General features: G+C 69.3%; 97 protein-coding genes, 1 rRNA gene and 2 pseudogenes (1 of these 100 running past the window's edge). 61 read left to right on the plus strand and 39 right to left on the minus strand.

Annotation, left to right across the window (positions count from 1 at the left end):
• Nucleotides 1–6 precede the first annotated feature (6 nt).
• The 9 genes from rrf to DL991_RS22205 all read left to right on the plus strand — a co-directional run bounded on the left by rrf (nt 7) and on the right by DL991_RS22205 (nt 9,389).
• Nucleotides 7–123, plus strand: a 5S ribosomal RNA gene (gene rrf / locus DL991_RS22165).
• Nucleotides 124–286: 163 nt separating this feature from the next.
• On the plus strand, nt 287–2,281 hold the full coding sequence (locus DL991_RS22170; RefSeq protein ID WP_125786266.1) for a hypothetical protein: 1,995 nt from the start codon (nt 287–289) through the stop codon (nt 2,279–2,281).
• The gene (locus DL991_RS22175) at nt 2,274–3,263 is read left to right on the plus strand and encodes an HAD-IIA family hydrolase (RefSeq protein WP_125786267.1); all 990 of its coding nucleotides are present in this window, start codon (nt 2,274–2,276) and stop codon (nt 3,261–3,263) included. The genes DL991_RS22170 and DL991_RS22175 overlap by 8 nt, the downstream gene beginning before the upstream one ends.
• A gap of 58 nt (nt 3,264–3,321) precedes the next feature.
• Complete coding sequence (locus tag DL991_RS22180; protein WP_125786384.1) at nt 3,322–3,528, plus strand: hypothetical protein; 207 nt, start codon at nt 3,322–3,324, stop codon at nt 3,526–3,528.
• Between the two features lie 4 nt (nt 3,529–3,532).
• Complete coding sequence (locus tag DL991_RS22185; RefSeq protein ID WP_125786268.1) at nt 3,533–4,348, plus strand: TlyA family RNA methyltransferase; 816 nt, start codon at nt 3,533–3,535, stop codon at nt 4,346–4,348.
• Nucleotides 4,345–5,256 carry an NAD kinase gene (locus tag DL991_RS22190; RefSeq protein ID WP_125786269.1) on the plus strand — a complete coding sequence of 304 codons (912 nt, stop codon included), beginning with the start codon at nt 4,345–4,347 and terminating at the stop codon, nt 5,254–5,256. Before DL991_RS22185 ends, DL991_RS22190 begins: the two co-directional genes overlap by 4 nt.
• Before the next feature lie 104 nt (nt 5,257–5,360).
• A complete protein-coding gene (recN, locus tag DL991_RS22195) occupies nt 5,361–7,157 on the plus strand; it encodes a DNA repair protein RecN (protein ID WP_199746679.1) in 1,797 nt (598 codons plus the stop codon).
• Between the two features lie 103 nt (nt 7,158–7,260).
• Complete coding sequence (gene steA, locus DL991_RS22200) at nt 7,261–8,445, plus strand: putative cytokinetic ring protein SteA (RefSeq protein ID WP_125786271.1); 1,185 nt, start codon at nt 7,261–7,263, stop codon at nt 8,443–8,445.
• Nucleotides 8,442–9,389: a copper transporter gene (locus tag DL991_RS22205; protein WP_125786272.1), complete on the plus strand. Its 948-nt coding sequence runs from the start codon at nt 8,442–8,444 to the stop codon at nt 9,387–9,389. The genes steA and DL991_RS22205 overlap by 4 nt, the downstream gene beginning before the upstream one ends.
• A gap of 45 nt (nt 9,390–9,434) precedes the next feature.
• Here the strand turns inward: DL991_RS22205 and DL991_RS22210 are convergent, their stop codons facing one another.
• Together DL991_RS22210 and DL991_RS22215 are read right to left on the minus strand one after the other, a co-directional pair.
• Entirely contained in the window at nt 9,435–10,154 is a 720-nt protein-coding gene (locus tag DL991_RS22210) for an aspartate/glutamate racemase family protein (RefSeq protein WP_125786273.1), read from the minus strand.
• Nucleotides 10,154–11,596: an NCS1 family nucleobase:cation symporter-1 gene (locus DL991_RS22215; RefSeq protein ID WP_125786274.1), complete on the minus strand. Its 1,443-nt coding sequence runs from the start codon at nt 11,594–11,596 to the stop codon at nt 10,154–10,156. The genes DL991_RS22210 and DL991_RS22215 overlap by 1 nt, the downstream gene beginning before the upstream one ends.
• Nucleotides 11,597–11,745: 149 nt before the next feature.
• Here DL991_RS22215 and DL991_RS22220 point away from each other — a divergent pair, with 149 nt between their 5' ends.
• Together DL991_RS22220 and DL991_RS22225 are read left to right on the plus strand one after the other, a co-directional pair.
• Complete coding sequence (locus tag DL991_RS22220) at nt 11,746–12,423, plus strand: GntR family transcriptional regulator (protein WP_125786275.1); 678 nt, start codon at nt 11,746–11,748, stop codon at nt 12,421–12,423.
• 23 nt (nt 12,424–12,446) lie between these two features.
• Complete coding sequence (locus tag DL991_RS22225; protein WP_125786276.1) at nt 12,447–13,382, plus strand: phosphotransferase; 936 nt, start codon at nt 12,447–12,449, stop codon at nt 13,380–13,382.
• Here DL991_RS22225 and aroA read toward each other — a convergent pair.
• Complete coding sequence (aroA, locus tag DL991_RS22230) at nt 13,379–14,665, minus strand: 3-phosphoshikimate 1-carboxyvinyltransferase (protein WP_125786277.1); 1,287 nt, start codon at nt 14,663–14,665, stop codon at nt 13,379–13,381. The two genes, DL991_RS22225 and aroA, sit on opposite strands and share 4 nt — an antisense overlap.
• An 88-nt stretch (nt 14,666–14,753) precedes the next feature.
• Between aroA and DL991_RS22235 the strand changes: the two genes are divergently transcribed.
• Together DL991_RS22235 and DL991_RS22240 are read left to right on the plus strand one after the other, a co-directional pair.
• On the plus strand, nt 14,754–16,457 hold the full coding sequence (locus DL991_RS22235; protein ID WP_125786278.1) for a CTP synthase: 1,704 nt from the start codon (nt 14,754–14,756) through the stop codon (nt 16,455–16,457).
• The gene (locus DL991_RS22240; RefSeq protein WP_125786279.1) at nt 16,454–17,080 is read left to right on the plus strand and encodes an NUDIX hydrolase; all 627 of its coding nucleotides are present in this window, start codon (nt 16,454–16,456) and stop codon (nt 17,078–17,080) included. The genes DL991_RS22235 and DL991_RS22240 overlap by 4 nt, the downstream gene beginning before the upstream one ends.
• 80 nt (nt 17,081–17,160) lie before the next feature.
• Here DL991_RS22240 and DL991_RS22245 read toward each other — a convergent pair whose 3' ends face one another.
• Nucleotides 17,161–17,646, minus strand: a complete 486-nt coding sequence (locus DL991_RS22245; protein WP_125786280.1) for a DUF1707 domain-containing protein — start codon at nt 17,644–17,646, stop codon at nt 17,161–17,163.
• A 118-nt stretch (nt 17,647–17,764) separates the two neighbouring features.
• Between DL991_RS22245 and xerD the strand changes: the two genes are divergently transcribed.
• From xerD to DL991_RS22280, 7 genes are all read left to right on the plus strand, one after another.
• Nucleotides 17,765–18,667 carry a site-specific tyrosine recombinase XerD gene (gene xerD, locus DL991_RS22250; RefSeq protein ID WP_125786385.1) on the plus strand — a complete coding sequence of 301 codons (903 nt, stop codon included), beginning with the start codon at nt 17,765–17,767 and terminating at the stop codon, nt 18,665–18,667.
• 103 nt (nt 18,668–18,770) lie between these two features.
• The gene (locus DL991_RS22255) at nt 18,771–19,787 is read left to right on the plus strand and encodes a ParA family protein (RefSeq protein WP_125786281.1); all 1,017 of its coding nucleotides are present in this window, start codon (nt 18,771–18,773) and stop codon (nt 19,785–19,787) included.
• Nucleotides 19,784–20,209, plus strand: coding sequence for a cobyrinic acid a,c-diamide synthase (locus tag DL991_RS22260; protein ID WP_125786282.1), 426 nt, complete (start codon nt 19,784–19,786; stop codon nt 20,207–20,209). The genes DL991_RS22255 and DL991_RS22260 overlap by 4 nt, the downstream gene beginning before the upstream one ends.
• On the plus strand, nt 20,209–21,144 hold the full coding sequence (locus DL991_RS22265) for a ScpA family protein (protein WP_199746680.1): 936 nt from the start codon (nt 20,209–20,211) through the stop codon (nt 21,142–21,144). The genes DL991_RS22260 and DL991_RS22265 overlap by 1 nt, the downstream gene beginning before the upstream one ends.
• Nucleotides 21,141–21,887: an SMC-Scp complex subunit ScpB gene (scpB, locus tag DL991_RS22270; protein WP_125786283.1), complete on the plus strand. Its 747-nt coding sequence runs from the start codon at nt 21,141–21,143 to the stop codon at nt 21,885–21,887. Before DL991_RS22265 ends, scpB begins: the two co-directional genes overlap by 4 nt.
• Nucleotides 21,877–22,629, plus strand: coding sequence for a pseudouridine synthase (locus tag DL991_RS22275; protein ID WP_125786284.1), 753 nt, complete (start codon nt 21,877–21,879; stop codon nt 22,627–22,629). The genes scpB and DL991_RS22275 overlap by 11 nt, the downstream gene beginning before the upstream one ends.
• Before the next feature lie 93 nt (nt 22,630–22,722).
• The gene (locus DL991_RS22280; RefSeq protein WP_125786387.1) at nt 22,723–24,591 is read left to right on the plus strand and encodes a Xaa-Pro dipeptidyl-peptidase; all 1,869 of its coding nucleotides are present in this window, start codon (nt 22,723–22,725) and stop codon (nt 24,589–24,591) included.
• Nucleotides 24,592–24,666: 75 nt separating this feature from the next.
• Here the strand turns inward: DL991_RS22280 and DL991_RS22285 are convergent, their stop codons facing one another.
• Genes DL991_RS22285 through DL991_RS22295 form a run of 3 tightly spaced genes read right to left on the minus strand, consistent with a single transcriptional unit; the run spans nt 24,667 to nt 26,760 of the window.
• Nucleotides 24,667–25,863 (minus strand): cation:proton antiporter, encoded by a 1,197-nt coding sequence (locus tag DL991_RS22285; protein ID WP_125786285.1) that lies wholly within the window; start codon nt 25,861–25,863, stop codon nt 24,667–24,669.
• 6 nt (nt 25,864–25,869) lie between these two features.
• Nucleotides 25,870–26,352, minus strand: a complete 483-nt coding sequence (locus DL991_RS22290) for a cation:proton antiporter regulatory subunit (RefSeq protein ID WP_125786286.1) — start codon at nt 26,350–26,352, stop codon at nt 25,870–25,872.
• A gap of 15 nt (nt 26,353–26,367) precedes the next feature.
• Complete coding sequence (locus DL991_RS22295; RefSeq protein ID WP_125786287.1) at nt 26,368–26,760, minus strand: DUF4267 domain-containing protein; 393 nt, start codon at nt 26,758–26,760, stop codon at nt 26,368–26,370.
• A 91-nt stretch (nt 26,761–26,851) separates the two neighbouring features.
• On the opposite strand from DL991_RS22295, the gene DL991_RS22300 reads away from it, so the two are divergent.
• The 7 genes from DL991_RS22300 to DL991_RS22330 all read left to right on the plus strand — a co-directional run bounded on the left by DL991_RS22300 (nt 26,852) and on the right by DL991_RS22330 (nt 37,106).
• The gene (locus DL991_RS22300) at nt 26,852–27,430 is read left to right on the plus strand and encodes a TetR/AcrR family transcriptional regulator (RefSeq protein ID WP_125786288.1); all 579 of its coding nucleotides are present in this window, start codon (nt 26,852–26,854) and stop codon (nt 27,428–27,430) included.
• Between the two features lie 92 nt (nt 27,431–27,522).
• Entirely contained in the window at nt 27,523–28,227 is a 705-nt protein-coding gene (gene cmk / locus DL991_RS22305) for a (d)CMP kinase (RefSeq protein ID WP_125786388.1), read from the plus strand.
• Nucleotides 28,224–28,892, plus strand: a complete 669-nt coding sequence (locus DL991_RS22310) for a 1-acyl-sn-glycerol-3-phosphate acyltransferase (RefSeq protein ID WP_125786289.1) — start codon at nt 28,224–28,226, stop codon at nt 28,890–28,892. The genes cmk and DL991_RS22310 overlap by 4 nt, the downstream gene beginning before the upstream one ends.
• Nucleotides 28,893–28,896: 4 nt before the next feature.
• Nucleotides 28,897–30,405, plus strand: coding sequence for a ribosome biogenesis GTPase Der (der, locus tag DL991_RS22315; protein WP_125786290.1), 1,509 nt, complete (start codon nt 28,897–28,899; stop codon nt 30,403–30,405).
• Between the two features lie 244 nt (nt 30,406–30,649).
• Complete coding sequence (locus DL991_RS22320) at nt 30,650–34,552, plus strand: Pls/PosA family non-ribosomal peptide synthetase (protein ID WP_125786291.1); 3,903 nt, start codon at nt 30,650–30,652, stop codon at nt 34,550–34,552.
• A gap of 21 nt (nt 34,553–34,573) precedes the next feature.
• Nucleotides 34,574–35,980 (plus strand): M1 family metallopeptidase, encoded by a 1,407-nt coding sequence (locus tag DL991_RS22325; protein WP_125786292.1) that lies wholly within the window; start codon nt 34,574–34,576, stop codon nt 35,978–35,980.
• 181 nt (nt 35,981–36,161) lie between these two features.
• Nucleotides 36,162–37,106, plus strand: a complete 945-nt coding sequence (locus tag DL991_RS22330; protein WP_125786293.1) for a hypothetical protein — start codon at nt 36,162–36,164, stop codon at nt 37,104–37,106.
• Between the two features lie 3 nt (nt 37,107–37,109).
• On the opposite strand, the gene DL991_RS22335 is transcribed toward DL991_RS22330, so the two are convergent.
• From DL991_RS22335 to DL991_RS22375, 9 genes are read right to left on the minus strand one after another with little or no spacing between them, the layout of a single operon-like run.
• Nucleotides 37,110–38,297 carry an acyltransferase domain-containing protein gene (locus DL991_RS22335; RefSeq protein WP_125786294.1) on the minus strand — a complete coding sequence of 396 codons (1,188 nt, stop codon included), beginning with the start codon at nt 38,295–38,297 and terminating at the stop codon, nt 37,110–37,112.
• A gap of 18 nt (nt 38,298–38,315) precedes the next feature.
• Nucleotides 38,316–39,932 (minus strand): (2,3-dihydroxybenzoyl)adenylate synthase, encoded by a 1,617-nt coding sequence (locus tag DL991_RS22340; RefSeq protein ID WP_125786295.1) that lies wholly within the window; start codon nt 39,930–39,932, stop codon nt 38,316–38,318.
• A 6-nt stretch (nt 39,933–39,938) separates the two neighbouring features.
• Nucleotides 39,939–40,196 carry an acyl carrier protein gene (locus DL991_RS22345; protein ID WP_125786296.1) on the minus strand — a complete coding sequence of 86 codons (258 nt, stop codon included), beginning with the start codon at nt 40,194–40,196 and terminating at the stop codon, nt 39,939–39,941.
• 41 nt (nt 40,197–40,237) lie between these two features.
• Nucleotides 40,238–41,164, minus strand: a complete 927-nt coding sequence (locus DL991_RS22350; protein WP_125786297.1) for a beta-ketoacyl synthase N-terminal-like domain-containing protein — start codon at nt 41,162–41,164, stop codon at nt 40,238–40,240.
• A complete protein-coding gene (locus DL991_RS22355) occupies nt 41,161–42,288 on the minus strand; it encodes a beta-ketoacyl synthase (protein WP_125786298.1) in 1,128 nt (375 codons plus the stop codon). Before DL991_RS22355 ends, DL991_RS22350 begins: the two co-directional genes overlap by 4 nt.
• 26 nt (nt 42,289–42,314) lie before the next feature.
• Nucleotides 42,315–43,457: an N-methyl-L-tryptophan oxidase gene (gene solA / locus DL991_RS22360; protein WP_125786299.1), complete on the minus strand. Its 1,143-nt coding sequence runs from the start codon at nt 43,455–43,457 to the stop codon at nt 42,315–42,317.
• Complete coding sequence (locus tag DL991_RS22365) at nt 43,450–44,511, minus strand: LLM class flavin-dependent oxidoreductase (protein ID WP_125786300.1); 1,062 nt, start codon at nt 44,509–44,511, stop codon at nt 43,450–43,452. The genes solA and DL991_RS22365 overlap by 8 nt, the downstream gene beginning before the upstream one ends.
• Nucleotides 44,512–44,542: 31 nt before the next feature.
• Nucleotides 44,543–44,740 carry a 4-oxalocrotonate tautomerase family protein gene (locus DL991_RS22370; protein ID WP_125786301.1) on the minus strand — a complete coding sequence of 66 codons (198 nt, stop codon included), beginning with the start codon at nt 44,738–44,740 and terminating at the stop codon, nt 44,543–44,545.
• A gap of 36 nt (nt 44,741–44,776) precedes the next feature.
• Nucleotides 44,777–46,081, minus strand: a complete 1,305-nt coding sequence (locus tag DL991_RS22375; protein ID WP_125786302.1) for a DegT/DnrJ/EryC1/StrS aminotransferase family protein — start codon at nt 46,079–46,081, stop codon at nt 44,777–44,779.
• 238 nt (nt 46,082–46,319) lie between these two features.
• On the opposite strand from DL991_RS22375, the gene DL991_RS22380 reads away from it, so the two are divergent.
• Nucleotides 46,320–47,315, plus strand: coding sequence for an ABC transporter substrate-binding protein (locus tag DL991_RS22380; RefSeq protein WP_125786303.1), 996 nt, complete (start codon nt 46,320–46,322; stop codon nt 47,313–47,315).
• A gap of 8 nt (nt 47,316–47,323) precedes the next feature.
• Here the strand turns inward: DL991_RS22380 and DL991_RS22385 are convergent, their stop codons facing one another.
• Genes DL991_RS22385 through DL991_RS22395 form a run of 3 tightly spaced genes read right to left on the minus strand, consistent with a single transcriptional unit; the run spans nt 47,324 to nt 50,603 of the window.
• Nucleotides 47,324–48,988, minus strand: a complete 1,665-nt coding sequence (locus DL991_RS22385) for an MFS transporter (protein ID WP_125786304.1) — start codon at nt 48,986–48,988, stop codon at nt 47,324–47,326.
• Nucleotides 48,985–49,191, minus strand: coding sequence for a hypothetical protein (locus DL991_RS22390; protein ID WP_125786305.1), 207 nt, complete (start codon nt 49,189–49,191; stop codon nt 48,985–48,987). The genes DL991_RS22385 and DL991_RS22390 overlap by 4 nt, the downstream gene beginning before the upstream one ends.
• Nucleotides 49,188–50,603, minus strand: a complete 1,416-nt coding sequence (locus DL991_RS22395; protein WP_370307264.1) for an amidase — start codon at nt 50,601–50,603, stop codon at nt 49,188–49,190. Before DL991_RS22395 ends, DL991_RS22390 begins: the two co-directional genes overlap by 4 nt.
• A gap of 330 nt (nt 50,604–50,933) precedes the next feature.
• Here DL991_RS22395 and DL991_RS22400 point away from each other — a divergent pair, with 330 nt between their 5' ends.
• The 5 genes from DL991_RS22400 to asnB all read left to right on the plus strand — a co-directional run bounded on the left by DL991_RS22400 (nt 50,934) and on the right by asnB (nt 55,730).
• Nucleotides 50,934–51,959, plus strand: a complete 1,026-nt coding sequence (locus DL991_RS22400; RefSeq protein ID WP_125786307.1) for a pyridoxal-phosphate dependent enzyme — start codon at nt 50,934–50,936, stop codon at nt 51,957–51,959.
• 1 nt (nt 51,960) lies between these two features.
• Nucleotides 51,961–52,554, plus strand: coding sequence for a serine O-acetyltransferase EpsC (epsC, locus tag DL991_RS22405; protein WP_125786308.1), 594 nt, complete (start codon nt 51,961–51,963; stop codon nt 52,552–52,554).
• Entirely contained in the window at nt 52,511–53,089 is a 579-nt protein-coding gene (locus DL991_RS22410) for a cupin domain-containing protein (RefSeq protein ID WP_125786309.1), read from the plus strand. The genes epsC and DL991_RS22410 overlap by 44 nt, the downstream gene beginning before the upstream one ends.
• A 165-nt stretch (nt 53,090–53,254) precedes the next feature.
• Nucleotides 53,255–53,866: a disulfide bond formation protein DsbA gene (locus DL991_RS22415; protein ID WP_125786310.1), complete on the plus strand. Its 612-nt coding sequence runs from the start codon at nt 53,255–53,257 to the stop codon at nt 53,864–53,866.
• Nucleotides 53,867–53,888: 22 nt separating this feature from the next.
• The gene (gene asnB / locus DL991_RS22420) at nt 53,889–55,730 is read left to right on the plus strand and encodes an asparagine synthase (glutamine-hydrolyzing) (protein WP_125786311.1); all 1,842 of its coding nucleotides are present in this window, start codon (nt 53,889–53,891) and stop codon (nt 55,728–55,730) included.
• A 14-nt stretch (nt 55,731–55,744) separates the two neighbouring features.
• Here asnB and DL991_RS22425 read toward each other — a convergent pair whose 3' ends face one another.
• From DL991_RS22425 to DL991_RS22435, 3 genes are all read right to left on the minus strand, one after another.
• Nucleotides 55,745–56,476 (minus strand): FadR/GntR family transcriptional regulator, encoded by a 732-nt coding sequence (locus DL991_RS22425; RefSeq protein ID WP_125786312.1) that lies wholly within the window; start codon nt 56,474–56,476, stop codon nt 55,745–55,747.
• 129 nt (nt 56,477–56,605) lie between these two features.
• Nucleotides 56,606–57,346, minus strand: coding sequence for a metal-dependent transcriptional regulator (locus DL991_RS22430; protein ID WP_125786313.1), 741 nt, complete (start codon nt 57,344–57,346; stop codon nt 56,606–56,608).
• Between the two features lie 35 nt (nt 57,347–57,381).
• A complete protein-coding gene (locus DL991_RS22435) occupies nt 57,382–57,771 on the minus strand; it encodes a MerR family transcriptional regulator (protein ID WP_125786314.1) in 390 nt (129 codons plus the stop codon).
• A gap of 67 nt (nt 57,772–57,838) precedes the next feature.
• Here DL991_RS22435 and DL991_RS22440 point away from each other — a divergent pair, with 67 nt between their 5' ends.
• The 5 genes from DL991_RS22440 (at nt 57,839) to DL991_RS22460 (ending at nt 66,818) form a co-directional block, all read left to right on the plus strand.
• Nucleotides 57,839–60,400: a PEP/pyruvate-binding domain-containing protein gene (locus tag DL991_RS22440; protein ID WP_125786315.1), complete on the plus strand. Its 2,562-nt coding sequence runs from the start codon at nt 57,839–57,841 to the stop codon at nt 60,398–60,400.
• Nucleotides 60,397–61,068 (plus strand): tyrosine-protein phosphatase, encoded by a 672-nt coding sequence (locus tag DL991_RS22445; RefSeq protein WP_125786316.1) that lies wholly within the window; start codon nt 60,397–60,399, stop codon nt 61,066–61,068. The genes DL991_RS22440 and DL991_RS22445 overlap by 4 nt, the downstream gene beginning before the upstream one ends.
• A gap of 135 nt (nt 61,069–61,203) precedes the next feature.
• Nucleotides 61,204–63,495 carry a glycoside hydrolase family 95-like protein gene (locus DL991_RS22450; protein WP_125786317.1) on the plus strand — a complete coding sequence of 764 codons (2,292 nt, stop codon included), beginning with the start codon at nt 61,204–61,206 and terminating at the stop codon, nt 63,493–63,495.
• Nucleotides 63,496–63,497: 2 nt separating this feature from the next.
• Nucleotides 63,498–65,789, plus strand: a complete 2,292-nt coding sequence (locus tag DL991_RS22455) for a glycoside hydrolase family 95-like protein (protein ID WP_125786318.1) — start codon at nt 63,498–63,500, stop codon at nt 65,787–65,789.
• Nucleotides 65,790–65,849: 60 nt separating this feature from the next.
• Nucleotides 65,850–66,818 (plus strand): peptidylprolyl isomerase, encoded by a 969-nt coding sequence (locus tag DL991_RS22460; protein WP_125786319.1) that lies wholly within the window; start codon nt 65,850–65,852, stop codon nt 66,816–66,818.
• A 388-nt stretch (nt 66,819–67,206) separates the two neighbouring features.
• On the opposite strand, the gene DL991_RS22465 is transcribed toward DL991_RS22460, so the two are convergent.
• Nucleotides 67,207–67,845 carry a PadR family transcriptional regulator gene (locus DL991_RS22465; RefSeq protein WP_125786320.1) on the minus strand — a complete coding sequence of 213 codons (639 nt, stop codon included), beginning with the start codon at nt 67,843–67,845 and terminating at the stop codon, nt 67,207–67,209.
• A gap of 67 nt (nt 67,846–67,912) precedes the next feature.
• Here DL991_RS22465 and DL991_RS22470 point away from each other — a divergent pair, with 67 nt between their 5' ends.
• Nucleotides 67,913–68,365, plus strand: a complete 453-nt coding sequence (locus DL991_RS22470) for a hypothetical protein (protein ID WP_125786321.1) — start codon at nt 67,913–67,915, stop codon at nt 68,363–68,365.
• On the opposite strand, the gene DL991_RS22475 is transcribed toward DL991_RS22470, so the two are convergent.
• From DL991_RS22475 to DL991_RS22485, 3 genes are all read right to left on the minus strand, one after another.
• On the minus strand, nt 68,296–69,729 hold the full coding sequence (locus DL991_RS22475) for a flavin monoamine oxidase family protein (RefSeq protein WP_199754031.1): 1,434 nt from the start codon (nt 69,727–69,729) through the stop codon (nt 68,296–68,298). The genes DL991_RS22470 and DL991_RS22475 overlap by 70 nt on opposite strands.
• 142 nt (nt 69,730–69,871) lie before the next feature.
• Nucleotides 69,872–70,696: an NAD(P)-dependent oxidoreductase gene (locus DL991_RS22480; protein WP_125786322.1), complete on the minus strand. Its 825-nt coding sequence runs from the start codon at nt 70,694–70,696 to the stop codon at nt 69,872–69,874.
• 35 nt (nt 70,697–70,731) lie between these two features.
• On the minus strand, nt 70,732–71,547 hold the full coding sequence (locus DL991_RS22485; RefSeq protein ID WP_125786323.1) for an IclR family transcriptional regulator: 816 nt from the start codon (nt 71,545–71,547) through the stop codon (nt 70,732–70,734).
• Nucleotides 71,548–71,701: 154 nt separating this feature from the next.
• Here DL991_RS22485 and DL991_RS22490 point away from each other — a divergent pair, with 154 nt between their 5' ends.
• The 8 genes from DL991_RS22490 to DL991_RS22525 all read left to right on the plus strand — a co-directional run bounded on the left by DL991_RS22490 (nt 71,702) and on the right by DL991_RS22525 (nt 82,735).
• Complete coding sequence (locus tag DL991_RS22490) at nt 71,702–73,213, plus strand: sodium:solute symporter family protein (protein WP_125786324.1); 1,512 nt, start codon at nt 71,702–71,704, stop codon at nt 73,211–73,213.
• Nucleotides 73,214–73,259: 46 nt separating this feature from the next.
• Entirely contained in the window at nt 73,260–74,243 is a 984-nt protein-coding gene (locus DL991_RS22495) for a 5-dehydro-4-deoxyglucarate dehydratase (protein ID WP_125786325.1), read from the plus strand.
• 2 nt (nt 74,244–74,245) lie between these two features.
• On the plus strand, nt 74,246–75,502 hold the full coding sequence (locus tag DL991_RS22500; protein ID WP_125786326.1) for a glucarate dehydratase family protein: 1,257 nt from the start codon (nt 74,246–74,248) through the stop codon (nt 75,500–75,502).
• 4 nt (nt 75,503–75,506) lie between these two features.
• Complete coding sequence (locus DL991_RS22505; RefSeq protein WP_125786327.1) at nt 75,507–76,652, plus strand: hypothetical protein; 1,146 nt, start codon at nt 75,507–75,509, stop codon at nt 76,650–76,652.
• A gap of 15 nt (nt 76,653–76,667) precedes the next feature.
• The gene (locus tag DL991_RS22510) at nt 76,668–78,125 is read left to right on the plus strand and encodes an aldehyde dehydrogenase (NADP(+)) (RefSeq protein WP_125786328.1); all 1,458 of its coding nucleotides are present in this window, start codon (nt 76,668–76,670) and stop codon (nt 78,123–78,125) included.
• Nucleotides 78,126–78,221: 96 nt separating this feature from the next.
• Complete coding sequence (locus tag DL991_RS22515; RefSeq protein WP_125786329.1) at nt 78,222–80,582, plus strand: polysaccharide lyase 8 family protein; 2,361 nt, start codon at nt 78,222–78,224, stop codon at nt 80,580–80,582.
• Nucleotides 80,583–80,719: 137 nt separating this feature from the next.
• Entirely contained in the window at nt 80,720–81,868 is a 1,149-nt protein-coding gene (locus DL991_RS22520; RefSeq protein WP_125786330.1) for an epoxide hydrolase family protein, read from the plus strand.
• 69 nt (nt 81,869–81,937) lie between these two features.
• Nucleotides 81,938–82,735, plus strand: coding sequence for an alpha/beta fold hydrolase (locus DL991_RS22525; RefSeq protein WP_199754032.1), 798 nt, complete (start codon nt 81,938–81,940; stop codon nt 82,733–82,735).
• On the opposite strand, the gene DL991_RS22530 is transcribed toward DL991_RS22525, so the two are convergent.
• Complete coding sequence (locus DL991_RS22530) at nt 82,728–85,430, minus strand: BTAD domain-containing putative transcriptional regulator (protein WP_125786332.1); 2,703 nt, start codon at nt 85,428–85,430, stop codon at nt 82,728–82,730. The two genes, DL991_RS22525 and DL991_RS22530, sit on opposite strands and share 8 nt — an antisense overlap.
• Before the next feature lie 124 nt (nt 85,431–85,554).
• Between DL991_RS22530 and DL991_RS22535 the strand changes: the two genes are divergently transcribed.
• Nucleotides 85,555–86,043 carry a DUF4440 domain-containing protein gene (locus DL991_RS22535; RefSeq protein ID WP_125786333.1) on the plus strand — a complete coding sequence of 163 codons (489 nt, stop codon included), beginning with the start codon at nt 85,555–85,557 and terminating at the stop codon, nt 86,041–86,043.
• 81 nt (nt 86,044–86,124) lie between these two features.
• On the opposite strand, the gene DL991_RS22540 is transcribed toward DL991_RS22535, so the two are convergent.
• Nucleotides 86,125–86,379 carry an SAM-dependent methyltransferase gene (locus tag DL991_RS22540; RefSeq protein WP_233598938.1) on the minus strand — a complete coding sequence of 85 codons (255 nt, stop codon included), beginning with the start codon at nt 86,377–86,379 and terminating at the stop codon, nt 86,125–86,127.
• An 8-nt stretch (nt 86,380–86,387) separates the two neighbouring features.
• Between DL991_RS22540 and DL991_RS22545 the strand changes: the two are divergent.
• The 5 genes and pseudogenes from DL991_RS22545 to DL991_RS22565 all read left to right on the plus strand — a co-directional run.
• Nucleotides 86,388–86,801, plus strand: a pseudogene (locus DL991_RS22545) (cytochrome P450); the annotation flags it as partial.
• 106 nt (nt 86,802–86,907) lie between these two features.
• Nucleotides 86,908–87,694, plus strand: a pseudogene (locus DL991_RS22550) (alpha/beta fold hydrolase).
• A gap of 105 nt (nt 87,695–87,799) precedes the next feature.
• Nucleotides 87,800–89,914 carry an EAL domain-containing protein gene (locus tag DL991_RS22555; RefSeq protein WP_125786334.1) on the plus strand — a complete coding sequence of 705 codons (2,115 nt, stop codon included), beginning with the start codon at nt 87,800–87,802 and terminating at the stop codon, nt 89,912–89,914.
• A gap of 203 nt (nt 89,915–90,117) precedes the next feature.
• A complete protein-coding gene (locus tag DL991_RS22560) occupies nt 90,118–91,701 on the plus strand; it encodes a substrate-binding and VWA domain-containing protein (RefSeq protein WP_125786335.1) in 1,584 nt (527 codons plus the stop codon).
• An 8-nt stretch (nt 91,702–91,709) separates the two neighbouring features.
• On the plus strand, nt 91,710–93,455 hold the full coding sequence (locus DL991_RS22565; RefSeq protein ID WP_125786390.1) for a hypothetical protein: 1,746 nt from the start codon (nt 91,710–91,712) through the stop codon (nt 93,453–93,455).
• Here DL991_RS22565 and DL991_RS22570 read toward each other — a convergent pair.
• Nucleotides 93,449–94,153, minus strand: coding sequence for a class I SAM-dependent methyltransferase (locus DL991_RS22570; protein WP_125786336.1), 705 nt, complete (start codon nt 94,151–94,153; stop codon nt 93,449–93,451). The two genes, DL991_RS22565 and DL991_RS22570, sit on opposite strands and share 7 nt — an antisense overlap.
• A 39-nt stretch (nt 94,154–94,192) precedes the next feature.
• On the opposite strand from DL991_RS22570, the gene DL991_RS22575 reads away from it, so the two are divergent.
• Nucleotides 94,193–98,128, plus strand: a complete 3,936-nt coding sequence (locus DL991_RS22575) for an alpha-(1->3)-arabinofuranosyltransferase (protein WP_125786337.1) — start codon at nt 94,193–94,195, stop codon at nt 98,126–98,128.
• 200 nt (nt 98,129–98,328) lie between these two features.
• On the plus strand, nt 98,329–99,261 hold the full coding sequence (locus DL991_RS22580) for a hypothetical protein (RefSeq protein ID WP_233598939.1): 933 nt from the start codon (nt 98,329–98,331) through the stop codon (nt 99,259–99,261).
• On the opposite strand, the gene DL991_RS22585 is transcribed toward DL991_RS22580, so the two are convergent.
• Nucleotides 99,185–100,384, minus strand: a complete 1,200-nt coding sequence (locus tag DL991_RS22585) for a lipopolysaccharide biosynthesis protein (protein WP_125786338.1) — start codon at nt 100,382–100,384, stop codon at nt 99,185–99,187. The two genes, DL991_RS22580 and DL991_RS22585, sit on opposite strands and share 77 nt — an antisense overlap.
• Before the next feature lie 68 nt (nt 100,385–100,452).
• Between DL991_RS22585 and DL991_RS22590 the strand changes: the two genes are divergently transcribed.
• Nucleotides 100,453–102,144, plus strand: a complete 1,692-nt coding sequence (locus DL991_RS22590) for a hypothetical protein (RefSeq protein WP_125786339.1) — start codon at nt 100,453–100,455, stop codon at nt 102,142–102,144.
• Nucleotides 102,145–102,147: 3 nt separating this feature from the next.
• Entirely contained in the window at nt 102,148–102,327 is a 180-nt protein-coding gene (locus DL991_RS22595; RefSeq protein WP_125786340.1) for a hypothetical protein, read from the plus strand.
• Nucleotides 102,328–103,252: 925 nt separating this feature from the next.
• On the opposite strand, the gene DL991_RS22600 is transcribed toward DL991_RS22595, so the two are convergent.
• Nucleotides 103,253–104,485, minus strand: coding sequence for a glycosyltransferase family 4 protein (locus DL991_RS22600; protein ID WP_125786391.1), 1,233 nt, complete (start codon nt 104,483–104,485; stop codon nt 103,253–103,255).
• 163 nt (nt 104,486–104,648) lie between these two features.
• Here DL991_RS22600 and DL991_RS22605 point away from each other — a divergent pair, with 163 nt between their 5' ends.
• On the plus strand, nt 104,649–105,344 hold the full coding sequence (locus tag DL991_RS22605) for a bifunctional 2-polyprenyl-6-hydroxyphenol methylase/3-demethylubiquinol 3-O-methyltransferase UbiG (protein ID WP_125786392.1): 696 nt from the start codon (nt 104,649–104,651) through the stop codon (nt 105,342–105,344).
• Here DL991_RS22605 and DL991_RS22610 read toward each other — a convergent pair.
• On the minus strand, nt 105,341–106,375 hold the full coding sequence (locus DL991_RS22610) for a DUF3068 domain-containing protein (RefSeq protein WP_158632671.1): 1,035 nt from the start codon (nt 106,373–106,375) through the stop codon (nt 105,341–105,343). The genes DL991_RS22605 and DL991_RS22610 overlap by 4 nt on opposite strands.
• Before the next feature lie 236 nt (nt 106,376–106,611).
• On the opposite strand from DL991_RS22610, the gene DL991_RS22615 reads away from it, so the two are divergent.
• The gene (locus DL991_RS22615; RefSeq protein WP_125786342.1) at nt 106,612–106,995 is read left to right on the plus strand and encodes a hypothetical protein; all 384 of its coding nucleotides are present in this window, start codon (nt 106,612–106,614) and stop codon (nt 106,993–106,995) included.
• Here the strand turns inward: DL991_RS22615 and DL991_RS22620 are convergent.
• Both DL991_RS22620 and DL991_RS22625 read right to left on the minus strand, forming a co-directional pair.
• Nucleotides 106,992–108,167: a CdaR family transcriptional regulator gene (locus tag DL991_RS22620; RefSeq protein WP_125786343.1), complete on the minus strand. Its 1,176-nt coding sequence runs from the start codon at nt 108,165–108,167 to the stop codon at nt 106,992–106,994. The genes DL991_RS22615 and DL991_RS22620 overlap by 4 nt on opposite strands.
• Nucleotides 108,168–108,227: 60 nt before the next feature.
• Nucleotides 108,228–108,662 carry a MarR family winged helix-turn-helix transcriptional regulator gene (locus DL991_RS22625; RefSeq protein WP_125786344.1) on the minus strand — a complete coding sequence of 145 codons (435 nt, stop codon included), beginning with the start codon at nt 108,660–108,662 and terminating at the stop codon, nt 108,228–108,230.
• A 37-nt stretch (nt 108,663–108,699) separates the two neighbouring features.
• Here DL991_RS22625 and DL991_RS22630 point away from each other — a divergent pair, with 37 nt between their 5' ends.
• Nucleotides 108,700–109,221 (plus strand): hypothetical protein, encoded by a 522-nt coding sequence (locus DL991_RS22630; RefSeq protein WP_125786345.1) that lies wholly within the window; start codon nt 108,700–108,702, stop codon nt 109,219–109,221.
• On the opposite strand, the gene DL991_RS22635 is transcribed toward DL991_RS22630, so the two are convergent.
• The 5 genes from DL991_RS22635 to DL991_RS22655 form a co-directional block, all read right to left on the minus strand.
• Entirely contained in the window at nt 109,211–109,981 is a 771-nt protein-coding gene (locus DL991_RS22635) for a hypothetical protein (RefSeq protein ID WP_125786346.1), read from the minus strand. The genes DL991_RS22630 and DL991_RS22635 overlap by 11 nt on opposite strands.
• 94 nt (nt 109,982–110,075) lie before the next feature.
• Complete coding sequence (locus DL991_RS22640; protein ID WP_125786347.1) at nt 110,076–110,765, minus strand: sigma-70 family RNA polymerase sigma factor; 690 nt, start codon at nt 110,763–110,765, stop codon at nt 110,076–110,078.
• 144 nt (nt 110,766–110,909) lie between these two features.
• Nucleotides 110,910–111,407 (minus strand): hypothetical protein, encoded by a 498-nt coding sequence (locus DL991_RS22645; protein ID WP_125786348.1) that lies wholly within the window; start codon nt 111,405–111,407, stop codon nt 110,910–110,912.
• Nucleotides 111,408–111,515: 108 nt separating this feature from the next.
• Complete coding sequence (locus DL991_RS22650) at nt 111,516–112,136, minus strand: hypothetical protein (RefSeq protein WP_125786349.1); 621 nt, start codon at nt 112,134–112,136, stop codon at nt 111,516–111,518.
• A gap of 133 nt (nt 112,137–112,269) precedes the next feature.
• Entirely contained in the window at nt 112,270–113,139 is an 870-nt protein-coding gene (locus tag DL991_RS22655) for an alpha/beta fold hydrolase (protein WP_125786350.1), read from the minus strand.
• Nucleotides 113,140–113,259: 120 nt separating this feature from the next.
• On the opposite strand from DL991_RS22655, the gene DL991_RS22660 reads away from it, so the two are divergent.
• Nucleotides 113,260–115,343: the 5' portion of an AfsR/SARP family transcriptional regulator gene (locus DL991_RS22660; RefSeq protein WP_199754033.1), read on the plus strand. Its footprint extends 1,000 nt past the window's final position; only the first 2,084 of its 3,084 coding nucleotides appear in the window; its start codon is at nt 113,260–113,262; its stop codon lies off the right edge, out of view.

The following is a 115,343-nucleotide window of genomic DNA, read 5'->3' on the forward strand; positions in this document are numbered from 1 at the left end:
CAGTGTTTCGGTGGTCATAGCGTCAGGGAAACGCCCGGTCCCATTCCGAACCCGGAAGCTAAGCCTGACAGCGCCGATGGTACTGCAACCGAAGGGTTGTGGGAGAGTAGGACACCGCCGGACTAACCTCAGGACAGGGTCCTGACCAGGGTTGAGAACCCCACAGGTTCTCCCCCGGTCAGGGCCCTGTCTCTTTTCATGTCCATGGACCGACTAGAATGGTCCGTTGGCCCACCTGACGGGTGGGCGCAAGTGTCGAAACTTTTCAATAGTGGCAGGAGGCCAGGTGTCCGAGTTCGGTCGACGTGACTCAGATGATGGCGCGTCCGGCCGGTCGGGTCGCCGGGACGACAGTCCCCGCGGAGGCCGGTCTGACGCGCAGCGAGGTGACCGGCGCGGTTCCGCCGGCGGCAGGCAGGACCGGGGCGGCCGCGATGGTGGCTACCAGGGTCGCCCGCGTCGTGACGACCGCGGCGCACGCGGTACCGGCGGCAGCTATCCCGGCAAGCCCGCGCGCAGCGGCGACGGTCCTCGTGACCAGCGCCCCGGTGGCAGCCGGTTCGCAGGCCAGGGGCGTGACGAGAACCGCCCGCGCTACAACAACAGCAGCGACGACCGTCGTGGCCCTGGTGCCGGCGACCGTCGTGACGACCGGTCCGGTGGCCGCGACAACGACCGTCGTGGCGGCTTCCGCTCCGACGACCGGCGCGACAACCGCGACAACAAGGGCGGCGACCGCGGCGGTTACCGCTCGGACAATCGTGGCGGCTATCGCTCCGACAACCGGGGTGGCGACAGCCGAGGCGGTGACCGCGGTGGTTACCGGTCCGACAGCCGGGACAGCCGTGGCGGCGATCGCGGTGGATACCGCGGCGGGGACAACCGTGACAACCGCGGCGGTGACAGTCGCGGCGGTGACAACCGCGGCGGCTATCGCTCCGACAACCGGGGTGGCGACCGCGGTGGTTACCGCTCGTCCGACAGCCGTCCCGAGCGTCGCTCCGACAATCGTTCGGACAGCCGCTCGGACAATCGCTCCGACAGCCGTTCGGACAACCGTTCCGAAGGCCGGTACGAGAAGCGCCCCGACAGCCGCCCGGCTCGTTCCGGCTACGGCTCGGACAACCGCGGCCGATCCGACGACCGCCCGTCCGGCAACCGCTACGAAGGCCGCCCCCAGGGCAAGTCCTACGGTGACCGCGACAACCGTGGTGACGACAAGCGCGGCGACGATCGGCGTCCGTCCTATCGCGACGATCGCGGTGGCTCCCGTTCCGGTGGCTACAGCGGCGGCGATCGTCGTGGTCCGTCCTCGAGCGACCGCCGTCCCAGCAGTGGTGGCTACGAGCGCAAGAGCTTCGGCGACCGCGACAAGCGTGGCGACGACAACCGTGGTGACGACAAGCGCGGCGCCTACCGGCCGTCCGGTGACCGTCCCGACCGTCGTCCGTCCGACCGGCCGGAGAAGCGCTACGACGACAAGCGCGGCGGCTTCGACCGCAAGCGTGACGATCGTCCCCAGCGCGACCGTTCCGAAGGCCGCAAGGACTTCCGTTCCTCGCCTCGCACCGAGGACAAGCCGGTCGACGACGAGACCTTGGCGCGTGAGCTGCTCGCGGCTCCGGAGCTGCCCGAAGGCATCGAGTTCTCGGATCTCGACGAGGAGGTCCGCCGGGAGCTCCGCACGCTGCCCAAGGCACTCGCGGAAACCGTCGGCAAGCACCTGGTCGCGGCCGGTGGCCTCGTCGACGAAGACCCCGAAGCCGCGATGGAGCACGCCAAGTACGCGAAGGCCAAGGCGTCGCGGGTCCCGATCGTCCGTGAGGCGCTCGGCCTGGTCGCCTACCACGCGGGCAACTGGTCCGAGGCCCTGTCCGAGCTGCGGGCTGTCCGCCGGATGACCCGGACCGACGAGCACATCGCGATCATCGCCGACGCGGAGCGCGCCATCGGCCGTCCGGAGCGGGCACTCGACCTCGCGAAGGAGGTCGACAAGGAGCGCCTGGCCAAGGCGACCCAGATCGAACTCGCGATCGTGGCCGCCGGCGCCCGGCGTGACCTCGGCCAGCTGGACGCCGCCGTCGTCTCCCTCCAGGGCGACGACCTCAAGGCGGAGAAGCGCGACCCGTGGAGCGCCCGGCTGTTCTACGCCTACGCCGACAACCTCGCCGCCGCCGACCGCAAGGACGAGGCGATCCGCTGGTTCCTGAACGCGGCAGAGGCCGACGAGGAGGACGAGACCGACGCCGCCGAGCGCGCCGCGGAGCTCACGAATGGCTGACGCTCTGTCGGCCGGGTACGACGCGGTCCTGTTCGACCTCGACGGCACGGTTTACCACGGCGGCATCGTGGTCCCGGGCGCACCGGAAGCACTCCGGGCGCTTCGGGACCACGGCACCGCCGTCCGGTGGGTCACGAACAACGCCTCCAAGGCGCCCGCGGAGGTCTCCGCACACCTGGAGGCACTCGGACTCCCGGCCACGCCCGAGGAAGTCCACACGAGCTCTCAGGCCGCCGCCACCCTGTTGGGTGAGCGGCTGCCTCAGGGCTCCGTGGTGCTCGTCGTGGGCACGGACTCGCTGGCCGCCCAGATCGAGTCGGCCGGGCTGCGGACGGTCCGGGAAGCCGGTCCGGACGTGGCCGCCGTCGTTCAGGGGCATTCCCCGGAGAACACCTGGGCCGCGCTCGCGGAGGCGTGCCTCGCCATCCGCGCGGGCGCGTTGTGGGTGGCGACCAACGTCGACGCGACCCTGCCGACCGAACGCGGGCTGCTGCCGGGCAACGGATCGATGGTGGCCGCGTTGCGCACCGCCACCGGCGTCGAACCGCTGGTGGCGGGCAAGCCGGCGCCGCTGCTGTTCACCACGGCGGCGCGGGACGCGGGTGCGGAGCGGGCGCTCGTCGTCGGCGACCGGCTGGACACCGACATCGAGGGCGCGGTCGCGGCCGGGATCGACGCGCTCTGCGTCCTGACCGGCGTCGCCGACGCGGCGTCCTTGATCAAGGCCAGGCCCGAGGAGCGTCCTCGCTACCTTTCGTGGGATCTGTCCGGGCTGAGCAGCCGCGCGGAGCTGCTCGAAATCGGGCCCAAGGACGGCTGGCGTGTCACCGCACGGGGTGACGTGCTCGAAGCCGACGGTGAAGGCGACTCCCTCGACCTGCTGCGCGTATTGTGCGCGGCTGCCTGGGAGTCGGGGATCACCGAGGTCCGTGGTGTGGGCGACGCCGCCCGCGCCGCGTTCGGCGAGCTGCGCCTCGCCTGACCAGCGCTGCTAACTTGGTGGGGTGCAAGACCACTTCCACCCCGTGCCGCGACCGCCGGTGCCTGGCCCTCCGCCGGTGCCTGGCCCTCCGGCGGTCCAGGCTGACCAGTTCGAGCAGCAGGACACGGATCCCCGAGCCGGGATCGACGAAGCCGTGGCGGGTCTCGACGACCTCGCCGCACTTCCGCTCTCTGAGCACGTCGACCGCTTCGAAGCCGTGCACACCGAGCTGACGGTGGCGCTGTCCACCATCGACAAGGTCTGACCGCATGCCCAAACGCGCCCGCCTGGACGCGGAGCTCGTCCGGCGGGGCCTCGCCCGTTCCCGGGAGCAGGCGTCCGCGCTGATCGCCGAGGGCAAGGTCAGCGTGCGCGGGATGGTGGCCACCAAACCCGCGACGGGGGTCGAATCCGGCGCGCCGATCGTGGTGCGCGACGGCGACGACCCCGGCTGGGCCTCCCGCGGCGCGCACAAACTGCTCGGCGCGCTCGAAGCCTTCACCCCGCAAGGACTTTCCACCGAAGGAAAGCGCTGCCTCGACGCGGGCGCTTCGACCGGTGGCTTCACCGATGTCCTGTTGCGCAACGGCGCCGCCACGGTGATCGCCGCCGACGTCGGCCGCGGCCTGCTGGACTGGCGGCTGCGCACCGACGACCGCGTGGTCGTGCTCGACAAGACGAACGTCCGCAACCTGACGCCGGAAGATCTCGGCGGGCAGGTCGACCTCGTGGTCGGGGACCTCTCGTTCATCTCGCTCAAACTCGTGCTGCCCGCGCTGGCCGCGTGCGCGCGGGACGGCGCCGATCTGGTGCCGATGGTCAAACCGCAGTTCGAGGTGGGCAAGGACCGGCTCGGCAGCGGCGGTGTCGTCCGTGACCCGGAGCTTCGGGTCGAATCCGTGCTCGGCGTGCTCGCCGAGGCCGAGAAGCTGGACCTGCGTCTGCGCGGCGTCGTGGCGAGCCCGCTTCCCGGGCCGTCCGGGAACGTCGAATACTTCGTCTGGCTTACCCGCGGGGCGGGGGAGACCGCCGGCACCGACGCCGAGCGGCTCGTCCGCACCGCAGTCCTGGAGGGACCCCAATGAGCGATCGCGAGGTGCTGCTCGTCGTGCACCCGGACCGGGACGCGACCCGGGACGCGGCACGTGAGGTGTCGGCCCGTTTCGCCAAGGCCGGTGTGCGGCTGCGGGTGCTCGACGAGGACGTGAAGGAGATGCTGGAGGCGGACGGCGGGATCGGCGGGCCCTGCACGGTCATGGCGCCGGAACAGGATCCGGCCGCCGGGACCGAGCTGGTGTTCGTGCTCGGCGGCGACGGCACGCTGTTGCGGGCCGCGGAACTGGCCAGGCCGAACGGCGTTCCGGTGCTGGGGGTGAACCTCGGCCGCGTCGGCTTCCTCGCCGAGGCCGATTCCGACAAGCTCGCCGACACCGTCCAGCGCGCCGTCGACGGTGACTACCAGGTCGAAGAGCGGATGACCGTCGACGTCACGGTCAGCGTCGACGGCGAAGAGACCGTCAACACCTGGGCGCTCAACGAGGCCAGCGTCGAGAAGAGCTCGCGTGAACGCGTGCTGGACGCGCTCATCGAGGTCGACGGAAGGCCCGTGTCGTCCTTCGGCTGCGATGGCGTCCTGTGTGCCACACCGACCGGCTCGACGGCGTACGCGTTCTCCGCGGGCGGGCCGATCATCTGGCCGGACGTCCAGGCCCTGCTGGTGGTCCCGAGCAACGCGCACGCGATGTTCTCGCGGCCGCTGGTCGTCTCGCGCGACTCGGAGATCACCGTCGCCATCGATCCGGACGGCTCGCCCGCCGTCCTGACCTGCGACGGATCGCGGACCTTCGATCTTCCCGCCGGCGCGGCCGTGCGGGTCACCTGCGGCCGGGTGCCGGTGCGCCTGATCCGGTTGTGGGAAGGCCCGTTCACCGACCGGCTGGTGCACAAGTTCTCGCTGCCGATCAAGGGCTGGCGGGAGCGGCACGCCCGCTGACGGATGTCGTGAAAGGGCCTTTGAAGACAACTTTCGTCGTCAAGGGCTCTTTCATGACGTGCCGGGTGCGGGAATGGTCGGGGTGGGCCGCTACGGTGGGCGTCGTGCTGGCCGAGATGCGCATCCAGGGCCTCGGAGTCATCGAGGACGCCCTGCTGGAACTGCACGCGGGCTTCACCGTCGTCACCGGTGAGACGGGTGCGGGCAAGACCATGGTCGTCAGCGGGTTGCACCTGCTCTCCGGCGGCCGAGCCGAAGTGTCCAAGGTGCGGACGGGAATGCTGAAGGCCTTCGTGGAAGGCCGATTCGAGCTGGGCGGCGCGGAAGGCGCCACCCGGATCGTCACCGACGCCGGGGCGGAGGTCGACGAGGACGGCAGCGTCATCGCGCTGCGCGCGGTCTCGGTCGACGGCCGGTCCCGCGCCCACCTCGGCGGCCGTTCGGTGCCGGTCGGTGTGCTGGCCGATCTGTCCGAGCAGCTGATCGCGGTCCACGGGCAGAACGATCAGCTGCGGCTGTTGCGGCCCGCCGAGCAGCGCGCGGTGATCGACCGGTTCGCCGGTGAGGCCGTCACCGCACCACTCGAGCGATATCGCGCGGTGCGGGACGAATGGCTCGCCGTCGTCGCCGAACTGACCGAGCGGTCCACCCGTTCCCGTGAGATGGCCCAGCAGGCGGACCTGTTGCGGCACGGGCTCACCGAGATCGACGCCGTCGCGCCCGAACCGGGCGAGGACACCGAACTCACCGAACAGATCAAGCGGCTCGCCGCGGTCGACGAGCTGCGAGCGTCGGCCAGTGCGGCGCACGCCGCCGTCGCCGGATCGGCGGATGGGGATCCGGACGCGCCCGGCGCGCTGGGGCTGATCGGGGAGGCGACCCGCCACCTGAACGGTTCCGAGGACGCCGTGCTGCGGGAACTCGGGCCCCGGCTGGACGAGGCTTCGGTACTGCTGTCCGAAGTGGGCACCGAGCTGGGCAGTTACCTCGAAACGCTCGACGCCGACCCGGCGTTGCTGGAGAAGGTGCTCGCGCGCCAGGCCGATCTGAAGCGGCTCACGCGCAAGTACGCGGCCGACGTGGACGGCGTGCTCGCCTGGGCCGACGACGCCCGCCGCCGGATGTCCACGATGGACACCTCCGAGGAGGCACTGGCCGAACTGGCCAAGCGCCGTGACGAACTCGCCGTCACGCTGGCGGAACACGCCCTGACCCTGTCGGAGGCGCGCGTCGAGGCCGCCGCCGAACTGGCCGAGGCCATCACCGCCGAGATGTCCGGGCTCGCCATGGGACAGGCCGAGATCGAGATCACCGTCGAGCGGCGCACCGTGGACGAGAGCGATCCGCACGCGGTGAAGGTCGAAGGCAGGCTCGTGCACGCCGGCCCCGACGGCGTCGACGACGTCGAGTTGCTGCTGCGCGCGCACAACGGCGCGCCGCCGCTTCCGGTGCACAAGGCCGCTTCCGGCGGTGAGCTTTCCCGCGTGATGCTGGCGATCGAGGTCGTCCTCGCGCATGCGGACACCGTGCAGACACTGGTGTTCGACGAGGTCGACGCCGGCGTCGGCGGCCGGGCCGCGGTCGAGATCGGCAGGCGGCTCGCGCGGCTGGCACGCAGTCACCAGGTCCTGGTGGTCACCCACCTGCCGCAGGTGGCCGCGTTCGCCGATCAGCATCTGGTGGTGGACAAGGGCACCAGCGGCGGGGTGACCCGCAGTGGCGTGCGCGTGCTCGAACAATCCGAGCGCGTCGTCGAACTTGCCCGCATGCTCGCCGGAATGGAAAGCACCGAGACCGGCCGCGCGCACGCGGAGGAATTGCTCGCCGTCGCCGAGGCCGACAAGAGCGCGCCGGACAAGCCCAAAGCCCGTCGTGGCGGAAAGCGAAAGAAAGCGAAGTAGTGCCTGTCACGGCCGGGTAGCCCGATCCGGTGTGGGTTAATCGGCGTGTTTCCATCGGCGTGGCGGACACGGAAGGCCGCGCGGATTTGTCACTATCGGTCGCATGAAGCTCACCGGCTTGCTCTCGCGTAACCAAGAGACCCTCCCCGGGATCACCGGCGTCGCCAGGGTCGACAGGCGTACGCGTGAGCTGCTCCGCCGGCTGAGCCCTGGCGACATCGTCGTCCTCGACCAGCTCGATCTCGACCGGTCGACGGCGGATGCCTTGGTGGAGGCCGAAGTCGCGGCGGTGGTGAACGCCTCGCCGTCGATCTCCGGCCGATTCCCGAACCTGGGCCCGGAGATCCTGCTCGAGGCCGGGATCCCGCTTGTCGATTCGGTCGGCGGCGAACTGCTGCGCAAGGTGAAGGACGGCACGAAACTCCGCCTGCACGAGGGCGTCGTCTACATCGGTGAGCGGCAGCTCGGATCGGGTGTCCAGCAGACACGTGAGAGCGTCGCGGACCAGATGATCGAGGCCAAGGCCGGGATGTCCACCCAGCTGGAGGCATTCTCCGCGAACACGATCGAATTCCTCCGCCGGGAACGCAGTCTCATCCTCGACGGTGTCGGCGTCCCGGAGATCCGGGTTCCGCTCAAAGACCGGCACGCCCTCGTGGTCGCGGGCGGCAACGGGCACGCCGAAGACCTCAAGAAGCTGAAGAAGTACATCTCCGAGCACCGTCCGGTGCTGATCGGTGTCGACGCCGGGGCCGACACCCTGCGCGCGCAGGGATATCAGCCGGACGTCATCGTCGGCGATCCGCACGGAATCGGTGCCGAGACGCTGCGCAGCGGTGGCGAGGTCGTGGTCCCGGCGCAGCCGGACGGGCACGCGCCGGGTGTCGAGCGTATCCAGGACCTCGGGATCGGCGCCGTCACCTTCCCAGCGACGGGCAACGCCGAGGACCTCGCGCTGCTGCTGGCCGACGCGCACGAGGCCAGTCTCGTGGTCACCGTCGGATTCCAGGCGACGCTGCGGGAGTTCCTCGACCACGGCCGGTCCGGGTCGAATCCGTCCACGTTCCTCACCAGGCTCAAACTCGGCACGAAACTGGTCGACGGCAAGGCGGTCGCGACCCTGCACCGCAGCCGGGTGTCCATCGGCGCCATCGTCCTGTTGGTGCTGGCGGCCCTGGTGGCCGTCGCGGCCGCGCTGCTGGTGTCCGACGTGGGTTCGGTCTACCTCGACTGGATCCGCGACACCTGGAACTCGTTCATCGCCTGGGGCAAGGGACTTTTCACGTGATTTCACTGCGGTACCACATCGTTTCCATCGCCGCCTGCTTCCTGGCGCTCGCCATCGGGGTGGTGCTCGGGTCCACGGCGCTGAACGGTTCACTGCTCTCGGGGCTCGCCAGCCAGAAGGAGGACCTGGGTTCCCAGGTCGCGGAGCTGGAGGCGCAGCGCAACTCGCTCAACGCGAGGCTCGGTGACGCGGACGCGTTCGCCGGTGCGATGGGGCCGAAGGTGGTCGCCGGGCAGCTCGACAAGCGTTCGGTGGTGCTGGTGACCACGGAGGACGCGAAGCCCGCGGACCGCGACGCCCTCAAACAACTCATCGGGCAAGCGGGTGCCGCCGTCACCGGCGAGATCCAGCTGACCGAGGCGTTCTCCGACCCGATGCGGTCGGATCAGCTGCGTGACGTCGTCTCGCGGTTGCAGCCCGCCGGTGTCCAGTTCCCGACCGCGGGCGACCCCGGCACCCTCGCCGGTGCCCTGCTCGGCTCGGTGGCGCTGCTGAACAAGGACAACGCGCAGCCGCAGTCCACGCCGGTGGAGCTGGCGGCCGCGCTCGGCGGGCTCACCGACGGCGGTTTCCTCAAGACCGGCGGGGAGGTGAAGCCTGCGCAGCTCGCGATCGTGCTCACCGGCTCCAAGTACACCGGGGACGGCGCCGGTGACCGTGCCTCGACCGTCGCGCGGTTCGCCGCGCAGCTCGACCGTTCCGGCGCGGGCACCGTCCTGGCGGGCGACGCGGGATCCGCCGACGGCACCGGCGCGATCGGTGTCGTCCGCGCCGACACCTCGTCGACCTCCATCCTGTCCACTGTGGACAACGCGGAGACCGCCGCGGGCCGGGTCACCACGATCATGGCGCTGCGCGAGCAGCTCGAAGGCGGCGCGGGGCGCTACGGCATCGCGGGTAACGCCCAGGCTCCCGCACCCGGCATCGCCGCCGCCGGCAACTAGCTCCCTTCGCGATTCGGCACCTGCTTGCGATCGTTCGCATCGCAATCAGGTGCCGAATTGCGTGGGCCAGCGGCGGGTTTTCGGGAGAGGGCGGGCGTAGGAGCCGGCCCGGCTGGTCTTGAGGTTCAGTGCCACCAGGGATTCGGCGAGGCGGACGGCGGCCGCGACGCCGTCGATCACCGGGATGTCGAGCATCGCCGAAATCCGGCGATCGAGGCCCGTCATCCCCGCGCAGCCGAGGACCAGGACTTCCGCACCCGCGTCGCGGGCGCGCCGTCCGGCGGTCAGCAGGGCGGATTCCGTCCGGCGTTCGTCGGTCAGTTCGAGCACGCCGAGCCCGGCGCCCAGAACCCCGACGCAGTTCTGCGCGACGCCCGCGGCGTGCAGGCTGTCTTCGATGAGCCCGCACGTCCGGTCCAATGTGGTCACCACGCCGTAGCGTCTTCCCAGCAGACAGGCCAGATGCGCGGCCGCTTCGGTGATGTCGACGACGGGGACGTCCAGCAGTTCGCGAGCGCCTTCCCTGCCGTGCTCGCCGAAACCGGCCAGCACGAGCGCGTCGAACGGCTCGTCCAGCCCCTTGAGAAGGTCGAGGACGGCCGCGGCGCTCAGGAAGCTGTCCAGCCAGCCTTCCGCGGATTCCGGGCCCCACAACGGTGTTCTGGCCAGGATTTCGGTGCCCGGACTCGCCGCGGCGCGCGCGCCGGCTTCGATCTCCTTGGTCATCGCCTCGGTGGTGTTGCAGTTGGTGACCAGGATCCGCATCACGCGACCCGCTGTTTCCGCGACACGGCGAAGTACAGCGCCGCCGCGGAAGTGGTGCCGATGAACCACGAGTACGGCGCGGCGGCCGCGAAGAACGGCACGAGGGCGATGATCGCGGACAGCGCCGCCGTGGGCAGGAACGTGACCATCGCGCGCGGATTGAACCCGCGCTTGTAGTGGTACGGCGAATCGGGTCCGGCCACGAACAACTTGTCCACGTCGATCCGGCCACGTTTCACCAGGTAGTAGTCCACGATCATGATGCCGAACAGCGGGCCGAGGAAGGCCCCGAGGCCGCCGAGGAAGTAGTTGACCACCGCGGGGGAGGAGTACAGCTTCCACGGCAACACGCACAACGCGGCGACCGCGCTGATCATCCCGCCGATGGTGAAGGTGATCCGTTTCGGCCAGATGTTGGCAAGGTCGTAGGCGGGGGAGACGAAGTTCGCGACGATGTTCACGCCCATGGTGGCGATCGCGAAGGTCAGCGCGCCGATGATCAGCACGGGTGTGTTGTCGATGCGGGCCAGCAGTTCGGCGGGGTCGGTGATGGCTTCGCCGAACACTTGAAGGCTGCCGGCGGTCACCAGCACCGACAGCAGCGCGAACGCCGTCGAGTTGATCGGCAGACCCCAGAAGTTCCCGCGCCGCACCGTTTTCTGGTTCGGGGCGAACCGGGAGAAGTCGCAGAAGTTGAGCATCAGGGTGCCGTAGATGGACAGGATCAGGCCGACCGCGCCGAACCACTGCCGTACTTGCTCCCCTGTGGACAGTGCCTTGGGGTTGCCGGTCAAGGAGATGTTCCAGTCGGCGGCGGCCAGGATCCACACCGCGAGCGCGATCATCACGACCCAGATACCCGGACCGCACCAGTCCTGGAACTTGCGCACGGCCTCCATCCCGCGGGTGAGCACCAGCGCCTGCGCGAGCCACAACGCGATGAAGCAGATCCAGCCGAGGGCGTGCAGGCCGAGGAAGCCCACCTCGGTCAACGGTTTCAGGCCTGGATCGATCGCGAGCACGAGCAGGGTGATGGCCACGGAGGCGAGGTAGGTCTGGATGCCGTACCAGAAGATGGCGATGATCGCGCGGATCAGCGCCGGCAGGTTCGCGCCGAAGGTGCCGAAACTGATGCGGGCGACCACGGGGAAGGGGACGCCGGTCTTCTGGCCGATCCGGCCCATCAGGTTCATGCCGAAGTAGATGAGCACGAACCCGGTGAGCAGCGCGGTGAACACCTGCCAGGCCGAGAGCCCGAGGACGAACAGGCCCGCCGCGAACGTGTAGTTGCCGAGGTTGTGCACGTCCGACATCCACAACGCGAAGATGTCGTAGACCTTCCAGCGGCGTTCTTTCGCCGGGGCGAGATCTTCGTTCCAGAGCCGGGGATCGGCGTTCTCGGTGGTAGGCGCTTCGGACCGGGTTGCTGGGGCGGCGGTCATGCGGGCCTCCGATCGACGGGGACGTCCGGTCGATTTGGTATCCCAAAATTTGGCATCCCAAATATCACCCCGCAGTGGTCCGTCGTCAAGGTTCCTGCCGATAAACTCGGGTTACGAGCTGTTACGGCAGTGTTGAACGAGGGGGTCGGGTGGCCGAGGAAGGACCACGTCAGCCGCTGGCCGCGACCCGGCAACGGGTCCGGGACGAGCTGCGTGAACGGATCCTCGACGGACGGCTGAAGCCGGGGGACAGGCTGGTCGAACGGGAACTCGCCGAGGGCCTCGGAGTCTCGCGGGTCCCGGTGCGCGAGGCCATCCGCAGCCTGGAGGCCGAAGGCTTCCTCACCGTCCAGTCGCCCCGGCGCATCGTCGTGCGCCAGCTTGCCAGAGCCGACGTCGAGGAGCTGTTCGACGTCCGTGAAGCGCTCGAAGGGCTCGCCGCCGGGCTGGCCGCCGAACGGGCGGGCAAAGCGGAACTCCGCGCACTCGAACGGCTGCTCACCGACGCCGCCCGCGCGACCGAAAGCGGCGACGCTGCCCGGATCACCCTGCTCAACACCCGCTTCCACGACGAGATCGTCGCGCTGGCGGGCAACGGGCTCCTGCACGAGATCCTCCGCCCGCTCGAGGGCAGGCTGCGCTGGCTCACCAGCCAGAACGAGCACTGGGGCGAACTGCTCGACGAGCACCGCCGCCTCTACGACGCGATCGCTTCGGGCGACGCCGACCTGGCCCGGTCCCACGCCGTCGAACATGTGCGGGTGAACCGGGAGGTCACGCTGAAGGCGTTGTTCCCCGAAGACGACGGAGAACGCTCCGCCGGGTGAACCGGACATGTCAGACTCGCGACATGATCACCGACGAACAACGGGCCGCCCGCACCGCGCGGGCGGTGGCCGCCGCGGTTTCCGCGGGCCGCGACCTCGGCATCACCGTCACCGAACCCGAAGTCCTGTACGACGTTTTCTCCGTCATCGTGCGGCTTGCGCCTTCGCCGGTCGTCGTGCGCGTGCCGACCGTGCTGCCGCGGACGACCACGCTGGAGACGCAGCTGACCGACCAGCGGCGTGAACTCGCCGTCGCCGCCTGGCTCGGCGAGAAGGGGCTCCCGGTCGTCAAGCCGAGCCCGCTGGCCCCGGCGGAGCCTGTGCGGCGTGACGGTTTCTCGATGACCTTCTGGGAGCTCATCGAGTTCGTCGAGGACGCGAACCTCACCGCAGAGCACTCGGCCAAGCTCGTCGCGAAGCTGCACGCCGCGCTGCGCGACTATCCCGGTGACCTGGCGTTCCTGAACGGTCTCGACCCGTTCATCCCCGACGGCCTCGCCCAGCTCGAAGGCAGGCCGGAGCTGCTCGCCCCGGCCGACCTCGACCGCGCCCGCCGCGAATGGGAGGTCTTCCGGCCGCTGCTGGCCTCGGAGGAGGCCTTCGCCAAGGCGTTCCCCGGCGCCACCGTCCAGCCGGTGCACGGTGACGCGCCTGGCTACAACCTGATCGTCACCACCGAAGGCGAGCTCTACTCCGACTTCGAACTAGTGAACCGCGGCCCGATCGAACGCGACCTCGCCTTCAACGGTCCCGAAGGCGTCGCGGCCTACAACGCCGCCGCCGCGGAACTCGGGCTACGCGAGGTCGACGAAGGTGTGCTGCGCACCTTCGAAGCGCTGGGCCTGCTTCAGGTGGTCGCGTGCCTGTCGATGGCGCCCGACCTGCCGATGCTGGTGGACGGCATGAAACCGATGATCGAGCAGTGGCGGGAAACCCCCTTTGCCGGAGGGCTCGCTTAGCCGAGCATCGAGGTCCAGGCTTCGCCGAATCCGGGGAAGGTCTTCCCGACCGTCCCCGGGTTCTCCACCTCGACGCCTTCGACCTTCAGGCCGAGCACTGCGGCCGCCATCACCAGCCGGTGGTCGTCGTAGGTGCGGAACTTCCCGCCGTGCAGCGGTGCCGGCGTGATCCGCAGCCCGTCCTCGGTCTCGCGGACGTCGGCGCCGAGCGACGACAGTTCGGTGGCGAGCGCGGTCAGCCGGTCGGTCTCGTGGCCGCGAAGATGCGCCACCCCGGAGATGACCGACGGTCCCTCGGCGAAGCACAGCACCGCCGCGATCACCGGCGTGAGTTCGCCGACGTCGTGCAAGTCCAGCTCGACGCCGGGGATCGTGCCGCTTCCGGTGACCGTCAGGCCGCCCGCGTCGAGTTCGGCGGTGGCGCCCAAGACGGGCATCAGGCTGCGGAGCCAGTCGCCTGGCTGGGTCGTCCGCTGCGGCCAGCCCGCGATCCGCACCGTGCCGCCGGCCGCGACCGCGGCGGCGACGAACGGGGCGGCCGTCGAGAGATCCGGCTCGACGATGTACTCGGGGCAGGAAAGCCTTGTGGGCGCGACGTGGAACTCGTCGCCCTCGCGCTCCACAGTGGCCCCGAAGCGGCGAAGCATTTCGACGGTCATCGCGATATGCGGTTCGCTCGGCACCTCTCCGCCGACCAGGCGCACGGTGACACCCTGCTGGAACGACGGCCCCGCGAGCAGCAGCGCGGACAGGAACTGGCTCGACGCCGACGAATCCAGGTCGACCTTGCCGCCACGCAGGCCGCCTTCGCCGTGGACGGTGAACGGCGGCGCGTCGCGGCGATCGTCGTCGATGCGGGCGCCGAGACCGCGCAGCGCCTTCAGCAGCGGCCCGATGGGACGACGGCGGATCGCCTCGTCGCCGTCGAACAGCGCCGGGCCGGTGCCCAGCGCGGCGAGCGCGGGCGTGAACCTGGCGACCGTGCCCGCGTTGCCGAGTTCCACCCGGACGGTCTCTTCGGGATGGACACGGCCGGGGCCGAGCGGGTGCACGAGATAGCCGCCGATGCTGCCCTGCGAGTGCGCGCCGAGCGCGTAGAGGGCACCGAGCATCAGCCGCGCGTCCCGGGAGTCGAGCGGGGTCCGCACCCGCGTCGGCGCGCTGGCGAGTGCGGCGAGGACGTAGGCCCGGTTGGTGATCGACTTCGAGCCGGGGACGCGGATGTCCGCGTCGAGCGGGCCTTCCGCGACCGGTGCGGTCCAGGTGTCGTGCGCGTCTGTCACGCCGCGAGGGTAGCGGTTTTCCACTCCATCGGACGCTTGCGGCGTGGCCGGTGAGCGCCCCGGCGGGCGTGCGATAAGGTGGAAGCCCGTGGGACTTCAGTCGCGGGCTACCAAGTATGTCTTTGTCACCGGAGGCGTTGCCTCCTCTCTGGGTAAGGGACTCACGGCTTCCAGCCTGGGTCAGCTCCTTACCGCACGTGGGCTCCGGGTCACGATGCAGAAGCTGGATCCGTACCTCAACGTCGATCCAGGCACGATGAACCCGTTCCAGCACGGTGAGGTGTTCGTCACCGACGACGGCGCCGAGACCGATCTGGACATCGGGCATTACGAGCGTTTTCTCGACCGGGCTCTCGACGGCAAGGCGAACGTCACCACCGGGCAGGTGTACTCCGAGGTCATCGCCAAGGAACGCCGCGGTGAGTACCTCGGCGACACCGTGCAGGTCATCCCGCACATCACCGACGAGATCAAGGCGAGGATCACCGCCGCGGCGGGCGCCGACGAGGACGGGAACAGCCCGGACGTCGTGATCACCGAGGTCGGCGGCACCGTCGGCGACATCGAGTCGCTGCCGTTCCTGGAGGCCTGCCGTCAGGTCCGCCACGACGTCGGCCGTGACCAGTGCTTCTTCCTCCACGTCTCGCTGGTCCCGTACCTCGCCCCGTCGGGCGAGCTCAAGACCAAGCCGACCCAGCACTCGGTCGCCGCGCTGCGCAACATCGGTATCCAGCCCGACGCGCTCGTCTGCCGCGCCGACCGCGAGCTGCCGGAGGATCTCAAGCGCAAGATCGGCCTGATGTGCGACGTCGACACCGAGGCCGTCATCGCCTGCCCCGACGCGCCGTCGATCTACGACATCCCGAAGGTGCTGCACCGTGAGGCGCTCGACGCCTACGTGGTGCGTCGTCTCGGGCTGCCGTTCCGCGACGTCGACTGGACCGTGTGGGGCGACCTGCTCGACCGGGTGCACAACCCGTCGGAGACGGTGCGGGTCGCGGTCGTCGGCAAGTACATCGACCTGCCGGACGCGTACCTGTCGGTGACCGAAGCGCTGCGGGCGGGCGGATTCGCCCACCGCGCCAAGGTCCAGATCGCCTGGGTCCCCTCGGACTCCTGCGAGACCCCGGCCGGTGCCGCGGCCGCGTTGTCCGATGTGGACGGTGTGCTGATCCCCGGCGGGTTCGGCATCCGCGGCATCGAGGGCAAGGTCGGCGCCATCGCCTACGCCCGCACCCAGGGACTGCCGCTGCTGGGCCTGTGCCTCGGCCTGCAGTGCATGGTGATCGACGCGGCGCGGAACCTGGCCGGGATCAAGGACGCGAACTCGGCCGAATTCGACGACGAGGGCGCGAACCCGGTCATCTCCACGATGGCCGACCAGCGCGACGTCGTCGCCGGCGAGCGCGACATGGGCGGCACGATGCGGCTCGGCGCCTACGTCGCCAAGCTCAAGCCGGGCTCGCAGGTCGCGAAGGCGTACGGCAGCACCGAGGTCTCCGAGCGGCACCGCCACCGCTACGAGGTCAACAACGCCTACCGCAAGCGCCTTTCCGAGGCCGGTCTGGTGTTCTCGGGCACCTCGCCCGACGACCACCTGGTCGAGTTCGTGGAGCTGCCCGCCGACAAGCACCCGTTCTTCGTCGGTACCCAGGCACACCCGGAACTCAAGAGCCGCCCGACCCGCCCGCACCCGCTGTTCAGCGCGTTCGTGAAGGCCGTCGTGGACCGCAAGGTCGCCGAGCGGCTGCCGGTCGAGCTGCCCGAGGCCCCGCAGACGGTGGCCCGGTGACCGAACCCGGCAAGCACGAGTTCACCGTCGCGTCCACGAGGGACGTCCACATCGGACGCGTCGTCGGACTGCGGGTCGACGAGGTCGTGATGCCCGGCGGCGGCACCGCCCGCCGTGAGGTCGTCGAGCACCTCGGCGCGGTCGCCGTCGTCGCGCTCGACGACGACGGCGCGGTCACGCTGATCCACCAGTACCGCCATCCGATCGGGCGGCGGCTGTGGGAACTGCCCGCCGGGCTGATCGACAAGGCGGGGGAGGACCCCGTCGGCGCGGCCGAACGGGAACTGGTCGAGGAGGTCGGGCTCAGCGCCGAGCGCTGGGAGACCCTGGTCGACGTCGCGGCGTCGCCCGGCTTCACCGACGAGGTCGTCCGCGTCTACCTCGCCCGTGGGCTGTCCGAAGTGGACAGGGAGGTCCTCGGCGACGAGGAGGCGGACCTCGTCATGCGGAAGTTCCCGCTCGCCGAAGCGGTCCGGATGGCGCTGGCCGGTGAGCTGGTGAACGGGTCGACCGTCGGTGGCGTGCTCGCCGCGCACGCGGTGCTTTCGGGGGCTGCTTCGGCGCGGCCCGCGGACGCGCCTTGGGAGGACCGGCCGACGAAGTTCGCTTCGCGCGGTCTCTAGGCGCTTCGCGCGTGAGATGAAAGGCCCCTTCATTGCGAAATTTGCAATGAAGGGGCCTTTCATCTCAGTTTCGGGAGCGGTCAGTCGCGGAGGCGGCGGCCCTGCGCGTCGGTGCCGCCGTTCGCCAGCAGCACGATCCCATCGACCATCGGCCAGACCACCCCGACGCCGCAGGTGACCACCACGACCGCCAGTTGCCCCAAAGCCAGTCCGACGTGCCCGGTGTAGAACCGCCCGGTCCCGAACGGCAGCACGAGCTGCAGCACCCCGGCGGCGATCTTCGACTTCGGTGAGTACGGCACGACCGCGGCCGGCCGCTGGTGCACGGGCACGAACGGCGGCGGGTCGAACCGCGGCGCCAGGTACCTCGGATGCGGCGCGGGCAGGTCCTGGAACAGCGGCCGGAGTTCGCCGAGAGTCACGGCCTCGTACGCGGCGAGGACGCGGCCCTCGTACTCGTCCGGCGTGATCCTGCCCTGGCTGTAGTGGTCGCCGAGCAGCCGCGCGGCCTCTTCGCGTTCGGCGGTGCCGACGCGCATCTCGTCCGGGTCCGGTTGCTGGGACATGCTCCCAAGGTAGCTCGTTTCACACCCGCGACGCGGTACGCGCGGCGAACCCCCGAACGGGTCGTGGTGGTCCTAGAGTGTCCGTGTGTCACGGGCCGGTGGTACCGGAGTCGCCCAGGTGGTCGCCGCATACCTCGACCATCTGGTGGTCGAACGCGGAACCGCGAGGAACACCCTCGACAGCTACTCCCGTGACCTGCGCCGGTACACCGCGTACCTCGACGGCGCCGACGTCGAACGTTTCACCGACGTCACGTCGGCACACATCACCTCGTTCGGCGCGGCGCTGCGCGAAGGCGACGAAGAGCATCAGCCGCTCGCCGCGTCCTCGGCCGCTCGCGCACTGGTCGCCGTGCGGGGGCTGCACAAGTTCGCGCACGCCGACGGCATCACCGAGAACGACCCGGCCCGCGAGGTCCGCCCGCCCGCCGCGGCCAAACGGCTGCCCAAGGCACTGCCGGTGGACGCCGTGCTGAAGCTGCTAGAAACCCCGCCGCCCGAGGGGATGCGGCCGCTGCGGGACCGGGCGTTGCTGGAACTGCTCTACTCCACCGGCGCGCGGATCTCCGAGGCCGTCGGGCTCGACGTCGACGACATCGACGACGCCGAACGCACCGTGCTGCTCGACGGGAAGGGCGGCAAACAGCGCATCGTGCCGATCGGCCGTCCGGCGCTGGAAGCGGTGCACGCGTACCTCGTCCGCGCGCGGCCGGCACTCGCCACCCACGGCAGGGGGACACCGGCGATGTTCCTGAACGCCCGCGGCTCCAGGCTTTCCCGGCAGAGCGCGTGGCAGGTTCTCAAGGACACCGCGGAATCCGCGGGGATCACGGCGGGCGTTTCCCCGCACACGTTGCGCCATTCCTTCGCCACGCATCTGCTCGAAGGCGGCGCCGACGTCCGCGTCGTGCAGGAACTGCTCGGCCACGCCTCGGTGACGACCACGCAGGTGTACACGCTGGTCACGGTGAACACGCTCCGCGAGGTTTACGCGACAGCACATCCCCGCGCCCTCGGCTAAGCAGCGCCTAATCGACCCGGTCGGTCCCGGCGTGCCTCGTTGGCTCGACTCGTGAATCGCGCATAGGCTGCCGAGGATCCTGCCGAAGAGGAGCTTTCGCGTTATGTCGACACCGAACGAGCCGGCGAAGCCGTCCGCGTCCGCCGGTTCGGCCGCGGCGAGCCTCAGCCAGGTGACCATCGCAACCCCCGCCGAACACGACGGCGACGAACCGTCGGAGGACACGATCTCTTCCCGCGGCCGCAAGGCCAAGCGCGCCAAAGAAACCAAGCAGCAAGAACTCGAGAGGGAAGGTATCGGCCCCACCGGCCGTCCGTACCGCGAGATCCCCGATCCGCCGCCGCTGGAACGGCACGGCCCCGCACTCGTGATGGCCATGTGCAACCAGAAGGGCGGCGTCGGCAAGACCACCTCGACCATCAACCTGGGTGCGGCGCTCGCCGAATGCGGCCGCCGGGTACTGCTGGTCGACTTCGATCCACAGGGCGCGCTCTCGGTCGGTCTCGGCATTCAGCCGCACGAGCTGGACCAGACGGTCTACAACGTCATCATGGAGCGCTCGGTCAGCATCACCGACACCATCCGGAAGACCCGGGTGGACGGCGTCGACCTGCTGCCGAGCAACATCGACCTGTCCGCGGCCGAGGTCCAGTTGGTCGCAGAGGTAGGGCGCGAACACACGTTGTTACGGGTCCTTCGTCCGGTCATGAACGACTACGACTATGTTCTTGTCGACTGCCAGCCCTCGCTAGGCCTGCTGACGGTGAACGCACTGACCGCCGCGGACGGTGTGATCATCCCGCTGGAGTGCGAGTTCTTCAGTCTGCGAGGCGTAGCGCTCCTGATCGACACCATCGAGAAGGTGCAGGAACGCCTCAACCCCAAACTGGACATCACCGGGATTCTCGCCACCATGTACGACCCGAGAACCCTGCACTCGAAGGAGGTCATGGCGAGAGTGGTGGAGGCATTCGGCGACATCGTGTTCGACACGGTGATCAACCGCACCGTGCGGTTCCCCGAGACGACCGTCGCGGGCGAGCCGATCACGACGTGGGCCCCCAAATCAGCAGGCGCGGCGGCCTATCGCGCGCTGGCCCGTGAGGTGATCGCCCGGTGAGCAGGCGAGCTTCCCTGCCCGGAGCGTCCGAACTTTTCAGGATCACCTCCAGTCCCGCCCTCGATCTTCCGCCCGCGCCCGAGCAGCCCGCCCCCTCGACGGGGAACGGCAACGGGAACGGATCCGGGAACGAGGCGGGACCCGCGCACAAGGAACAGCTGTCCCGTGCCGCGCGAAGCGGTTCCGGGCGGACCAAGCACGACGCGAAGATCACCGTCTACGTCTCCGGCGACGAACTGCTGGCGATGGAGCAGGCCAGGCTGAACTTGCGGGCGAAGCACGGGCTCGTGCTCGACCGCGGCAGGCTGGTCCGCGAGGCGGTGGCCGTCCTGTTGGCCGACTTCGACGCGGCGGGCGAGGAGTCGGTGCTCGTCCAGCGCTTGCGGGCGGGCAGCGAGGACGGGAAAGAGACCGAGAGCTGATGGACGACCCGGCCGCGGCTGCTCCCAGCGGCTCAGAGCCGGTCGAGCGGACAGAGGCAGACGAGACCCCCGCCGTGCATGAGACCGTGCACGGCGGGATGGTCCCCGAAGGACTGGCCAGTGAAGAGCTGAGCACGTCCAAGTTCAAGGTGAACCTGTCGAATTTCCAGGGCCCCTTCGATCTGCTGCTCCAGCTGATCTCGCAGCACCAGCTCGACGTCACCGAAGTCGCGTTGCACCAGGTCACGGACGATTTCATCGCCTACACCCGCGCGCTCGGCACGGAGTGGAACCTCGACGAGACGACCGAGTTCCTGGTCATCGCGGCGACCCTGCTCGACCTCAAGGCGGCACGCCTGCTGCCCGCCGCCGAGGTGGAGAGCGAAGACGACCTCGCCCTGCTCGAAGCTCGGGACCTGCTGTTCGCGCGCGTGCTGCAGTACCGGGCGTACAAGCAGGTCGCGGCGCTGTTCGGTGAGCTGGAGGCCGGTGCGCTGCGGCGGTATCCGCGGTCGGTCGCGCTCGAAGACCGGTTCATGGGGCTGCTGCCCGAGGTGATGCTCGGCGTCGACCCGGCGAAGTTCGCCGAGATCGCCGTCGCGGTCTTCAAACCGAAGCCGCCGCCGACGGTGTCGATCGCGCACATCCACATGGGCCGGGTCTCGGTGCGCGAACACGCCGCGCTCCTGCGGCTCAAGCTCGCGGAACGAGGCGAAGCGACCTTCAGCGAGCTCGTCGAGGACTGCGAGCACACCGTCGAGATCGTGGCGCGGTTCCTCGCGCTGCTGGAGCTGTACCGGGAGGCCACGGTCCAGTTCGAGCAGCTGGAGGCGCTCGCCGAACTGCACGTGCGCTGGACCGGCGGGTCCGTGGCGCAGGCGTCGGTGGCGGCCGAACAGGACCTCGCCGCCGCGGAGGACGAGGAGTACGGGTGAGCCCCGAAGAGATCCAGAAGACCGAAGAAACCCCCGAGACCGGTGATGAGCCGAAAGCTGCCGTCACCGAGTCCGACGAGGCGGAGGACGCTTTCAGCCCGCCGGAGGCCGACCAGCCGGAGGCCGAGGCACCTGCCGTCGAAGCGGAGCCGCCTGCCGACGAGGGGCTCGTGGCGGCGGGTGACGGCGACTATCCCGACCTCACCTCCGACGAGGCGCTCGAAGCGGCCTTGGAGGCGTTGCTCCTGGTCGTCGACTCGCCGATCAACGAGGAATCGCTCGCCGACACCGTCGGGCAATCCGTGTCGCGGGTCACCGTGGCGCTGCGCACGATGGCGCAGAAGTTCACCGAGCGGACCAGCGGAATCGACCTGCGCCGAGTCGGCGAAGGGTGGCGGTTCTACACTAGGGACGTCTATGCCCCGTTCGTGGAGAAGCTTCTGCTCGACGGCCAGCGTTCCAAGCTGACGCGAGCCGCACTGGAGAGCCTCGCCGTGATCGCCTATCGGCAGCCGGTGACCAGGGCCAGGGTCGCCGCCGTCCGAGGGGTGAACGTGGACGGGGTGATCAGGACGCTGCTGGCACGCGGCCTGATCGAGGAGATGGGGACCGACCCCGAAACCACAGGCACGCTGTACGTGACGACCGAGCTGTTCCTGGAGCGACTGGGCCTCTCGTCCTTGGCCGACCTTCCGCCCATCGCTCCGTTGCTACCCGAAGTGGACACCATCGATGACATCTGACCCGCATCCCGACGGCATTCGGCTGCAGAAGGTCCTTTCGCAGGCCGGCGTCGCCTCGCGGCGCGCCGCCGAGGACCTGATCGTGCGCGGTCGCGTGAGCGTGGACGGCAAGGTGGTCACCGAACTCGGCCGCCGGGTCGATCCGGACAACTCCGTGATCCACGTCGACGGCACCCGCGTGCAGGTCCGCGAGGACCTCGTCTACCTCCTGCTGAACAAGCCCAAGGGCGTGCACAGCACGATGAGCGACGACCGCGGCCGCCCGTGCGTCGGCGACTACCTGCGCGGCCGGTACGAGGAGACGCCCGGCATCGTGCACGTCGGCAGGCTCGACGAGAACACCGAAGGCCTTCTTCTGCTCACCAACGACGGCGACCTCGGCCACCGGCTGATGCACCCGTCGTACCAGGTGCTCAAGACCTACTTCGCCGAGGTCGAGGGCATCGTCCCGCGCGGTCTCGGCAAGGAACTGCGGGCCGGTTTCGAGCTGCCGGACGGCATCGTCAAGGTCGACCAGTTCAGGGTCAAGGACATGCTGGCCGGTCGGACCCAGATCGAACTGGTCATCCACGAAGGTCGCAAGCACATCGTGCGGCGGCTGATGGCGGCCACCGGGCATCCGGTGCGCAAACTGGTCCGGACCGCGCTCGGCGACGTCCAGCTCGGCGCCCAGCGGTCGGGCTCGATCCGGCGGCTCAACCGCGGCGAGGTCGGTTCGCTCTACCGCGCGGTCGATCTGTAAGACTTTCCGCTCTACTGCACAAGTGATCATCGCGTTTAGCTCTCCCTGACGGGCTTTCAGCCGACGGGGAAGGGCTCAACCGTGAAAACAGTTGTGCTGGCAGGGATCTTGGCGGTCGCCGCGGCCGTGGTCGCGGCGCCGCAGGCCGCGGCGAAACCGCGGGGCAGCGAACCGGTCTACGACTTCGCCCAGGCCGTCCGCGAGACGGCCTGGGTGGACATCGGCCTCGACGGGGACGGCGACGGCCGTTCGGACCGGGTCGCCGCCGACATCATCCGCCCGAAGGAACCGGCGGCGCAGGGCAAGAAGGTCCCGGTCATCATGGACGCGAGCCCGTACTACTCGTGCTGCGGGCGGGGCAACGAGAGCGAGCTCAAGACCTACGACTCGGCGGGCAGGCCGGTCGGGTTCCCGCTCTACTACGACAACTTCTTCGTCCCCCGCGGGTACGCCGTGGTCCTGGTGGATCTGGCCGGTACCAACAAATCCCGCGGCTGCACCGACGTCGGCGGACCCTCGGACGTCAACTCGGCGCGCAAGGTCGTCGACTGGCTGAACGGCCGCGCGAACGGCTACACGACGGCGACCGGACCGGCGAGGACGAACGCGACCTGGTCGACGGGCGCCGTCGGCATGATCGGGAAGTCCTACGACGGCACGGTGGCCAACGGCGTCGCCGCGACCGGTGTCGACGGGCTCAAGACCATCGTGCCGATCGGCGCCATCAGCTCCTGGTACGACTACTACCGCTCGGATGGCGCGAACCTGCGCCAGGGCAGCCCGGCGGGGTTGGCGCAGACCGTGTCCCGGCGCAACGGCGGGCAGAACTGCGGTGCGGCGAACCAGAAGCTCACCGCGGGTGCGACGGCGAACGGCGACTACAACGCCTTCTGGCTCGACCGAGACCACGTGCAGAGCGCGTCGAAGGTGAAGGCCAGCGTGCTCGCTTCGCACGGGCTGGGCGACCTCAACGTCAAGACGATCAACTTCGGGCAGTGGTGGGAAGCGCTGAACGTCGAGCGCAAGATCTGGCTGACGCAGGCCGGTCACGTCGACCCGTTCGACTACCGGCGGTCGGCGTGGGTCGACACCCTGCACAAGTGGTTCGACCACTACCTGCTCGGCGTGGACAACGGCATCGAAAAGACACCGGGCGCGAGCGTGGAACGGGAGCCGGACGTCTGGGTGGACCAGGCGGCGTGGCCCGCGGGCAGCGCGGTGACCCTGCGTCCCGCGGCCGGCGGCACTCCGGGTGTCGGCACCCTCGGCACCACGGCGGGGACGGGTACGGCGTCGTTCACGGACTCCTCCGGTCAGTCCTCGAACAGCTGGGCCGCACGTCCGACGGAAACCTCGAACGGACGCCTGCTGTTCAGCACCGGCGCGCTGGCGAAGGATCTGCACGTGTCCGGAACGGCGAAGGTGACCGTGACCGCGACGCCGTCGACGTCCTCAGCGAGGCTCTCGGCGATCCTCGTGGACTACGGTCCGGCGACGATCCGGAACTACACCGGGCCGAAGGAAGGCATCAAGAACGAGCTGACGCAGTCGTGCTGGGGCGCGAGCGCTTCCGGCAACGACGCCTGTTACCTGAACACGAGCACCGACGCGGTCTCGGTGGGGCTGAACATCATCAGCCGCGGCTGGGCGGATCTGGCCAACCACCAATCGCTGAGCCAGGAATCGCCGCTGACGCCGGGGCAGCCGTACACGATGACGTTCCGGCTGGCGAGTACGGATCATGTGGTCCCGCAAGGACATCAGCTGGCGCTGATCATCGGTGGGACGGACGGCTCGTTCATCTCGGGTCCTTCGCAGTACCCGAAGATCACGGTGGATCTGGGCAAGACGTCGCTGGCTCTGCCTGTCTCGGGCGCGGGACCGTCGGCGGTTCCGGCTCCGCTTCCGGCGGCTCCGGCGCAGATCGCTCCTGCGACCGTTTCGGGGCTTGAGCGCGGCTGACCCAATGCTATGAAAGGTCCTTTCCTTGCAAATTTTGCAAGGAAAGGACCTTTCATGGCGCGTGTGGGGCGAGGGTCAGCCGGTTTGGGAAGCGGCGCTCTTCGAGCCGAAGGGCCTTCGCTGCAGAGCCCGCGCCACCGGCTCGACGATCCGCGCGGCCGTCGGGCCGAGGATCGCCATCAGGAGCACGTACGCCGTCGCGAGTGCCGCGAGTTCGCCGGTCACCGCGCCCGCCGCCACCGCAAGTCCGGCGATGACGATCGAGAACTCGCCTCGCGCGACCAGCGCGGCTCCGGCACGAGCCCGGCCCATCTTCCCGATACCTTGCCGTCGCGCGGCCCACCAGCCGGTGCCGACCTTCGTGAGCGTCGTCGCGACCGCCAGGACGACCGCCCAGCCGAGCACGGGCGGGATCGACGCGGGGTTGGTGTTGAGCCCGAACACGACGAAGAACACGGCCGCGAAGAGATCCCGAAGTGGTTCGAGCAGGTGCGTCGCGTTCTCCGCGGTCGAGCCCGAGATCGCGATGCCGAGCAGGAACGCGCCGACCGCGGCCGACACCTGCATCGCCGAAGCCAGGCCGGCGACCAGCAGGGCCGCACCGAGGACCTTGAGGAGGAACACCTCGCGGTCCGGGCTGTCCACCGCCGCGGAGACGTACCGGCCGAACTTCAGCGCGATCACCAGCACGACCGTGATCACCATCAGCGAGATCCCGACCGCCTTCATGCCGCCGAGGAAACTGACACCGCCGAGGACCGCGGTGAGGATCGGCAGGTACAGCGCCATCACCAGGTCTTCGAACACCAGGATCGACAGCACCACCGGCGTTTCCCGGTTACCGAGCCGCCCGAGGTCGCCGAGAACCTTCGCGATGATCCCGGAGGACGAGATGTAGGTGACGCCCGCCATCACGATCGCGCCGATCGGTCCCCAGCCGAGGATGAGCGCGACGATCGCACCCGGCGCGGCGTTGAGCACGATGTCGACGAGCCCCGCCATCCACGAGCGTTTCAGCCCGGTGAACAGCTCGGCCGCCGAGTACTCCAGGCCCAGCAGGAGCAGCAGCAGGACGACGCCGATCTCGCTGGCGAGGTGGGTGAAGTCGCCGATGTCGCCGAGCGGGATCAGCCCGCCCTGGCCGAAGCACAGGCCGCCGATCAGGTACAGCGGGATGGGGGACATCCCGATCTTCCCGGCGAGGCGGCCGAGCGCGCCCAGCCCGAAGAAGACCGCCCCGAGTTCGATCAAGGACAGTGCGGTGTGATCCATCCGCGATCAGCCGTACTTCAAGATCTTGACGGCGGCCTCGAGACCTTCGGAGGTGCCGACCGCGACGAGCACGTCGCCCGCGGTGAGATTGAAATCCGGAGTGGGGGAGGGGTGGACCTGCCCGGCCCGCATCACCGCGACGACCGAGACGCTCGTGCGGGTCCGCATGGCGGTGTCGCCCAGCGTCCGGCCGTCGAACGGCGACGACGCCTTGATCGGCAGCTGCTTGGTGTTGATGCCGGGCAGGTCCCGGTGCTCTTCGGTGAGCTGGGCGACCAGCTGGGGCGCGCCGAGCAGGTTCGCCAGCGCGCCGGCTTCGTCGGTGGTGAGCGGAAGTGAGGCCAGGCAGGCGTCGGGATCGTCCGTTTTGGACACGATCAGCTCGACATGTCCATCACGATGGGTCACCACGCCGACGCGGCGGCCGTTGCGGGTGGCGAAGTCCTTGCGGACGCCTATTCCGGGGAGCGGGGTCACTTCGACGTTCACGACGTCAACAGTAACTCACTGTCCGGTTCGCTTCGGTCGGATCAGGAACAGCGCCGAGATCACGACCATCAAGGCGCACGTCGCGCCGTGGATGCCGAGCGCGGCGCCCACGGAACCGTTGTGGGTCAACACGATCAGCATGTCGCCGAAGGGGATGAACGCCAGCGCGAGCATGGCCCAGCCCAGCGCGCGGGCGTTCCGGAACAGGAGCAGCGCGAGCACCACGAGCGCCGTGCCGATGTCGCGGACCCCCTTGACCGCGAGGATCGGATCACCCTCGGATGGCATCACCGGCAGTCCGAAACCGCCCGTCTGGGTTTGCGGGAAGAACACGTATCCGCTCCCGAAGTAGAGGACGAAGAGCACGAGGGCGGCGGACAGGATGTAAGCGATCTTGGTTCTGGTCATGATCTCCGACTCCAGAAGCTAGCAGTGCTAGGAACATCGCAGACGTTAGCTCTAGCGCCGCTAGCTTGTCTAGCGATGCTAGGATATTCGTATGGTCACGAACCCCCGGCGCGAGCGGGACCGCTCACAGCGCGAACAGCTGATCGTCACCACCGCCCGCGAGATCGCCGAAGAAGAAGGCTGGGACGCGGTCACGACCCGGCGGCTGGCGGCGAAGATCGAGTACAGCCAGCCAGTCCTCTACAGCCACTTCTCCGGCAAGGGGGCGATCATGGCGGCCGCGGCTCTCGAGGGCTGCACCGAAATGGCCGCCCATATGCGGAAGGGGGCCGGTGCGGCGGAGGACTCGCGTGGCGCGCTGCGGAGGCTGGCCGGGAACTACTTCGACTTCGCCGACCGCAAACCCGCGCTCTACGACGCGATCTTCACCCTTGCCAGTGAACTGGACTTCGCCAGTCCGGACAGCCCCGAGCCGTTGAAGGACGCGTTCGGCGCCCTGCTCGAAATCGTGGGCCCGGTGGCGGGCGATTACGACCCCGGCCTCTACACCGAGACGTTCTGGGCCGCCCTGCACGGCCTCGTCACCCTCGAGCGCAGCCGACGGCTCCCGGCGGCCGCGCGCGCGGAACGGATCGGCATGCTCGTCGACCGGTTCGCCGTGGGCGGCTGAGGCGTGTCGCGCGCCACCAGGCAGAATGGTCGTCGATCAGGTGAGCGACGAATGAGCTGAGGAGAGTTTCGGTGACGGGAGCCCTGCGTGGTGTGGTCGCGATGGACGGCCCGTCCGGAACCGGGAAATCCACGGTTTCGCGGAAGCTCGCGACGAAACTCGGTGCCGGCTACCTCGACACGGGCGCGATGTACCGCGTGGTCACCCTCGCCGTCCTGCGTGCCGGGGTCGACCCGGCCGACACGGACGCGGTTGCCGACGTCGCCCGGAAGGCCGAACTCGGCATCGGGACCAGCCCTGACGACGCGACGGTGGCGCTCGCGGGTGAAAACGTCGCCGCCGAGATCCGCGGTGCGGACGTCACCACGGCGGTGTCGCCGGTTTCGGCCGTCCCCGCGGTCCGCGAACTGCTCGTCGCCCGGCAGCGCGAGATCATCGCCGAGGTGCTCGGCCGCGTCGGCGGCATCGTTGTCGAAGGCCGCGACATCGGCACCGTCGTCTCACCCGACGCTCCGCTCAAGATCTTCCTCACCGCTTCGGCCGAGGTCCGCGCCGCACGCCGCAGCGCGCAGGATTCCGCCGCCGGCCGCGAATCCACGCACGACGTCGCGAAGGCGGCGGTGGAACGGCGTGACCGCCTGGACTCCACTCGGGCGGCTTCGCCCCTGCGCGCGGCCGAAGACGCCGTCGAGGTGGACACCTCGGCGCTCAACATCGACCAGGTGATCGTCGCGCTGGCGGAACTGGCGCTGCACCGCGGTCTCCTCGAAGGCTGCCCCGCCGAGGCCGCCAGGTGAGCGCGAAGGGACTGCCCGAAGGCGCGAGCGACCCGTTTCACACCTTCGGCCGGGGGATCTCGAAGTTCATCGTCCGGCCCGCGTTCCGGGTCCGGGTCCACGGTGCCGAGCGGGTACCGGCGTCCGGGCCGGTGGTGTTCATGGCCAACCACAGCTCGATGGCGGAACCGGCGCTGCTGTTCGGAATGTTCTCGCGGCGCACCGCGTTCCTGGTCAAGGCGGAACTCTTCAAGGGTTTCGTCGGCTGGTTCTTCCCGAAACTGGGCCAGATCCCGGTGAAACGGGGTGCGGTGGACCGCAAACCGCTGATGATGGCGGTCAAGGTGCTCGAGGACGGCGGTGCGGTGGGGATCTTCCCCGAAGGCACCCGCGGCCTCGGTGACGCCGAAAACTTCGAGCGCGGCGTGGCCTTCCTGGTCCGCGCCGGGAACGCGACCGTGGTTCCGGTCGCCACTCGGGGGACGTACAAACCCGCCGGCGCCAAGAGGCGTTGGCGGCCACGCGTCGACATCATGGTCGGCGAACCTTTCACTCCCGCGATCGGGAAGGGAAGGACAGGGCTGGAGGAGGGAACCGAGCGGCTTCGCCTCGCGCTCGCGGACCTCGTGAAGGCACTGGACGAATGGCGCTTGGAGCACGGGCTCCAAGACACGCGACAGGATTGAGTAGATGACTGGATTTGACTCCGCCTCCGCGGGGGGAAGTACATCGGCCGGCCTGGACGGCGTCGGTGAGACCGACGGCTCCTGGTCCGACGAATCCGAATTCACCGCGCTCGACGCGCAGATCGCCGCGGGCGAGGCCGAGGAGGAGGCGCAGCTCGCGCAGCCGGTCCTCGCCGTCGTCGGCAGGCCGAACGTGGGCAAGTCGACCCTGGTGAACCGCATCCTCGGCCGCCGGGAGGCGGTCGTGCAGGACGTCCCCGGCGTGACCAGGGACCGCGTCGCCTACGACGCTTTCTGGGCGGGCCGCCGGTTCACCCTCGTCGACACGGGCGGCTGGGAGCCGGACGCGACCGGGTTGCAGGCCTCCGTCGCCGCGCAGGCCGAGATGGCGATGGCCACCGCCGACGCGGTGCTCCTGGTCATCGACGCCAGTGTCGGCGCGACGGCCACCGATGAAGCCGTCTCCAAGGTGCTTCGCCGTTCGAAGAAGCCGGTGCTCCTCGCCGCCAACAAGGTGGACGACGACCGCTTGCTCGCCGACACCGCTTCGCTGTGGTCGCTCGGCCTCGGCGAGCCGTACCCGGTCAGCGCGCTGCACGGCCGCAGCTCGGGCGACCTGCTCGACGCCGTCGTCAAGGCGCTGCCGTCGATGCCGCGTGACGGCGACCGCGCCACCACCGGCCCGCGCCGCGTCGCGCTGGTCGGCAAGCCGAACGTGGGCAAATCCAGCCTGCTGAACAAGCTCTCCGGCGAGGAGCGGTCCGTCGTGGACTCGGTCGCCGGTACCACCGTCGACCCGGTCGACTCGCTGGTCGAACTGGACGGCGAGACCTGGCGGTTCGTCGACACGGCGGGCCTGCGCAAACGGGTCAACTCGGCCAACGGCGCCGAGTACTACGCGTCGCTGCGGACCAAGACCGCGATCGACGCGGCCGAGGTCGCGATCGTGCTGCTGGACGCCGCCGAACCGCTTTCGGAGCAGGACCTGCGGGTGCTGACCATGGTCGTCGAGGCAGGCCGCGCCTGCGTGCTCGCCTTCAACAAGTGGGACCTCGTCGACGAGGACCGCCGCCACGCCATGGTCCGCGAACTGGACCGCGGCCTGGTGCGGGTGCCGTGGGCGGACAAGGTCAACATCTCCGCGCTCACCGGTCGGTCCGTGCGCAAGCTCGCGCCCGCGCTGCGGACCGCGCTGAAGTCCTGGGACCAGCGGGTTCCCACCGGTCAGCTGAACGGCTGGCTGGCCGAGCTCATCGCCGCGACCCCGCCGCCGGTGCGCGGCGGCAAGCAGCCGAAGGTGCTGTTCGCGACCCAGGCGGGCATCCGGCCGCCGACGCTGGTCCTGTTCACCACCGGCTTCCTCGAGGCGGGCTACCGGCGATTCATCGAACGGAAGTTCCGTGAGCGTTTCGGATTCGAAGGCACCCCCGTCCGGGTGAATATTCGAGTGCGGGAAAAGAAGCAAAGGCCCAAGGTCGGCGGAAAAGCGGCCGGTAAACCGAAGACCCGCTGATTTCTCACGATGTAGGTGAATATTTCACTGGGTGGACACGCCGATGACCTCGGGTTTCGGCGTGTCCACCGGTGAGGTTCGACACTCTGCCGAGACCCTCCCGAGATATGTCGTCCACCTGCGGTAAAGTCAATGGTCTGCTAGCGGGCGCCTCATTCGGAGAGCGAGCCCGAATGACGCACTTCGCGAAAGGTGTGATGGGCTTGAGCGCCCATGGTTCTTTCTTGCCCGTGGTGACCGCCTGATGACGCTGACCGCCGATTCCCGGCCGATCGCCTGCGTCGCCGATGTCACCGTCGCCCCGTCCGCCACGCCGATCGCCGACCGTGCCCTCTTCTGGTCCGGCCTCGGTGCCGGCGAGCGCACCCTGATCGACATCCTCGCCGAGACCGCCGCCCGCCACCCCAACGCGGGCGCGATCGACGACGGCGAGACCACGCTGTCCTACCGCAAGCTCGTCGAGGAGATCGACGACTACGGCCGCAAGCTGACCGCCAACGGTGTCGGCGTCGGTGACCGTGTCGGCGTCCGGATCTCCTCCGGCACCGCGGAGTTGTACGTCGCGATCCTCGCCATCCTGTCCGTCGGCGCCGCCTATGTGCCGGTCGACGCGGACGACCCGGACGAGCGCGCCGAGCTGGTCTTCGGTGAGGCCGACGTCGCCGCCGTCGTCAGCGATGGCGGCGCGATCACCGTCGTCGGCTCACCCGGTGGCGTCGAAGGCGGCCCCGCGCCGACCGACGACGCCTGGATCATCTTCACCTCCGGTTCGACCGGTAAGCCGAAGGGTGTCGCCGTCTCGCACGCGTCCGCCGCGGCGTTCGTCGACGCCGAGGCTCAGCTCTTCCTCGCCGAAGAGCCGATCGGCCCCGGCGACCGCGTGCTCGCCGGTCTGTCCGTCGCGTTCGACGCGTCGTGCGAAGAGATGTGGCTCGCCTGGCGTCACGGCGCGTGCCTGGTCCCGGCGCCGCGTTCGCTCGTGCGGACCGGTGTCGACCTCGGCCCGTGGCTGGTCGCGCAGGGCATCACCGTCGTCTCGACCGTGCCGACGCTGGCCGCGCTGTGGCCCGCCGACGCGCTCGAAGACGTCCGCCTGCTGATCTTCGGCGGCGAAGCCTGCCCGCCGGAACTGGCCGAACGCGTCGCCGTCGAAGGCCGCGAAGTCTGGAACACCTACGGCCCGACAGAGGCCACCGTCGTCGCCTGCGCCGCGCAGATGACCGGCGAGGGCCCGGTCCGCATCGGCCTGCCGCTCGCCGGCTGGCAGCTCGCCGTCGTCAACGAGGCTGGCGAGCCCGTCGCGATGGGGGAGACCGGCGAGCTGGTCATCGGCGGCGTCGGCCTGGCCCGCTACCTCGACCCGGAGAAAGACGCCGAGAAGTTCGCGCCGCTGCCCTCGCTGGGCTGGCGCCGCGCGTACCGCAGCGGTGACATGGTCCGCGCCGAAGCCGAGGGACTGCTGTTCCTCGGACGGCTCGACGAGCAGGTCAAACTCGGCGGCCGCCGGATCGAACTCGGCGAGGTCGACGCCGCGCTCCAGGCGCTGCCCGGAGTGCAGGGCGCCGCGGCCGCGGTCCGCCGTACCAAGGCCGGCAACCAGGTTCTGGTCGGGTACGTCGTGCCCGCCGGAGGGACGAAGTTCGACCACGACGAGGCCGCGACCCGGCTGCGCGAGCAGCTGCCCGCGGCCCTCGTCCCGCTGCTGGCGCTGGTCGAAGACCTGCCGACGCGTACCTCCGGCAAGGTCGACCGCAACGCGCTGCCCTGGCCGCTGTCCACTGTGGACGCCGCCAAATCCGGGCTGTCCCCGACGGAGAGCTGGCTCGCCGAAGGCTGGGCCGAGATCCTCGGTGTCTCGGTCGACAACCCGAAGGCCGACTTCTTCACCAACGGCGGTGGAAGCCTGACGGCCGCGCAGCTGATCGCGCGGATCCGCACCCGGCATCCGCAGGTGTCGGTGAACGACATCTACGCCAATCCGAAGCTCGGCGCGCTGGCCACGTTGCTGGACGCGCTGAGCGGCGAGAAGACCGAACGCCGTGACATCGCGCCGACCCCGCGCAAGGCCGGGATCATCCAGTCGCTGCTGATGATCCCGCTGATGGGACTGGTCGGCCTGCGCTGGACCACGATCGCCGCAACCCTGTCGAACGTGCTGTCACTGGCCGGTTTCGCTTGGGCGCCGACGCTGAACTGGGCGTGGATCGCCGTCGCGTGGATCGCGCTGTTCAGCCCCGCGGGCCGCATCGCGATCTCGGCGACCGGCGCGCGGCTGCTGCTGCGCGGCGTCCGCCCCGGCAGCTACCCGCGCGGCGGGAGTGTCCACTTGCGACTGTGGACGGCCGAAAAGCTCGCCGAGTTCAGCGGTGCGGACAGTGTCGCCGGCGCTTCCTGGATGACGACGTACGCCAAGGCACTCGGCGCGCGGATCGCCAAGGACGTCGACCTGCATTCGCCGCCGCCGGTCACCGGCATGCTGAAACTCGGCCGCGGTGCCGCCATCGAACCCGAGGTCGACCTGACCGGGCACTGGGTGGACGGCGATCTCGTGCACATCGGCAAGATCCGGATCGGCGCCGACGCGCGGATCGGCGCGCGCAGCACGCTGTTCCCCGGCGCGCGGATCGGCAAGGGCGCGGAGATCGCGGCCGGGTCGACCGTGCGCGGCAACGTGCCCGCCGGACAGCGCTGGGCCGGTGCGCCCGCGGCGCGTGCCGCCAAGGATTCGCTCAAGTGGCCGCCGAGCCGCCCGCCGCGGTCGCGGTTCTGGTCTTCGGTCTACGGCGCGACCTCGGTCGCGTTGGGGCTCCTGCCCGCTGTCGCCGCCCTGCCCGCTGTCGCGGTGCTGGGTTACGCGATCGCCGATGCCCCTTCGCTGGGCGCCGCACTGGGCCAGGCGCTGCTGTTCACACCGCTCGCGACCATCGCGTACTTCCTGAGCTACGCCTTGCTCGTGCTCGTCGCCGTCCGCTCGCTGAGCATCGGCATGGTCGAGGGTTACCACCCCGTGCACGGCCGCGTCGCGTGGCAGGTGTGGGCGACCGAACGGCTGATGGGCATGGCGCGTGAGGGGCTGTTCCCCTTGTACGCCAGCCTGTTCACCCCGGTGTGGCTCCGGATGCTCGGGGCGAAGGTCGGCCGCAACGTCGAGGCGTCCACCGTCCTAGCGCTGCCGAAGATGACCCAGGTGGACAGTGGCGCGTTCCTGGCGGACGACACCATGGTCGCCACCTACGAACTCGGCCACGGCTGGCTGCACGTCGCGCCCGCCCGGATCGGCAAGCAGGCGTTCCTCGGTAACTCGGGGATGGCCGCGCCCGGTCGTTCGGTGCCCAAACGCGGTCTGGTCGGCGTGCTGTCGTCGGCCCCGCTCAAGGCGAAGAAGGGCTCCTCGTACCTCGGGATGCCGCCGCTGCCGGTCCGCCGGTCGGTCGGCGCGGCGGACACGAGCCGCACGTACACGCCGCCGCTGCGGCTGAAGGCGGCGCGTGCGCTCGTCGAACTGTGCCGCATCGTGCCGGTGATGTGCGGTGTCGCGCTGACCGTGCTGGTGGCCGCCGGGATCTTCGCGCTGGCGTCGTCGTATGGCTTCCTGGTCGCGCTGCTGCTCGGCGGGCCGCTGCTGCTCGCCGCCGGTGCCGTCGCCGCGCTGACAGCCACCGCGATGAAGTGGCTGCTCGTCGGCCGGTTCCGCGCCGTCGACCATCCCTTGTGGAGCTCGTTCGTCTGGCGCAACGAGCTCGCCGACACCTTCGTCGAGGCGCTCGCCGTGCCGTGGCTGATCGGTTCCCTCGGCGGCACGCCGCTGCTTCCGGCGTGGCTGCGGACCATGGGCGTCAAGATCGGCCGCGGTGTGTGGCTCGAGACGTACTGGCTGCCCGAATCGGACCTCGTGAGCCTGGGCGACGGCGCGACGATCAACCGCGGTTGTGTCGTGCAGACGCACCTTTTCCACGACCGGATCATGACGATGTCGCCGGTGACCCTGGACGAGGGAGCGACGCTCGGGCCACACGGTATCGTGCTGCCTGGTGCGAGCATCGGCGCGCGGACGACCGTCGGACCGGGCTCTCTGGTGACCCGGGGCGACGAGGTTCCCGCCGACTCGCGCTGGCTGGGCAATCCCATCTCGGCCTGGACGAAGTAGGGAAGCGGGGTTCGTTCGCGGGTGATTTCGAAGGCCTCCGCGCAGCCATCGCCCGGCTCGGACACCTCCGGTGACTCCTATCTGCCCCGGCACGGCAACGGCGGTTACCGTGTCCGGCACTACGATCTGGAGCTGGACTACAAGATCGGTCCCAACCGGCTGTCGGCCTCCGCGGCCATCACCGCGGAGGCGACGCAGGCGCTGTCGCGGCTCACACTCGACTTCGGCGAGTTCCGGATCAACCGCGTGCTGGTCAACGGGAAACCGGCCAAGTACACGCGGCGTGCGCACAAGCTGCACGTGAAGCCCGCGAAGTCGTTAGCGGCCGGAAGCGAGTTCCGGGCCGAGATTCATTACGTCGGCAACCCGCGGCCGCTTCCCGGGCTGTGGGGCGACATCGGCTGGGACGAACTGACCGACGGGTCGATCGTCGCAAGCCAGCCGGTCGGGGCGCCGTCGTGGTTCCCGTGCAACGACCATCCCTCCGACAAGGCGACCTATCGCGTCGCGCTGACGACGTCGTCGCCGTATCTCGTGGCCGTCACCGGGAACCTGGTGGCGCGACACGAGCGCGCGAGCACCACGAAGTGGGTCTTCGAACGGCCCGAGCCGACGGCGACGTACCTGATGAGCGTCCAAATAGGACGGTACGACGACGTCGAACTCGTCTCCGGCCCCCAGCCCGGCTGGTTCTCGCAACCCTCCGTCGAGGCGTTCCGGATCAACCTCGACGGCGGCACCGTGGTCACCTCGGTCCCGCAACGGGCCGCCGTGCCGCCGCGCCTGCGCCGGGCCTTCTCGCGCGATTTCGGGCGGCAGGGCCGGATCATGGACTCGCTGCAACGACTGTTCGGGCCGTATCCCTTCGGCGAGTACGTCATCGTCGTCACCGACGACGACCTCGACGACCCGATCGAGGCACAGGGCATGTCGATCTTCGGCGCCAACCACGTCGACGGACGGCGCACCCACGAACGGCTCGTCGTGCACGAACTGGCGCACCAGTGGTTCGGCAACAGCCTGACCGTCGCCGACTGGCGGCACATCTGGCTGAACGAAGGTTTCGCGACCTACGCGGAATGGCTCTGGTCCGAGGAAGCCGGCGAGCAGAGCGCGCACGAGTGGGCGAAGACCTGGCACGCGCGCATGAAGGCGAAACCCGCCGATCTGCGTCTCTCCGACCCCGGCGTGGCGCGGATGTTCGACGAGCGGGTGTACAAACGCGGCGGACTTCTGTTGCACGCCTTGCGTTGCACCGTCGGCGACGCGGTGTTCTTCCCGATGGTGAAGGCCTGGGCGATGGAGAACCGGCACGGTCTGGTGACCACGGCAGCTTTTGTGGCACTTGCTGAACGCTTCGCTGGTCGGTCGCTGGCTTCTTTCTTCGACGCTTGGCTGGACGCTCCGGCGCTGCCTCCGCTTCCCTGACGCTCTCGCTCGCTCCGCTCCCACTTCGGTGCGCCCAATGTGGCATTGGGGACACTCAGCGTCCCCAATGCCACATTGGGCGCAGGGCTGAGTTATCCACAGTGGGGCTGATGTGGCGAGTTGTCCACAGGGTGCGACATCGGTGCTGGTGTGACTGCTCCGAGCCGTCGAGGATCTTGTGGTGCGATCCGGCGAATGGGCTCGCGATCACGAGGCCCTTTACAAGTTGAGCCGCGACGGGGTGATCACCGTCGCGAGACTCGTGGAGTTCGGCGTCTCGAAGAGGACGTGCTACCGGCGTTGTCAGCCGGGCGGACGGTGGCAGCGGTTGCTGCCCGGAGTGGTGCTACTCGGTTCTGGACGGCCGACTCGGCGGCAGGCGGTCGAAGGCGCCCTTGTCTACGGTGGGCCGGAAGCGATCGTCACCGGTATCCAGGCCTGCCACCTCCAGGGCTTGCGAGAGCCGAAAGGCGACATCGGACAGGTCCACCTTCTGGTGCCTTCGTCTTGCCAGGTCAGCAGCGCGGAATACGTGATCGTGGAGCGGACCACGCGTATGCCCCGGCCGGTCGTCGCGAAGGGTGTGCTCGTGGCCCCGCTTGTCCGGGCGGTTCTCGATCAATGCCGCCGCTTCACCACGCGCGATCCGGTCCGCGCTTTGCTGACCGAAGCCGTTCAGCGAGGTCGACTGAATCCCCGGGCCCTCACCAGGGAACTCGAAGCGGGCAGCGACCGTGGCAGCGCGTTGCCTCGCGAAGTGCTGCGCGACGTCCTGCGAGGAGCGCGATCGGTGGCCGAGGTCGACGCGATGGCGGTCTGGCGGCGGACAGGGCTCCCGGAGCCGTTGTGGAACCACGAATTGAGGGACATCGGCGGCCGCTACCTCGGGACCCCCGATGGCTACTTCAAGAAGGTCCGGCTCGTTTGGGAGATCGACTCGTACGACTTCCACTTCGCGAAGGAGGACTACGCCAAGACTTTGGACAGAAACGCCAGGTACGCCGCGGCGGGGATCGCCGTACTGCAGACCCTGCCCAGCCGTCTTCGGTCGGAGCCCGAGGAGGTCGCCAAAGAGCTTCGAGCGGCGTACTGGGCTGCCGAGACCCATCTGCGGCGTGCGGCGTGAACCCTAGAGCCGCACCGGAGCGCCGGCGCAGTGCAGAGCCCCGACCTGCGTCCGGAAACGCAGCAGCGCGTCACCTCCCCGGCGGATGCTGGACAGCACCGCCACCTTCCCGACGCCCGCGTTCTCCCGCAGTGCGTGGGCGAGCAGCGGGTGGGGTGAGATCTCGACGAAGGCGAGGTGCCCGTCGTCGAGGGCCGCCCGCACGGCGGCGCTGAAACGGACGGGACGGCGCAGGTTCGCGGTCCAGTAGGCGGCGTCGAAGGCGGCGGCGGATCTCGGGTCGGGGAGGACGGTGGAGTAGACGGGAACGCGTGCGGGTCTGGGGCGCAGGGCGGACAGTCCGGTGCTCAGGTCGGCCAGGATCGGTTCGACCTGCGGTGAATGCGACGCGACCTCGACCGGGACGAGTTTCGCCATCAGGTCTCTCGCGGCCCAGCGGTCCACCAGGGTTTGCACCCGGTCCCGTCCGCCGGCGACGACGGTCGAGGTCGGGCCCGAGTGCGCGGCGACGGTCACTTCGGGTACGTCGGCGAGTTCGGTTTCGACCGTGTCCCATGGCAGGGCGACCATCGCCATCGCGCCGGTGCCCGAGACGCGCCGCATCAGCCGGGAGCGGCGGCAGATCACGGCCACGCCGTCCTCCGTGGACAGTGCGCCCGCGACCACCGCCGCGGCCGTCTCGCCCATGGAGTGGCCGATCACGGCGGCCGGTTCGGCACCGTGGGCACGCCAGGCCGCCGCCAGTCCGAGCTGCATGGCGAACAGCGACGGCTGGACCTGTTCGATGCCTTCCGCTGACCCGGAAAGCGCGTCGTGCAAGGAAAAACCGGCTTCATCCGCGATCAGCTGCGCCAGGTGATCGATCTCCTCGGCGAAGGCGGGTTCGCCGTCGAGCAGTGCCTTGCCCATCCCGGTCCACTGTGAACCGTGGCCCGAGAACACCCAGACCGCGTTCTCGGCCGTGACCGCCTCGCCGACGGCGGCGCCACTGGCGGGTTCTCCGGCGGCGACCGCGCGAAGGCGGCCGGTCACCGAGTCCCGGTCCTCTCCCACGACGACGGCACGCCACGCGCCGTGCCGCCGTCCGGCGAGTTCGGCGGCGAGGGCGGGCAGCGGATCGGCCCGGTCCGCGAGTGTGGCGGCTTCGGCCGCCAGCTGCTCGGGCGACTCGGCCGAGAACGGGAAGAACATCGTTTCCTCCAACCGAAATCAGCCGAGGTACCGGCGGGCGAGGGCCTTCTTGTCGATTTTGCCGACCGCGGTCGACGGCAGTTCGTCGACGACCGCGACCCGGTCCGGGACCTTGTACGCGGCGACACCGCGGTCACGGAAGAAGGCCTGGAGTGTGCTCGTGGACGGCGGTTCGCCCGAGCAGACCAGGAACGCCACCGATCGCTCGCCGAGCACGGTGTCCGCTTCGGGCAGCAAGGCCGCGGACAATACTCCCGGGCAGGCCAGCAGATGGCCTTCGACCTCGGTCGCGTCGATTTTCTGCCCGCCGCGGTTGATCTGGTCCTTCGCCCGGCCGACGACGTTGAGGTGACCGGTCGGGAGCCGCTGGACCAGGTCGCCGGTGCGGTAGAAACCGTCCGCGGTGAAGGCCCGCGCGTTGTGCTCGGCCGCGCGGAAGTAGCCGCGCAGCGTGTACGGCCCGCGGGTGAGCAGTTCGCCGGTCTCGCCGGGACCGACCTCGGCATCGTCCGGGCCGACCACGCGGACCTCGTCGTCCGCGGAGATCGGCCTGCCCTGCGTGGTGTGCACGAGCTCGTCCGGATCGTCGAGCCTGGTCAGGCACAACAACCCCTCGGCCATGCCGAACACCTGTTGCAGACGGCAGTCGAAGGTCTTGGTGACCGCGGCCGCCAGGTCGTCGGCGAGCCGGGCGCTGCCGACCTGGAGGATACGAAGGCTCGACAGATCCGTGTCACCGTGTTCGAACTCCGCGAGCCAGTGCGGCACCAGCGGTGGGTTGATGGCCGCGATCGTGACGCCCTCGCGTGCGATCAGATCGAACGACGTCCGCGCACCAGGCGAGGGAGCGAGCACGACCCGCCCGCCCGCCTGGAGGACACCGAGCATCCCCGGGCAGCTCATCGTGTAGTTGAACGCGATGGGCAGCACGGCGAGGTACACCGAATCCTCGGTCAGCTCGCAGAGGTCCGCGGCCCGCCGGGAGTTGTAGGCGAAGTCGTCGTGCGTCCGCGGCACCAGCTTCGGCATACCCGTGGTGCCGCCGGAGAGCAGGAGAAGGGCGAGGTCGCTCGCCCGCGGCGGGTCGACGGGGTCGGGTCCGGGTTCGTTGTCGAGCAGATCCGACAGCGCGAGGAAGCCCTCGTGCCCGCCAGGGTCCCCGGCGACGATCACGTGCCGGATGCCGGCGTCGGCACGGACGCGGGCGGCGAGTTCGCGGTAGTCGAACCGGGCGTGCCGGTCCGGGATGACGTACGCGACGGCCTCGGCCATCGCCGCCAGATGCGCGATCTCGTTGCGGCGATGGGCGGGCATCGCGTGGATCGGCACGATCCCGAGCCGCGTCAGCGCGAACCACAGCAGCACGAACTCGGCACGGTTCGGCAGTTGCACGATCACCTTGTCGCCGCGTTTCAGCCCGAGTCCGGTGAGCCCGGTCGTCAGGCGCCGTACGGCGGTGTCGAGCGCGGCGTAGGTCCACCGGCGGTCGCCGTCCACCAACGCGACCCGGTCGGCGTACCGGACCGCCCAGCCGGAGAGTTGTTCACCGAAGGTCACGCCCTGCCAGTGGCCGACGGCGCGGTACCGGCGGACGTCCTCGTCCGGCCACCCCGGCCAGTCCCCGTTCTGTGCCATCCCCGCTCAGCCCTTCTGCCCGGCGAGGACCAGCTGATGGATTTCGTCGAGCGTCTCCACCTCGCTGATCGCCGCGTCGCCCACCCGGATGCCGTAGCGCTGCAGGATCCGCGCCGCGACTTCGAGCAGCAGCAGCGAATCGACACCGAGGTCTTCGACGAGGTTCGCCTCGTCGGTCACCTCCGCGGACTCGACCTCCAGCACGCGGGCCACCAGTGTCCGCAGGTCTTCCAGTTCCGGCTCGATCAGCTTGTTCCCGGTCATGAAGGCCCCTTCTTTCGTCTCTGTTCCCCGATTTCGGTCGTTCACGGCTGTTCTGCGCCCGGTCCGGCGAACGCCATCGCGGCCGCCGCCGCACCCGGTAAGCCGCAGGACACGGCGAGCGCGCTGCCTTCGCCGCCGTCGATGCGCGCACTCGCGGCGGCGCACTGCAGGACGCCGAGCGCCCCCGACTGACGTCCGGCCCAAGCGGAAAGGTCGAGCACCTCACCCGGCCGGATCCCCGGTTCGGCCAGGGTCGCGACGGCTTCGCCAGTGACCGCCGAGGCCGCTGCCCGCGCGGTTCCGGCTCGCCGGTACTCGCCGAGCACGAGCCGGACGCGGGCACGGCGGTGGCGGGCCGCCCCGGCGGATTCGAGCACGACCGCGGCCGCCGCGTCGGGCCAGTGCGTCTCGCCGTTGTCGTCGAGAAGCTTTCGTACATAACGGTTGTCGGGTTCGACACCGGTGACGACGACGGCGTCCGCCCGGCCGTGCCGGATCAGCCGCCGTGCCCACTGCAAGGCGTCGAGGCCGCTGGTCGGCCCGTTCGACAGCGTCAGGTTCGGCGCGCGCAGTCCGTGGTCGATGGCGACCCAGCCCGCGGACACGTTGCTGGAGGTGTTCGGCAGCCCGGTCGGCGGCAGCAGGCTCGCGGACTCTTCGGCGATCGTGTCCAGGAACGAGCAGATGCTGTCCAGGTTCCCGGTGTTCGTGCTGACCACGGTCGCCGTCCGGAGCGATTCCCCGCGATACGAGCCGTCCTCACCGAGCAGGCCCGAGTCACGGAGAGCGGTCGTGGCCGCGCGGGAAGCCAGCCGCGAAGCCCTGTCGCGGTGCCGGAACTGCCTGCCACGCAACCCGGTCTCCGGATCGAAGCCGTCCTCGTGGCGCCGGTACGGCTGCAGCAGGTCGGCCGGCCCGCGCAGACCGTCGACGGCGATCCCCGCCCCGGTCACGACGACGGCGGTCACGACGCCGCCTCCAGGATCGCCACGGCGTTGATCCCGCTGAGCCCGAAGGCGTCGACCTGGGCGATCCGGAACTCGCCGTCCCGCGGCTCGTCGCGGACGAGGTCCAGGCCCTCGGCCTCGTCCATCGGCTCGGCCAGACCGAGGATCGGTGGCGCCAGCCGTTTTCGCAGGGAGATCGCGGCGACGATCAGGCTCAGCAGCCCGGAACCGCCGAGCGTATGCCCGGTCGACGCCTTGATCGCGGTGAGCGCCGGTTTCGCGCCGGCGAACACGTCGTGCAGCATCCCGGTCTCGACCAGGTCGTTGCGGACGGTTCCGGTGCCGTGCAACACGATCAGGTCGATCTGGTCCGGACCGATCCCGGCGCGGTCGTGCGCCTGCCGCACCACCCTCGCGACACTGCCCGGCTCGGGCACCGTCGGATGGTCGGCGTCGCAGTTGAGCGCGACCGACCGGAGCCGGGCCGCGACCGGCCCACCGTGGCCCGGTCTGCGGAGCACCACCGCCGAGGCGCCTTCACCCATCATCATCCCGTGCCGTTCCTTCGCGAAGGGCCGCACTTCGCCCGGTACGCCGCTCTGGACCCGATCGAAGATGCCGAAGGTGGCTTCGGTCAGACCGTCGGTCCCGGCTACGACGACGGTGTCGTATTCGCCGTCCGCGATCAGGTCGGCCGCCAGGCCGAGCACGGTCAGCGACGCCGCGCAGGCGTTCGCGAAGGTATGCGTTTCCACCGTGCCGAACCGTTCGCGGATCGCCGTGCCGAAATGCAGGTCGGCGAAATCCGCCTCCGCTTCGCCTCGCCACCACAGCTCCATCGAGCGTTGCTCCCGGTGTGTCGTGCCGACCAGCACCGGGCAGTTCTCCGGCAACTCGGTGAGCCCGGCGCCCTCGAGTGCCTGCGAGATCGCGTCGACCAGCCATTTCGTCGATCGGCCAGGTTCGTCCTTGCCGGGAGTGGCCCGGTCGTCGATCTCGTAGGCCGTTCGCGCCCGGAACTTCGTCGTGTCGTAGACCCGCAGCGGCCCCAGGCCGCTTCTTCCGGCGCACAGTGCGTCGTGGATCGTTTCGGGGTCGCGGCCGATGCTCGAGACGGCGCCGAGTCCGCAGATGTCGAGGTCCACGGCTTTCCCTCCAGAAGGTGCTCGCGTCAGCAGAATCGCTTGACGTCCATGAACGAGAAGTCGATCCGCGGTTCGTGGCCGGTGGCCAGATCCGCGAGCAGTTCGCCGATCCCGGTGGCGTGCTTGAACCCGTGCGCGTTGTCGCCGCCCGCGACGATCACGTTCGGCGCTTCGGGCAGCGAGCCGAGCACGAACTGCCCGTCCGGGGTGAGCGTCAGCATGCACACCGCCACCCGTGAGGGTTCCGGACGCAGACCGGGCAGATGATCGGCGAGCACTTCGCGCAGCGCCGTCCAGTCGGCCGGGGTCACCGAACGGTCGGTGTCCAGCGGATCGAACGGGACCGCGGTGGCGCCGAACTGCTCCAGGCCGAGTTTGACGTCGTACGGCGGATCCGCTCCGCAGCCCCACAGCACCGTGCCGCCGTCGAGTTCCCGCATGAACACCGGGAACTCCGCCAGCCGGAAACGGTCGGCGTCGCCGTCGGGTTCGAACCAGGTGACCGGCATTCGCACCACCCGGAGCTCCGGCAAGGGCGTCATGGACGGCAGCCACGACCCGGTCGCCACCACCACGCGCCGCGCCAGCCAGGTCCGTCCCGGACTGTGCACGAGGACGCCGTCGTCGGTCGAGTAGATCCCGGTGACCTCGGTCCCGGTCAAGACCTGTGCCCCCGCGGTTTCCGCCGCGTCGAGCGCGGCCCGGATCGACTCCTCCGGCCGCAGCAGCCCGGCGGACGGCTCCCAGACGCCGATGTCGTCCGCGGCCAGCGCGGTGTGCTGGGGGAACCGTTCGGCGAGCCGCGCGCGGTCGAGCGGTTCGACCTCGATGCCGTGTTCGTTCGCGGCGGTGAGTGTTCCGCCGGCCACCGCCGAATCCGGCGAGCCGATCAGGAGCCCGCCGTACCGGTGCAGCAACGGTTTCCCGGCCTGGCGCCCGAGCAGGTCCCACAGTTCGCCGGATCTGCGGGCCAACGGCACCAGCCCGGGATGTTCCAGGCAGGTGATCCGGAACATCCGGCTGCCACCGTGCGACGCGCCGAGTGAGTGGCCGCGGCCGTGGCGTTCGACGCCGATCGCCCGGACACCCCGGCTCGCGAGCTGCCACAGGGCCATCGAGCCCCAGGCGCCCAGCCCGACCACGACGACGTCGGCGTCCGGCTCAGGCATCGAAGCGGGGGACCACGCCGGAGGTGAACAGGTCGAGTGCACGGACGGCGTGCTCGTGGTCGAGGTAGCCCGGGTTCAGCTGCACGCTGACCGAAAGGTCGCTGCCGAAGTTCTCCGCGATCCAGCTGATCTGCCCGGCGACGTCGTCCGGCGTTCCGGCGAGAACCTTGTTCTGTGCCAAGGAATCCTCGAAGTCGTACGCGCGGACCTTCTCGATGAGCTTCTCGTAGCCCTGGTACGCGCCCGACGTGGTCGACGCCCACGAGGCGATCGCGCCGCTCATCTGCTCGATGTAGTTGTTCTCGAACTTCTCGCCCCAGGCCAGCGCGGTCGCCCGGTCCTCGGCGAGATAGCAGGTGTACTTGATCTGGATCCGGCCGTCCTCGGGGCGCCGTCCCGAAGCCGCCCACGCGGTGCGGTAGCCCTCGATCATCTCGGTCAGCGTCTCCTTGCTGACGATCGACGGGACCACCTGGAGGTGGTGACCGGCGGTGCCCGCCGCGGCGCACGACTCCGGATTCGAGGCGGAGGCGACGAAGAACGGCGGATACGGCTGCTGCACCGGCCGGGGCAACAGCGTCACCGGGCCGAAGCTGTGGAACTCGCCCTCGATCTTGACGTCCACTTCGGACAGAAGACGCCGGCAGGCGTCGACGCCTTCGTCGAAGCGGCGCCGGCTTTCGTCCATCGGGACGCCGAACCAGTCGAACTCGTCCGGCAGGAAGCCGCGGCCGAATCCGGCGTCCAGCCGTCCGCCGGAAAGGTTGTCCAGCATGGCGAGTTTGCCCGCCAGCTTGAGCGGGTGGAGGAACGCGGGGATCACCGCGCCGGTCGTGATTCGGATCCGTTCGGTCCTCGCCGCGATCGCGGCGAGCAACGTGATCGGGTCGGGGCTGTATCCACCGTAGGGGGATCCGTGGTGCTCGACGGTCTGGACGTGTTCGAGTCCCGCTCGATCGGCCCGTTCGGACAGATCGATGACTTCGCGGTAGTAGTCACCCGCCGTTTTGCGGTCGGGGGAGAAGACGGGGAAGAAGTTCAAGCCGAATTTCACCAGTACTCCCAGCTGTTCGGAAGGGCGCCGGTCAGGAAGGCCTTGGTGCGGCGGGTTTTCCGCCGAGGCCCCAGCGGTGTGCGGGTACCGGGTCCAGTACCACCCACACGTGTTCACGGATGTCTTCGCCGTAGGTTTCGACCACCGCGTCGGTGATCGCGGCGATCAGTTTCGGCTCGGTCTCTTCGGTGAGGCGGTTTTCCAGGATCTGGACATGGATGTAGGGCATGACGGAACTCGCTCCGGTCTTTCGGGCGGGATCAGGTCAGCTGTGGCTCAGCACGGCTCGTCTGCCGAAGACCTCGTTGAGGCTGCTTCGGAGCGCGGAGCACAGGAGCGCGACCTGGGTGTCGGTCAGATTGGGGTGACACGGGAGGTTCATGTGCTCGGAGAACCAGAGCCGTTCCGCCGTCGGGCATTCTCCGGGGCCGTGCCCCCGGGACTGCCATTCCGGCGTGAGGTGCAAGGGGAAATACCGCAACTGGATCTCGACGCCGCGGCGATCGAGCGCGCGTACGAGCGCGTGGCGGACGTCATCGCCTTCGGTGACGAAGAATGTGTAGAGGTGGTACGAATGTTCGTCGCCCGGATCGACGAGAGGCAGCCGGATCTGCGGATATCCGCCGAGCACCGCGTCGAGTTTGGCCGCGATCTCGCGCCGCCTTCGCACCAGTGACGGCAGTTTCCGCAGCTGTACGGTGCCGACGGCGCAGGCGACCTCGGAAAGCGTCGCGTTCGTTCCCGCGCCGTGGATCCCGGCGACCGATTCCCGGTACACCGCTTCGGAGAATTTCATCCATGGCAGGGTTTCCGGCGGGGAGCCGAGGATCCCGCTGACCGGGCCGGCGACCATGTCGACCTCGTTCGACCGGATCCGGTCCACCCGGACGGCCCAGTCGTCGCGGTCGAAGGTGATCATTCCGCCTTCGCCGAGGGTGGTGATGTTCTTGGAGGAATGGAAACTGAACGTGCCGATGTCGCCGAGTGAACCGGGCCGCCGTCCGCGATAGGCCGATCCGAGCGCGTGCGCGCAGTCTTCGAGCACCAGTACGTCGTGCCGGGCCGCGATCGCGCAGATCTTCGCCATGTCGGCCGGATTCCCGCCGTAGTGCACCAGGATGATCGCCCTGGTCCGCGGGGTGATCAGCGCCTCGAGCTTGCGGGGATCGAGGTTGAGTGTTTCGGGATCGATGTCACAGAACCGGACGATCGCCGGCGAATCCAGCAGTGGCTGGATCGACGCCTGGAACGTCTGGGTGGTCGCGATCACCTCGTCGCCGGGCTGGAGGTCGAGCAGCCGGATGGCGATCTCCAGTGCGACCGTGCCGCTGGTCACCGACAACGCGTGGCGAGAGCCGGTGTACGCGGCGAACTGGGCTTCGAACCGGTCTCGCCAGGGCCCCGCCGTCAACGCGAGGTCGTTCTGCAGAACCGTTCTGAGTACTGCGAAATCTTCTTCGTCGACAACGGATCCCCGTCGTGCGGAAGGAATCTGATATCGGGGCTTGGTACTTTCGGCGGCCTCGTTCACTTGCACCCCCAAGTGCGTGGATGACGAACGTCGAAACATGCAGCCGCCGAAGCCCGGAACCCGACCGTCGCTGCATCGGCTCGAACAGTGAGCCTTTCGCAAGGGAAGCACGCCCGATTGCGGGCAGGATTCAACCTAACAGCAGACGTATGACTAGCGCAACAACCGATGTTTTGGCAGCCTTACCTAAGTAGGTCGCGCCTGCCCGTCACCTCGGTGCCGCGTCGGTGTGATCCGGGAAACCTCCGTTCGGTGTCCGACTTCGTGGAGTGCGCAGATGCAGTTGATGGACCTATCCGGCAGGCCTGGCCGCCGTCTCTTCCTGGCGGGTGCGGCCGGTTTCGTGCTGGCCGGATGTACGCCCGGAAGGGCGGGGGACACCGCCCCAACGGGCGGGTTTTCGGTGACGCTGGAAGGAAAACTCGGCCCCACGGTGCTGGATCGCTTGCCCTCCAGGGTGATCGCCCTCGGCTTCGGACAGGACGCCGACGCCGCCGTGGCGCTCGGCGTCATCCCGGTGGCCATGCAGGAGGGAACGTCGACGCCGGACCGCATCCAGCCGTGGATCGCGCCGCTGCTCGGGACCGCCCGGCCCGAACTGGTGCGGACGGGGCCGGACCGCCCACTGGAACACTTCGCCGCCTTGCGGCCGGACCTGTTCCTCGCCGCCGGCGACTACTACCTCGAAACCGGTTACCAGCGGCTCGCCGAGATCGCGCCCGTGCTCGGCTACGTCGCCGGGCCGAACCTCGATCCGTGGCAGGAGACCACCCGGCGGATCGGCCGGGCGCTCGGCAAGGACTCCGCGGCGGAACAGCTGATCAGCGGCACGCTGGGCAAGATCGCGACGGCCAGGGACACCGCAGGGCTCGCGGGGAAGACGTTCAGCTGCAGTTCGGTGAGCGGCGCGGGACAGGTGTACACCAAGAACGCACCCGAGGACGTGCTGGCGGTTTCGTTGGCGCAGTTCGGTTTGCGGCTGTCGGAGAAGGTCACCCAGCTGCGCTCCACCACGACGAAGGGTGTCGCGGCGGTCGGTCCGGAGCGGCTCGACCTGCTCGACGCGGACATCATGCTGGTCAGTTACGAATCGGTCCAGCAGCGGCAGACGTTCGAGTCCGAGCCGCTTTTCGCGCGGCTTCCCGCTGTACACCGGGGTTCCTATCTCCCGATCGATAAGGCGGAAGCGCAAGCACTCGCGTTCCCGTCCGCACTCGCCCTCGCGTACACCGCCGAGCGGATCGTGCCGCGGCTCGCCGCGGCGGCACGATGACGCGCGGCTCACGGACCCACCTGTCCGACGACGACGTCGTGCCGCACCGGCGTGTCGTCGGCCATGATCCGGCCGACCGACGGCTGATGGCTGGGCGCGGTGCAGATGACCAGATGCGGCCCCGGAGCCGTCGGCGCCGCGTGGTACCAGCCGGTCTCGTCGGTGACGGTGCGGACGACGCGACCACCGTCCGGATTCACCAGCAGCACCACCGCGCCGGGCACCGGGTCGCCGTCGAGTCCCCGGACCCGGCCGGTGGCGGCGGCGAGCCGTTCCGCGGTTCGCGGCGGGAGGACGAGCATGCCGGCCACCGCCGCGGCGGCCACACAGCCCGCCGAGACGGCGAACGCGTAGGCATACCCGTGCGCGAGTCCTTCCTGCGTCGAAGACCCGCCCGCGGCGGCCGCGGCGATCGTGGTCAGCACGGCCAAACCGATCGCGCCACTGGTCTGCCGCACGGTGTTGAGCACGGCGGCGGCCACCCCGCCCGAGGTGGTGGGCACGCCGCTGGTCGCCGCCACCGTCAACGGGGTGAACGCCGACGCGGTACCGAAACCGAACACCACGCTCGGCAGCACGATCATCGCCACGGACGAACCGCCGGTGCCGAGTGAGACGGCCACCCCGGCGAGACCTGCCGCCCCGAGCACGCAGCCCAGTGCCGCCGCGCGACGGGCACCGAGCCGGATGGTGAGCGGACCGGCGGCCTTGGCACCGGCGAACATCGCCAGGCCCGCCGGCAGGAAACCGAGCCCGGCGGCGAGCGGACCGGCGCCGTGCACGTACTGCAGGACGAACGAGATCAGCACCGGAGCACCGAAGAAACCCAGGCCCAGCAGGAACATCACCAGATTCGCGCCGCGGACCGCGCGATGGGAGAACAGGCTCAACGGCACCAGCGGGGCCGCCGCCCACCGCCCCTGGTGCAGCAGGAACAGCCCGCACAGCACGATTCCCGCGATCAGCGGACCGGACACCTCCGGTGCGCTCCAGTCCAAGGTCTCCGACTCCATCACCGCGTACACGACGCCGGTCAGCCCGGCCGTCGCCAGGACGGCGCCGACGACGTCGAGCCGGTACGCCGATCCGGACCGGGAACCGCCGGGCAGCAGGGCCAGCGTGCCGGCGACCGCGACCAGACCCAAGGGCACGTTGACGAAGAACACCCAACGCCAGCCGGCGAACTCGGTCAGGAGGCCGCCGGTCAGCGGACCGGACGCGGCGCCGACGGCACCGATCGCGCTCCACGTGCTCAGCGCGCGGGCACGCCTCGGCCCCGCCGGGAAAGTGTCGGTCAACAGCGACAACGTCGCGGGCATCAGCAGCGCGCCGCCGACGCCCTGTCCGGCGCGCGCGGCCAGCAGGAGCGCCGGATCCGCGGCCAGCCCGGCGAGGAGGCTCGCCCCCGCGAACAGGCCCATCCCGGCCAGCAGCACCCGGCGCCGTCCGAAGACGTCCGCGCATCGGCCACCGAGCAGCAGACAGCCCGCGAACGCGAGTGTGTACGCGTTGACCACCCACGGCAGCGTCGCGGCGGAGAAGCCGAGATCGGCGCGGATCCTTGGCAGGGCGACCGAGACGATCGTGGCGTCCAGCACCACCACGAACGACCCGAGACAGGCCAGCGCGAGCACCAGGTGGTCGCGGCAGTGGGCGGGAGAAGACGTGCTCATGAAACCTTTCCTGTTCCTACTGCCTCTTCATCACCCGTCCGGAAGCCGAGGACGGGCAGCGCGTGACGAGCCGCGGGGAGGTCGTACAGCGCGTCGATCGCCGCCCGCTGCCAGGAATAGCGAGCGGCGAGCCCGGCGATCTCGGGTTCGGTGGCCGGCAGGGTCGCGGCCGCGAGCAGTACGCGGATCTCCGGCACGCTCATGACGGCTCCGGCGGGGTCCGCAGATGCCAGCCGGTGGCCGACTGGAACGCGTCGCCCGCCTCAAGCAGTTCCGTTTCGCCGCGCACCGGCCCGGCCAACTGCAGCGAAAGCGGCAGCCCGTCGGCGGTGAACCCCATGGGCAGCGCCAAGACGGGATTGGCGAGCCCGTTCCAGTACGGCGTGTGGATGACGCCGAAGAGTTCCTCGTTCTCCGGCAGCCCGGCGGGGGAGAGCAGCGACTCGAACCGGGGCGCGCCGACGGACGCCGTCGGGCAGACGACGAGGTCCACTTCGGTGAAGAGTCCGTCGATCGCCCGCTGCGCGACCCGCCGCACGCGCTGGGCCTGGACGTAGTCGGCGCCGGTGACGAGCGCGCCGGTGGCAAGGAGCCCGCGTGTCCCGCGGCTGAAGTCGAGCCACCGATGGCACAGTTCCGCGCGGTGGTGCGCGAGCGCCTCGCTGGCGACGGTCACCTGAACGGCCGTCACCAGTTCCGCCGGATACGGCAGCGTGATCCCGCTCAGTCGCGCGCCGAGTCCGGCCAGCACCGCGAGCGCCTCGGCGAAGACGCCGTCCAACGCGGGATCGCGTCCGGGCGGGAAGTGGTGGTCGCGGACGACGCCGATCCGCAGCCCGGTGAGATCGCCGCGGAATTCGGGGCGCCGCACCGGCCCGGTCGCGGAATCGGGATCGGCCGGATCCGGCCCGGCCAGCACTTCGAGCACCGCCGCGCAATCCCGTACGGAACGGGCCAGCGGGCCGATCCGGTCGAGGCTGTAGCCCAGCGGCACGCAGCCGGTTCTGGGCACCCGGCCGTACCCGGGCATCAGGCCGGTGACCCCGCAGAACGCCGCGGGCACCCGGATGCTGCCCGCGGTGTCCGAGCCGATCCCGGCGAGGAACATCCCGGTCGCGACACCGATCCCGGCGCCCGAACTCGAACCGCCCGCCCAGCGTCCGGTCCGCCACGGATTGCGGGGGATCGGGAAGGGGTGCTCCTGTTCCGGCATCCCGCAGGCGAACTCCATCGTGGTCGTCTTGCCGGTGAGCACCGCGCCCGCGGCCTTGAGCCGGATGGCGACCGTCGCGTCCGTTCCCGCCAGCCAGCCGCGGTCGTGCACGAGGCTCTGCGCCGTCGTCGCGGCTTCGGCGGTGGCGATGATGTCCTTGACGCCGATCGGGATCCCGTGCAGCGGTCCGCGGTCGAGTCCGGCGGCGAGTTCGGCGTCCGCCCGTCTCGCCGCCGCGAACGCGGTCTCGTCGAGGCGGGTCAAGTAGGCGCCGTAGACCGCGTCACCGCGATCCGCGGCGGCCATCGCCGCCTCGGTCAGGCCGATGCTCGTGACCGTGCCGTCCCGCAGGGCCGCCGCCGTGGCGGTGAGGGTGCGCGGGCGCAGGGACGTGGTGCCGATGTCCGCCTCCGATCGATCAGGTGTGGTTAGCCTAACCTTGGATCCTCAACCCGGGTTGAGGTCAACTCGGGCGAAGCGGACCACCCGTTCGTGCCGCCCATCGGGCAAGCGGATGACTGAACGTCTGATGTTCGACAGAGCAGGTGTTTACTTGCTAGCCTGAACCAGGTTCCGCGCGCGGCCGTCGAGCAGGCGGCCCTGTCCCGCGGACCACCGGTACGAGCGTTTTCCGCCACCGGAGAATCCGGATCCGCCGAGGGGGATCCGCACCCGAACACCACGCCGCGCTGATCGTCGCGCTGCTCGAGTGGCGCCTGGGGAAGGACTCGCATGACCGACACCGCTCAGCCAGAGATCGCTCTCACTGTGGAAGAACCGCTCGCCGCGGCACCGGATCAGGCGGTCGCGCTGACCCGGCATCCCGGGTTGCGGGAGTTCGCCGGACGGCTCGGCGACACCCCGCTGGTCGAGGTCCCCGGCCCGCCGGGCGGGGCGAAGGTACTGGCGAAGTACGAATTCGCCAACCCGTTCGGTTCGGTGAAGGACCGCACCGCGTTCGCACTGGTCTGCCGGGCGATCGCCGCGCACACCGGACCGGAGCCGCTGAAACTGCTGGACGCCTCGGCCGGGAACATGGCCCGCGCGCTAGCCGGACTCGGTGAACTGGCGGGGATCCCGACCCGGCTCGTGGTCCCGTCCGTCATCCCGCCGAGCCTGCTGACCGCGATGGAGAAGACGGGCGCGGAGATCGAACTCGCCGACGCGGCGGGCGGTCTGCTCGGGATGATCAAGGTGTGCGAGAAGATCGCCGCCGACGACCCCTCGCTCACCCCGCTCGTGCAACACCGGAACATGGCCAACGTCGCGGCCCACGAATTCGGTACCGGCAAAGAGATCCTGGACCAGCTCGGCGAGCACCGGCCCGCCGCCTGGGTCAGTGCGATCGGGACCGGCGGCACACTGGCCGGGGTCCACCGTGCACTGCGCACGCGGTGGCCGGACGTCGTGGTCGCCGGGGTCACGCCCTCGGAAATGCCGTACGGCACCGAGCGGGCACCGCATTCCGAGCCCCGGTTCGCCGGGGCGGGCGGGTTCGGCAACGGGCTGCGTCAGCCGTTCGTCGACACCCAGCTCCCCGAGGCGGAACAACTGCACGTCACCTATGCCGAATCCCTGCGGGGAATGGTGGACTACCGGAAACTCACCGGCACCTCGATCGGCGCCTCCGCCGCGGCCGCTTGGCTGAGCGCGAAGAAGGTCGCCGAACGGTTCGGGCCCGACCAGGTCGTCGTGACCCTGTTCGCCGACGCCGGTCCCGAGGAGGATTGGGTCAAGGCCGAGCAGACGGCCGGATGACATGCGGCGGTCCCTCATCCGGTTGCGCGAGGATCTCGCGACCACAATGGACAAAGACCCGTCGGTGACCTCCCGCCTGGAGGCGCTCTGTCATCCCGCGCTGCCCGCGGTCTGGAGTCACCGGATCGCGCACCGGCTGCATCGCGGCGGCCACCGGATCCTCGCCCGGCTGCTGTCGAACGCGGCGAAAATCCTGACCGGGGTGGAAATCCATCCCGGTGCCCGGATCGGCAGACGATTCTTCATCGACCACGGGAACGGTGTCGTGATCGGCGAAACCGCCGTCATCGGCGACGACGTGACCCTCTATCAACAGGTGACGCTGGGCGCCATCGGCTTCTGGCGTGACAACGCCAGGGCCGAGGGTGAGGCCCGGCATCCGCGTATCGGCGACCGGGTGGTCGTCGGTGCCAAAGCGACGGTGCTCGGCCCCGTGACCATCGGGGACGGCGTCGTGGTTCCCGCACACAGCCTCGTGCTCACCACCATCGAAGCCGGAAGCAACGGGAAAACCCCAGTGATCGACCGACGTTCGAAGATCGGAGACGGGAATGTCCAGCGACCTCATGGCCAGTATCCGGTTCAGCGAGAATGACCTCCGCGCCCGGGTCGCCAGGTTCACCGACCTGGCCGGAACGGACGGCGGCGCCCCGGACACGGTGCTCGCGGGGTGCGCGCGGGTGATGTTCAACGTGATCGGCTTCCGGCCGCCGGAGCGCAACGGCGCCGACGACGACCAGGTGATCTCCCCGATCGGCGCGAAGAGTTCGGGGAACGCGCCGATCGACGTCGCCGAGGGCTTCAACCTCGCCTACATCAAGGCCACGCCGGGGAACGGCACGATCCTGCACAACCACGACACGAACGAGACGTTCATCCCCTTGAGCGGCACCTGGCGGTTCCGCTGCAACGACGAGGACGACCTGTACGTCGACCTCGGCCCGTTCGACGTGATCTCCCTGCCGGCCGGGCTCCAGCGCCGGTTCACCAACCTGGCGGCCGCTCCCGGGACGGAAGAGAGCCTGATGATCGTCATCGTGGCGGGAGACCGCCCGAAGTCGGTCATCTACCCGGAAGTACTGCAGGCCGCGCGGACCGAAGGCGCGTACACCCCGGCCACCTTCGCGTAGTTCCGCGTGATCCTGCTCGCCTTACGCGTGATTGGACGGACGTCACTCGTGATTGGACGGACATGTCGCGTGATTGGACGGACGACACGCTTGTCGTCCGTCTGGACACGCGTGTCGTCCCTCTGATCACGCGACCCCACCTTGTCTCCAGAAACGAGGACAGCCATGACCGAAACCTCCGTCCGGGCCGACCTGTGGTTCGACCCGATCTGCCCGTGGGCGTGGCAGACCTCGCGTTGGCTGCTCGAAGCGGCCGAAGTACGTGAGATCGACCTGCGCTTCCACCTGATGAGCCTCGCCGTGCTGAACGAAGGCCACCAGTTGCCCGAAAAGTACGAAGTGATGATGCGCGAAGGCTGGTACCTCTCGCGGGTCATCGCGGCCGCCGCCCGTGACCACGGCGAGAAGGTCGTCGAACCCCTGTACACCGAGATGGGCACCCGCATCCATCCCGGCGGGAACGAGGACTACCGCGAGGTCACCGGTCTGGCCCTCGAAGCGGCCGGGCTCCCAGCGGGACTGGCCGTCGCGGGAACGGACACGACACTCGACACCACGATCCGCACGAGCCACGACGAGGCGATGACCGCGATCGGGCCCGACCTCGGCACGCCGGTCGTGCGGATCGACGGCAGCGCCTGTTTCGGCCCGGTGCTCGCCCAGGTCCCGCGCGGTGAGGCCGCGGGCCGGATCTTCGACGGCGTCCGGGCACTCACCGGATTCGAGTATTTCTTCGAACTGAAGCGGACGCGGACCGCGGAACCCGTTTTCGGCTGACACCAAGTTACTGGGAGGCGAAATGTGCGGAATCACCGGCTGGGTGTCGTTCGAGGACGACCTACGGAGCCAGCGCCCGATCCTCGACGCGATGACGGCCACGATGTCCTGCCGCGGTCCGGACGCCGGAGGTGTCTGGCTGGACCGCCACGCCGCACTCGGGCACCGCAGGCTCGCGGTGATCGACCTGCCCGGCGGTGTGCAGCCGATGTCGGCGGGCACCCCGGCCGGCGAAGTGGCGCTGGTCTACAGCGGTGAGGTCTACAACTACACCGAGCTCCGGAAGGAACTGCGGGACAAGGGGCATCGGTTCCACACCGACAGCGACACCGAAGTCGTTCTGCGCGGTTACCTGGAATGGGAAGAGGGGGTCGCCGAACGGCTGAACGGCATGTACGCCTTCGCCGTCTGGGACTCCCGCACCGCGAAGCTGGTGCTGATCCGGGATCGCATGGGCGTGAAACCCCTTTACTACCAGGCGACCTCCGGTGGCGTGCTGTTCGGTTCCGAGCCGAAGGCGATCCTGGCGAACCCGCGGGCGCCGCGTGTCGTCGACGCGGACGGTCTGCGCGAACTGGTCGCTTTCACCAAGAAGCCCGGCTGGTCGCTGTGGAAGGACATGCACGAGGTCGAGCCGGGGACGATCGTCACCGTCGACGACCGCGGGATCCGTTCGCACACCTACTGGCGGCTGCGGACGGCTCCGCACACCGACGATCAGGACGCGACGGTGGCACGGGTCGGTGAGCTGATGACCGACATCGTGCACCGTCAACTGGTCTCCGACGTGCCACGGTGCGTCCTGCTCTCGGGCGGGCTGGATTCGAGCGCGGTCACCGGGATCGCGGCGTCGCGGCTCGCGGAGTCGGGGGAGCCGCTGCGCACGTTCTCGGTCGATTACGCCGGACAGGAGGAGAACTTCCGTCCGGACGAGATGCGCGACGCCCCGGACTCGCCGTTCATCCGCGACGTCGTCGATCTCGTCGGCTCGGTGCACGAGAACGTCATGCTGGATCCCGCCGAGCTCACCGATCCCGACGTGCGCCGGGCCTGCGTCGCCGCGCGGGACATGCCGTCCGGGCTCGGCGACGTCGACCTCTCGCTCTATCTGTTGTTCAAGGCGATCCGGCGGCAGTCCACAGTGGCCTTGTCGGGCGAGGCGGCGGACGAGGTGTTCGGCGGCTACCGATGGTTCTTCGAAGAGGAATCCCGCACCACCGACATGTTCCCGTGGCTGGTGTTCCGCAACGCGGTCACCAGTGATCGGGAGAACCTGCTCCGCCGTGACGTCCGTGAGGCGCTCGACGTGCCTGCCTACGCCGCCGACGAGTACGCCTCCGCGGTCGCGGAGGTCGAGCAACTGCCGGGGGACGACGCCCTCGAACAACGGATGCGCGTGATCTGTCACCAGAACCTGACCCGGTGGGTCCGGGTGCTGCTCGACCGCAAGGACCGGATGTCGATGGCGGTCGGCCTGGAGGTCCGGGTCCCGTTCTGCGATCACCGGCTCGTCGAGTACGTCTACAACACCCCGTGGGCGTTCAAGACCTTCGACGGCAGGGAGAAGAGCCTGTTGCGGCAAGCGACGAAGCATCTTCTGCCGGTCTCGGTCACCGAGCGGCTGAAGAGCCCGTATCCGTCCACACAGGACACCGGATACGCGGTCGCCCTTCAGTCGCAGGCGAAAGAGGTGCTCGCGGACCTCGATTCGCCGGTTTTCCAGCTGGTGAACCGGGATTGGGTGTACGACGCCGTCCAGGCCGACGCGGCGACGCTGACCGGCCAGACGCGGCACGGTCTGGACCGCGTGCTGGATCTCCACCACTGGTTCGATCTGTACCGGCCGGCCATCCGTCTCGGCTGACCGGCCCGGTTCGCTCAACGGCGCTTCGGCGTGCTTTTCCTTTTACGGGAAGCGGTTTTCTTCTGTGCCTTGGTCAGCACCGCGACGGCGGCGTCGATGATCACCGCGACGGCCCGTTCGGCGCGGTCGGCGTCGCCGTCGGTGATGGCCTCGGCGAGGGTGTCGTGATCCGGGAAGTCGATGTGCTCGCGGCGCAGCTCGGCCATCACCGTCGCCACCCCGCTGCTCAGCGCGTAGCTGAGGCCCTCCCACAATTCGATCAGGACCGCGTTGTGCGTGGCGGCGATGATCGCCGCGTGGAATTCGTTGTCCGCGGCGAGGAAAGCGTCCTCGTCGCCGGCGTCCCGTGCTTCGTGCTGGGCGGCGAGTGCGGTGGTGATCCGGGCGATGTCTTCGGCGTCCCGGCGTTCCGCCGCCGTCCTGGCGGCCTGCCGCTCGATGCTGTTGCGGACTTCGAGTACTTCGAGAACGTTCGCGGCGCGGGTTCGCCGCAGCAGGGCCGCGGACAGCCCGTGCCGTGCTCTGACGTAAGTGCCGTCGCCGCGGCGCGGCTCCAGCAGCCCGGCGTGCTCAAGGGCACGGACGGCTTCGCGGACCGTGCTGCGCCCGACCCCGAGTTGCTCGACCAGCTCCTGTTCCGGCGGGATACGGGAGCCGACCGGCCATTCGCCGGTCTCGATCAGTTCCTCGAACTGGTCGACCACAGTGGACGAGAGTCTCGCTGTACTGGCCGCTCGAAGTGGCATGGCGGTCTCCCTCCTTCGGCCCCCGGATGTGGACATCAGATCGGCAGATCATATGACATCTTACTGCCTTGCCCCGGCGGAACGCGCACGCCTGTTCGAAAACGATATGCAATGCGCGAAAGAACAATGTCAGCGACCGGCGACGCAGCGGGTGCGTGCCGGAACGGCGGAATTCGGCGCGGTGGGATCGCAGACGATCATCTTCGACGCCTGGTTTCGCTCGAGGAGCACGGTCGCCGTGGCCGTCCGCGCTTCGAACCGCCGCCCGTCGGCCGGGGTGAGCGTCATTCGCGCTCCAGGGGTGAGGCCCGCGGCCAGAAGCGTTCCGAGGAAGGCGGAATCGTCCTGGATCCGTTCACTGATCCGGTGCAGCCGGACCTCTTGCCGTCCGGCATGGGTGGCGGGCCGCATTCCCGGCGGCGCCGGCACCGGGGGAAGGCCGGACAGGCCGAGAAAGGCCAAGCCGGGAATCGGCCCGCCGTACGGGCTGAACCGCGGCCCGCCGCAGAGTTCGAAGATCCGGCGCGCGGCGGCGTCGGACATCACGTGTTCCCAGCGGCAGGCCTCGTCGTGCAGCCGGACCCAGTCCAGCCCTATCACCCGATAGAGGAGTGTTTCCGCGAGGCGGTGCTTGCACATCACCCGCACCGCGATCCGCCGTCCCTCCGGCGAAAGCTCCAGCCGCCGGTCCTCGGCGACCAGGAGGAGGCCGTCACGCTGGAGGCGGGCCACGGTCTGGCTGACCGTCGGCGGGCTCTGCTCGAGCCGGTCCGCGATCCGGGCGCGCAACGGGACGACACCGTCCTCTTCCAGCTCGTAGGCTGCTTTGAGGTACATCTCGGTGGTGTCGATCAGGCCACGGGCGGTCATACTCCGGTAGCCTGCCCCCTCAACCCGGCTTGAGGTCAAGCGCCCGGAAGCTCCACTGTGGACCGGAATTCCGGACAGCGTTCCAGCGTGTTTTCGGGGCAGCGAAGCAGATGGTGCAGATAGGTCCGCGCGGTGGCGAGCTTTTCGAGCTGGGACTCCAAAGCTTCGATACGGGCCGAAACGGTGTCCCGCCAGTCGTACGTGGCGGTGCGCCCGGCGAGCACGGTCGCGATCTCGTCGAGGCTGAGCTGGCCGGTGTCCCGCCACAGCCGGATCAGGGCGATCCGGTAGAGCTGGTCGGTGTCGTAGTAACGCCAGCCGGATCGCCGGTGCGGCTTGATCAGTCCGCGGCGTTCCCAGTAGTGCAGGGTCGAAACCGGAAGGTCGAACCGGTCGGCGACCTCTCTGATCGATGCGGATTCCATGACATCATTTGAACTCAACCCAGGTTGAGGATGCAAGCTTAGGCTAAGCAAACACTCCCTGGAGGTAATGAAAGTGATTCTCGAGCTCGCCGAAGCGGGAGGAAGCCCGCGCGACCTCGTCGGCGGCAAGGCGGCGAACCTCGCGGAAATGACTTCGGCGGGGTTTCCCGTGCCGGAGGGTTTCTGCGTCACGACCGCCGCGTACCGGCAGGTGCTCTCCGACGGCGAGGGGCCGCGGTTGCTCGGCGAGCTGACCAGGGTGCCGTCCGGCGACGAGGGACGGCTGGCCGAACTGGCGGACCGGTTGCGGGCCCACGTCCTGACCGTCCCGATCCCGGCCCGGCTCGAAACCGGGATCGTCGAGGCGTACGAACGGCTTTCGCGAGGCGAGCCGGTGGCGGTCGCGGTGCGGTCTTCGTCGACGGCCGAGGATCTGCCGGACGCCAGTTTCGCCGGGCAGTACGACACTTTCCTCGACGTCCAGGGCTCCGGCGAGGTGCTGTCGGCGGTGCGCCGATGCTGGGCCTCGCTCTGGTCGGAGCGGGCGACCAGGTACCGGGCGGCGCACGGCACCGATCGCGGACCCGCCATCGCGGTGATCGTGCAGCGCCTCGTCGACGCCGAATGCGCCGGCGTGCTGTACACGGCGAATCCGGTGTCGGGCAAACGTTCCGAGATCATCGTCGACGCCGCTCCCGGCTTGGGTGAAGCGGTGGTTTCCGGCGCGGTGACCCCGGATCACTATCGGCTGACCGTCGACGGCGAATCCCTCGAAGGCCCGGGCGACGGTTGCCTGACGCCGTCACGGCTGGGCGAACTCGTGGCCGTCGGCAGGCATCTGGAGAAGCACTTCGGTGCGCCGCAGGACGTCGAGTGGGCGTTCAACGGCGAGGGCGAGCTGTGGCTGACCCAGTCGCGGCACATCACCACGCTGTTCCCCGTCCCGGAGAGCGACGAATCGCGCGCGTACTGGTCGGTCAACGTCTATCAGGGGATCAGCCGGCCCTTCACGCCGATGGGCGCGTCCATGATCCGCGAACGCCAGCGCGGGATGGCGGCGTACATGAGCGCGCTCGGCTTCTCCGACGAGATCACCGACGTGGACGGGTGGCTGTACTGGGACATCACCGACGGCGTGCGGAGCCCGGCGAAGCGGCCGAAGATGGCCGCGTTCGTGGACAGTCTCGCCGCGCCTTCGGGGCGGCTCGTCGAGCAGCTCGGCCGTGACCGCCGGTTCCCCTCGGTGGCGTCCGGCTCGGAGGAGGACGTCCCACCGAAGAAACGGCGTCGCCGCTGGGAACGGATGATCCCCGCGTGGCTGTGGCCGGATCAGGCCCGTGCGAACGTCGTCCGCGACGCCGAACGGCGGATCGCCGCCTTCACCGGGCCCGCCGAGGCGACGGCGGAAGAACGGCTGTCCTTTGTGGAATCCGTCCGGCGTGACGTCTGCCGGATCGAGGCGAACCTCCCTCGCGACGCCAACACCGCGGGCGGGACAGGCGGGCAGCTGGCCGGGCAGTTGCTGCGCGGTCACGTGAGCGACGCCGAGGTGGTCACCGTTTTCCGGGGTATCCCGCACAATCCGACCACCGAGATGGATCTGGCGTTGTGGCGGGCGGCGGCCGCGATCCGTCGTGACGACGAGGCCTTCCGGCTGTTGCTGGAAACCGCGCCCGACGAACTGGCCGCCAAACACCTCGCCGGGACCCTGCCGGAGGCGATCCAGCACGGCGTCGCCGCGTTCCTGACCGAATACGGCTGCCGCGCGACCTCGGAGATCGACTTCGGGGTGCCTCGCTGGACCGATGACCCGGAGCCGGTTTTCGCGATGCTCTCGAACCTGCTTCGCGCGGAAGGAGAGGAGCAGGATCCGGAAACCCGCTTCGAGCAGGCGGCCGCGGCGGCCGAAGCGCGGATCGTCGAGCTCACCCGGCGGCTTCCGGTGACCAAGCTGCACCGGGCGCTGCTCGCCCGGTTCCTGCTCCGGCGGTCTCGACGGTTGCGTGGCCTGCGTGAGTTCCCGAAGTTCTGCCTCATGCGCGGTTTCGCCGCTCTCCGGACGCAACTGCTCCTCGTCGGCGAGGAGATCGTGCGGGCGGAGCGGCTGGAGCGGGCTGGCGACGTGATGTTCCTCGATCTCGCCGAAGTCCGCGAAGCCTTGGGCAGCAGGGACTTCCGCGCGACCGTGGCACGGCGCAGGGAGATCTGGGAGCGGGAATCCCGACGGCCCCGGGTGCCGTCGGTCGTGCTTTCCGACGGCACCGCGCCCGCCCTCGAATCCACTTCGGACGGTGGTGACCTCACCGGGCTGGCGGCGGCGGCCGGGGCGGTGACCGGCCGGGCGCGGGTGATCCACGATCCGGACGGGGCCCGGATCGAACCGGGCGAGATCCTCGTCGCCGCGACGACGGATCCCGGGTGGACGCCGCTGTTCCTGACGGCCGCGGCGCTGGTGACCGAAACGGGCGGGATGATCTCCCACGGCACCACCGTGGCCAGGGAGCACGGGATCCCGGCCGTGGTCGGCGTTCCGGGCGCGACGACGCGGATCGTCACCGGTCAGGTGATCACCGTCGACGGTTCCGCCGGGACCATCACCTTCGGCGAGACGGCGGAGGATTCCCGGTGACCGCGGTGGCGTCCGCGCTCACCGGCGCGTTCAACTTCCGCGACACCGGCGGCGGGCCGATCCGGCGGGGGAGGCTGTTCCGTAGTGACACCTTGCAGGCGCTGACCGGAACCGACAAGGAACTCCTGCTCGGCCGGTTCGGTATCGAGGGGGTCCTCGATCTCCGCTCCAGTGCCGAGACGGTCAGCGAGGGCCGGGCGGAGTTACCCGGTGTCCGGTATGTGAACGTGCCGTTGAAGACCGTCCAAAGCGGACGGTCGAGCGCGCTGGAGGAGATTTACGTCGATCATCTCCGGCACGACGAGAACCTGTCGATCGCCATGGAGCTCCTGGCGGTCCTGCTGACCCGTCCCGTCGTGGTGCACTGCGCGTCGGGCAAGGACAGGACCGGCGTCGTCACGGCCCTCGCGCTCGGGCTCGCCGGGGCGCCGCGCGAGCTGATCGTCCAGGACTACCTGCGCAGCGCGTACAGCCTTCCCCGGGTGATCGAGCGGTTCCGCCCCCTCGGCTTGCCGGAGGAACTGTTCCGGTGCACGGAGAGCACGATCAACGCCTTGCTGGACAGTGTCGAGGACGACTTCGGCGGATTCGCCGGCTGGGCCCGGCAGCGTGGCGTGTCCGGCGCGGCCGTCCGGACACTGAAGGCGCGCTTGCTCAACAACGGATGAATTGTCCGACGAGACATCGGATGTCTGTACGGCTACGTGAGTGAAAGGGATGGCCAAACCTCGACTATTTCTGGAAACATGCCGGTCGCCAGGACTTGATCTGCGGTAAACGTAGTATGAATCTGGAGGCGACCCATGGCCGAGCTGTCCAGGCGATCGATGCTGAGGGTCGCGGCGGGAGCGGCGGCGCTCGGCGGGCTTTGGGCTCAAGGGGCGCCTCCGGCATTCGCCGGGCAGGACGTCCATCGCCGGATCGTCGACGACGCGCGCATGGTCTGGAAGCGCATGCCGCGGAACTGGCAGGAGGGTCCGTTCCTCGCCAACGGCTTCCTCGGCGTGCAGTTCTACGCGGGGGCGCAGCCGAACGTCGTCAAGGTGATGCTCAGCCACTCCCAGGTCCAGGACCAGCGTGGACAGTGGGAAGCGGGCATCGGGTACTCGCGGCTGCCGATCGGCTATCTCACGCTCACCTTCGAGGGCGCGATCACGGCGGTGGACTGGCATCTCGACCTGTACAACGCCGAACTCGGCGGCACGATCACGACCACCCGGGGTTCGGTGCGGTTCTCCGCGCTGGTCCACGACGACCAGGACCTCCTCCTCGTCTCGCTCACCGGGGAGGCGGCCGCGGACTGGGGGTTCACGCCGCTGAAGTCGGCGACGACGAGGACGATCCGCAAACCGCCCGAGTACACGGCCAATCCCGATCCGAAGCTCGCCACCGCGGGCGCGGTCCGGTACTGCGAGCAGCCACTCCACGCGGGCGGCGGGTACACGACAGCGTGGCGTGAGCGGACCGTCGGCACGCGACGGCTCCTGGCGGCGACGATCGCGTACGGGTTCCCGGAGCCGACCCACACCGCCGAGGCGATCAGGAGGGTCCACCGGGCCTCGGCGGTGAACCCGGACGCCCTCGTCGCCGGCCATCGGCGCTGGTGGAACGCCTTCTACCGCCGCAGTTTCGTGTCCGTTCCGGACAAACGCGTCCAGCGGTTCTACTGGATCCAGCTGTACAAGACCGCTTGTGCCACCCGCGCGAACGGCCCCGTCGTCGCCGAATGGGGACCGTGGTTCCCGGAGGTCGGCAACAGCTGGACGGCGGTGTGGTGGAACCTCAACGTGCAGGTCACGTACCCGATCGTCAACAGCAGCAACCATCCCGAACTCGACGCCGTCACCGCGACCTTCCGCCGCGATCACGCGAACCTCGAACTCTCGGTGCCGCCGGCGTATCGGGACGGCGAGACGTACGCGCTTTCGCACCCGGGAGACTGGCAGCTGCGGCCCGGCGGCACCCGCGCGGTCGGGATTCCCGGCCCGGCCACGAAGAACGACCAGACCGGCAACCTGATCTGGGGCCTGCACAACGTCTGGCTGGCGTATCGGCACAGCATGGACGTCCGCATCCTGCGCGAAGTCCTGTACCCGACGCTCGCCAAGGCCCTCAACTACTACCGCCACTTCCTCGCCGCCGGCCCGGACGGCGCCCTGCACCTGCCGATGACCAGGTCACCCGAGTACGCGGACGCGGCCGACTGCACCTACGACCTGTCGCTGATCCGCTGGGCGGCGCGCACCCTCGTCGAATCGGCGGCCAAGCTGCGGATCGACGACCCGCGGGTGCCGGCGTGGCGGGAGATCGGCGAGAAACTGGTGCAGTACCACCAGGATCCCGCCCAAGGCGTGCTGATCGGCGACGGTGTCCCGCTCGCCGATTCACATCGGCACTTCTCGCATCTGCTCTGGCTCCATCCGCTGCGGGAGAAGCTCTGGGACCGTCCCGGCGACCGGGACATCATGCGCCGCACCTTCGCGCATTGGGCCGGCGCACAGGAGAAATGGCACGGCTACAGCTTCGCGGCCGCGTCGTCGATGAGTTCCGTGATGGACGCACCAGAGGAAGCGTTGCGCTACCTGAAGATCTTCCTGGACGGGACCGTCGTGGCCAACACTCAGCTGACGCCGAACACGATGTACCGCGAAGGCGCGAACCTCGCGATCGAGAGTCCCATCACCGCCGCGCAGTCCGTTGTGGACATGCTGCTGCAAGGCGATCACGGCGTCCTCAAGGTCTTCCCGTCGGTTTCGTCGGCGTGGCGGGAGGCGTCGTTCGAAAGCCTGAGAGCGGAGGGCGCCTTCCTCGTGGACGCCTCCCGGCGGAACGGCGCGACCGAATGGCTCCGCGTCCACAGCGAAGCGGGCGAGCCGCTCACACTCCAGCACGGGATTCCGGGCGACATCGAGGTCCGTGACGCGCGCGGGCGGCGCCTTCCTTGGCGGGCCGCGGGGCCGGGCACGATCTCGATCCCGCTCGGCCGCGGCGGGACGGCCGTCGTCACCCGGCGCGGCACGCGCCCGGAACTGGAGCCCCGCGACGTGCCCGGCGACCGTGAAACTCCGGCATGGGGACTCGACCAGGAGGTCTGAGGATGGACATCACTCGCAGGACGATGCTCGGCGGGGCACTGGCGGGCGTGGCGGCGGCCGGGTTCGCGCCGTCCGCGTCGGCGGTGGAGAACGACTTCGAGCTCGGCGGACTCGACTGGCCCGGCTTCCTCGGTACGGCCGACCTGCTCTGGCGCCGGATGCCCAAGACCTGGTACGAAGGCCCGTTCCTGGGCAACGGTTTCCTCGGCTCGGGTATCTACGCCGAACCCGGCCGCAACGCCGTCCGGTTCAACGTCCAGCACAGTGAAGTGCAGGACCACCGGCCGGAATTCGGCTCCCTGTTCGGGCTCGCGCGGCTGCCGATCGGCTACTTCACCCTCGAACCGGTCGGCGCCATCACCGGGATCGACTGGCGGATGGACCTCTGGAACGCCGAACTCAGAGGCACGATCACCACGGCCGCGGGCAGCCTCTCGCTGCGGGCGATCGTCCACACCGGACAGTCGCTGCTGGCCGTCGAGATCGAACCGACCGAGGGCGAGCGCGGCTTCGAGTGGACCTTCCACCCCGCCGAAGCGGTGAGCCCGAGAACGGATCCGAAGTTCGGGAAGCCGCCGCCCGCCGGGTACGTCGCCAACCCGCCCGCGAGTCTGGAAACGAGTGGTGACACCCGTCTTTCCGTGCAGAGTCTGCTGGCGGGCGGCGAACATGTGACGGCGTGGCGCGAGGTCGCCCGGGGATCGAAGCGCACGCTGTACACGTCCGTGGCGTGGTCGTATCCGAAAAGGACGGCCGCACGAGAGGCATTGAAGACGATCCGCCGGGCCGAGCCGTTCTCCGCTTTGGCGGCGGAACACCGACGCTGGTGGCACGACTACTACCGGCACGGTTTTCTGTCCATTCCGGACACCCGGCTCCAAGGCTTCTATTGGATCCAGCTGTACAAGATCGCCTCCGCCGCGCGCCGGGAAGCGCCGGTCATGGCGACCTGCGGGCCGTGGCTCGAACCGACCCCGTGGCCCGCGACGTGGTGGAACCTCAACGTCCAGCTGGAGTACTGGCTCATCCACGGGGCCAATCACCTCGAACTGGACGCCGTCGGTCACGCGCTCGGCAAGTACCGGTCGAACCTGACGAGTCAGGTCGCCGAGCCGTACCAGCACGATTCGGCCGGCATCCCGCGCACGACCGACATGACCCTGCTCAACGGCGCCGCCGGGACGAACGCCGGGTTCCCCGTCGGTGTTCCCGGCAAGGAGTCGCCGACGCCGGAGGTCGGCAATCTCACCTGGGCACTGCACAACGTCTGGCTGTCCTATCGGCACACGATGGACCGGCGCCTGCTGCGGGACACCCTGTTCCCGCTGCTGCGCAAGGCGATCAACTACTACCTCCACTTCCTGGCACCCGGGCAGGACGGGAAGCTGCACCTTCCCGCGACGTTCTCCCCGGAGTACGGCGTCAACGCGCCCGACTGCACCTACGACCTCGCGCTGATCCGCTGGGGCTGCCGGACGTTGCTGGAGTCGGCGGCGGAACTGCGGATCGACGACCCGCTCGCGCGAAGGTGGCGGGAAGTCCTGGCCACGCTGGTCCCGTATCCGGCCGACGCCAACGGCTACATGATCGGCGCGGGGGTGCCGTTCGCGAAATCGCATCGGCACTACTCGCATCTGCTGCAGATCTACCCGCTGTACGAGATCACCTGGGAGCGGCCGGAGCAGCGGCGGATCATCGAGACCTCGCTCGACCACTGGGTGGGCTTCGAGGGCGCGTTGCAGGGTTACACGTTCACCGGCGCCGCGTCGATGTCGGCGCAGATGCTGCGCGGTGAGAAGGCGGAGTTCTACCTCGGCGAACTGCAGCGCCGCTACATCCAGCCGAACACGATGTACAAGGAATCCGGTCCGGTGATCGAGACGCCGCTCTCGGCGGCGCAGTCACTGCACGACATGCTCGTGCAGAGCTGGGGCGGGGTCATCCGGCTGTTCCCGGCCGTGCCCGCGAAATGGGCGGACGCCGCGCTGCGCGACTTCCGCACGGAGGGCGCGTTCCTGGTCAGCGCTTCCCGGCAAGGCGGCAAGACGCGGTGGGTCAAGATCACCAGTGAGGCCGGGGCGCCGTGCGTGCTCCGGACGGACCTTGGCGGGGAGCTGACCGTCCGGGACCGGTGGGGGAGGCCGAAACGCTGGTGGCGGCTGCCGAACGGGGACGTCCGGATCGACCTGCGGCGTGGGGAGGAGGCCGTCGTGCACCGCGCGGGCGATCGGCCGGACTTCGAGATCCGGCCGGTTCCGGCGAACGGGAACAGCACGCCATGGGGGATGCCGTGACGTCGTGAGCGGCCATGCGCGAGAGTGTTCCTGTACTTCCTCCGGACGACAGGAGCACAGATGTCCCAGCCACCGCAGCCGGGCGAGCCCGAAGGCCAGAAGCCCGACCCCGGGGCTCCGCAGGGGCAGCAGTACCCCCAGCCGCAGTATCAGCAGCCCTATCCGCAGCAACAGGGTTGGTACGGGCCTCCGCAGCAGCCGCCGCCCTCGTCGAACAAGACGGCGCTCTGGGTCGGGCTGGGGGTGCTGGGACTCGTGGTGGTGGTCGCCGTCGTGGCGATCACCGGATTCGTGGCGCCGGGCTTCTTCCTCTCGGACTCGAAGAGCGAGACCGCGGTCGCGGCGCCGTCTTCGGCTCCGACGTCGAGCGCGCAGGACACGACGACGGACAGCCCGGTGCGGATCCCGGCAGGCCGCATGGATCTGCCGAAACGCACGACGCCGCTGGCGGATCCGGCGAACTGTGCCTACCCGGCGGATTCCACTGGTTCGGTGCCGAAGAAGGCGAACCCGCCCGCGGCCGGTCCGACCCCCGCGACCGGCACGATGGCCGTCACGGTCAAAACGACCGCGGGCGACATCGGGCTGACGCTCGACCGCGGGCTCGCGCCGTGCACCGTGGCGAGCTTCCTTTCGCTGGCACAGCAGGGTTTTTACGACGGCACCTCGTGCCACCGGCTCGGCACCTCCGGCTTGCAGATGCTCCAGTGCGGTGACCCGGAAGCCTCCGGGATGGGCGGACCGGGCTACAACGTCCCGGACGAGGCCTTCCCCGAGGTCAGGTACGGCCGGGGCATCCTCGCGATGGCCAAGAGGCAGACGCCGAACTCGGGCGGCAGCCAGTTCTTCATGGTCTACGGCGAGGCGGAACTGCCGCCGGATTACACGGTGTTCGGGAGCATCTCGGACCCCGGTCTGCAGACGCTGGACAAGGTCGCGCGCGCCGGGGTGGACGACGCGAAGGGGCCTGGTGACGGAACGGGGCCGCCGCGGATCCCGGTGACGTTCCAGTCGATCGCGGTGGGCTGAACGCGGTTGCCGTTAAGGTCCGTGAAGGCCTCCTTGAGGGACTCTGGTCCCTCAAGGAGGCCTTCATTCGTGTGCCTACGTCTGACCTGCGGGCTGGTGGGTGGGTCGTGAGGTGATGCCACCACCAGGTCGATGGACGTCGCGCGTGACTGGACACCGATCTCGCGTGATTGAACGCGGAACTCGCGTGTTTAAACGCGGATCTCGCCCGTGCCCGGCTCCGCCGTGAGTTCCGCTTCCCATCACGCGTGTCACGCCTAAGGCCACACGACGACCGGGGGATCTCAGAGCGCGAGCCCCGAGTAATGGGTAAGCAAATGCAGTGCCCCCAAGGAGGCCTTCACGGACTTCAGGATCCGCCAGGCAGGCTCAAGGCGGTAGTGCCGCGCTACCAGGGTGTTCGGCCTTCGCCCAGCCGGGTCAGCAGTTCGGCGGGCGTGGGGCCGCTGTGGGTATCGGGCCAGTCCCGGACCTGCTCTTCGGCCCAGTCCGCCCACTGCCGGGTCATCTGTGCCAACCCCACGCGGTACGCCTGGGTCAGGCCGACGATATGCGCCCGGTCGGGGTAGGGCTCGTCGCCGGTCGCGTAGTCGTGCGTGATCATGGCCGCGCCGGCCTGGGTTCGATCGGCCCAGGCACGGGTCGCTTCGATGGCGCCGAGCAGGTCGTCCTTGTCGCCGAGATCGGAGAACAGGACCTTCATCATCGCGTCGAACTGGAACTGCGGCTCGGCGGCGGCGTCGGACAGCCAGCGGCGCAGTTCCCGGCGCCCGGCTCGGGTGATCGAATAGCGGGTGCGGCGCCGCCCGCCGTTGGTCTCGGCGGCCGCCGTGGCCAGGCCGTGGGCCACCAGCGCCTTGGGCTCGTTGTAGACCACGCTTTCGGCCGAGGCCCAGAACGTGCCGCTGCGTTTGAACTGCTGCGCCAGTTCGTAGGGCGTGTGCGGGCGCAGTCCGAGCAGGCCCAGGACGCCGTAGGACACCGTGGTGAGTTTCTTCGTCCGCCCGGTCAAATCGGCCTCTCCCACCTTGCCGGATACTCCGTATCAGAGTATAGACATACTCTGATACGGAGTATCTATTGCGAGGTGTCCCATGGCTCAGACACCACTCACGCCCGACACCGACTGGATTCACCTGCGCTGGTCCGCCCTGATCCTGTCGGCGATCGCCGCCGCGGTGTTCGGCCTGCTGGCCGGTTGCGGTGCGGGGTTACGTGGGTTCAGCGTCGGCGAACCCGGCGACTTCAGTGCGTGGTTCAACGTCCTGGCCTGGATATCCGTCGTCCTCGCACCCGTACTGGCCTGGATCTTCGTCGGCCTTGTCGTGCTGATGGGCGGCATCGTCCTCATGACCAGGAAATCCCCATCGGGCACCGAGGCCCTCGAGTTCGGCCTCCAGGCCGTTTCGGTCATCGCGTTCTACGCGCTGGTCTCCGTCGTGCTGCTGTTCGCCGGGCCGTTCGTCCTTTGGACGTTCTACTGGTTCTCCACTTGGTTCGGCACCTGCGTCCCTCCCGCCTGCAAGTCCGTTCCAGCCGTCCCCTGACACTGGACGGCCCGGACGATCGCGTCCGCCGCGGCTTCGCCCGATCGGACCGCGCCGTCGATGTAGCCGTACCAGCGCGCCGAGATTTCTGTTCCCGCCCAATGGATCCGGCCGACAGGAGCGCGCAGTGCGGAGCCGAGTCGCGTCCAGGCACCCGGCGGGAACACCGCGGAGTAGCCACCCCGGGCGAACGGTTCCTCGTTCCAGTTTCGTTCGACGAAGTCCACCGGCGTCGCGGCCCGTGGACCGAACAGGTGCGCCAGTTGGCTGAGGAGGATCGCGCGGCGGTCGGCAGAAGAGCGGGTGGCGAGGTCTTGGGCGGAAGCACCGTTGACGAAGCCGAGCAGTACGCCGCGCCGGCCGGACGGCGGGCTGCTGTCGACGGTCAGAGCGATCGGGCCGCGCAGGCTGAGGGCGGCGCCGGTGAGGCCCGCCGACCGCCAGAACGGTTCCGGATAGGTGGCGACGCATTTGATCACGCCGCCCATGGGCAGTCGCTGCAGCAGGTTGTCGCGTGCGGACGGCAGCGGCGGGTGGTAGACCAGCCGTGCCGCGAGCGGGGGAGGAACCGCGACCACCACGTGGCCCGCCCGCCAGGTCGTGCCGTCGTCGACGGTGACCACGACACCGGAATCGCCGTGTTCGATCCGCCGGACCGGTGCGTCGAGCCGCACCGCGGTGCCCAGCCGGTCGGCGATCTCGATGGCCAGACCGTAGGCCCCGCCTGCCAACCGGTCTTGCTGCGCGCCGCCTTCGACGTCGGTCAACGCAGACAGGCCGCCGCCGGACTTAACGTGGAAGAGTGCGTGCAGCAGCGACAGTTCACTTGGTTCACAGGCCCAGATGGCTTGGCAGGCAAGGGTGAGGAATAGGCGACCGCCCCGGGTCCTTGCCGTGCGGTCGATCCAGGATCGCAAAGTCTGCCCGTCGAGCGCGGTCGCGTTCGGGCTACGCCACGGTGCTTCGGTGTCGATGGTGCGGGCGAGCCTGTCGAGGCGATACTGGGTTCGCGCGACATCGAGGAGTGTCAACGGGCCGAGTTTCGGGACCATGCCGCGAAAACGGCGTAACCGCCCGCTCTCCGTCTGAAGCAGGTTCTCGCCGGCCGTGTACGTCGGGATGGTGGCCACACCGAACTCCGCGGCCAGCGCGTGGATCCGGTCCTGGCCCGGTCCGACGAATTGGCCGCCGAGGTCGACGATCTCGCCGTCGACCTCGGCGCCGGCCGTACGGCCACCGACTTGAGGGCGGGCTTCGAGGAGAAGGACTTCGACTCCGCGCTCACGGAGCCGGTGGGCGCAGACGAGACCGGCCATACCGGCGCCGACCACGACCACGTCGAAGTCAGGATGATGGTGGGACACTTGACCTCCTGGGTGTGTTGGTCGTGTCCGCGACGCGCGCGGACACACCAGCGCACCCACCTGCCACCATGGCGCTGACTTCGGTTTTCAGTTGTGCGCGTGGATCATTCCCGCCCGCCGCCGCGCATGTCAACCGACGCCCTCAGAGCGGGTTGTGTGCCCCCAGCGGCGCGGTGCAGAACGGCCCGCCGATGTACTCCGCAGCCACCCCGGTCGGAGCGGGCTTGTCCGCCAGCTGATCCGCGTAGGTCTCCGCGTTGTCGAGCGATTTGTAGCCCAGCGCTTCGGCTTCGGCGAGGGAGTAGACCCGGCGAGTGTTGTCCGAGACGCCCCAGATCAGCCGGTAGCCCGGGGAGGGGTAGCTCAGGCAGGCCTCGAACAGCCGGGCGCCGTCGTCGGGGGAGAGCCAGGTGGTCAGGCCGCGCGGGCCGAGGACGAGCGGGCTTTCGAAACACGAGCCGATCCGGATGACGATCACGTCCATGCCGAACCGCGAGTGGTACAGGCTGCCGAGCGCTTCGATGGTCGCTTTGCTGACGCCGTAATAGGTGTCGGGCCGGGGCGTGGAGTCGGCGGGAAGACCGTCTTCGTCTGCCTCGTCGTTGCGGCGGAAGCCGACGGAGTGGTTGCTGGAAGCAAGGATCACGCGTGGCACACCGGCCGCGCGCGCGGCTTCGAGAACGGTGTGGGTGCCGTTGATGTTGACGTCGAGCGTGGCTTCCCAGGAGTTCTCGCGGCTGTGCCCGCCGAGGTGGATCAACGCGTCGACGCCTTCGCACGCCTTCGCCATCGCCTCCGGGTCGGTGACCGAGGCGATGATCAGTTCTACGCTCTCGCCCGCCTCGGCTTCGGGCTGCGGAGCCAGGTCGAGCAGCCGCAGGATCCGCCCGGAACGGCGCAGCCGCGACCGCATCAGGGTGCCGACGATGCCCGCCGAGCCGGTGATCAGGACGCGCTGGTCTGCCATGGGTGCCCCTTGTCAGTGGAAGAAGTACGGGTCGGTCAGCGGATGCCGGCGCGGCGCAGTTGCTGGCCGAGTTCCGCGGTGATTTCGGCGAGGAGTTCGCCGACACGCTGTGCGTCGGCGTCGGTGACTTCGGTGACCGGCATGGAGCAACTGATCGCGTCGGTGCCGGGGATGCGGTACGGGATCACGGCCGCGACGCATCGGACGCCGAGGCTGCCTTCCTCGATTTCCGCCGCATAGCCGCGTTCGCGGGTCTTCGCGCATTCGGCGTGCAGCGCTTCGGCCGTGGTGATGGTGTTCGGGGTCAGCGCCGACAGCTCCCCGGTCAGGAGCGCGTCGATCTCGTCGTGCGTCAGTTCGGCCAGCAACGCCTTCCCCAGCGCGGTCGCGTGGGTGGGCAGCGTGCGGCCGACACGGGAGACGAGATGCGTCGAGTGTCGGGACTCGCGCGTCTCCAGATAGACGACATCAGTGCCCTCGCGCCGCGCGAAGTGTGCGGTGAAGCCGGTCTTCTCTCGGATCCGCTCCAGTGCCTCGGTCGCGTACGGGACGACCGGGTCGCGGTCCAGGTACGCCGTTCCGCAGATCAGCGCGCGGACGCCGAGGCGGTAGCGGGCGGTGTTGGTGTCCACTTCCAGCCACCCTGCTTCGAGCAGGGTGCGGAGCAGCCCGTGCAGGCTCGACCTGGGGAAACCGGTGCGCGCGTGGAGATCCGACAGTGAAAGCCAGACGTCGTTCGCGGCGAAGGTCTCGATGAGATCGATCGCCCGCCGGGCCGATTTGACCCCGGCGGGTTCGGGCGCGGCGGCCGCGCCGTTCGCCACGGTGACAGCGGCTTCCTGCTGTGGCATCCGCGCTCCTCCATCCGGCCGTTGACTTGTGACTCCGGCCATATTAGCGTCCCGAACAGCGTTCTTATGGATGAACATAATCACTATAACAGACTCCGTTCATGGATGTGAACAGGTCGGGCTGGGCCTTCGTGAACGCGGAAAGGAGTCAGCGGTGCATTTGCTGGACTGGATCATGGTGTCCGCGTATTTCGTACTGATGGTGGTGATCGGCTTGTGGTCGCACAGCCGGGTCAACACCGTCAGTGACTTCTTCACGGCCGGCGGCAAGATGCCGTGGTGGCTGGCCGGTATTTCCCACCACATGTCCGGCTACAGCGCCGTCCTCTTCGTCGCGTATGCGGGCGTCGCCTACACGGACGGCATCACCGTCTACTTCTGGGGCATGGCCAGCATCGGTATCGGCGTCGGTATCGGCAGCTGGCTGTTCGCCTCTCGCTGGAACCGCCTGCGCTCGAAGCTAGGGGTCGCCTCGCCGCTCGAGTACCTGGCGAAACGCTTCAACGTGCCCACGCAGCAGGCGCTGGCCTGGAGCGGCAGCCTCCTGAAGATCTTCGACATCGCGGCCAAGTGGTTCGCGGTCGCGACGATCCTCAACGTCTTCGCGGGCGTGCCCTACACCTGGGGCATCGTCATCACCGGCTCGATCACGCTGATCTACTGCACCGTCGGCGGTCTCTGGGCCGACGCGCTCACCGACTTCGGGCAGTTCGTCATCCAGGCCATCGCGGCGATCGTGATGCTGTGGGTCGTACTGGACAAGCTCGGCGGTGTCTCCGGACTGTGGACCGTGTGGGGCGACCTCCCGCCCGCCCACCTGAACCCGACGACGTCGAAGTTCACCACCGTCGTGTTGCTCGTCTACGTGCTGGTGAAGACGCTGGAGTACAACGGCGGTATGTGGAACCTGGCGCAGCGCTACATGGCCGCGCCGAACACCTTCGAAGCCCGCCGGAGTGCCCGGCTCTCCTCGATCCTGTACCTGGTGTGGCCGCTGGTGATGATGTTCCCGATGTTCGCCGCCCCGCTGCTGATCCCGGACATCGACAACCCCAACAACGCCTACGCGATCATGACCACGACGTTCCTCCCGCCGGGGCTGGTCGGGCTGGTGCTGGCCGGGATCTTCTCGCACACGATGGCGATGGTGTCCTCCGACGCGAACGCGATCTCCGCGGTCATCACTCGCGACATGATGCCGGTGCTGTGGAAGAAGGCCCGCGACTTCACCGAATCCCAGGGGTTGCTCGCCGCGCGGATCTCGACGGTGGTCTTCGTCGTGCTGACCATGGCGGTGGCCACGCAGGCCGAGAAACTCGGCGGTGTGCTCGGTATCGTGGTGCTCTGGGTCGCCGCCCTGATGGGCCCGATCTCGGTGCCGCTGCTGCTCGGCATGCTCCCCGCGTTCCGCCGCTCCGGCTCCCGCGCGGCCCTGATCTCGTGGGCGGGCGGTCTCATCGCCTACGCGATCGCCTACTACGGCTACAACGCCACCCTCGCGGTCACCGTGTCGACGCCGATCCTGGTCTCACTGGCGCTGTTCATCGGGCTCGGGTACCTCATGCCCGAGCGCAAGGCCTCCACCGACGAGATCATCGACACGATCGACCGCGACGACGACGTCCTACCCCGCAAGTCGCAGGACGGCACCACCGTGCCCGCCTGACCGGGCCCGAACCCGGGACCATCCACAAAGAACGAAAGAGAAATCCATGGCACAGCCCAAGTTCGAGGCACGTTTTCCCGCCGAGAACTCATCAACACGAGTCGAGCTCGACGGCCTACTGGCGTTCCCTTTGACCCCCTTCACCGAGGGGCTGGAACTCAACCTCGACGCGTTCGCGGAAACCGTCGAGAGCCACGTGGCCGCCGGAGCCGGCGCGCTGTTCGTCGCCTGCGGTACGGGCGAATTCAGCTCGCTGTCCCCGGACGAGCACGCGGCGATCCTGCGTAAGGCTCGCGAGGTCGTGGCCGGGCGTGTGCCGGTGTGGGTCGGGGCGGGCGGCGGTGCGGCGACGGCCCGTGCCGGGATCGCGGCGGCGGAGGCGGGCGGCGCGGACGGCGTCCTCCTCCTGCCGCCCTACCTGGTCACCGGTCCGCCTGCCGGGCTGGTCGACCACGTCCGGTACGCCGTCGGGGAGTCCTCGATCCCGGTGATCGTGTACCACCGTTCCACCGGTGTGTTCACCCCCGGCTCGGCTGTCGACCTCCTCGGCATCCCGTCGGTGGTCGGCATCAAGGACGGCTTCGGCGACGTCGAACTCATGAGCCGGATCATCACCACGATCCGCTCGGTCGACACCGACCGTGCCCGGGATTTCCTGTTCTTCAACGGTCTCCCCACGGCGGAGGTCTCCGCGCGCGCCTACTCCGCGGTCGGCGTGGCGCGGTACTCCTCGGCCGTGCACTGCTTCGCCCCCGAGATCGCGGCCCGTTTCCACCGCGCGCTCGCGGAGAACGACGACGCGGTCATGGAGGCGCTGCTCGCCGGGTTCTATCTTCCGCTGGTGGCGCTGCGGGACGAGGGGCAGGGCTTCGCCGTGTCGCTGGTCAAGGCCGCCGCACGGCTGCGCGGGGACAAGGTCGGCTCCGTCCGGCCGCCGCTGGTCGAGCCGACCGCGGACCAGATCGCCCGGCTGGAGAAGATCGTCGACGACGGGTTCGCCGTCCTCAAGTCCGTCGAGGCCGGTGCCTGAAGATGAAGGTTCTCGACGTCGTCCTGACCCCGGTCGCCTTCGCCGACCCGCCGCTGCTCAACGCCATGGGTGTGCACGAACCCTTCGCGTTGCGCGGCGTCGTCCAGCTGATCTGCGAAGACGGCGTGGTCGGCCTCGGCGAGTCCTACGGTGACCTCGCGTTCCTCGAACAGGTCCGCAAGGTGCTGCCGGAACTCAAGGGACAGGACGTGTTCGACCTCCCCGGCCTCCGCCGGAAGGTCGCCACGACGCTGGGCGAGGTCGTCTTCGCCGACGCGCACGGGCTCACCGGTGGCTTCTCCGTCAGCAAGACGGTCGCCAGCGTGTACTCGCTGTTCGAGGTTGCCGCGCTCGACGCGCAGGGGCACTACCTCGGCAGGCCGGTGGTGGATCTGCTCGGCGGCAAGGCCCGCGACGCCGTCGACTTCTCCGCCTACCTGTTCTACAAGTTCGGCGCCCACCTCGGCGCCGAGGAGGACTCGTGGGGCGAGGTGACCACGCCGGAGGCGCTCGTCGGCGAGGCGCGCCGGATGGTGGAGGAGTACGGGTTCGGGTCCATCAAGCTCAAGGGCGGCGCGTTCGACCCCGATCAGGAGATGGCCGGGATCCGCGCGCTCGCCGAGGCGTTCCCGGAGCATCCGCTGCGCATCGACCCGAACGCGGCGTGGACCGTCGAAACGGGCATCCGGGTCGCCGAAGAACTCGACGGCGTCCTGGAGTACCTCGAAGACCCGACGCCGGGCATCGAGGGCATGGCGCGCGTCGCCGAGAAGGCGAACATGCCACTGGCCACGAACATGTGCGTCGTGCGCTTCGCGGACATCGAGCCCGCGTTCCGGCAGCGAGCGGTCGGCGTAATACTTTCGGACCATCATTACTGGGGTGGTCTGCGGGACACCCAGGCGCTGTCCACCACGGCGGAATGCTTCGACGTGGGGCTTTCCATGCACTCGAACAGTCATCTCGGGATCAGTCTGGCCGCTATGGTGCACGTGGCCGCGGCGACGCCGCACCTGACCTACGCCTGCGACACCCACTGGCCGTGGAAGACGGCCGACGTCATCGCCCCGGGTGCGCTGGAGTTCGCCGACGGTGCGGTCGCGGTGCCCGACAAGCCCGGGCTCGGGGTCGAACTCGACCCCGACGCGCTGGCGCGGGCCCATGAAGACTATGTCCGAAGTGGACAGACCAAACGGGATGACGTGACCTATATGCGGAAGTTCGTCGGAAACTTCGAGCCGAACACGGCACGGTGGTGACAGGGTGAAGGTCACCGGATACGCCTACCCCTGGGACGTCGTCGACGATCCCGGGTTCGTCGAGCGCGTACGGGAACTGGGCGTCGACGAGGTCGCCGTCGCCGTGTCGTACCACAGCGCCCGCGCGGCGACGCCCTGGGCACCCGAGCGCACCTCGGTCGTCGCGCGCCACGCGGCACTGTACCGGCCGGTGCGTGAGGAGGCCTGGGGTGAGCTGAGGCCCGCCGAACCGGACTGGGTCGAAAGCCGCGACAGCGCGGGCGACGCCGTCCGGACGCTGAACGAGGCGGGTGTCCCGGCCGCGGCGTGGATAGTGCTGACCCACAACTCGCAGCTGGGGACGGAGTTCCCGGATTTCACCGTGCGCAACTGCTTCGGCGAGCGGTACCCGTGGGCGCTGTGCCCCGGTCAGCCCGCCGTCCGCGAGTACGCCGCGAACGTGGTCGCGGAGAGCCTCGCCGGGCTCGATTTCGCCACGGTGGTCCTCGAGGCGTGCGGTCCACTCGGCGCCGTGCACCAGCACCAGCACGAGAAGACCGACGGGGTCTGGTCGCCCGCGGTGGCACGGCTGCTGTCGGTCTGCTGCTGCGACGACTGTCTCGACACCTGGGCCGCGGCCGGTCAGGACCCGGCGAAGGCGCTGGGCAAGCTGCGGGCCGAGGTCCGGCGGCTGATCGACAGCGGCGACCTTCGTGCCACCGAGGACAAGATCCTGCCCACGCTGCGGCAGGTCCTGCTCGACACGCGGCAGAAGGCGACCGACGCGCTCCGGCGCGAGGTGCTCGCGAAGATCCCGTCCGGGCCCCGGATCGTGCTGCACGGCGCGATGGACCCGTGGGTCACGGGCGCGCTTCCGGGGCTGACACCGTCGGTCCCGGACGACGTCGACGCGGTGGTGCTGCAGAACTGGGCACCCGGTCGCCCCAGCGTGGGCGCGGTCGCGACGGCACGGGCGAAACTGCCGGACAAGGTCGCCGTCGGCAGCTACATCACCGCGGTGGCGGCGAGCCCGGTGCCGGACATCGAGGCCTACACCCGCGAACTCGGCAAGGCGGGCGCCACCGAACTGCACCTGTACCACCTCGGCCTCGCCGGCCCGGGGCGCTGGGCGGATCTCATCGCCGCCGTCAGCGCCGCACACGAACTCTAGGAGAAGCAAGAAATCATGAGCCAGGCAACGGATCCCGCCACGCTCGACCAGATCCTCGCGGCCGCCGCCGATGCGGCAGGCACGGCGGCGGCCGCGACCCCAGCCCAGCGCGCCGGATGGCTGAACGCGGCTGCGGACGCCCTCGACGCGGCCGCCGACGAACTGATCGCGCTGGCCAACCGGGAGACGCATCTCCCGGCTTCACCGCGCCTGCAGGGAGAGCTGAAGCGAACGACGTTCCAGCTGCGCCTGTTCGGCGAGGTGCTGGCCGACGGCTCGTTCCTCGGCGCCACCGTCGACCACGCGGACGCCGCCTGGCCGATGGGGCCGCGGCCGGACATCCGCCGGTTGCTCACCCCGATCGGTCCGGTGCTGGTGTTCGCCGCCAGCAACTTCCCGTTCGCGTTCAGTGTCGCGGGCGGTGACACCGCGTCGGCGCTGGCCGCCGGCTGCCCGGTCGTGCTCAAGGCGCATTCCGGCCACCCGGAGCTGTCCGCGCGCACCGGCGAGATCCTGCGTGACGCGCTGGTCGAGTCCGGTGCGCCGGAAGGGATCTTCGCCGTCATCCACGGCCAGCAGAACGGCGTCACGGCGTTGAAGGATCCGCGGATCCAGGCGGCGTCGTTCACCGGATCGGTCCCGGGTGGGCGTGCGCTGTTCGACATCGCGACCTCACGGCCGTCGCCGATCCCGTTCTACGGCGAACTCGGCAGCGTGAACCCCGTCGTCGTCACCCAGGCGGCGATCGAGGCGCGCGGCGAGGCGATCGCCAAGGGCTACGCGGGCTCGTTCAGCCTCGGTGCCGGGCAGTTCTGCACGAAGCCGGGGCTGCTGTTCCTGCCAGAGGGACACGGTCTCGACGACGTGCTGCGCGAAGCCGTCTCGGCGATCCCGGCGCAGCCGATGCTCAACGAACGTATCGCGGCCGGTTTCGCCGACGGGCTGGCGAAGCTGCGTGAGGTCGATGGTGTCGAGGTGCTGTCCGAGTCCGGTGGCGCGGAAGGGATCTCGCACGGCGCGACGCTGCTCGCCACGACCGCCAAGGCCTTCCTGTCCGACGCCGACACCGTCCGCGAGGAGTGCTTCGGCCCGGCGTCGCTGATCGTCACCTATGCCGATCAAGCGGAACTGATCAGCCTGCTCGGGGTGATGGAACCGGGGCTCACCGCGACCATCCAGGGCGAAGAGTCCGATGTGGACTGGATCCACCCGGTCCTCCCGTCGCTGACCAGGGTCGCCGGCCGCCTGCTGTGGAACGACTGGCCGACCGGGGTGACGGTCACCTGGGCACAGGAACACGGTGGTCCCTACCCGGCGACCACCGCGCCGACCAGTACCTCGGTCGGCACCGCCGCGATCGAACGCTTCCTGCGACCGATCGCCTGGCAGGGCTTCCCCGACGCGCTGCTGCCGGAACCGTTGCAGGAGAACAACCCGTGGGACCTGCCCCGCAGGACCGACGGGAAACGCTAGAACCTCGTGAGTGATTGGGTCGTCAGAACGACCCAAATCACCCACCACACGCCGCCGCCCCTAGTTGCCGTATTTCGACCCTTGGGAGGCACCGTCATGCCCGAATTCGGTCACTTCGACAGGAGAACCGCTCTGCGCTCGGGTGCGGCAGCGGCCGCTTCGGTGGCGCTCACGACCGCTCTCGCGAGTCCTGCGTCAGCACGATCCGCGCCTCCGGGTTCTTCGGGCCCGTCGGGTACGTCCTCCATCGTCACCGGCTACCGCGAGCTGCAAACCGGTATCGACCGGCCGTCGGCGGAACGCGCCGCCGCACTGGCGAACCTGGACAGGGTCGCGAAGGCCTACCACGACAGCATGACGGTCGGCGGCGGTCCACTGTGGAAAGACCTTCCGCTCGGCCCTGGCAGCGAGTTCACGACGTCGATGTACGCCCGGCTGCGGGCGATCGCGGTCAACTGGGGCACCCAGGGCGGCGCGCTGGCGGGTGATCCGGCCGTACTCGCCCGGATCAAGGCGGCGCTGGAACTGCTGTACACCAGCGATCAGTACAGCGAGAAGACCGCCGAGATCGGCAACTGGTACACCTACGAGATCGGTATCCCGCTCTACCTGCTGCACATTCTCGCGACGGTCGCCGACGAACTGACCCAGGACGAACTCGCCAGGTACCTGAAGCCGGTGCTGAAATTCTCCGGCAATCCGAATCTCCGCACGAACAATCCAGGTGTCGTCGAGACCGGTGCCAACCGCGCGGACAAGTCCACGATCTCCATCGTCTCCGGCGCGATGCTCGGCGACACGGATCGGATCAGGCGCGGCGTCGGCGCGTTCACCGACGTGGAAGGCGGGGGAGCGGCGAGCGTCATCGCCAGGCTCCACCGCGCGGCGGGCGACGGCTTCCACACCGACGGCTCGTTCCTCCAGCACGATTCGGTGCCGTATCCCGGGCATTACGGGATCGTCCTGCTCACCGCCGTCGCGTCCGCCATCCACGTCACCAAGGGCACGGAGTTCGAATTGCCCGCCGACGTGCGCGACGCGGCGTACGCGCTGGTCTCCGACACGTTCGCGCCGTTCGTCTATGCGGGCGCGCTGATGGAGTCCGTCCGCGGCCGGTTCCTTTCCCGTCAAGGGGAATCCGCCCACGACATCGGGCATCAGCTCACCGGCGCGGTCGTCCTGCTGGCGCGGTCGGCGAGCGGGAAGCGCAAGGAAGAACTCGGTGGCCTCGCCGCGAAGTGGATCACCGAGGACACTTTCGCGCCGTATCTCCGGATCCCCGACCCCGAACGGTTCGCGCCGGGGCCGGACCTCGTCGGCATCCCCGGCATCGAGTTCGCCCAGGAGTTGCTGGCGACCGGGATCCGGCCGACGCGGACGGTCGCGACGCATCGCGTGTTCGGCCAGCAGGACCGGATGGTGCACATCACCGAAGGCTGGTCGGCCTCCCTCGGCGTCGCCTCGACGCGGATCTCGCGCTACGAGTCGATCAACTCCATGAACCTGCACGGCTGGTACACCGGCGACGGTTCGCTGTATCTGTTCCTGCCCAAGGCCAAGGGACATTTCACCGACGCCTACTGGCCGACGGTCGATCCGCTGTCACTGCCGGGCACCACCACCAAGAGCGGGCCGCCCCCCAAACTGGAGTCGGTGCCGCTGACGACCAAGGACCACTGCGGTGGCGTCCGATGGGACGCTCGGCACGGCGCGCACGCCCTCGACTTCGTCTCGCAAGACGGCACGCTGACCGCGAAGAAGTCATGGTTCTTCACACCGTCGGGTGTGCTGTGCCTCGGTGCCGGGATCACCGACACGTCCGGTGAGCGGGTCCGCACCACGATCGAGAACCGGAACCTCGGCGAGGACGGCTCCGGTGCGCTCCTGGCCGACGGCCGTCTCGTCGGCGGCTCGGAATCCTTGCGGCGCAAGCGATGGCTGCACCTCGAGAAGGTCGGCGGTTACGTCCTGCTCGACGCCACGGAGGTGAGCGCGCTGCGTGAGGACCGGACGGGGACCTGGCGCGACATCGACAAGGGGGCCAACACCAAGGGCACGACGGTGCCGTACACCAGGCGCTATCAGAAGCTCGTGATCGAACACGGGGCCAACCCTTCGAACGCGAGCTACGCCTACGCCGTTCTGCCCGCCGCGTCGGTGCTGGAGACGATCGCCTCGGCCTGGGCGTGGCGCGTACGGTCCAACACCGCGACGGTGCAGGCCGTCCGGCTGTGGGACGCGACCCTGCTGGCGAACTTCTTCGCCGCCGGCTCGGTCGACGAGGTGTCGGTGTCCGGTCCGGCCTCGGTGGCGCTCGGCCGGACCCGCGACGGCTGGCAGCTGGCCGTTTCGGATCCGACGCAGCGACAGGACGTCCTGCGGGTGATGGTGCGGCGCAAGACCTTCGAGGTGCCGGTTAAGAACACTTTCGGTGCTACGCAGGTTGTTCGCGTTTAGGTGACCAATTGCGGGGCGGTAGGGACTGGGGGCGTACCGGGGCTGGGGTGAAGGGGACTTTCCCTTCGCTTCGGGTGCTGGTCCCGGCGGGCGCATTTAGGTCAGATTCTGACCGGAATGGTCCCTACGGTCACCTCATGACCGACATCGAGCAGTTCCGCATCGACATTCCGCAGTCCGAGCTGGACGACCTGACCGACAGGCTGGCCCGCACCCGCTGGCCGTCGGCGCTGCCCGGTGCCGAGTGGAGCCGAGGCGTCCCCGTCTCCTACCTCAAGGACCTCGCGGAGTACTGGCGAGACGGCTACGACTGGCGCGTGTTGGAGAAGCGGCTCAACGAGTTTCCGCAGTACACCACCGAGATCGATGGCCAACGGGTGCACTTCCTGCACGTCCGGTCGCCGGAACCGGACGCGATCCCGCTGATCATGACGCACAGCTGGCCGAATTCGATCGCCGAGTTCCTGCACGTGCTGGGGCCGCTCACCGACCCGCGAGCCCACGGCCTCGATCCTTCGCTCGCCTTCCACGTCGTCTCGCCGTCCCTGCCGGGCTTCGGCTTCTCGCCGTTCCCCGAACCGGCCGACGAGCGTCCGTGGGACATCGCGCGGGTGGCGCGGACGTGGGCCGAGCTGATGAGCCGCCTCGGCTACGAACGCTATGGCGCACATGGGAACGACGCCGGCGCTCTGGTGACGCCCTGCCTCGCGGTGCACGCGTCCGAGCACGTCATCGGCTCGCACATCACCTCCGGGCTCGGTGTGCCGATGGGCGATCCGGCGGATTTCGAAGGGCTCACCGAACAGGACCAGGCCGACCTCTCGGGCCTGATGGAGCGCTTCGCGGGCGGCAGCGGGTACGCGCCGTACCTGACGAACAGGCCGCAGACGCTGAGCTTCGGCTTCCTCGATTCGCCGGTCGCGCAGCTGGCGTACCTGGTCGAGCGGTTCAAGGAGTTCGACGGCTGGCCCGAAGGCGTGGCGCCCGCGGAGCCGATCGACCGCGACCTGGTCCTCACCAACGCGACGCTGTACTGGCTGACCGGGACCGGCGGCACTTCGCTGTGGCCGTACTACGAGGGCGCGGCCGCGATGCCGATCGACCAGACCGTGGTGCCGACCGGCGTCTCCCACGGCGGGCCGTCCGCCCTGCGCAAGGTCGCCTCGCGCAAGAACGACGTCGTTCGCTGGGCGGATCACGAGAGCCCCAGCCATATGGTCGCGATGGCCGTCCCGGACGACGTGGTGACCGAGCTCCGGGAATTCTTCGGGAATCTCGCGAAGTGATGTCGAGCGGTGGTCGTCGGCTCCGACCCAGGCACGAAGCTAGAGTAAAGCGACCCCGTGGAGGACCTGATGACCACCTCGTTCGAGACCGTCACCTCGGCCGACGGCACCCTGATCGCCTTCGCTCGCACCGGAGCGGGCACGCCGGTGATCCTGGCAGGGGGCGCGTTCAACGACCGCACGACCGTCGCCGGCCTCGCCGCGACGCTGGCCGCGGACTTCACCGTGATCGCCTACGACCGGCGAGGGCGGGGTGACAGCGGCGCGGGCGCGGTCTATTCGGTGGAGCGTGAGGTCGAAGACCTCGCCGCGCTGATCGAGCACGTGGGTGGTTCGGCGGCGGTCTTCGGGCACTCGTCCGGAGCCGTGCTCGGGCTGGAGGCGGCCGCGAGAGGCGTCGCCATGACGAGTCTCGCCGTGTACGAGCCGCCGTACGTCGTCGACGACAGCCGTCCGAAGCCCCCTGTCGACCTCTTCGACCGCGTCCGGGCCCTGATCGCCGACGGCGACCGCGATGGCGCGGCGGAACTCTTCCTGGTCGAGGGGACGGCCACGCCGGCCGAGGTCGTCAAGGGTATGCGGGACGACCCGTTCTGGGCGTGGTTCACCGGCCTCGCCCACACGCTGCCCTACGACCTCGCCCTGTGCGGTCCCGGCAACGTGCTGCCCGCCGACAGGCTGGCCAAGATCTCGGTGCCCACGCTGGTGATGGACGGCGGGGAGAGCGACGCCTGGATGCGGGCCGGCGCCCGCGCGGTCGCCGACACGGTCCCCGGCGCCCGGTACTCCACTGTGGAGGGACAGGACCACGGTGTCCTCCGCCAGCCGGACACCCTGCGCGGTCTGCTCACCGAGTTCCTCAGGTGACGACCTTCAGCGGCTCGGCAGGCAGGCCCATCGCGGAGTAGTGGTCCCGTGCGGCCCGGGTCTGCCCGAGCCCGGCCAACGCGCGGGCTTCCTGCAGCCGGTATCCGATCCGCCTCGCCGTTTCGAGCGCGAGCCGATGCTGCCGGAGCCCCGCCGACGTCTCGCCGAGCGCGAGGCAGGCGGTGCCCAGACTGTTGGCCGCCATGGCCAGCAGCAACGGATGGTTGAGCCGGGTGAGGATCACGCACGCGCGTTCGGCCTGCTCGCGCGCGTCGGCGGGCCGGTGGGCGAGCAGCAGGGCATCGGCGTGGTCGATCCGGCTCCACGCCTCGCCGAACAGGTAGCCGAGGTCCCGTGACGAGTCGATCGAGCGCTCGATGACCTCGAACGCCTCCTCGAAGCGGCCGAGCCGGGCCAGCACCAGACCGAGCTGGGCCGAGCTCAGGATCGTGCCGCGGGCGTCTTCGCGCAGTGCCACCGACCGCCGGGCCGAGGTCAGCGCGTCGTCCAGGTTGCCGAGGACCTCGTGGGTGTTGCTGAGATTGGTCCAGAGTGTGGCGGCGTCGGTGCCGTCGCCCGCGACGGCCAGGCCGTCGCGATAGAACCGGATCGCTTCGGCGTAGCGGCCGAGCATGCTGTGCAGAGCACCCGCTCTGGACAGGGCGAGCGCCTCGGCCGCGCGATCGCCGGAGGCCCGGACGACGTCCAGCCGTTCCATGGCGCAGCCCATGCCCTCGGTGAGCCGCCCGTTCTCCCAGAACGCCAGCGTGAGGCTCGCCAGGCTCAGCTGGATCGCCTGCGGGTCACCGAGCCGGCGGGCGGCGGCGAGCCCTGTCCGCGCCACGGCGAGCAGTTCGTCGAGGTGCCCGCTCTCCCGCAGGTGTTCCGTGGTGTCCTCGGCGATCCGCCAGGCGTACTCGTCGAGACCGGCGTCGAAGGCGTGCCGGGTCACCGCGACCAGGTTCGCCCGTTCCGTCCGATACCAGCCGAAGCCGCCGCCGTCGCGGTAGTGATCGAGCAACCTGCCCATCGCCGGACCCGATTCCTCGTCGCGCACGACACTGCGGGCGTGCTCGGCGATCAGGTCATGGAACGCGTAGCGACCCAGCGCGGGCTGCCTGAGCAGGTGGGCGTCGAGGAGGTCTTCCAGCAGGCGCTCGGCCTCATGTTCACCGACGCCTGCCAACGCGGCCGCCGCGGGCACGCCGATGTCGGCGCCGGGATTCCTTCCCAGCAACCGGAACAGGCGCTGTTGCGCGGCATCGAGTTCCCGATAGGACAGGGCGAAGGCCGCAGCCACATCGCGTCCCGCGACGGTCAGCTCGGCCAGCCGGTCGTGTTCCGAGCCCAGCCGTTCGGCGAGCATCTCCACGGTCCACTGTGGACGATTCTGCAGGCGGGCCGCCGCGATCCGGATCGCCAGCGGCAGATTCCCGCACAACGCGGCCACCCCCGAGTCCGGCCGCCCGGACGCCGCCGCGAACAGAGCGCCCGCCTGTTCGTCCGGCAGCACTTCGAGACTGATCGACGCTCCGCCGTCGACGGCGGACAGGCGGCGCCTGCCGGTGATCAGGAGGCCGACCGTGGCCGAACCGGGCAGGAGCGGCCGCAGCTGTTCGGCGCTCGTGGCGTTGTCGAGCACCACGAGCAGGGACCGGCCCGCCGTTCTCGTGCGCCACAGCTCCGCGCGCCTGTCCACGCCGCCGGGCAGCCTGCTCGCCGGGACGTCCAGCTGCCCGAGCAGGGCTTCCAGCGCCGCCTCGGGCGGGAGCGGTTCGCGGGCGGGGGAATGGCCGTGCAGATCCACGAACAGTTGCCCGTCCGGGAAATCGGCGGCCAGTCTGTGCGCGGCGTGGACGGCGAGCGAGGTCTTGCCGACCCCGGCCATCCCGTCGACGGCCACCGGACGGCCGAGCCGGACGGCGTCGAGCAGGCGGCGGAGCTCGGCCTCCCGGCCGGTGAAATCCGGGACGTCGTACGGGAGGAAGCAGCGTGTCTTGCCGTATTCCGGCTCGTCGCGGAGAATCCGCTCGTAGAGTTCGCGCAGCTTCGGGCCGGGGTCGAGGCCGAGTTCCTCCACCAGCCGCGTCCGCGCCTGCCGGTAGACGTTCAACGCGTCGGCCTGCCTGCCCTGCTGGTGCAGCGCGCGCATGAGCAGTCCGGCGAACGGTTCCCGGAGCGGGTGCTCGGCGACCAGCGCGGTCAGCTCCGCGACGGAGTCTTCCCCGGCGGAGACCTCTTCATCGAGGCAACGCTCCACAACGGACAGACGACGTTCGTCGAGTTCGTCGGCCTCGCCGCGCAAAGCCATACTGTCCACACCGGACAGTGCCGGTCCGCGCCAGCACGCGAGCGCTTCGCGGAACTCGCCCCGCGAGACGTGCTCCTCGAACGTGCGCAGGTCGAAGACGCCCGGGCGCAGGACGAAGCCGGGCCCTTCGGCGGTCAGAACGTCTTCAGCGGCGCCCTCGGCGACGAGCGTGCGCTTCAACGCCGTGGTGAGGTTGCGGATCTGGCGGATGGCCGTGGCGGGCGGATCCTCGTCCCAGACGACGTCCACCAGCCGCGAAACGGAGACCACGCGATCGGCGCCGAGCAGCAGCGCGGCCAGGATCCGCTCCTGCCGCGAGCCCGCCAGCTTCAGCGCCCGCGCGCCGTTCCGGCATTGCACCGGCCCCAAGATCCGGAACTCCATCGCACCCCCTCCCTCGAGGTTAACCGGCCGTCCGCCCGCGCCGGTGCGGAAGTGATGCAGCTGTGATGCGCCGTCCGGAGAACCTGCTTGTGGACCAGATACGGGACGTGATGAGGAGAACCCCATGCGCAAGCGGTATTACGCGGCGTTGGCCGGGCTGATCGTGGCCGCGGCGGGAATCGGTGTGCCCGCCGCGGCGGCGGCGAGCGACCAGCGGGCGGAGGCGGAACGGCAGTCCTGTCAGCGGGCGTTCGACCGCGCGGTCTGGGAGGACATGGACAGCTTCAACAAACGCGACGAGGCCCGCTACCGGGCGATCATCCACCAGGACATGGTGACCGTCGGGCGCCGGGGACAGTTGTTCATCGGCTACGACGCCAACGTCGACCCGGTGGTCAACGAGCAGTTCAAGGTCCCGTACGAGTACAGCATGCCGTGGACGGTGACCCACACCGTCGTCGAGGACTGCAAGATGGGCTTCGCGATCCTCGACGCCTACTACAAGGTGCCGTCGCAGAACGTCAACCGGCACTACACGATCAGCCTGACGCTGGTGCGCGAGCACGGCAAGTGGCAGGTCATCAAGGACACCGTGACCGACGTACTGCCCTGATCCGACCGGCGAGGGGGAACGTCATGAAAGGGTCGTTCAAGACGAAATATGTCCTGAACGACCCTTTCATGACATCGGGGCTCAAGGCTTCCGGCCCACCCCGGCGTACGGCAGCGAGTTGATCTCCGGGTCCTCGGACATGTCGCCGGCGCCTTGCGGGTTCCACATCGCGCAGCCGACGACGCCCGGCTCGAGGCCGCTCGAGTTCGCGTCGGCGGCGACGTGCGAGAGGGGGAGGAAGCTGCCGGGTGCCAGGCGCTCCCGGTAACGCGCCAGAATCGCGTGCGGTTCCCACGAGTCCGGCACGAAATGCAGCAGCAGTCCGGCGTGGGCCACGGCGACCGATCGGGGCGCGGCCGGACATCGAGCGCCGCTTCCACGCCTCGTCAACGAGGTGCTGTCGGGCGGGCCCGTGCGATTCGAACACCTGCCGCGCCTGGTCTACACGCAGCGGATCATCAACGAGGTCGTCCGCCGCACTCCGCCGGTGATCCTCAAGCGGCGGGCGCGGGAGGACGTCGAACTCGGCGCGCGGTGTGCCCATCCCCGCCGGTACCGAGGTCGCGGTCAGCCGGCGCACGCTGCACCGCGATCCACGCTGGTTCCCCGAACCCGACCCGGATCGCTGGGAGCCCGAGCGCGCCGCCGCGGTGCCCAAAGGCGCGTTCATCCCGTTCGGCGCCGACGCGCGGCTGTGCCCCGGCCACCAATTCGCCCCCACGGAGATCGCCTTGGTGGCGGCGACGATCGGCGCGCGGTGTGCCGCGAACACCGGCCTGACAGGCTTGCGGTGAACGTTCGATCACCGGGTGTAGGGTTCATGCTCCTTCCGAGCGTTCCGATTCCGGAGAGGGTTCTGTGAGAATGCCGCTCAAACTGGCCGCGGTGGTGGCCGCCTGCAGCGCGCCCGTCGGTGGTTTCCTGGTCGCCGCACCGGCCGCGGCCGTCGACATCCGCTGTTCCGACCTGGATCTGCCGGTCACCGGCCCGCTCGGCGACCCGGATCGCTATTCCTATCAGCGGGACATGGCCAAGCACGGCTACGCGACCTTCGCCGCGGATCAGCTCGGTTCGGGCGGGAGCGGTAATCCGTTCAGTCCTCCGCTCCTGCTGCCGGTGCGGTCGATGCGCGAGGTGATCGGCCATCTGCGCGCGGGACGGGTCGGCGGTACGCCGTTCGACAAGGTCGTGATCGTCGGGCATTCGGTCGGTTCGGGCATCGTCGCGGCCGAGGCTTCGACATATCAGGACGTGGACGGCGTGTGCCGGCCTGTTCTACGCGACGGAAAATACCGATCCGCGGGTCGTCGAGGCCGACGAGGCGACCAAGGACCAGGTCGCGGTCCCGGGAATGGGAACCGTCGCCGTGTTCGGCATCGTACTGCCCGCGACGAAAGCGATCAGGGTGCCGGTTTTCCAGGCGGTCGTGGAGAAGGACATCCTGTTCTGCGGCCTTTTCGCGCTCCGGGACTGCTCGAACGCGCGGACGTCGCGTCCGGCGGAAGCGCCGTTCTATCGGCCAGAGGCCGAACTTTCCACGTATGTTCTGTCCGGTGCCGGACATTCGCTGGCATTGCACCGCAACGCGTCCCAGTATCGGGACGCCACCCGCGTTCGGCTGAGGGAAAAGGTCGGTATTGCAGTACCGTAGGGTGACCACCCGATCAGGTGGACGGTTGACCGTGAGTACGGCCAGAGAATCGTGGAGGATGGTTCTTCACGACGGAATACGAAAACGACCCCAGGACCGGCGGACGTGACTTTCCCACTTCCGGACGGCGATGAGTTCCCGGTATCGCCGGACGCCCAGAAGAGAGCTTCATCCTCCGCATCGCCGAAGCGGAAGAACACCGCGCCGACCCGCGCCACGCTGGCCCGCAAGTGGGCCTACCTGGTCACCGGAACGGCGTATCTTCCGTATACCCACGCCCAGATCGAAGAGCATTTCGCCGCTCTCCTGGACGAGATCTTCGCGGCGGTCCTGAGTGAAGACGCAGAGCCCGCGCAGGCCGCCGAAGCCGGCGCGCGACTCGTCGCGCTCAGGTGCGTCGGGCCGGACAGCCTCCGTCGCACGATGGACGTACTCGGCAAGGGGCTCTTGCACGAGCCGGAGTTGCGGAGCGTGAAGTCGCTCCCCGAACGGGTGCTGCAGGTGCTCGGCGCGCTCGCGTCGGGTTACGGCGAGGCGTTGCGCGCGAGCATCCAGACACAGCAAGAGGATTTGAGTCGTACGTTGGTCACGATCGAACGCGAGACCCGGCGTGAACTGGTGCTCACGCAGGCGCGGTTCGAGCAGCTGTTCACCGGTTCGGCCACGGGGGTCGCCGTCACCAGGGTGGATGGCCGCGTCCAGCGGGTGAACCCGGCGTTCGCCGAAATGCTGAACCGGCCCGTCGCGGATCTGACCGGGCTCAACCTCTACGACCTGGTCCATCCGGAAGACGCCGAGGGCTTGCGCGAGGGGTACCGGAAGCTGCTCGAAGGCGAGAGTCAGCGGCTCGAGCTGTCGCGAAGACTCGTGGCCGACGAGGACGTACCGACGTGGGCCGCCTTCACCGGCGCGGTGATCCGCGACCCGGCGGGTGAGGCCCAGCAGTTGATCACGCTCGTCGACGGCGACACCGACGTTTCGCTGCTGCAGCGGCAGCTGAGCCGTCAGGCCCTGCACGATCCGTTGACCGGCTTGCCGAACAGGCAGTGCTTCGGCACCCGACTGGAACGGGCGCTGCGCCACGCCGACCCGTCGTTCGGCATCACGGTCTATCACCTCGACCTCGACGGATTCTCCCTGATCGCCGGCGGGCTCGGCCAGAAACAGAGCGACGACCTGCTGAAGAACGTCGCCGCGAAGCTGCGCGCCGTCGTCGGTGGCGAGGACGCGCTCATCGCCAGGATCGGCGGTGACGAATTCGGCATCCTCATCCAGAACACCGCGACCAGCCCGGAGGTCGCCACCGTGATCGGCATGATCAACCAGGAGCTGTCCGAACCGGTGTACCTCGAAGGCGGCAGCGGGGTCGCGGTCTCGGCCTGTATCGGGGTGGTGCACCGGCCGCCGAGGGACATCGCGCCGAACGAACTGCTGCGCGTCTCCGACATGACGCTGCGCCGGGCGCAGGCCAACGGCTATCGGCAATGGGCGCTGTCCGACTCCGTCCTCGACACCAGGGAGCGGCACGAGTTCGGCTTGGCCGTCTCGATGGCGGGCGCCTGGGAGACCGGCGAGGTCGAAGTGCATTTCCGGCCGCTGACCTGGCTGGCGGACAGCAGGCCCGCGGGGATCGAGGCGAGACTCGCCTGGAACCATCCGCGCCACGGCCGGATCGGTCACGACACCTGCGTCCGCTTCGCCAACGACACCGGTCTCATCGTGCCGCTCGGCGAATGGCTCATCCGCACGGCTTGCGAGGAGTCGGACGACAGGCTCCCGATGCTGGTGAGCCTGACGCCGAACCAGGCCGCGGATCCCGATCTCGTCGGATCGGTGCGGAGTGTGCTCTCCACGACCGGTCTCGGGCCGTCACGGCTGCGGCTGGGCTTCCCCGCCGGTGCCGTGCTCGCCGAACTCGGGGAGACCGTCGACAACCTGCACCTCCTCGCCGAGATCGGGGTGGACGCGGAACTGCAGGACTTCGGAGCGGCCGGTGACATCGTCTGTCTCGTGGACGTGCCCGTGAAGACGGTCCGGATCGCTCCCCGGCTGGCGGAGCGGCGGACGGAACCACTGGCGGAACGGTCGCTGCGGAACCTCATCGAGACCGCGGCCATGGCGGGCGCGACGGTGATCGCGGACGGGATCGACTCGGCGGGCGACGCCGGATGGTGGCAGTCCGCCGGTGCCCACATCGGGGCGGGACGCTATTTCGGTTAGGCCGTTCGGCCGAACTCGCGTGATTGGAGGCGTAACTCGCGAGTTACGCCTCCAATCACGCGAGTTACGTGTCTGATCACGCGAGTCACGGTTCGGTTAGGCCGTTCGCCGCAGCGGGAGGCGCTAAGTTACCCGAGGGTTGACGTTCGCGGGCGGATTGGGCAACATCCCAGGTCCTCACCCCGCACCTCGGAGGCATGCACATGCAGGTAGGTCCGAGGCGTGGCGGGCGTTTCACCGCGCCCGTCGTCGTCTTGAGCCTCTTGCTGGTGATCGCGCTGGGTGCCTGGTGGGGCGTGGATTACCTCCGGGCCCGGTTGGCGGACAACGGTTGTGACGCGTTGACGCCGGTCGAGATCACCGCCGCCCCCGACGTGGCGCCGGTGCTCACACGGCTCGCGCAGACCGTGCCGCAGGAAGAATGCTTCAGTGTCAACGTGACCGCGAGCGAGTCGGCCGCGACCGCCGACCTGCTCGGGACCACCACCTCCGGCGGGCCCGACGTCTGGATCCCCGAGTCGAGCACGATGTTGTCGCAGGCCAGGGACGCCGGCGCGTGGAACCTGCCGGAATCCGGTCAGTCGGTGGCGAACTCACCGGTGGTGCTGGGACTTCCCGACGAAACCGCGCGGCGGTTCGGCTGGCCGGGGAAAGCTCCTTCCTGGCAAGAGATCCTCGACGGCTCACCGGTCGGCTTCCCCGACCCGGCGCGCGATCCGCTGGGTGTCGGCACCTTGCTCGCCCTGCGGAAGCTGACCGAGAAGGAGCCCGATCCGGCCGCGGCCCTCACCGCCGTCATGCGGAAACTGAACCCCGCCCCCGGCCAGGCCCCGGCCGCCTTTCCCGCCACCGAACAATCCGTACTGGCGCGGAATCTGGTGGCGGCGTATCCGGGTGTCCCGGTGCAGGGGTTCGACTACCCGTATGTCGTGCTGCCCAAGGCGTCCGAAGCGTCGAGGAGCGCGGCGGAACGTTTTTTGCGGCTGTTGCTGGATCCGCTCGCCGGCGGCATCTTCGCCGACGCGGGATTCCGTGCGCCCACCGGACAGTTCGCCGTGCCGCGAGCGCGGGACGGCCGGACCGATCCGGCGCCGCATCCGGCGGGTGCCCCGCCCGCGACCGAGCTGTATGCCGTACTGCAGGCTTGGGCGGGGACGAACCTGAGCGCCCGTGTCCAGGTGCTGCTCGACGTCTCCGGTTCGATGGCCGCCGCCGTGCCGGGCACCGGGAAGAGCCGGATGGACCTCACGTTGCAGGCCGCGACGCAGGGACTCGGACTGTTCAAACCCACCACGGAACTGGGCTTGTGGCTGTTCTCGACCAAATTGGACGGTGACAAGGACCATCGCGTCCTGCTGCCGATGAAGACGATCGCCGAACAGAAGAGTTCGGGCGGTGTCGGGCAGTTGCAGGCCGTGCGGCCGAAAGCCGGTGGGGCGACAGGGCTCTACGATTCGATCCTCGCCGCGTACCAGAACGCCAGGCAGAACTGGAAACCCGGCCGGATCAACCTGGTCGTCGTCCTCACCGACGGGCGCAACGAAGACAGCGAGACGATCGGGCTGCCGCGGTTGCTGGAAGAGCTGGGCAAGCTCCAGGACCCGCGGAAACCGTTGCCGGTCATCGGGATCGGCATCGGGCCGGACATCGACGCGTCCGAACTACGCCAGGTTTCCACCGCCACCGGCGGCGATTCGTTCACCACCCCCGATCCGCGGAAGATCTCGGACGTCTTCTACCAGGCGCTGAGCAAGATCATGTGCCAGCCGCCGATCTGCAAGAATTGAGGCAGGACTTGCTCGTCCGGGGGAAGAGACCTTCGCCGGTCACGCTCGCCGCGTTCGTCGCGGGTGTGGTCCCGTTCGTCCTGCACGCGTGGGCCGCGCTGCGCGGCAGCCTCGCGCAAGACGACTTCGTGATCACCTACCACGCCGCGAAGTCGGGCCCGTTCGACTTCGGTTATTTCTTCCAGGACTACCACGGCCACCTCGCGCCGGGCGGATTCCTGCTCGCCGACGTGCAGACCGCGTGGGCGCCGCTGGACTTCGCCGTGCTGATGGCACCGGTCCTGCTGATGCAGGCGGCGGCCTCGGTACTGCTGTGGGCGGTACTGGTGCGCTGTTTCGGCCGCCGGTGGGGGATTCTCGTCCCGTTCACGATGTTCACGACGTCGACCTTGCTGCTCGTCCCGACGCTGTGGTGGGCGTACGCGATCCAGATCGCGCCCGTGCTGCTGGCCGCCACCGCCGCGCTGCACGCGCACGTGCGGTACCTCGCCGACGGCGGGCGCTGGGCGATCGCCACCGTGGCCTGGACCGTGTTCGGGCTGGCCTTCTACGAAAAGGCCGTGTTCATCCCGGTGCTGATCGCCGGGATCACCGTGCTGCTCGGGATTTCCCTGCGCCGCCACCTCGTGCTGATGGGTGTCCTCGCCGCCGTCCTGGCGGGCTATGCCGTCGTTTTCCTGGCCTTGACGACGAGCCAGGTCGGGCAGGGCGGCGGCGCGGTCACCGTCGGCACGGTCGCGGACATGACGGGCCGGATGCTCGGCGACACCCTGCTCCCTGGACTCGTGGGCGGCCCCTGGTCGGGACCGGGTCCTGGTGCGACGTTCGCCGCTTCTCCCGTGGTGGTACGGATTCTGCTGCTGCTCGTGGCCGTCGGCGTGTTGTTCGCCGGGGTTCGCGTTGGCGGGCTCCGGGCCAGGAAGGCGTGGATCCTGCTGGGCCTGGTGTTCGTCGCGGACATCGGGCTTTCGGCGGCCACCCGGCTCGCCGAGGTCGGTCCCGAACTGGGCAGCGATCCCCGCTACGTCGCCGATCTCGCGCTCGTCGTCGTGCTGTGTCTCGCTTTCGCCTTCCTGGAGCCGAAACCGTTGGACCGGCCTGCGGATCCCGAGCCGTCCACGGCGAAACGGCCGCTGGCCCTGGTGTTGTGCCTTGCCCTGATCGCGAGTTCCGCCGTGGGGTTCTCCCGGCTGGCGCCCGGACTGCGGTTCGACCACTCCCGGGAGTTCCTCGCGAACGCGCGGGCCTCGATCGAACGGGATCCCGATCTCGTCCTGTACGACACCGTGGTGCCGAACGACATCCTGCACGGCTGGTTCGGCGAGAACGCCCGCACCTCCCGGGTGGTGGGCCTGATCCCCGGCGCTCTGTTCGACCAGCCGACGAGCCGGATGTCCCTTTTGGACGATACCGGCACCGCGAGGACGATCGTCGGCGTGGAACCGGTTTCCCGTGGCCTGCCAGGCCCGGTGGCGGGCTGCGGCTACACCGTCGGCGAGCAACTGGTCCGGGTTCCTTTGGACACCCCGGTTCTCGGCCGCCACCTGCTGCGGATCGACTATTTCACCTCGGACGGCGGTGAAGGTTTCGTCGACCGCGACGGGGTGCGCGTGCCGGTCTGGTTCCAGCCCGGCCTGCACACGATGTACCTGCCGATCGAGGGCTTGTTCGACAAGATCGGCTTTCAGCTGTCCGCCAAGGGTGCTCCCGTCTGTCTCGCGAAGGTCGACGTCGGCAAGCCGCTCACTCAGTAGGGGTCGTACGGGCTGTCGTGGCCGAAGATCTTCGCCACCGGCGCCAGCCGGAGCCGTAGCAGGATCTTGATCCCGACGTTGCGGATGAACCACGGCAACTGGGCGATCACGCGCAGCCTGTCCTTCGCCGACGGCGGGGCGAGCCGGAACCGGGCCATCGAAGTCGCGCGGTCGAGATAGGTGTAACGCCGTCCGAAGAGGACTTTCGCGATCGTGCCCAAGGTGACGCCGATCGACGAAAAGCAGTCGTGGACCAGGATTTCCCCACCGGCGGCCAGGTTTTCCGACCAGCGAAGGTCGTCGGTGTAGGTCCAGTAGTCGTGTTTGCCGTCGATGTAGAGCAACTGGATCGGGCGGTCCCAGCGCGGCCGGAGCTTCGTGCTGTACTCCGCCACGAGTTCCACGACGTCCTCGACGCCCGCCTTTCTCAGGTTGGCCTCGAATCGTTGGCGTGTCGGCGATCCGCCGAACAGGCGGCCGTCGACGAACGGGTCGACGGCGACCACCCGTGCGCCGACCGTGCGGGCGGCACTGGCGAGCACGATCGTCGAACGGCCCTGGTGGCTGCCGATTTCGACGATGAGGTCGCCCTTGTCCAGGCGGCACGCCGCGGTCCACAAGGCCAGGCCCTGCTCCCGCGTCATCCAGCCCTTGACGGGTTCGGCGAGCGACCACGCTTCTTCGAAACCGTCTGTCATAGGCGCATAGTAGCCACGTTTCCGCCTAGTATCTACCGGATGGTAACCCCCGGGGCGCTGGTGAAACGACCCAGCACGTGGATCGTGCTGGCGCTCACCGTGCTGTCCTTTGTGCAGCGTCCCGGCAGGACGACCTTCGACACGAAACTGGACCTCGCGGTGGATCCGCTCGCCTTCCTCGGCCGGGCGCTGCACCTGTGGAATCCCCAGGCGACGGCGGGGGAGTTGCAGAACCAGGCGTACGGCTACCTGTTCCCGATGGGGCCGTTCTTCGCCCTGTGCCAGGCGGTCGGGATGCCGGTGTGGATCGCGCAGCGATTGTGGTGCGCGATCCTGCTCTCGGTCGCGTTCGGTGGCGCGCTCCTGGTGGCCCGCGCGCTGAAAATAGGGAACGAACGGACTCGGCTGATCGGAGCAGTCGGTTACGCCCTCGCGCCGAGGATGGTCACCGAAATCGGTTCGCTGTCCTCGGAGATGCTGCCCGCCGTCCTGCTGCCGTGGGTGCTGCTGCCGCTGATCCTCGCCGACCGCGTCGGCTCGCCACGTCGAGCCGCCGGGTTGTCGGCGCTCGCCGTGCTGTGCATGGGCGGGATCAACGGCGCGATGGTCGTGATGGCGCTCGTGCTGCCCGGGTTGTGGCTGCTGACCAGGAAATGGCGAAGTACGCACGTCGAACTCGTCATCTGGTGGTTCGTCTTCGTCGCAGGCGTGATGCTGTGGTGGATCCTGCCGCTGGTCCTGCTCGGCCAGTACAGCCTGCCGTTCCTCGACTACATCGAATCCGCGACGAACACCACGGCGCCGATGTCGTTGTTCGAGGTATTGCGCGGCACGAACCAGTGGGTCGCCTATGTCGTGCAGGGCACGCCGTGGTGGCCGTCGGGCTGGGCGCTGGTCGACAATCCCGTGCTGATGGCGGCGACCGGGCTGGTGGCCGCGGTCGGGCTGTTCGGCCTCGCGCGGCGCGGCCTGCCCGAGCGGCGGTTCCTGGTGCTCGGCGTCTTGACCGGGCTGACGCTGCTGACCGTCGGCTATGTCGGGACGCTCGACAGCCCGCTGGCGGAACCCGTCCGGCAGCTGCTCGACGGCCCGCTCGCGCCACTGCGGAACGTGCACAAGTTCGAGCCGGTGCTGCGGCTGCCGTTGATGCTGGCCTTCGTCCACGGCATCACGAGTGCCGCGCCGGCACTACGCCGCCATCTGCGGCCCGCGCTGGGCGCCCTGCTGGTCGTGGCGATGGCCGCACCGGTGTGGCTGCTGATGTTGCGGCCGGGGCCTGGCTGGGACGAGGTGCCGGGATACTGGTACGACGCGATGGGCCATGTCGCCAAGACCGACGCGACGGCGCGTACGTTGCTGCTGCCCGCGACCGGCTTCGGCGAGTACGACTGGGGCCGCACCGTGGACGAACCGGCGCAGGCCATCGCGGACAGCCCGTGGGCGGTGCGCAACCAGGTCCCGCTGGGCTCGGAGGGCAACACCCGCCTGATGGACTCGATCGACGCGGCGTTGGCCGACGGTAGAGGAGATCCTGGGCTCGCCGCTCTGCTCGCGCGGTCGGGCTACCGGTTCCTGGTGCTGCGCGGCGACATCGACCGCGCCAAGGTCGGCGCGCCCGATTTCACGACGTTGCGCGCCGGGCTGGCGGGATCGCCGGGGATCGAGAAGTCGGCCCAGTTCGGGCCGCTGGAGATCTTCGAGGTGAAACGGCCCGTTCCGCTCGTCACCGCGACGTCCGCGAAGGACGTCCCGACGGTGAGCGGTGGCCCGGAGAACCTGTTGCCGTTGATGAACTCCGGACAGCTCGATCCCGGTACGCCGACGGTGCTGACCGGGGACGGCGGCTCGCCGACCGGGCCGAGGCTGGTCACCGACGGGCTGCGCCGCGCCGAACGCAACGTCGGCGGGGTGCGGGACAACCTGAGCCAGACGCTGACCGCCGGGGAATCGCCGCGTCAGCAACGAGCCGCGCTCGACGTGCTGCCGTTCCCCGGCGAGCAGCACCAGACCGTGGCCGCGTACCGGGGGATCCGCTCGGTGAACGCGTCGACGGCGGCGTCGTTCGCGGACGCGTTCGGTGGTTCGGATCCGAGCCATCAGCCGTTCGCCGCGTTGGACGGGGATCCCCGCACCGCTTGGCATTCGTCGAGCTTCACCGGCCCGATCGGCCAATGGCTCGAAGTCGAACTGGACACCCCGAGGCTGGTGAACACGGTCGACGTCGCGATGGTCGACGACATCCGGGTCGGCTGGCCCGCCACCCGGATCCGGATCACCACGGACAACGGTTCCGTCGATCACCAGGTCGTCCGGGGCGAGGGGGCGCACTCCTATCCGGCGCCGCCGGGGGTGACGCGCAAGGTGCGGATCACGTTGCTGTCGCTCGTGGTCGGCAGGCAGGACGGCAACGTCGGGATCTCGGAGCTGAAGATCCCCGGCGTCGACCCGCAACGCGCGCTCGAAGTCCCCGCGGACCTGTCCGCCGGTGCGGCGCCGGGCTTCGCGTTCACGCGGGGCCAGCAGCCGAGGTACGCGTGTGTGCCGGACGGCGAGCACGTCCGCTGTGACGCCGACGCGGCCCGCGACGGTGAAGAACCGGACGGGATCCGGCGGTTGTTCTCCACGGCGTCGCAGAATGCTTACGAGTTCGGCGGCACCGTGCTGCCCGCCGGTGGTGGCCGGGTTCCGGTGGCCTTGCCGGGCGTGCGGGTGTCCGCGACGTCGCAACTGGGCGGGGATCCTTCGGCGAGCGCGTTCGCCGCGGTGGACGGGAATCCGGCGACTACGTGGCTGCCCGACATCACCGACTTGCGGCCGACGTTGACCCTGGAGTGGGCGAAACCCCAGACCATCTCCGGTATCCGCGTCGCCGCCGATCCACGCGCGCCCGCACGGCTGGAGCTGACGACGCCGACTTCGAGCCGCTCCGTGGAACTCGACGCCTCCGGCGCGGCGACGTTCCCGCCGCTGGAGACGTCACAGCTGAAGATCGCGTTCGCCGGTCTCGACGACGACCAGCGCACCCGGAACTCGCTGGGCATCGGGAGCCTGTCCCTGACCGGTGCCGAACTTCCCGCTCCGGACTCGGAATTCACGGTGCCCTGCGGATCGGGCCCGAACGTCCACTTGAACGGCTTCGACTACGACACGTCCGTCCGCGGCACCCTCGCCGACTACCTCGCGCACCGGCCGCTGACGCTGTCCGCGTGCCCCGACTCCGCCGGCGGCGTCGACCTGGCGGCGGGCGGACACGAACTGCGTACCGACCGGTCCGAGTCCTTTGTGGTCCAGGATCTGTGGCTCAAACCCGCCGGGCAGGCTGTTTCGCCCGCCGCGCATCGCGCCGTCACCGTGGACTCCTGGGACGCGACGTCCCGGACGGTCACCGTGGCGGGCGGCGACGAGTCCATTTTGGCCGTCCCGGAGAACGCCAACGCGGGCTGGACCGCGTCACTGAACGGGACTCCGCTGGTGAAGACGCGCGTCGACGGCTGGCAGCAGGCGTGGATCCTGCCCGCGGGCTCGGGCGGCATCGTCCGACTCGAGTTCACGCCGGACTGGAAATACCGATCCGGCCTGCTCATCGGCGCGATCGCGATCCTGGCCGTACTGATCGGCGTACTGTGGCCGGTCCGCCGGCGCCGCGTCTCCGTCGAGGCGGGTTCCGGTGTCGTCGTCCCCGTGGTCCTCATCGGACTGCTGGCCGTCCTCGGCGGAATGCTGCCGATCGTGCTACTGATCGCCGTCCTGCTGGCCCGCCAGTTCAGCGAACGCGCGCCGCGGTACCTCGCTTTCGGCGGGATGGTCGCGGGCACCCTCGTCGCGGTGGTGGGGCGGCTGCTGGGGCACGGGCAGGAGTGGGCCTACGGTCCGGTGACGCAGGCTTCGCTGCTGTTGGCGGCGGCGGCGGTGGTGGCGATGTGTGTGCCTTGGTTCGCGGGACCGTCACCGGAGCCCGAAGGTGACAAAGCGTGAGGGGTGTGTGGAAATAGGGACGTTGAGTGTCCCTATTTCCACACACCCCCGCTTGAACGGACCGGTCACGACGTGAATCGACGGTTTCTGTCGGTGCCCGGGCGCAAGCTGATCAAGTGCGAAGAGGGGAGTGGGCTCAGCACCCACTGTTGACGAAGGGCCCGGCCGTTGTCGGGGTCAAGCGGCTCGAAGAGCTCGGTGTGCCCAGACGAACGATCTGGCGCCGGTGCGAAGCCGGTGGTCTCTGGCGGATGCTGCTGCCGGGTGTCGTGCTGCTCGGAAACGGCGAGCCGACCGAAGAACACCGGATCGAGGCGAGCCTGCTCCACGCCCGTGAAGGTTCGGTCCTCACCGGTGTGCCCGCGCTCAGGCGTTATGGCCTGCGAAATCTCCCGGATTCCGATGACGTGCACGTGCTGGTGCCCGCCGGACGGGCGATCGCCAGTATCGGCTTCGTCCGTATCGAACGAACGCGACGCTTGCCCACGCCAAGGATCAGAGCCGGTGTCCCCACGGCTCCCGTGCCGCGGGCGGTGATCGACGCGGCACGCCGAACCCCGGACCTCGACGCGATCGTGGCGATGATGGCCGAAGCGGTGCAAGAACGGCATTGCCTGCCGCGGGCGCTCGCCATCGAGATCGACGAACGGTCCCGAATCGACGGGAGACTACTGCGGGCACTGGCGCCGATCTGGGCCGGCGCGCATTCGGTCGCCGAGGCCGATGCGTGGAACCTGTGGGCGCGTTCGGGGCTTCCGGAGTTCCAGTGGAATGTGAAGGTCTTCGACGCGTCCGGCCGGTTCGTCGCGAAGCCGGACGGTTGGTGCGACGAGGTCGGGTTCGCCTGGGAAATCGATTCCCTCGGCTATCACTCGGAGGGCGACCACTTCCGGGCGACCCTCGCACGAAACGCTCGCTATGCCGCTGCCGGGATCGTCGTTCTCCAGACGTTGCCGTCCCGGCTGCGATCCGAACCCGACGTGGTCCTCACCGAACTCAGAGCGGCGTTCGAAAGCGCCCAACGGCGTCCGCGTCCCAAAATCCACACAGTGCCCCTCAAGTCCGACGCGACCGCCACTCCAGAACGGCGCCGGAAAGTGCCAAACCCCCGGCACAGCAAGCCGCGACAGTGACCACCTGGACCGCCGAAGAGTGCAGCCAAGCGGTCACCAGCACCGTCTCCACCACCACCGTCGTCCACATCAGCACGGTCACCCGCCGGTCGCCGGCGGCGAGGCGGGAGAACAGCAGGATCTGGACCAGCGCGAGCATCGAGCCGGCGAGGGCGAACGGCCAGACCGGCATGGTGCTGGCGGCGTAGCCGGGGCCGCCGATGAAGGAGAGCAAGCGTGGACCGGCGACCACCGAGACGAGGAGTACGACGGCGTCGAGGGCGGCGCAGACGGCAAGGGCGGCGGGCAGGATGCGGCGCCGGTCGTCGCCGTTCGCGAAGCGGGGGAGCACCAGGACACCGACGGCTTGGGGGAGCCAGTAGGCGATTTTCGTGACGATCGCGCCGAGCGCGTACTCGCCCGCCTCGTTCGCGGGGAGGGTGTGGCGCGCCAGTACCAGGTCGAGGTTCACCAGCAGGACCAGCGCCAGCATCGCCTGCGCCGCGTGCAGGACCTCGCCCGCGTGCCAGCCCGCCTTCCGCGGTCGTTGCCGTCCACAGAGGAGCCAGCCGCAGAAGATCACCAGGTACGAGCCGATCGCGGTGCCTGCCAGCGCGCCGGTGGCGTCGCCGCCGATCAGCAGTCCGAGCAGCGAGCCGCCGACCTTGCCCGCGCCTTCGAGTGACATGAGCCCGGCCAGGCGGGCGAACCGGCCGCTGCCCTGCAGCAGACCGTGGAAGAGGCCGAGCAGCGTCAGCGGTCCGAGTGTGACGGCGAGCAGCAGCGCGGGCACGACGGAATCCAGGTGCAGCACGAAGACCAGCACCGGCGCCAGCAGCAGGCCGATGGCCGCGACGATGGCGCTCGTCGTGAGGCCCAACGCCAGTAGCGTTCCCGAGTCTTGAGGCTTGCGAGCGACGCGCAGGGCGACCACGGTTTGCAGGCCCATCGCGGGTACGACGCCGATCACCAGTACCGCCAGCAGTGAACTCAGTTCACCGAACGCGCTCGGCGCGAGCAGCCGGGCGGCGATGATGCTCAGCGCGTAGGCACCGGCGTTGTTGGCCGCCAGCGCGAGCGAAACGAGGATCGCCGCGACACGCTTGTCGGTTCTGGTCTGGTCGACCTCGACGTCTAAGCTCAACGGCGCTCCTATTACCGGCGAGTAATCGAGCGACCATAACCGCGATCGGCGCGGAAAGGAAAGGGCAGTTGGACGCACGGCGTGAACGTCTCGTCCTGGCCGCGGTGTCGGCGGGGCTCGCGTCGCTGGTGTTCCTGCCGGTGCTCGGGCGCGGCTTCGTCCTGAGCTACGACATGGTGTTCGCCCAGCGTCAGTCGCTGGTCCCGGACGCATTGGGCCTCGGTTCCGCTCTGCCTCGTTCCGTCCCCGCCGACGCCGTGATCGCGCTCGCGACAGCGGTGATTCCCGGCGATGTGGTGCAGAAAATCGTCCTGCTGCTTTCGCTCTTCGTAGCGGCATATGGCGCAGCACGGCTGGTGCCGACGGAGCAACTCGGTACGCGGATCGTCGCCGCCACCGCATATGCGTGGACGGCCTATTTCGCGGAACGGTTGTTCATCGGGCATTGGCCGCTCCTGCTCACCTACGCCTGCCTCCCGTGGATCGCGCGCGCCGCGCTTTCCCTGCGCCGGGACGAGTCGAGAGCGCTCGCGCGGCTGGTGCTCGCCTGCGCCCCCGCGGTGCTCACCCCGCCGGGCGGTGTACTGGCCGCGCTCACGGCGATCGTCCTGGCCGGGCCTCGGAAACTCGGCCACACCCTCGGTCTCGCCGTCGTGCTCAACCTGCCGTGGCTCGTGCCGACATTCCTGCACGACGGCGGCACGTTGTCCGACCCAGCCGGAGTTGCCGCGTTCAGTGCCCGCGCCGAAAGCTGGGGCCCGGCGATCCTGAGCGTGCTCGGGCTCGGCGGCATCTGGAACGGCGACGTCGTCCCCGGCAGCCGGGGCGCGCCGATGGCCCCGGTACTGATCCTCGTCACGGTCGCCGTGGCGCTGACCGGGATCCGTCCCCTGGTACGAAGGTGGGGGACGCCGCCCGCGAGAGCGTTGGTGCTGCTGGGAGTTCTCGGTGTCGTGCTCGCCGCGCTGGCGACGCTGCCGTTCGGCGAACCCGTGCTGTCCTGGGCGATGGGGCACGTTCCCGGCGCGGGACTGCTGCGGGACGCGCAGAAATGGGTGGCGTGGTGGGCCCTTCCGGTCGCGCTCGGGTTCGCGCTCGCGGCCGAAGCCGCCGCGACACGTCTGCGGACCGGCGCTGCGCGCGGGGCGCTCATCGTGGCGGCCGCGCTCTTTCCCTTGCTCACCATGCCCGATCTCGCCTGGGGCGGCTGGGGGCGGATCGAAGCGGTGCCCTACCCGGAGGACTGGAACGCCGTCCACCGGGTGCTGGCGGAAGACGACCGCCCCGGCGACGTCGTCGCGCTTCCACTGTCCACGTTCCGGAGTTTCGCCTGGAACGACCACCGGACCCAATTGGACCCGGCGCCGCGCGCACTGCCCGAAACCGTTCTCGTCGACGACACGTTGCGGGTCGGCGGCGAGGAGATCTCCGGCGAGGATTCCAGAATGGACCGTGTCCGCGCCGCGAAGTCGCCCGAGGACCTGTCCGCGGCCGGAATCGGCTGGATCCTGGTCGAACACGGGACGTCGGGACGGGTCGACGCGCGGTTGCTGACCGGCGCGGAACGGGTGTGGTCCGGTGACTGGCTCACGCTTTACCGCACTCCCGGTGAGCCCGCCGTGACCGAGACGCGATCACCGATCCCCGTGGTGCTGGCAAACGGAGTAGCACTGCTCTCGATCGCCGCCGCACTGTTGTGCCTCAAGTTACCGGTGCGTACATTGAGCCGACGCAGGAATTCCCTGCCGCGGAAGGAGTAGGTCTTGGGTACCCTCATCGGCGCGGCCGCCGCCGTCATCATCGGGCTCGCAACGGCCGCGGGCGGGAGTTACGCGCTGACGAACACCGCCGATCCGGACGCCGCACCCCAGGTGCAGGCGAAGATCAAGGAGCAGTTCAACCCGAATTCGAGCCCGGAGCACATCATTTACGGCAACCGCTGAGCCGGTGTCCCAGCTCGCCTCCGACCACGCCGGCCGGGTCGTCGGGCTCTACGGCGACCCCACCGTTTCCTGGAGCATTCTCCTGGAAGCGAAGCTGTCTTCGATGCTGACACCGGAAGAGGCGCGGATGCGGCTGGCGGGCGCCGTCGGGGAACGGCCATGGCTCGGGGCCGCTCCCCACGTCGAAGCCGTTGCCGGTGAAGAACTTCCGGCGATCCGTGATCGCTTCGCCGAGGCGTCGTACGAACGCGGCGCGCCGTTGCTTCGCGTCGCCGTCGGCGTCGACGAACCCGTCGTGCTGATCGCCGCGCACCACGGCGCGCTCGACGGTCTCGGCCTGCTCGCCGTCCTCGGCCTGGCCCTCGACATCCCGATCTCGTCCGCCGCCAAGGGCATCGGCGCGCGTACGGCGGATCGATCCTTTCTCACGTCGGCCTTCCAGCGGCTCGCTGAAGCGCTTTTCGCGCCACCGGCCAGGATCACCCCGGAACGGGCCGAAAGTGGCTCAGGAGACGTGTTCAGTGCCCGGATTCTCCCTCGCGCGCGCCTGGGATCCGCGGCCTTCACGGCGGCCGCCGCGAACCTGACCGAGACGTGGAACGCCCGGCACGGTGAGGAGACCGCCAGGGTGGTGGCCGCGGTGGGTGCCTCCTGTCGGGGCGGCGCCGCCCCGGAACCCGAGCACGACAGCGCGTTCTTCCGGTTGCGGGTCGGCCGCGAGCCCTCGGTCGCCGAAGTGGGCGCGCTGCTGGCCACTCAGCCGCCGGAACCCGATTTCCCCGCCCGCAGCAGCAGAATCGCCCGGCTGGGCACCCGGCTGCTGGCGGGCAGGCTCGGGTCGACCTATCTGGTTTCCAACCTCGGCGTCGTTTCGGCGGCGGACGCGGTCACCTCGATCGCGTTCTATCCCGCCGCCAGCGGCCGCTCAGGCGTGGCGTTCGGCGCGGCGACCGTCGGCGAGACGAGCACCGTCACCGTGCGCGCACGCCGCAAGGACTTCGACGACGCCGCCGCGGCCGGGCTGGCCGACGGAATCGTGGAAGCCTTGCGGGATCAGGACCCTGGGATGGGGGATGGCCACCCCGGCCACGTCGCGCACGAGTGATTCGAATCGGTGCACGCTGTGCTCCCAGTCGAACAGGCCCGCCCAGGTGACCCCCGCCCGGCCCATTTCGTTCCGGCGCGCCTGATCGGCGAGCAGCCCGTCCACCCGCGCGGTGAAATCGGCGAAGTCGTCGGCCAGCAGGCCGGTCTTGCCCTCCACGATGGATTCGGCCACCCCGCCTGCCGCCCGGTAGGCCACCGACGGCACGCCGTGCGCGGCGGCCTCCATGATGACGATTCCCCAGCCTTCCTTGACCGACGGGCACAGGTGCAGCCAGGACCGTTCCAGGATCTCGTGTTTCTCGTTCTCGTCCACCCAGCCGTGCAGCCGCACGCGGTCTTCGACGCCGCGGTCGCGCGCGTGTTCGCGCAGAACCTCTTCCCACGGGCCCTGGCCGACGATCTCGAGCCGCAGTGTCGGCCAGCGCGTGCTCAGTTCCGCGACGACGTCGATCGCGTGCTCGATCCGCTTGTGCGGCACCAGCCTGCTGACGGCGACCAGTGTCGGTTCGGGGGCCCGGACGGCTTTGACGCGTGGGGGAGTGTCCAAACCGTTGGGTACCACGGTGATGCGTGAGCCTTCGATGCCGAGGCCGGCGAGTTCGCCCTTGGTGATCTCGGAAACCGTGACGTAGCGGCAGTGCCGGAACAGCCACGGCGCCAGCCGGGACTCGATCCACCAGCCGATCCGGCCCACTGTCTCGCCGAGCGCGCTGATCCACTGTTCCTTGTGGACGTGGTGCACCAGCACGAGAACCGGGCAGCCCGCCACGAGCCTGGCGAAGAACGGCATCCCGTTCTGGACGTCGACGACGAGGTCGGCGTGCGCGTTCCGGATCGCCCGGAGTGCGTGCGGGTACACGCCGAACTTGTTGCCGCGGCGGCGATAGCGGACGCCGTCGCGCCATTCGCCCGCGTTCGCGCCCGGGTACGCCGCGCACTGGATTTCGACTCGGTATCCGGCTTTGGCGAGTCCCTCCGCCATCCGCTCGACGTACCGCTCGGAGCCGCCGCCTTCCGGATGGCCGGTGTCGCGCCAGTTGACGAGCAGCACACGTGGCCGTTCCATCGTGGTTCTCCCAACCTGTTAGCGACAATGCTAGGTTACCGGTGCGTACACGGTAGATGAATCATTCTCGGAAAGCGATGGTTCGATGGTCGGTAATCGGTCGGTGACCCGTTCGGCGATGCCTCATCGCGCCACCTTGCGCAGATCGGTGACGTTGTTCCGGGCTTTTCTCACCGAACAGACGGATCCGGACGGTTTCTACTCGGTGCTCGCCGAGGACTCCGTCCGGCAATTGGCGCAGCACACTCCGTTGAACGGCCGAACCATCGTCGACGTCGGCGGCGGGCCGGGCTATTTCTCGGACGCGTTCCGCGCCGCCGGAGCCACCTACCTGGGCATAGACCCCGACGTCGGAGAGCTCACGGCGCGGGGAGAGGCCGGGGAGAACATGGTCCGCGGCAGCGGGACGAAACTGCCGGTGCGCACCGGATCCGTGGACGTCTGCTATTCGTCGAACGTCCTCGAACACGTTTCCGAACCGGAGGTCATGCTGGCCGAGATGTGCCGGGTGACCAAACCGGGAGGGACGGTTTTCGCCTCGTTCACACCCTGGTATTCGCCGTGGGGCGGTCACGAGACGGCACCGTGGCATTTCCTCGGTGGACACTACGCTCGGCGGCGTTATCTCGAAAAGAACGGGAAGGAGCCGAAGAACAAATTCGGCGAGAGTCTGTTCGCTTTTTCGGCAGGCGCGGCCGTCCGGTGGGGGAAGGCCACGCCGCTCGCCGATCTTCAGGAGGTGTACCCGCGTTACCACCCCTCCTGGGCCCAATGGATCGCGCGTGTCCCCGGGGTACGGGAGGTCGCGTCGTGGAATCTGGTGTTGGTGCTGCGTAAGCCTTAGTGGCGCGAAGGCGTCGGGCGCCGCTTCACCAGCAGGAAGACTCCGAGCGCGAGGAAGGCCGCGCCGGCGACCCCGAGCACGATCGGCCCGGTGCTCCCGATGAAGTCCAGCTTGCCCTTGTTCTCGCCGACCTGCTTGACCATCGCGTCGACGGTCGCGTCGGTGAAGGTCAGCGTGCCGTCGAAGACCACGGTGGGCGTGGGGTTCGCGGCCGACCGCAGTTCCTGGTGTGAGCGCTGTTCCTGCTTGACCTGGATCCCGGTCACCGGCTCGATCCAGCTGGTGATGGTGCCCGCGTAGAACTGACCCGCCTCGACGGAGTCACCGGTGGCGCCGATGAGCGAGCCCGGCACCTTCTTCGTCGAGATCTTCGTGGTGGGGATCTCCTGGACGAACTTGTAGACCTCGACGCCCTTGATGTCCTCGACGCCCTTGAACCGGGCCTGGACGGCTCGGCCGGTGTTGTCGTCGTAGACCTGGTAGTCCTTCTGCTCGGTGTCGAAGGGGAACTTGAAGTTCAGGCCGGGCTGCGGCTTGTACTCCTGGATCTCCTCGGGCTTCTCGCCCTCCTTCTCGGGCTTGTCCTTGAGCTTGGTGACGAAGCTGCTGTTGGCCGAGCACTTCGCCTCCTGGTCACCACCCGGCGGCATGTAGCCCTCCGCGGTGCGACGGTCGAAGCAGACCTGCCGCTTGCTGGCGCTGACCACGGTCTGGTCGCTGGTGTCGACGACCGAGACGGCCAGCAGCCAGACGGCGACGTCCGTACCCTCACGCATCTCCGGCGGCGCGAAGTTCGCCGCCACGCGGGCGGTCGCCTTCAGCTTGGCGTTGTCGCGGATCTCCGTGACGGTCTTGCCGCCTTCGGTCTTCACGGCGAGCACCTTGGACGCGGTGCCTTCGAGGACCGACGTCGATTCCTGGTTCAGTGGCACCTTGGCGAGTTCGGGTTTCACGTAGGTCGGCAGCAACACCGCGCCGGCGATGGAGAACACCCCTAGGGCCAAGAAGATCAGGCTCAACGCACGTCGCAACGGTCCTCCTGGTGGAACCATGGAAAATCCACATTACCCATCGGTAATCAGTCGCCAGATACTGGCCCGCCCGCAGGTCAGCGTCAAAGGTGTGACCGGCGGTCACAGGCACCGCGTGCGGCCGGAAGGTGGTACCGGCGCCGCCATTCGGCCCAGGCAGCCAAACATGTTTGTTCCCGGGAACAACGTGAGCGGGACCACCATCGGACGACTTCCGGTGCGTGGAAAGGAACTTTGTGCCGCAGGACCCGAACGATTCCCGCGTGCTGGACATCGGCGCGTACTCGGATTCGATCACCGATGTCGAGCTTCGTGACGCCGTCGCGGACGTCGCGACGTTGCTTTCGTTGCACGGCAACGTGATCCGTGACCTCGACGCCAGGAGGTCACGGTGGCGGCCGGGGCGGCGGTCCCCGCATCCCGACATCGTCCTGTCCGCGGCCGGGCGCCGTCCACAGTGGACGAGATCCGCGAATCCCGAAGTGACCCTGCCGGTCGCCACGACCGCGCGCGGCCGCACGCTCGCGGTGCGGCTCACCGCGCGGCCCGGTCTCGGGCACACGCTGCTGGACCTCGCGAGGATCATCGACGCCGACATGGCGCCGGAGAGAAGGGGCTAGCCGTCGTCCGCCAGGCGGACCGCCTCCAGCGCGACGTAGAGCTCCCCGACGTCGACCGGGTCCGACAGGTCGCGTCTGGTCAGCTCCTGCACCCGGCGCAGCCGGTACCGGACGGTGTTCGGGTGGACGATCAGCCGGTCCGCGGCCTCCTTGGCCGAGCCGTGCCCGGCGAACCACGCGACCAGCGTGTCGAGCAGGACCTGTCGTTCGGGTTTGGGCAGCACCAGGAGCCCGGCCAGCACGGAGCGCACGACGTCCCGAGACATCTCCGGCGCGCTCGCGACCAGGGTGGTGACCGGCGAGTCGCCGAAGACGGCGACACCGGCGGCGCCGGCGGCCAGCGACCGGCGGGCGATCCTGGCCCGGTGCACCGCGTCCGGCACCTCGAGGAAGCCGTTGAACGGCCTGCTCATCCCCACCGCCAGCGGCAGGGTGCCCAGGACGTCACGCAGCCGCCGGACGTCTTCGACGCGGTCGATCACGACCAGTCCGATTTCGGCGCCGGGTCGCCAGGCCGACTTCCAGCGTCGCGCCCGCAGCAGCGCTTCGACGCCGGGCCGTTCCTTCGGCTCGACGGGCTCGGTCACGACGGCGACGAACGTACCCGCCGCCGGAAGATCGAGTTCCTTGACGGCGTTTTCGAGTTCCGCCTGGGTGGCGAAGCGGCCCTGCAGCAGGCCATCGAGCAGCACGAGCTTCTCGTGCGAGAGTTCGCCCGCGACCTCGTTGTACGCGGTGGTCAGCGCGTCGGAGTAGAGGTCGATGGTCTTCCATACGCCTGCGTTGATCTCCACCGTGCGGGCCGGGTTGATGAACCCGGGGCCCGCCAGCTCCACCAGGCGTTCGTAGACGAAGATCCCGCCGATCCGGAACGCGCGGAGCACGGATGGCAGCGGGATACCCTGTCTGGCCTGCGCCAGCCCGGTCTTGCGGGCCGCGTCGAGCGGTAGCCCGCGCCCCTCGACGAGTGCGGTCAGCGCCCGCTCGAGATTCGCCCGGCAGACCTTGCGCAACTCTTCCGGCGCGGTGCTGTCCACCTGGTGGTAGAACTCGTCCTCGTCGCTGAGCAGCCGGGCGAGGCGGTCGCTGAACTCGGGTAGCCGGGTGAGCATCGCCTGCATGAGCGCGCGCTGCTCCCGGGGTGCGGGAGTAGCGAGAGCTTCGTTGCCCATCCGTCAACTCTAACCCGATCGAGTGGCCGCTTTTTATCACGATGCGACGAAAGGGCGGATTCAGGAGCTGAGCGCGGCTGACAACCTGCGCAGTGTGTCGCGGGCCTGCCGCAGCTCCTCGGGGTTGACGCCGCTGTCGTGGAGCACGTCGTGCCGGGATTCGCTCGCGTCCCACAGCCGTTGCAGCAGTCGTGCGCCCTCGGGCGTGATGGCGTACAGGGACGAGCGGCGATGCGAAGGATTCGGCTCCACGCTCAGGTGACCGGCCTCGGTGAGGTCGTCCACGACGCGCTGCACGGCTTGGCGGACCTGGCCGAGCCGTCGTGCGATGGCGGGGACGGCTCGGGGTTCTTCGGACACCGTGCTCAGCACATGCCAGCGGGCCACCGTCGTGCCCAGCCCGGCCGCCTCCCGCTCGCTGACGCGGCGGCTCAGCCCCGCGAGTTCGTAGACGTCGGCGATCAGCAGCCGGTAGTCGCGGACGAGGTCGGTCATATTTGACAGCATACTGTCAAATGGTCATTCTGGCCGCATGGACGTCACCGAACGGATCGCCGCCGTCTTCACCGCCTCGGGACCGCGCCCCGAACTCGCCGGACGGCTCGGTGTGTTCGAGCCGCTGATCGGCAGCTGGGACCTGGTCGTGCACAACTACGCGGAGGACGGCGGTGTGCGGACCGTCGACGGCGAATGGCATTTCGGCTGGGCGCTCGACGGCCGCGCGCTGGCCGACGTGTGGATCAGTCCGGCGCGGGCGAGCAGGGTCGACGGCGTGGACGGCGAGTGGGGGATGAGCCTGCGCTTCTACGACGAGAAGATCGACGCGTTCCGGTCGACCTGGCTCGGTCCCGGCAACGGCTGGGTGATCCCGTTCCTCGGCAAGCGGACGGATGACGGCTTCGAGATCGAGGCCGACACCGACGGCGTCCGGCGCCGGTGGATCTTCTCCGAGCTGACCGCCGCGAGTTTCTCCTGGCGTGCGGAAGAAACGCTGCCGGACGAGGACCCCTTCGTCCGGCAGCGTTTCGAGGCCACTCGCGCGATCAGTGGTTGATCTTGAACCAAGGCTGCGACCAGCCGAGGTAGGTGTAGTTCCACGCGTTCTTGATCTCCGAGATCGTGGTCTCGGTGAAGCTGCCGGGGCCGTGGATGTCGTTCGACAGGAACTTGCCGCCGCCGATGGAGATCATCGTGTGCCCGGTGCCGCCGTTGCTGAAGAAGGCGAGCCCGCCCGCGGGGACCTGGGTGTCACCGGGGTGCTTGTACGAACCCGGGATCTGGGTCCAGTGCACGTAGGCCGTTTCCGAGCCGCTCGCGGTCCAGCCGTAGGCCCACGAGTTGATCCGGTCGCACCAGCGGTAGTAGTCGGGATCGTTGTTGGTGTGCACGTGTGCCTTCGCCCACGCGACGGCTTCGGCGCAGGTCCTCGGGTTGCCGGTGCCCGCGGTGGAGCAGGAGAGGGTGCTCCCGGCGCAGTCCGGCGCGACCCGGCCGTCGGAGCCGGTGTAGACGTAGGCGTCGCTGATGTAGCCGCCCTTGGACGGCACGTAGTCCCAGATGTCGGTGGTGCCGTACTTGCCGGTCACCGTCGAGCCGTTGATCTGGCAGTCGATCGTGACGGCGGTGCCGCTCGCGACGGTGCCGACCGAACTCGCGCCGGTGCTCGGGCTCGACCGCACGGTCACCGCCACCCCGGAGTCGGTGTTCACCGTGCCCGTCGCCGCCAGCGCCTCGCCCGCACCGCCGAACATGATCGCCCCGGTCAGTGCGATCGTGCCGACGGCACCTCTGGCGATCCTCGATCGGATCTTCATCTCTGTCCTCCAGTGGTTCCCCTGATAGGGGGACAGGATGCAAGACGCTCGTACAAGCGGCGTACAAGGAATCGAGTGTCCGAAGTGGACTGTTCTATGCCGGGACGAGCTCCGGTGCGGGGATTTGTCCGATGATCGGGACATCGCCGGCGTAACGGGCGTTCCGCTCGGTGAGCAGCACCCGCAACCGAGTGAGCGCCCGGAATTGGGCCGCGCGGACCGCTCCGGCACTCGGGAGGCCGAGCCGTTCGGCCGTCTCCTCGGCCGAAAGGCCGAACACGAACCGGAGGGCGATCACCTCCCGGTGCGGCATCGGCAGTCTCGCCAGCAGGGTCCCGGCCTGCAACCGATGCTCCAGCCGTTCGATCTCGTCCGGGTCGCGGCGGGCCCAGAACGTCAGCCCGTCGGCGATCTCCGAGACCGAGGCGACCGGTTCGCGGGACCGGCGCCGATGGAGGTCGGCGACCTTGTGCCCGGCGATCCCGAGGACGAACGCGAGGAACCGGTCCGGGCGATACCGGTAGCGGGGCAAGGCGATCAGCACCGCCTGCAACACCTCCTGCGCGCAGTCCTGTGCGTCAGAGGCACCCGTTCCGGCGCTCCCGACCTTGCCCGCGCAATAACGGAACACGTGCGGGGAAAGGAAACGGAGCAGTTCCCGGACCGCGTCCGGATCACCGGCGACGGCCGCCCGGACCAATCTGCTGTCCGGATTGGGCAATCGGCCTGCCGTGGCGGCGGCGCGGGAGTCCGCGGGTACCGTCGAGGGCGCTACCTCGTCCAAGTCTGCACTCCTGGTTCAGGGGAAGTGGCCGCGAAGGTGCGCCCGTCATCGGGGACTGGGACTTCGTGCGCGATGGTCCAGCTTGCCGTTCCGCGCGGGGGTTGTCCACACGACGGGCCGGAAGTCATCCGAACCGCGCAATGTCTACTGTGGACAGTGTCGGGGCGATACCTTGAAGCAGGACAGCACCGGGGGATAGGCCGTGGTATCGGTGCTCAGTAGATCCGAGGTCCAGACCAGGCAGTGCGCGAGAACCCGGATCCGCTGGTCGAGATCGGCGTTGTCGCAGGCCTCGCCGATCTGGTCGGCGCAGGTGTCCCGGTCGTCGCGGACACTGGCGGCGATGGCGCGGATGATCGCCGCCACGGCGGGGTCGAGTTTGTCGGGCCGCACCGTCCGTCCCGCGGAATCCCGCAGGCGCAAGGTGAACGGTTCACCGATCCGCAGTGAACGACGGCGATCCTTGGCGGCCAAGGAGAACGTGTCGACCAGTCGTCCGACGACTTCGCCGAGCGCCGGTTTCCGCCGGGTGGACGACGCGATGGACACCAGCGCGGTGGCGAGCCGGTCGGCTTCACCCGATCTGGTGAGAGACAGAAGATCGCGGGCGACGGTGTGCGCGCGTTTGGCAGTGGGTGTCATGTCGGGCCCCTCGTAGAGCGTGCCGACAACCGATACCCGTCCGGGTGATGGCCAAACCTGAACGGCTGTCTATTCCCGCCGGTGGCGGCGAGGGTTGGGCCGTTCGGTTCAGGCCGATGGGCCGTCTCCGACGCGCAAGTAGCCGCGTACAGCGGCGACGACGTGATCCGCGTAAGTCGGCTCGACGTTCCGCATCCATGCCCGGAGCGCGTCGAGAAACCCGACGAGGTCACGGAGCACACCTTGGAGGAGGCCGGGGAGGTCCTGACGCCGGATTTCCAGCCGCCGTCCTTCGGGGGACTCCCAGTCCTCGTCGTCCACGTCCGGCCAGAACCGGATGATCTCGCCGTCGAACTCGAACACCGTCCCCGGTCCGTGACCGAGGTCGGGGCCGTTCCCCTGCGTCAGCCCGTGCCAGTCCGGCCAGTCGGTCAGGTCGCAGCAGCAAGCTGGGGTGAGGGAGACGCCATCGGCTTCGAGCAGCAGACCGCCGGCGAGGAAAGGGGTCTCGAGCCGCACCAGCTCGTCGAACGCGGTCCCGAGGTCGGGCTGGGCGAGCTCGCCGCTCGTGCTGTGTCCGAGGAGGGAGAGCACGACCGCGCCGACGTCTTCGGAGGGCATTTCGCGGTGAAGGGGGATCCACTCGCCGTCGTGGCCGCGAAACGGCCACAGAGCGAAGGACGAATAGCCGGGCGGCAAGGGTTCCACCACCGGAAAGAGCCTGGGCATGCGGTGACGGTACGGTGCGTGACCCCGTCGGCGCCACGGCGTTTCCGGTGGTGAGGCAGAGGTGGCGTGGTCGGTTCCGGGGGTCGTGAGTGGCGATTCGGGTTCTAACCCGAATCGCCACTCACGACCCGCTCTAGCGTGCGAGCAGGTCTCGCAGTGCTTTCACCACCTCCGACGGCGATTCCTCGGCCATGAAGTGGCCCGAGGTGACCGTCCGGTGGTCGAGGTCCGTCGCCCACGCCCGCCAGAGCGCGACGGCGTCGTAGCCGAGCGCGGCACCCCAGTCCTGTTGGAGCACGGTGAGCGGCATGGCGAGCCGGTTGCCCGCCGCGCGATCGGCCTTGTCGTGCTCGACGTCGACGCCCGCCGACGCGCGGTAGTCGGCGACGATCGACGTCACCGCGTTTCGCGAGGCCGCAAGGTACGCGGCCCGGACGCCGGCAGGGATCGCGTCGCCGCGCTGTGTCCAGGCGTCGAGGAAGTGACCGAAGAACGCGTCGGGCGCGGCGCCGATCAGCTGTTCGGGCAGCCCCGGCGGCTGCGCCATCAGATAGAGGTGGAAGCCGACCGCGGCGCCGGTGCCGTGCAGGACGTCCCACATGTCCAGCGTGGGCAGCACGTCGAGGATCGCGAGGTGGCTCACCTTGCCGGGGTGGTCGAGCCCCGCCCGCAGGGCCACCAGCGCGCCCCGGTCGTGCCCGGCGAGGGCGAACCGGTCATGGCCGAACGCCTTCGCGACGGCGATGACGTCGGCCGCCATCGTGCGCTTCGAGTAGGTCTCGCCGGTGTCTTCGGGTTTGTCGCTTTCGCCGTATCCTCGCAGGTCAGGGCAGAGAACGGTGTGGTCCGCCGCCAGATCGGCCGCCACGTGCCGCCACATGAGGTGGGTCTCGGGGAAGCCGTGCAGGAGCACGATCGGGCTGCCGGTCCCGGCGACGGCGACGTCGAGTGCGACGCCGTCCGCCACGGGCACCCGCTGGTAGTCGAATCCGGTGATGCGCATGGATACCTTCCTGGTCGTTCCGTGATGACCGCCAGCGTCCCCGGCGCGAATCAGCACCCGGTCAGCGACGACCGAGCGGCCGGGGCACGATGATCACCGTCGGTGAAGCGGGAGGTGACGATGCGGTTCGGGGTACTCGGCCCGCTCGTGGCCGAAGACGCGCGGGGTGCCGTCGGGCTCAAGGGGCCGCGGCACCGGGCGGTGCTGGCCAGGCTGCTGATCGCCCGCGGCCGCGTCGTGCCAGTGGAACGCCTGGTCGACGACCTGTGGGAGCGCCCGCCCGAGGGCGCGGTCGGCGCCGTCCAGACGTTCGTCGGTGCCCTGCGCCGCGCGCTGGAGCCGGACCGCGCGCCCCGGGAGCCCGCGCGGCTGCTCGTCACGGTCGCCCGCGGTTACGCCCTGCGCGCGGAGTCCGTCGACGCCTGGGACTTCGAGGCCGCCGTCGCCGCTGCCCGCGAACTGCTCGACGCACGGCGGGCGGACGCGGCACTGTCGCAAGTGGACACCGCGCTCGCGTTGTGGCGCGGGACGGCGTATGCCGAGTTCGCCCACGAAGGCTGGGCGCGTGGCGAGGTCTCCCGCTTGACCGAACTCCGGCTGCTGGCCGGGGAATTGCGTGCCGAAGCCCTTCTCGCGCTCGGCCGGGCCGCCGAGGTGATCCCCGAGCTGGAACCACGGGTGCGCGAACACCCGTTGCGGGAGAACGGTTCCCGGCTGCTGGCCTTGGCGCTCTACCGCGCCGGGCGGCAGGGTGACGCGCTCACGGTGTTGCGCGCCGCGCGCAAGCTGCTCGCCGACGAACTCGGCATCGATCCCGGCGCCGGCCTGCGGGAACTGGAAGCCGACATCCTGGCGCAAGCGCCGCGGCTGACGCCGTCCCCGCCCAAGATCGCCGAACGGCCGCTGGTCGGCCGCGACGCGGAGCTGACCAGGCTAGAGGAAGCCGCGGTCCGGTCGCGGCTGGTGCTCGTGTCGGGCGACGCCGGGGTGGGGAAGACCGCGCTCGCCGAGGCGTTCTCCGCCCGGCTCGCCGCACGCGGCTGGGCCACGGCCTGGGGGAGCGATCCGGACGACGAGGGTGTGCCGCCCGCCTACGCGTGGACCCGGATCCTGGCGACACTCGCCGACGCCGGATACGGCCCCGCGCCGACGGCGGAACCGGTGTCCGAAGATCCCGTCGCCGCGCGCTGGCGATGGCATCGGGCGGTCGCGGCCTATCTGGCCGGCGCCAAGCCGCTGCTACTCGTCCTCGACGACCTGCACTGGGCGGGCGAGGAGACGCTCGCGTTGCTGACCGCGGTGCTCGCCGAGCCGGTGCTGGTCGTCGCGACCCATCGAGGCACCGACCCGCCCGCGCGGCTGACGGATTTCCTCGGCCGGGCCGCACGCCACGAGCCGGTGCGCGTCTACCTTGGCGGCCTGCCCGAGACCGAAGTCGCCGGCCTGGTCCGGGTCACGACCGGAGAAGAAGTCGACTCGCGGACCGCCGCGGTGATCCACCGGCGTAGCGGCGGGAACGCCTTCTTCGTCCGTGAACTCGCCCGTTTGCTGGCCGCCGAGGGCCCGGCCGCGCTGGACGCGGTGCCGCCGGGAGTCCGCGACGTCGTCCGGCACCGGCTGGAAGCGCTACCGGACGCGGTGAGGGGCGTGGTGCGCCGGGCCGCGGTGATCGGCACGGACGTCGACTTGGACGTACTCGAGGCACTGGCCGGGGAAACCGCGCTCGACGCGGTCGAAAGCGCTGTCCGGCAAGGATTCCTGACCGAGCCGGCGCCGCGTCGATTCCGGTTCGCGCACGCGCTCGTGCGGGACACGCTCTACCGCGATCTCTCTCGTTCGCGCCGTGCCCGCGAGCACGGCGAGATCGCCGAGGCGCTGGAAGGTCTGCGTCCTGACGACGTCGATGCCTTGGCGCACCATTTCGTGCTGTCCGAGGAGCACGCGGACCGCGCCGCACACTACGCGCGGGCCGCCGCCGAACGGGCCGAAAGCCGTTTCGCGCAGGCGGAAGCGGCGAGACTTTGGGACGCCGCGCTCACCGCGTTCGATCGGTCCGGCGGCTCCGACGCGGAGAAGCGGCTGGAGCTGATCATGGGCAAGGCACGTGCTTCGGCCGTCGCGGGCGGCCTCGGCCAGTCGCGACGGCATCGGGCCGAAGCGCTGGAACTGGCGGAAAAGCTGGACGATCCGCTGCTGACCGCGCG

Source organism: Amycolatopsis sp. WAC 01375 (assembly GCF_003947325.1).
In the GTDB taxonomy this organism is placed as follows: Bacteria; Actinomycetota; Actinomycetes; order Mycobacteriales; family Pseudonocardiaceae; genus Amycolatopsis.

What these genes read in the sequence shown, in the direction of transcription:
- DL991_RS22210 (WP_125786273.1), bottom strand. Translation starts at nt 10,154, where the DNA reads ATGCGGATCCTGGTCACCAACTGCAACACCACCGAGGCGATGACCAAG.
- DL991_RS22225 (WP_125786276.1), top strand. Translation starts at nt 12,447, where the DNA reads ATGATCACCGACGAACAACGGGCCGCCCGCACCGCGCGGGCGGTGGCC.
- DL991_RS22495 (WP_125786325.1), top strand. Translation starts at nt 73,260, where the DNA reads ATGGCACAGCCCAAGTTCGAGGCACGTTTTCCCGCCGAGAACTCATCA.
- DL991_RS22535 (WP_125786333.1), top strand. Translation starts at nt 85,555, where the DNA reads ATGCGCAAGCGGTATTACGCGGCGTTGGCCGGGCTGATCGTGGCCGCG.
- DL991_RS22625 (WP_125786344.1), bottom strand. Translation starts at nt 108,662, where the DNA reads ATGACCGACCTCGTCCGCGACTACCGGCTGCTGATCGCCGACGTCTAC.
- DL991_RS22255 (WP_125786281.1), top strand. Translation starts at nt 18,771, where the DNA reads ATGTCGACACCGAACGAGCCGGCGAAGCCGTCCGCGTCCGCCGGTTCG.
- DL991_RS22650 (WP_125786349.1), bottom strand. Translation starts at nt 112,136, where the DNA reads ATGCCCAGGCTCTTTCCGGTGGTGGAACCCTTGCCGCCCGGCTATTCG.
- DL991_RS22525 (WP_199754032.1), top strand. Translation starts at nt 81,938, where the DNA reads ATGACCACCTCGTTCGAGACCGTCACCTCGGCCGACGGCACCCTGATC.
- DL991_RS22300 (WP_125786288.1), top strand. Translation starts at nt 26,852, where the DNA reads ATGGTCACGAACCCCCGGCGCGAGCGGGACCGCTCACAGCGCGAACAG.
- DL991_RS22190 (WP_125786269.1), top strand. Translation starts at nt 4,345, where the DNA reads ATGAGCGATCGCGAGGTGCTGCTCGTCGTGCACCCGGACCGGGACGCG.
- DL991_RS22265 (WP_199746680.1), top strand. Translation starts at nt 20,209, where the DNA reads ATGGACGACCCGGCCGCGGCTGCTCCCAGCGGCTCAGAGCCGGTCGAG.
- DL991_RS22510 (WP_125786328.1), top strand. Translation starts at nt 76,668, where the DNA reads ATGAGCCAGGCAACGGATCCCGCCACGCTCGACCAGATCCTCGCGGCC.
- DL991_RS22440 (WP_125786315.1), top strand. Translation starts at nt 57,839, where the DNA reads ATGAAAGTGATTCTCGAGCTCGCCGAAGCGGGAGGAAGCCCGCGCGAC.
- asnB (WP_125786311.1), top strand. Translation starts at nt 53,889, where the DNA reads ATGTGCGGAATCACCGGCTGGGTGTCGTTCGAGGACGACCTACGGAGC.
- DL991_RS22515 (WP_125786329.1), top strand. Translation starts at nt 78,222, where the DNA reads ATGCCCGAATTCGGTCACTTCGACAGGAGAACCGCTCTGCGCTCGGGT.
- DL991_RS22430 (WP_125786313.1), bottom strand. Translation starts at nt 57,346, where the DNA reads ATGACCGCCCGTGGCCTGATCGACACCACCGAGATGTACCTCAAAGCA.
- DL991_RS22645 (WP_125786348.1), bottom strand. Translation starts at nt 111,407, where the DNA reads ATGACACCCACTGCCAAACGCGCGCACACCGTCGCCCGCGATCTTCTG.
- DL991_RS22460 (WP_125786319.1), top strand. Translation starts at nt 65,850, where the DNA reads ATGTCCCAGCCACCGCAGCCGGGCGAGCCCGAAGGCCAGAAGCCCGAC.
- DL991_RS22480 (WP_125786322.1), bottom strand. Translation starts at nt 70,696, where the DNA reads ATGGCAGACCAGCGCGTCCTGATCACCGGCTCGGCGGGCATCGTCGGC.
- DL991_RS22520 (WP_125786330.1), top strand. Translation starts at nt 80,720, where the DNA reads ATGACCGACATCGAGCAGTTCCGCATCGACATTCCGCAGTCCGAGCTG.
- DL991_RS22275 (WP_125786284.1), top strand. Translation starts at nt 21,877, where the DNA reads ATGACATCTGACCCGCATCCCGACGGCATTCGGCTGCAGAAGGTCCTT.
- DL991_RS22285 (WP_125786285.1), bottom strand. Translation starts at nt 25,863, where the DNA reads ATGGATCACACCGCACTGTCCTTGATCGAACTCGGGGCGGTCTTCTTC.
- DL991_RS22425 (WP_125786312.1), bottom strand. Translation starts at nt 56,476, where the DNA reads ATGCCACTTCGAGCGGCCAGTACAGCGAGACTCTCGTCCACTGTGGTC.
- DL991_RS22630 (WP_125786345.1), top strand. Translation starts at nt 108,700, where the DNA reads ATGGACGTCACCGAACGGATCGCCGCCGTCTTCACCGCCTCGGGACCG.
- DL991_RS22335 (WP_125786294.1), bottom strand. Translation starts at nt 38,297, where the DNA reads ATGTTCTTCCCGTTCTCGGCCGAGTCGCCCGAGCAGCTGGCGGCCGAA.
- DL991_RS22400 (WP_125786307.1), top strand. Translation starts at nt 50,934, where the DNA reads ATGACCGACACCGCTCAGCCAGAGATCGCTCTCACTGTGGAAGAACCG.
- DL991_RS22635 (WP_125786346.1), bottom strand. Translation starts at nt 109,981, where the DNA reads ATGAAGATCCGATCGAGGATCGCCAGAGGTGCCGTCGGCACGATCGCA.
- DL991_RS22375 (WP_125786302.1), bottom strand. Translation starts at nt 46,081, where the DNA reads ATGTTTCGACGTTCGTCATCCACGCACTTGGGGGTGCAAGTGAACGAG.
- der (WP_125786290.1), top strand. Translation starts at nt 28,897, where the DNA reads ATGACTGGATTTGACTCCGCCTCCGCGGGGGGAAGTACATCGGCCGGC.
- DL991_RS22435 (WP_125786314.1), bottom strand. Translation starts at nt 57,771, where the DNA reads ATGGAATCCGCATCGATCAGAGAGGTCGCCGACCGGTTCGACCTTCCG.
- DL991_RS22530 (WP_125786332.1), bottom strand. Translation starts at nt 85,430, where the DNA reads ATGGAGTTCCGGATCTTGGGGCCGGTGCAATGCCGGAACGGCGCGCGG.
- epsC (WP_125786308.1), top strand. Translation starts at nt 51,961, where the DNA reads ATGCGGCGGTCCCTCATCCGGTTGCGCGAGGATCTCGCGACCACAATG.
- DL991_RS22385 (WP_125786304.1), bottom strand. Translation starts at nt 48,988, where the DNA reads ATGAGCACGTCTTCTCCCGCCCACTGCCGCGACCACCTGGTGCTCGCG.
- DL991_RS22570 (WP_125786336.1), bottom strand. Translation starts at nt 94,153, where the DNA reads ATGACAGACGGTTTCGAAGAAGCGTGGTCGCTCGCCGAACCCGTCAAG.
- DL991_RS22560 (WP_125786335.1), top strand. Translation starts at nt 90,118, where the DNA reads ATGCAGGTAGGTCCGAGGCGTGGCGGGCGTTTCACCGCGCCCGTCGTC.
- DL991_RS22320 (WP_125786291.1), top strand. Translation starts at nt 30,650, where the DNA reads ATGACGCTGACCGCCGATTCCCGGCCGATCGCCTGCGTCGCCGATGTC.
- DL991_RS22185 (WP_125786268.1), top strand. Translation starts at nt 3,533, where the DNA reads ATGCCCAAACGCGCCCGCCTGGACGCGGAGCTCGTCCGGCGGGGCCTC.
- DL991_RS22450 (WP_125786317.1), top strand. Translation starts at nt 61,204, where the DNA reads ATGGCCGAGCTGTCCAGGCGATCGATGCTGAGGGTCGCGGCGGGAGCG.
- steA (WP_125786271.1), top strand. Translation starts at nt 7,261, where the DNA reads ATGAAGCTCACCGGCTTGCTCTCGCGTAACCAAGAGACCCTCCCCGGG.
- DL991_RS22415 (WP_125786310.1), top strand. Translation starts at nt 53,255, where the DNA reads ATGACCGAAACCTCCGTCCGGGCCGACCTGTGGTTCGACCCGATCTGC.
- DL991_RS22500 (WP_125786326.1), top strand. Translation starts at nt 74,246, where the DNA reads ATGAAGGTTCTCGACGTCGTCCTGACCCCGGTCGCCTTCGCCGACCCG.
- DL991_RS22455 (WP_125786318.1), top strand. Translation starts at nt 63,498, where the DNA reads ATGGACATCACTCGCAGGACGATGCTCGGCGGGGCACTGGCGGGCGTG.
- DL991_RS22410 (WP_125786309.1), top strand. Translation starts at nt 52,511, where the DNA reads ATGTCCAGCGACCTCATGGCCAGTATCCGGTTCAGCGAGAATGACCTC.
- DL991_RS22175 (WP_125786267.1), top strand. Translation starts at nt 2,274, where the DNA reads ATGGCTGACGCTCTGTCGGCCGGGTACGACGCGGTCCTGTTCGACCTC.
- DL991_RS22340 (WP_125786295.1), bottom strand. Translation starts at nt 39,932, where the DNA reads ATGGCACAGAACGGGGACTGGCCGGGGTGGCCGGACGAGGACGTCCGC.
- DL991_RS22390 (WP_125786305.1), bottom strand. Translation starts at nt 49,191, where the DNA reads ATGAGCGTGCCGGAGATCCGCGTACTGCTCGCGGCCGCGACCCTGCCG.
- DL991_RS22245 (WP_125786280.1), bottom strand. Translation starts at nt 17,646, where the DNA reads ATGTCCCAGCAACCGGACCCGGACGAGATGCGCGTCGGCACCGCCGAA.
- DL991_RS22370 (WP_125786301.1), bottom strand. Translation starts at nt 44,740, where the DNA reads ATGCCCTACATCCATGTCCAGATCCTGGAAAACCGCCTCACCGAAGAG.
- DL991_RS22485 (WP_125786323.1), bottom strand. Translation starts at nt 71,547, where the DNA reads ATGCCACAGCAGGAAGCCGCTGTCACCGTGGCGAACGGCGCGGCCGCC.
- DL991_RS22470 (WP_125786321.1), top strand. Translation starts at nt 67,913, where the DNA reads ATGGCTCAGACACCACTCACGCCCGACACCGACTGGATTCACCTGCGC.
- solA (WP_125786299.1), bottom strand. Translation starts at nt 43,457, where the DNA reads ATGCCTGAGCCGGACGCCGACGTCGTCGTGGTCGGGCTGGGCGCCTGG.
- DL991_RS22655 (WP_125786350.1), bottom strand. Translation starts at nt 113,139, where the DNA reads ATGCGCATCACCGGATTCGACTACCAGCGGGTGCCCGTGGCGGACGGC.
- DL991_RS22380 (WP_125786303.1), top strand. Translation starts at nt 46,320, where the DNA reads ATGCAGTTGATGGACCTATCCGGCAGGCCTGGCCGCCGTCTCTTCCTG.
- DL991_RS22575 (WP_125786337.1), top strand. Translation starts at nt 94,193, where the DNA reads ATGGTAACCCCCGGGGCGCTGGTGAAACGACCCAGCACGTGGATCGTG.
- DL991_RS22295 (WP_125786287.1), bottom strand. Translation starts at nt 26,760, where the DNA reads ATGACCAGAACCAAGATCGCTTACATCCTGTCCGCCGCCCTCGTGCTC.
- DL991_RS22620 (WP_125786343.1), bottom strand. Translation starts at nt 108,167, where the DNA reads ATGGGCAACGAAGCTCTCGCTACTCCCGCACCCCGGGAGCAGCGCGCG.
- DL991_RS22345 (WP_125786296.1), bottom strand. Translation starts at nt 40,196, where the DNA reads ATGACCGGGAACAAGCTGATCGAGCCGGAACTGGAAGACCTGCGGACA.
- DL991_RS22215 (WP_125786274.1), bottom strand. Translation starts at nt 11,596, where the DNA reads ATGACCGCCGCCCCAGCAACCCGGTCCGAAGCGCCTACCACCGAGAAC.